Genomic DNA, 113200 nt, shown 5'->3' with positions numbered 1-113200 from the left:
ACGCCGCCGTCCACCGCGCCCGCGTCGATCGGGGCCTTCGGGAACGGGATCGGCGGGACGTCCGAGATCGGGCGCTTGTCGCTGGAGAGCCACTGCGGGCGCTCCGGCAGCTTCTTCACGTCGGCGAAGATCTCCGCGATCTGGTTGTGGTCGAGGGTCTCGTGCTCCAGCAGGGCCGCGGCGAGGCGGTCGAGCACGGCACGGTTGTCGTTGATGACCTCCCACGCCTCGTCGTGCGCCTTCTCGATGAGGGCGCGCACCTCGGCGTCGACCTGCTCGGCGATGCGCTCGGAGTAGTCGCGCTGGTGGCCCATGTCGCGGCCGAGGAACATCTCGCCGTTCGCCTGGCCCAGCTTGACGGAGCCGATGTCGGCGCTCATGCCGTACTCGGTGACCATCTTGCGGGCGATGGAGGTCGCCTTCTCGATGTCGTTCGAGGCGCCGGTGGTCGGGTCGTGGAAGACGATCTCCTCCGCGACGCGGCCGCCCATGGCGTAGGCGAGCTGGTCGAGCAGCTCGTTGCGGGTGACGGAGTACTTGTCCTCCAGCGGCATCACCATCGTGTAGCCGAGGGCGCGGCCGCGCGGCAGGATGGTGATCTTCGTCACCGGGTCGGTGTGGCGCATCGCCGCGGCGGCGAGGGCGTGGCCGCCCTCGTGGTACGCCGTGATGAGCTTCTCCTGGTCCTTCATGACGCGCGTGCGCTTCTGCGGACCGGCGATCACGCGGTCGACGGCCTCATCCAGCGCACGGTTGTCGATGAGCTGCGCGTTGGAGCGTGCGGTGAGCAGCGCGGCCTCGTTCAGCACGTTCGCCAGGTCGGCACCGGTGAAACCGGGGGTCTTGCGGGCCAGCACCTCGAGGTCGACCGACGCCGCGAGCGGCTTGCCGCGGCCGTGCACCTCGAGGATCTTCTTGCGGCCGAGCAGGTCGGGCGCATCCACGCCGATCTGGCGGTCGAAGCGGCCGGGACGCAGCAGGGCCGGGTCGAGGATGTCGGGGCGGTTGGTCGCCGCGATCAGGATGACGTTGGTCTTCGGGTCGAAGCCGTCCATCTCCACGAGCAGCTGGTTGAGCGTCTGCTCGCGCTCGTCGTGCCCGCCGCCGAGGCCCGCGCCGCGGTGACGGCCGACGGCGTCGATCTCGTCGATGAAGATGATGGCCGGAGAGTTCTCCTTGGCCTGCTGGAACAGGTCGCGGACACGGCTCGCGCCGACGCCGACGAACATCTCGACGAAGTCGGAACCCGAGATCGAGTAGAACGGCACGCCCGCCTCACCCGCGACGGCGCGGGCGAGCAGGGTCTTGCCGGTACCGGGAGGGCCGTACAGCAGCACGCCCTTCGGGATGCGGGCGCCGACCGCCTGGAACTTGGCCGGCTCCTTCAGGAAGTCCTTGATCTCCTGCAGCTCCTCGATGGCCTCGTCGGACCCGGCGACGTCGTCGAAGGTGACCTTCGGCGTCTCCTTCGTGACGAGCTTCGCCCGCGACTTGCCGAACTGCATGACCTTGTTGCCGCCGCCCTGCATGCCGGAGAGCATGATCCAGAAGAACACGCCGATCAGCAGAGCCGGGATGAGGAAGCCGAGGATGTTGACGAACCAGTTCGGCTGCGGCACCTCGTCGTCGTAGCCCTTGGGGAGGTTCGCGTCGTCGACGGCCTTCACGACGTCCTGGCCGCGCGGCGTGACGTAGTAGAACTGCACCTGGTTGCCCAGGTTGCCGTCCGGCTCTTTGAGCGTCAGGTCGACGCGGTTCTCGCCGTCGACGATCTTCGCGCTCGACACCTTGTCCTGGGCGAGGTACTCCAGGCCCTTCTGGGTGGAGACGCTCTTGAAGCCGGACATCGTGATCAGGCTCGAGCCGATCCACACCGCGATGATCGCGAGCACGACGTACAGGATCGGGCCGCGGAAGATCTTCTTGACGTTCATGGTGCGACCACAGTACCGCCTGGCCGCTGTGGGCCGCCTGCGTGTTCGCTCTGGGCGGTCTGCGTGCCCCGGGGCGGCGTCAGCTGTAGACGGCGGGCGCCAGGATGCCGACCCCGCGGAGGGTGCGGTAGCGCTCGTCGAAGTCGAGGCCGTAGCCGACGACGAACTTGTTGGGGATCTCGAAGCCGACGTACTTCACGTCGATCTCGACGCGCGCCGCCTCGGGCTTCCGGAGCAGGGTGAAGATCTCGATCGACTCGGGTCCGCGGCTCTTCAGGTTCGACAGCAGCCACGACAGCGTGAGGCCCGAGTCGATGATGTCCTCGACGATGAGGACGGTCTTGCCGCTGAGGTCGGTGTCGAGGTCCTTCAGGATGCGGACGACCCCGCTCGACTGCGTGCCGCTGCCGTACGAGCTGACGGCCATCCAGTCCATGGTGACCGGGATGCGCAGCTCGCGGGACAGGTCGGCCATGACCATGACCGCGCCCTTGAGCACGCCGATGAGCAGAACGTCTTTGCCCGCGTAGTCGCGCTCCACGTCCCTGGCCAGCTCGGCGATGCGGGAGCGGATCTGCTCCTCGGTGATCAGAATCTCGGTGAGGTCGGCCTGAGCGTCCGTGAGTTCCATGGGGGTGGCGCTGTCCTTACGTGGCTTACGTGGTGGGGTGAAACGTGAGCAGCCCGTTCTGCCTGACCACTCTAACGCCTGGCAGATCGACCGGCCCCTGCCCGTGCCAGTCGGTGATGAGGGCTGCGACGGCCAGGGTGTGGGCGCGGGTGAGCGAGACGCCGAACTCCGCGGAGACGACGAGGCGGATGATGCGCTGCCGCAGTGCCGCCGGGTCGGCCGCGAGCCCGCGGACGTCGAGCGCGACGGAGCCGTCGTCGGCCTGGCTGACCAGCTCCTGCGCCCACTCGAGTGCGAGTCCGTCGAGGGCGTCGTCGTCTTCGCGCAGCTGCTCGGCCGTGCGCGCCAGCGCCTCGGCGACACCCGGGCCGAGCTCGCGCTCCAGCACCGGGAGCACGGCGTTCCGCACGCGCACGCGCGTGTAGGAGGGGTCGTCGTTGTGCGGGTCGTCCCAGGGCTCCAGCCCGCTGTCGGCGCAGAAGGCCCGCGTCTCGGCGCGACGCAGCCCGAGGAAGGGGCGGAGCAGCCGGCCAGTGTCCGGCAGCATCCCCTGCAGGCTCGACGGTCCGGAGCCGCGCGCGAGCCCGAGCAGCACCGTCTCGGCCTGGTCGTCGAGCGTGTGGGCGAGCAGGACGCGCTCTGCGCCGGTCTCCACCAGCGCCCGGTCGAAGGCGGCGTGCCGGGCGGCGCGGGCGGCGCCCTCCGGCCCGCCGTCCTCGTCGACCGAGACGCGCTCGACGAGGACGGGGTCGAGCCCGAGCGCGGCGGCCTGTCCGGCGGCACGCGCCGCGACGGCGTCCGACCCCTCCTGGAGGCCGTGGTCGACCACGACGGCCCCGGCGCGGAATCCGGCGCGCGGCGCCTCGAAGGCGGTCGCCGCGGCGAGCGCCAGGGAGTCGGCTCCCCCGCTCAGGCCGACGAGCACGAGGCCGCCGGCGGAGAGCGGCGCGGGACGGGCGGGGCCGTGGTCGTCGTGCGGGTCGACCGGAGGGAGGGCGGCCGCCGCGGCGAGCGCGGTCCGCACCGCGCGGCGGGCGTCGGCGATCGGCGGGGTGAGGCGCGGGCGGCGCCCGGAAGCATCCTGACCGTTGAGGGGCACCTAGTAACGTTAGTGCCGAATCACGACCACATAAGGAGTACGGCATGGCCGAATACGACGTCGTCATCGAGATCCCCAAGGGGAGCCGCAACAAGTACGAGGTGGACCACGAGACCGGTCGCGTCTACCTCGACCGGGTGCTGTTCACGAGCTTCGTGTACCCGACCGACTACGGCTTCTTCGAGAACACCCTGGGCGACGACGGCGACCCGCTGGACGCGCTCGTGCTGCTCGAGTACCCGGTGTTCCCGGGCGTCGGCGTCAAGGTGCGCCCGGTCGCCGTGCTCAACATGAGCGACGAGGCGGGCGGCGACGCGAAGATCATCGCCGTGCCGTACAAGGACCCGCGCTGGCAGCACATCCAGGATGTGAACGACATCCCGGAGCAGACCCGCAAGGAGATCGAGCACTTCTTCGCCCGCTACAAGGACCTAGAGCCGGGCAAGTTCGTCAACATCGAGGGCTGGGGCGATGCGGCCGAGGCCGACTCCCTCGTGCAGAAGGCGATCGCGAAGCTCGCCGCCGAGGGCCACTGACCCCTCCCGCGGGCCCGCCCAAGCCAACAGCTCCGGACTTTTTCGACCGATCCACGCGGATTCGGTCGAAGAAGTCCGGAGCTGTTTGCGTTGCGGCAGCGGTGGGATCAGGCGCTGGGGCGCGCGACCATCCGCCACGGGGAACCCCAGACGGACTGCGTCTTGACGACGTCGCCCTCGGTCGGCGCGGCGATCATCCTGCCGCCCCCGATGTAGATGCCGACGTGGTAGAAGTCTCCAGGGCCTGAACCCCAGAAGATGAGGTCGCCCGGCTGCCTTGCGCTGTACGACACCAGCTGGCCGCGGTTGGCCGCGGTGTAGTACTGGTTGTTGACCGAGTGCGAGCCGATATAGACGCCCGCGTAAGCGTAGGCCTTCATCGTCAGGCCGGAGCAGTCATAGCCCACGGGGCCCTCGCCGCCGAAGATGTACGGCTTGCCGAGCTGGGCCTGGGCGTAGGCGATCGCGGTCTGCACCACATTGCCGTTCGCGGCCGGAGGCGCGGCCGGAGCGCTGCTGCCGCCACCGCCTCCGCTGCTGGGGGCCGAGCCGCCGCCGCCCGAGGGCGCAGGCGGGTTGTTCGCTGCGGCTGCCGCCGCCGCAGCCGCAGCGGCTGCACGCGCCGCGGCCTCCTGCTGCGCCTTGACCTGCTCGCCCTGGAGGTACGCGGCCTCCGTCTGCGCCGAAGTGTTCTTCAGGGTGGCCAGCTGCGCGACGAGCTCGGTCGACTTCTGCTGCTGGGTCGCCAACGCGGACTGCGCCGCGGCCTGAGCGGACTGCGCCGCCGCGAGGGCCTTGTCGGCCTCCGTCGCCAGCGACTCTCGCTCGGTCTTGGCCGCCTTCGCCTGCGCGGTGAGGGCGTCCGCCGTGTTCTTGTCCTTCGTCGCCTGGTCGTAGACGGCCTTCGACTGCTCCGTGAGCTTGCTCATCGTGCCGAGCTGGAACAGCAGCTTGTCCGCCGCAGAGCCCGATCCGCCGCCCTTGAGCATCAGGTCGGTGGTGACGTCTCCCCCACCCGACTTGGCGAGGTGCGACGCGAGGAGTCCCGCGCGCATCTTCGACGTCTTGGCCTTGGCCGCGGCGTCGGTCGCCTGCTTCTGGAGGTCGTCGGCCTTCGCCGTCGCCGCGTCCAGTGCGTCCTTCGCCTGAAAGTATGCCTCAGCCGCCTTCTCCGAGGCGATGCGGGCCGCGTCCACGTTCGACTGCAGGCCGCCGATCAGCGTCGTGATGTTGTCGATCATCGCCTGCTGGTTGGCGACGTTGTCCTTCGCCTGCTGGACGTCGTTCCACGACGGGTAGTCGACCGCTTGTGCGGGAGTGACGATGCCGATGGATGCCGTGACCGCGCCCATGACGCCCGCCCCGATGGCGAGCCCGGGGCGCACCCGGCTGGTCTTCTCGTTCGCGTCAGCCAAGGGGTGCCTGCCTGTCTCTCATGAAAGGGATTCCGTCGATCTTCGTGTCGTTGACGCGCACCTCGTAGTGGAGGTGGCAGCCGGTGGACGCGCCGGTCGTGCCGACGCGCGCGATGGGCTGACCCGCGCCGACGCTCTGGCCGATGCCGACGAGGATGCCGCCGTCGCGGATGTGGGCGTAGCCGGTCTTGATGCCGCCGCCGTTGTCGATGAGCACGAAGTTGCCGTACGAGCCGTTCGGGCCCGCGTAGATCACAGTGCCGTCGTGCGCCGCGTAGATCGGCGAGTTGCAGCCGGCGCCGATGTCGATGCCGAGGTGGTAGGTGCTGCCGACGCCGCCGGGCGACGGCCGCGCGCCGAACCCGTCGGTGATCGGACCGCCGGCCGGGACGGCCCAGCCCTGCGGGCCGACCGTGCCGCCGGGGAGTCCTGCGGAGCCGCGGGCCGCGGCGGCCGCGGCCGCTGCGGCGACGCCCGCCTCGTAGCCCGAGACGACCTTCGTGGTCGTGTCCTTGAGCGCCGCCAGCTGTGCCTGCATGACGACGATCTGCTTCTGCTGCTCGGCCAGCTTGTCCTGCGCCGCCTTGGCCGCCTCGATCGCGGCCTGCATCGCGGCGTCGGCCGCGACCTTCAGCTTCTCGCGGACGGCCTTCGCGGCGTCCGCCTTGAGCGCGAGCGCCTTGGCCGTGTTCTGGGCCGCCTTGGCGTCGGCGTAGACCTTGTTGGACTGCTCGACCAGCTTGGACATGCTGCCGAGGTCGGAGAGCAGCCGCTCCGGGCTGGTCGAGGTGGCGTTGTTGCCGCTGAGGAAGAGGTTGGCCGACAGGTTGCGGCCACCGGTGCGGTAGAGCTGGGCGGCGAGCTTGCCCGCCTGAGTGCTGGCGTCGTCCGCCTTCTTCTGGCTCGCGGCGGCCTGCGACTCGAGGTCGAGGGCGTCCATCGTCGCATTGTCGAGAGCCTCCTGCGCCGCCGCGAGTTCCTCGCCCCGCTTGACGGCCGCGGCCTGCGTGTCCGCGACCTCCTGCTTGAGCTGGCCGATGAGGTCGTTGATGCGGGTCACCTGCGCGGCGGCGGCGGCCTCGTTCGCCTTGGCGTTCTGGACGTCCTGCCAGCTCGGGTAGTCGGCGTAGGCCGGGGCGGCGACAGAGCCGACCGCGGTGACGACAGCGATGGAGAGAGCGGCGACGGCGCCACGGACCAGCCGGCGACGGCCGCGTACCGGCTCGATCGGGAGGACCGTTCTGCTGGTTCTCTGGCGTCTCATGGTGTTCTCGACCCGCTCACTCTGCATTCACATTCGTCACACACGTCACATCAGTCACCCTGTCAACAGGCGCAACTCTACCAAGGAGAGTCCCGGGACACCCAGCTTCGGGTGGCCGGAATCGGTCGAGGTGGCGTGCCGGCGCACGGGCGGCCGGGGGACCGCCTGGGCCGCAGACTATGGCGAGGACGGGCGACGACGGGGTATTCAGCGGGGGCGTTGCGAGAAGCGAGAGATCCTCGATGCGGCCGACCCGCCCGGGATCCGGACCCGATTCGCATTCTCGCCCGCACTTCCGTATGCTTATGCGTCGGTGGTCATCGGAAAGCGAGAGCGATTCGGGACGATCCGGCCCCATCGTTTAGCGGCCTAGGACGCCGCCCTTTCACGGCGGTAGCACGGGTTCGAATCCCGTTGGGGTCACGTCCAACGGACGCCACTACAATTTAAAAAGCACCACAATAAGGCCCTGTAGCGCAGTTGGTTAGCGTGCCGCCCTGTCACGGCGGAGGTCGCGGGTTCAAGTCCCGTCAGGGTCGCCACGGCGACAAGCCCTTCCTTCCGGAAGGGCTTCCGTCTATGGCCGCTGTTCGCAGCGGCCCGCCGCTTCGGCGGCACGGCTCTGTAGCTCAGTTGGTAGAGCGTTCGACTGAAAATCGAAAGGTCACCGGATCGATGCCGGTCGGAGCCACCATAACCCCCGGTCCCCTGTGGAAGCCGGGGGTTTCTTGGTCCCACGGGACGGTGATCCCCCGTTCATTCGCACGAACTCGCTGACCGTCGCCGCGTCCCGGCCGATAGTCCGGGTATGCGCAGAGTGATCGCCTCCCTGGTCGGCGCAGCCGTCGTGGCGGCTGCGCTCGTGACGGCGCCGACGGCTCCGCCCGCCCGCGCCGACGATCCTCCCGCCTTCGGCAGTCGCCTGTACGTCGACCCGACCAGCGACGCCCAGCGCGTGTACGACTCCCTCCTCGCCCAGGGCGACACGGCCAGGGCCGCGCTCATCGGACGCATTGCGAGCCAGCCGACGGCCGTGTGGCTGGGCGACTGGTACACGCCGACGCTGCTGGTCAGCGTGATCCAGCGCCACCTGCGCGCGGCCGCCGCCCAGGGCGCGACACCGGTGTTCGTCACCTACGCCATCCCGGATCGGGACTGCGGCGGCTATTCGGCCGGCGGCTACACGGCCGACCAGTACCTCGACTGGACGCGGCAGGTGGCGGCCTCGTTGGCGGGGAGCCGCGCGGTCGTCCTGGTCGAACCGGACTCCCTCGCCATGCTCTCCAGCGCCAAGTGCGCCGGGGTGGCCGCCACCCGGCTTCCACTGCTGCAGTCCGCGGTCGGGATATTGGCGGCAGCGGGGCTGTCCACCTATCTCGACGGCGGCAACGCCCGCTGGCTCACCCCGGACGTTCAGGCCGCCTACCTGAACGCCGCGGGCATCGCGAGTGCACGCGGGTTCTTCACCAACGTCTCCAACTTCGACGCCACCCAGACCGAGCGCGACTACGCGGGGAAGGTCTCCTCCCGCGTCGGCTGGAAGCACTTCGTGATCGACGTGTCCCGCAACGGCAACGGCTGGACGGGCACATGGTGCAACCCGCCCGGGGCCGGTCTCGGCCAGAACCCGCAGATCACCCAGTCGACCTCCACCAAGCTGGACGCCCTGCTCTGGGTGAAGCACCCCGGCGCCAGCGACGGCCCCTGCAACGGCGGACCCCCGGCCGGCGCCTGGTACGAGAGCGCGGCCGAGGCCCTGGTGCTGAACAGCCCCACTCCGTAGCCGCCGCCCGCCGGCCGCCGCGATTCGTGACGAATGGGCGCGCTTCGTGACGAATGGCGCCGATTCGTGACGAATCGCAGGGCACCCGAGCCCTTTCACTACGCTTTCTGACGTCGCGGTTCGCGCTCGCGCGGCGGCCACGGCATGATCCGTGTGTATGAGCTTCGGACCGGCCCGGCCCCTGGAGCAGCTGTACGCGACCAGGTCGAGCATCAAGTGGCGCCGCTACCCCGCGGACGTGCTGCCGGTCTTCGTCGCGGAGATGGACTTCGACGTCGAGCCGGCCATCCTGGACCGGGTGGCCGAGACGCTACGGCACTCCGACACCGGCTACCTCGACTCCGCCGGGCCGCTCGCGCCCGCTTTCGCCGCCTTCGGGCGCGACGAGTGGGGCTGGGAGGTCGACCCCGCCTGGGTGCACCTGGCGACGGACGTGACGGTCGGGGTGGTGGAGGCGCTGCGCCTTGTGCTGCCGGAGGCCGGCGGCCGCGTCGTGCTCACGCCTCCGGTCTACCCGCCGTTCTTCGAGATGGTGGAGGAGGCGGACGCCGTCGCCGTCACGGTGCCGCTGCGGGAGGACGCGGACTGGTCGCTCGACCTCGCCGGGCTCGAGGCCGCCTTCGCCGCGGGCGCCGACGCGCTACTGCTGTGCAACCCGCAGAATCCGACCGGGCGATGTCACAGCCGGGATGTGCTGGAGCAGCTCGCCGCCCTCGCCGCCCGCTACGACGTGTTCGTCGTCAGCGACGAGGTGCACGCTCCGCTCACGCATCCCGGTGGACGCTTCACCCCCTTCGCGCCGGTCGCGCGGGCCACCGGCGCCCAGGCCGTCACCGTCAGCTCCGCAAGCAAGGCGTGGAACCTCGCCGCCCTGAAGTGCGCGGTCATCGTCGCGGCGGACGAGCGGTCGGCCGCACTCCTGACCACGCTGCCGGACGAGCTCGCCGCCCGCACGAGCATCCTCGGCCTCCACGCCAACGTCGCCGCGCTCTCCTGCCTGCGCTGGCGGGACGACCTGGTGGACGCGATCGTCCGCAACGTGCGCCTGCTCGAGGCCGAGCTGGCGCAGCACGCGCCGGCGGTCCGCGTCGTCCGGCCCGACGCAGGCTACCTCGCCTGGCTCGATTTCCGGGACGCGGGACTCGGCGACGACCCCGCCCGCGTCCTGATCGAGACGGGACGCGTCGCCCTCAACTCCGGCCTGCCCTTCGGGGAGCCGGGCCGCGGTTTCGCGCGGATCAACCTGGCCTGCAACCCCTCCACCGTCGTCGAGGCGGTCCGCCGCATCGCAGCGACCGTCGCCGCCGGCGCTCAGAGCAGGGTCGAGATCGCGGTGGCGACGCTGTAGATCGCGAGGCCGGCGAGCGCGCCGACGACCGTGCCGTTGATGCGGATGAACTGGAGGTCGCGGCCGACCTGCGTCTCGATCTTGTCGGTGGTCTCCGCCGGGTCCCACGACTGCACCGTCTCGGCGATGACGTGGGCGATGTCGCTCCGGTAGCTCGTCACCAGATGCAGCGCGGCGTCGGTCAGCCGGGCGTTGAGCGAGGCCCGCAGCTCGTCGTCGGCGAGCAGACGGCGGGCGGCGTCACCGAGCAGCGCCTCCGCCCGCCTCCGCAGCTCGCCGTCCTCATCCGAGAGCGCGCCGATCGCGGCGCCGCGGGCGGCCGTCCAGGCGGAGGCGGCCAGCTCCCGGATGCGCGGATCGTCGAACGCCCGCCCCTTCGCCTGCTCCAGTCGCTCGATCGTGGCGTCATCGTGCTGCAGCCGGTCGGCGAGCTGCGCGAGGTATTCGTCGAGCGATCGGCGGAGCCGGTGGTCCGGGTCGTCGCGCAGCTCCCGCACGAAGCGGCGGGCCTGCGCGTGCAGCCGCTCGTCGATCGCGCGGTCCACGAACGACGGCAGCCACGACGGCAGCCGCCGCGTCACGACCGCCTCGAACGCCTCGGGATGGGCGGCGAGCCACTCGTCGAGCCGGTCCAGCAGCAGTTCCACCGCCTCCTGGTGGCCACCCGACTCGAGGACCCGAGCCCCGAGCCGGCCGAGGGGCGGCCCCCACTGCGGCGCGACGAGCTGCGCGCGCACGACCGCCTCCACCGCCTCCCGCATCCGGTCGTCGTCGAGCAGACCGACGAGCCCCGTCAGACCCTGCGAGAACTCGGCGACGACGCGCCGGGCGATGCGCGGGTCGGAGAGCCAGCCCGCGGCGGCGCCGGCGAGGTCGATGGTCGACAGCTTGCCGGCGACCACCTCGTCGGAGAGGAAGTTGGTCTCCACGAACGCCCCGAGGCTCGCGCCGATCTCGTCCTTGCGCGTGGGGATGATCGCGGTGTGCGGGATACGCAGCCCGAGCGGATGCCGGAACAGCGCGGTGACCGCGAACCAGTCGGCGAGCGCGCCCACCATCGCGCCTTCCGCGGCGGCCCGGACGAACCCGAGCCACGGGTAGCGGTCCTGCAGCGCGAACGCGACGGCGAACACCACCGCGGCCGCGGCGAGCAGGCTGGTCGCCAGCACCTTCATCCGCCGCAGGGCGACCCGGCGCTCCGCGTCGGTGGGAAGGGCGGTCACGCGACGGCGTCCTGGGTGAGCATCCCGAATCCCTCCGGCCGATGTAGTGGATGCTCCCCACCGTACTCACGCGCCCTCCGCCGTGCGGGCGACCGGGGCGATAGCGTTGGCGCGTGCAGAATGTGGGACGCCCGTGGACCTCGCGGGGCTGAGGCTGCTGACGGCGGTCGTCCGGTCGGGGAGCATCTCCGCCGCCGCGCGCGAGGCGGGCGTGACGCAGCAGGCGGCGTCGCTCCGGCTGGCCGCTCTCGAGCGCGAGGTCGGCGCACCCCTTCTCGTAAGAAGCAGCCGGGGCGCCCGGCCGACCGAGACCGGGGCACTCGTCGCGGAGTGGGCGGCCGAGGTCGTGGAGGCGGCCGACCGGTTCGACGCCTCCGTCGCGTCCCTCCGCGGGGCGACGGAGGAGACCCTGCGGATCGCCGCGAGCATGACGATCGCGGAGCACCTCGCGCCCCGCTGGCTCACCGCGCTGGGCGCGGACGGACACGGGCCGCGCATCGAGCTGACGGCAGCAAACAGCGAGGCGGTGCTCGCCGCGGTGCGGGACGGCGCCGCGACCATCGGGTTCATCGAGACGCCCGAGGTCCCCACCGACCTGGCGACATCTGTCTTCGCGTCGGACGAGCTGGTCGTCGTCGTCGGCCGAGGCCATCCGTGGGCCCGGCGGTCGCGGAGCGTGTCGGCGGAGGAGCTCGCCCGCACTCCTCTGGTGTCGCGCGAGGTCGGCTCCGGCACCCGGCTGGCGTTCGAGCGGGCCCTGGCGGAACAGGGTCACTCGCCTGCCCGCCCCGCGTTCGAGCTCTCCTCCACCAGCGCGATCCGCGCGACGGCGGCGGCCGGCGAGCACCCGGCGGTGCTGAGCATCCTCGCCGTCCGCGAGCAGCTCGCGGCCGGGACCCTGGTCAAGGTCCCAATCCGTCAGCTGCGCATCACCCGGCCGCTGACCGCCGTGTGGCGGCGGGGAGGGTCGGGCGTGCCCACCAGCGCACGCGCGCTGCTGGACGTCGTCCGGTCGGTCTCCTGACCACCGGTCAGAGCTGGCCGGTGACGGCGAGGACGCCGAGGCTCGTCAGGGTGACGAGCGTCGACAGCACCGCTCCCAGCAGCAGGGGGCGCCAGCCGGCTCGGCGGATGGCGCCGATATCGGTGGAGAGGCCTATGCCGCCGAGCGCCACCGCCACGAGGAACACGCTCACCGTGACCAGCGCGTCGTGCAGACCCGGCGGGATCGCGACGAGCGAGTTCGCCGTCGCGACCACGAGGAAGCCGACGAGGAACCACGGGATGAGGCCGACCAGCCGCCGCACGGTGAGGGGGGCTCCGGAGTTCCGCCTCCGGTGCTCGACGACCGCGAGCACCACGCTGATCGGGACGATCATGAGCGTGCGCACGAGCTTGACCACGACGGCGAAGCCGAGCGCCGACGTCGCGAACAGGCTCGCGGCGGCGACGACCGAGCTCGTGTCGTTCACTGCGGTGCCCGCGAACAGCCCGAACGCGTGGGTGCTCATCCCGAGCGCGTGGCCGATCAGCGGGAAGACCAGCACGGCGACCGCGTTGAACAGGAAGATGGTCGAGACGGCATAGGCGATCTCCGAACTGGCGGCGCCGATGATCGGCGACACGGCGGCGATCGCGGATGCACCGCAGATTCCGGTGCCGACGCCGATGAGCGTGCGCTCGCGACGCGGGATGCGGAGAGCACGACCGATGCCCCACGCCGCGAGGAGGCACACGGCGAGAGTGGAGAGCATCACCGGCAGCGACTGCAGTCCGACCACGAGCACGCTGGAGAGGGAGAGCTGCACGCCGAGGAGCACGACCGCGATCTGCAGCACGAACTTCGACGAGAACGTCACCCCCGCGGCGAACCGGCCGCCCGGTCGGCGGATGAGGCTGACGACGACCCCGATCAGGAGCGCGGGAAGCGCGCTGCCGACAGCGGGAACGATACGGGAGACGCCGGTGGCCGCGAGGGCGATGAGGAGGGTCAGGGCGAGACCGGGCGCCACGGCCCCGGCGCGGGCGCCGGCCCGGCTCGGCAGGGTCAGGAGGGGTGAGAGTTCCATGCTTCGACGCTCTCGCGTCCGCTCACCCGTGACCAGCCGGACATCCTTGTCGCGCCACAAGCAGAACTTGTGACGCGACGTGCTCAGCGCCCCGTGCCGACCGCCTCGCGCGACCCGAGGGATGCGCCGGCGACCCAGGTGCGGTAGCCGCCGTCGAGGTTGACGACGTCGCGGCCGTACTGGGTGAGGATGCGCGCGGCCGTGTGGCCGCGCTGGCCGACCTGGCAGTGCACCACGAGAGGCCCGTCCGGCAGCTCCGCGACCCGGTCGCGGAGGTCGTCGACCGGTATGTTCACGGCGCCGGGGATGGCGCCTGCGGCGAATTCGCCGGGGGTGCGCACGTCGACGAGCGTCGACCCCGCCGCCAGTGCCGCGTCGAGTTCGTGCCACTGGATGCTGCGCGTCGCGCCGGTGCGGAGGTTGTCGGCGACGTAGCCGAGCTGGTTGACCGGGTCCTTCGCGGAGCCGAACTGCGGGGCGTAGGCCAGCTCGAGGCGTGCGAGGCCGGAGGCGGTGATCCCGCCGGTCATGGCGACCGCGATCACGTCGATGCGCTTGTCGACGCCCTCCCCGCCGACGATCTGTGCACCGAGGATCGCATCCGACCCCGGGTCTACGAGCAGCTTCGTCGACATCGGCTGGGCGCCCGGGTAGTAGGTGGCGTGCGAGGCGGGGTGGGTGTGGATGACGCGATGCGCGCGGCCCGCGGCGACCAGCTGCCGCTCGCTCCAGCCGACCTTCGCGGCGACCGTGTCGAAGACCTTCACGATCGCGGTTCCGAGCGCCGGGGTGTTGTGCTCCTGACGGCCGGCGATGACGTCGGCGACGGAGCGACCGTGGCGGTTGGCCAGGCCCGCCATCGTGACCAGCGTCTCCGACCCGGAGAGGGCGTCGATCTTCTCGACGCCGTCGCCGACGGCGAAGATGTGCGGATCGCTGGTGCGGTTGGAGTCGTCCACGGCGATCCCGCCGGTCGGCCCGATCCGGAGCCCGGCGGAACGGGCCAGATCGACGCTGGGCACGACCCCGGACGCGTCGACGATGAAGTCGGGCCGCAGCGTCGCGCCGTCGCTGAGCAGCACGGCGCCCGCGGAGACCTCGTCGATGGTGACGGAGGTGCGCACGTCGACGCCGTGGCTGCGCAGCTGCGCCTGCAGCGGCGCCACCATCTCCGCATCGAGCGGGGTGAGGATCTGCGCCGACCGCTGGATGAGGGTCACATGGATGCCGCGTCGCACCAGGTTCTCGACGGCCTCCAGTCCGATGAACCCGCCACCGACGACCAGCGCCGACGGGTGGTCCGCCGCGGCGTCCACCAGCGCGCCGATCGCATCCACGTCTTCGACCGTCCGCAGCGTGTGGGTGGGGATGCCGGGGTGCCCTGCCGCCTCTCGCGCGGTCGCACCGACGGCGAGGATCAGCTCGTCGTAGCTCTCGACGAAGGTGTCGCCCGCAGCGAGGTCGAGCACCGACACCGTGCGGGCGACCGGGTCGACGCCGATCACCTCGTGCCCGGTGCGCACGTCCAGCCGGAAACGCGCGGCGAGCGACTGCGGCGTCTGCAGCAGCAGCGACGAGCGGTCCGTGATGACCCCGCCGACGTAGTAGGGCAGCCCGCAGTTCGCGTAGGAGACATAGGGGCCGCGCTCGAACACGACGATCTCCGCCGACTCGTCGAGCCTGCGCAGCCGGGTCGCTGCAGACATCCCTCCGGCGACTCCGCCGACGATCACGGTCTTCATGCTGCGTACCTCCTGGGGCCGTTTGGTATACCCTCCCCCGTATCGTACTATACGGAGGGGGGTATAACGAATCGGCCCCGCACCATCCATCGAGAAGGAGAGTCCCACCCCATGTGCTACCCCGCCACCTGCAAAGTCTGCGGAAAGACCACCTGGAGCGGCTGCGGCCAGCACATCGCCGACGTCCGCCGCCGCGTCCCCGCGAACCAGTGGTGCAACGGAAACCACACCGACGCCGAGAAGGCAGCCGCCTCCGGCGGCGGGTTCTTCGGCCGGCTCTTCGGGCGTGGCTGACATGGCCCGAACAGATACCCTGGCGGGTACCGACACCGGCTCGCCCGCGCCGGACGCATTGAGAGAGAAGACCACCGTGGCCGCGACCCCCGCCGACATCAAGCCCGTGCTCAACCGTCTGCGCCGCGCGCAGGGACAGCTGAACGCGGTCATCGCCGCCGTCGAGAACGGCGGCAAGTGCCGGGACGTCGTCATCCAGCTCGCCGCCGTCTCGAGCGCACTCGACAAGGCCGGTTTCCAGATCATCTCGACGGCGATGCAGAAGTGCATCACCGACCCCGACGACGACACCGACCCGATGACGGTCGACGAGCTTCAGAAGCTCTTCATGACCCTGGCCTGACCCGCCGGGGCGGCCCCGCTCGCGGTCAGACCACGAGCGACGCCGCGTCGGTCACCACCGTGCCGGTCACGATCGGCGTCAGGTCGACCTCGCGTCCGTCGATGCGGAAGGAGTAGCGGCCGGTCTGCTCGATCACGGAGGTCTCCTCCATGTACGCGATCAGCTGCTCCCGCTCCTGCGCGCTCAGCCAGGCGATCGGGTCGGAGGTCGAGCGGAACTCCAGGATTGCCGCGGTGTCGCGCAGCGCCTGGCGCTCGCCGTCGTCGAGCAGGCTGCGGGCGCTGCGGAAGTAGACGGCGTCCGGGTCGACCTCGTAGAGGCGCTTCATCCAGGCACGGTTGATCGAGGCGACGATGGAGTTGCGAGCGCCGACGCCCGACGGGTCGCCGGGCCGCTCGGCGTTGTCCCAGAAGGCCCCGACGTCCGGTCCGACGCGGGCGCCGTCGAAGACGCCGACGCTCGGGATCATCGGCACGCCGCATCCCAGCAGGTACACCGAGTCGCCGACGACCGAGCGGATGTGCTGCACGGCCTCGCGGTAGACGGCCTCCCGGTGCAGCGGGATGCTGCGCTTGCCCGTCACGGCCCCGGCGTACATGAAGTCGAGCTTGAGGTAGCGGTAACCCCAGCCGACGACGGTCTCGAAGACCTCGCGCAGGTGGTCCTTGACCTCGTCCTGAGTGGTGTCGAGCGAGTGGTAGTGCGAGCCCCAGTTGTAGCCGGTGATGAGGGGCCGGCCGTCGTCGTCCTGCACGAGCAGGTCGGGACGGGTGCGGGCGAGCTCCGAACCGGGCAGGGCGATCAGCGGCGCGAGCCACAGGCCGGGCGTGAAGCCGGCGTCGGCGATGGTGCGCGCGGTGACGGCCATGCCGGAGGGGAACTTGGGGCCCGCGACCCAGTCGCCGACGATCGGCTCCCAGCCGTCGTCGAGCTGGAAGACGTCGAACGGGTAGCCGGCGAGGTCGGAGACGGTGCGGGCGACGAGCTCCTCGTCGATCCCCTCGAAGTAGGAGTACCAGCTGCTCCACACGGTGCCGGCGCTTCCGGTGCGGCGGCCGAGCCGCTCCGACACCAGGTCGGCGTAGTCGGCGAACACCTGCCGTTCGGGGCCGTAGGCCACGAACCAGTCGGCGGTGTGCTCCTCCGCCCGGCCCCAGAGCACGTTGCGGTCCGCCCCGACGCGGGGCGAGCCGACACCCAGGGCGCCGAGAAGGAGCACGTCGCCGTCGGTGCCGGCGATCGCTCCGACCGCCGCTCCGGAGTGGGCGTGCGGCGTCTCGTTGGCGGCGTCGTCGGCGGTCAGCAGCCGGTTCGGGCTGTCCTTGATCCCGATGGTCTCGCCGTCGGTGCGCGCCCAGCCGGAGGGGCTCCACGAGTTCCAGCCGTGCCGGTAGAACTCCGTGTCGCCGAAGGGGTGCAGGAGCGCGACCGGGCCGGCCGGCACGACGAACCCGCCGGGCACCGGCGAGGGCACCCTCGGGAGGTTGGCGGGGATGCGGAGTCCGTCGAAGTCGAAGGTGTGCAGCATGCTGAGCTTTCTGGGTGGGGCCGTCAGGCCGGGTGGAGGGGGCGGGGGCGGCGCGCGGCCGCCCCCGCCCGTCGGCTACTTGAAGAGCGCGTTGACCTGGTCGTTCGCCTTACCCAGCGCGGACTTCGCGTCCTGCTGGCCGAGGGCGACGCTCTGGATCGCGTCCTGGACGATCTGGCTGATCTCCGTGCCGTGGTAGCTGATCGGGATGATGAAGGTGCCGTCCTTGGCCTTCTGCTCGTCGAGGAAGACCTGGGCGTTCAGGCCGTCCTTCTCGCGCACCTGGGCCGACTTCTCCGACGCCTCCTTGATGGCGGGGAAGACCACGCCGGTGGCGGCCACCGTGTTCTGGCAGTCGGCGGAGGCGAGGTACTTGACCCACTTCCAGGCCTCGTCCTTGTGCTTGCTCCCGGCGTAGATCGCGTCGGACAGGCCGTTGATGGCCGACTTTCGGCCCTCGGGCCCGATCGGCAGCGGCGCGAAGCCGAACTGGTCGGTCTTGCCCTTGTACGCGGAGAGGTTGAACGAGCCGAGCGTCGTCAGCGCGCCGCCGTTGTTCGCGAGCACCTCGGAGCGGGCCAGCGTCGACTGCACGTCGAGCTTGGGCGCGTAGCCCTTGTCGGAGAGGTCGGCCAGCCACTGCACGGTCTTGGCGAGCTTCGGGTCGCTGTAGTTGAACTTGGTGCCGAACGGGTTCTTATCGGCGTAGGTCCAGCCGGTGGATGCTGCGAAGTTGCCCCAGCCGTTCTGGCCCTGCGAGCCGTCCGCCCACTCGGGCAGGAAGCCGTAGACCTTCACGTTGTTCTTGTCGAAGGCCGGGTCGAGACCGTTGTGGCCGTTCTTGTCGACCGTCAGCTTGGCGATCGTCTGCTCGAAGGTGCCGCCGTCGTTCGGGTTCCAGGTGAGGTCGGCGAGCGACGCCTCGTCGATGCCGGCCGCCTTCAGGTCGGCCTTGTTGTAGACCAGGCCCATCGTGTCCCAGTCCTTCGGCAGGCCGTAGCGGGCGTCGCCCACCTTCCACAGGTCGGCGAGGCCGTCGACGTACTGGCTCAGATCGACCTTGTCCTTCTCGACCATGGGCTGGATGTCGACGATCTGCTTGTCCTGCACGAACTGCGGGTAGTACGACGCCTGGTCGACCCAGACGTCGGGGGCGCTGCCCGCGGCGATCTGCGTGGACAGGTTGGTCCAGTACTGACCCCAGGCCGCCTGCGAGATCTTGATGGTGATGTTCGGGTTCTCCTTGGCGAACTGCTGGGCGCACTGCTGGTAGGCCGGCACCTGGGTGTCGTCCCACATCCAGTACTGCAGGGTCACCTTCTCGTTCCCGCCGGATCCGGCGGACGAGCACGCCGTGAGCCCGGCGAGCAGTGCGGCGGCGGCAGCGATGGCGGCGACGCGACGGAGCTTTCTCATTCGATTTCTCTCTCTGTGTGGATGGTGCTCGGGTGGGGAGGGGTTACTTGATGCCGGTGAAGTTGAGCGATTCGACGATCCGGCGGCCGAGGAAGATCAGGAGGATGAGCACGGGGATGACCGACAGCGTCGAGCCGGCCATGAGCCCGGTCCAGTCGGGTTGCGTGTTGGGCGACTGCTGCAGGTACACGCCGAGCGCGACGGTCATGGTCCGGACGCTCTCGTCGCGGCCGATCAGCAGCGGCCAGAGGTAGTCCTTCCACGCCCAGACGACCGTGATGAGCCCGATCGTGATGAGCGGGCCCCGGCTCATCGGGAGGGCGACCCGCCAGAACACCCGGATCTTCCCTGCGCCGTCGAGCATGGCCGCCTCTTCCACATCCACCGGGATGTTGAGGAAGAACTGACGGAGGAAGAACAGCGCGAACGGCGTCATCAGCAGGCTCGGCGCGACCATCCCGAACACGTTGTTGAGCAGCCCCAGGTCGCGCACGAGCACGAAGTTGGGCAGCAGCGTGAAGATGCCGGGCACCATGAGCGCCGCGATGAGCACGGCGAAGAGGACGTTGCGGCCGGGGAACCGCAGCCGGGCGAAGGCGTAGCCGCCCATGGCGCAGAACAGCGTCTGGAAGAAGCCGATCAGGGAGCAGTAGACGATCGAGTTCCAGAGGTAGAGGAGGAAGTTGATCGAGGCTCCCGAGCCGCCGGCGGCCTGGTCCTCCGCGGGACTCAGGAAGCCGAGCACGCGCGCGAAGTTGATCAGGGTCGGGCTGCCCGGGAAGAACGATCCCGAGTCCTTGATCACGTCGGCGGCGGGCGTCAGCGCGGTCTTCAGCATCCAGTAGAAGGGGAACAGCGTCAGCACGAGCGAGACGATCAGCACCGTCCAGCCGAGCGCGCGGCCGATCGAGAAGCGGCGCCGGGTGGTGACGCGCACGGGGACGGGCGGCGTCGCGGTCTCGGCGGAGAGGACGGGCGTTGCGGGTTGTGTCATGGTCATGGCGATGTCCTAGGCGAGCTGGGATTCGGAGGCGCGGAGGAGCCGGAGCTGCACGGCGGTGAGCACGCCGAGGATGACCACGAGGACGATGGCCATGGTGGCGGCGTAGCCCATGTGGAAGAAGGTGAACGCCTGTTGGTAGATGTAGTAGTAGATGACCCGTGTGGCGTTCACCGGGCCGCCCTTGGTGGTGACCGCGACCGTGTCGAAGATCTGGAACGAGCCGATCAGCGACACCACGAGCACCAACGCCATCACCGGCCGCAGCAGCGGGAGCGTGATGCGGGTGAACAGCCTCCACTCGCCCGCGCCGTCGAGCGAGGCGCTCTCGTACAGGTCGGCCGGGATCTGCAGCATCCCCGCGTAGAACAGCAGCGCGGTGTAGCCGGTGAAGGCCCACGTGTTCACGATCGAGATCGTGGGGATGCCGAGGGCCGGGTTGGTGAAGAAGCCGACCGCCGGCAGGCCCATGGAGGTGATGAGGTGGTTCACGAAGCCGAGGTTGGTGTCGAGCAGCCAGAGCCAGACGAGGCCGACCGTGACGTTCGGGACGAGCCACGGCAGCAGCAGGGTGGTGCGCAGCATCACCGACCGGGTGAGGCGGTGCATGAGCGCGGCGAGGAGCAGCGCGAGCGCGGTCTGCGTCGTCACGTTGACGATCACGTAGTAGAGGGTGACGCCCATCGAGTTCCAGAACTCCTTGTCCTGGAGCACGGCGGCGTAGTTCTTGACGCCGACGAAGGTCGGGTCGCCGAGCAGGCTGTAGTCGGTGAACGACCACCACACGCCGCGGACCGTCGGGTACAGGTAGAAGACCGCGAACCCGATCAGGACCGGCGCGATGAAGAGCCAGGCGACCCTGCGGTCGTCCCGCCGGCGGCGGCGCGGCACTGCGCCGGTGCCGCGGGCGGCTCTCGGGAGGAGGGCTGTCATGGCATCCTCTCGGCGCCGCGGGCGTGCTGCCGTCCTTGGCGCAGTAGGGGTGGATCGATCCGTGAGCGATTCGCGGATCGTTGGGCGGCCCATCCGCGGTAAAGTCGGGTGGACGGCTTAATTATGCAAGTTGCCGTTATAAAGCGCAAGAGTGAGGATGACATGGCACGAGAGGCCCTTATCCCCGGTGTCGAACCGGCCGTCGGCAGCCGCTCCCTGCTGCGGCGGATGAACTCGTGGGGCATCCTGCGCGCGGTGCTGGAGCGTCCGCAGACGATGCGCGACCTCGCCGCCGACTCCGGGCTCTCGCGCACCGCGATCGACGCGATCATCAGCGACCTGATGGAGGCCGGCTGGGTCGCAGCGGCGGACAGCGCGCCCGCGGGCCGCCTGGGGCGCCCGGCCGCGACGTACCGCCCGGCGCCCGGGCTCGGGCACTTCCTCTCGCTCGACATCGGCGCTAACCACATCTTCGCCGTGGTCACCGACCTCACCGGCCACGTCCGAGGGGAGCGCACGGCGGCCACCGCAGAGTCCGACGCCGCCGCGACGCGCATCGACTCCGCGCTGCGGGTCGGCGACGAGTTGCTCGCGTCGCTGGGGCTCGGCCGGGAGGACCTCTGGGCGGTCACCATCGGCTCCCCCGGCGCGATCAGCACCGCGGGAGAAGTGCTGCACTTCGGCGGCACCGGCATGCCGGGGTGGATCGGGCTCGACCTGCGCGAGCGGTTCCGCCGCGAGTACGACGCGGCGGTGCTGGTGGAGGGCGATGTCGCGCTCGGCGCGCAGGCGGAGCTCGCGATCGGCGCCGCCCGCGGCCACACCGACGTGGTCTACATCCTGTGCGGCGCGCGCACGAGCGGCGCCTCGATCGTGAACGGACGCGTGCACCGCGGCGTGCACGGCGCGGCCGGCATCGTCGGCGAGATGCCGGAGCTGCGCTGGGCCGAGCTCAACGAGCGCTACGGGCAGGCCGTGCTGGAGACCCCGCGCCCCAGCCGCGAGGAGATCTTCGAGCGCGCACGCACGGGCGACCCGGCGGCGGCGGAGGCCGTGCGCGAGTTCGCCGACGACCTGGCGACGGGGGCCGCGGCGATGACGCTGGCGATCGATCCGGAGTTGCTCGTGATCGGCGGCGGCAGCTCGCCGAGCGCCGACGTCTTCCTCCCCCGGTTCGAGGAGTCGCTGCGCGGCATCGTGCCGCTCGCGCCGACGGTGGTCGCCTCCACGCTCGGCTCGGAGGCCGTGGCGATGGGCGGCATCAGCCTCGCGTCCGACCGCCTCGCGGCGGTGCTGGACGGCGCCGTCCGAGAGCGGGAGTCGTTCCCGGACCCGGCCGAGACGCGGGCCCTGCTGCGCGGCTGACGGCGTCGGCCCCGGAGCCGCTGCGGGTCCCCGGGGCCGCCGTCTCAGCGGGTCATCCGGTGATGACCCGGTCGATGTCGGGCGCCCAGTCCGACGGGTTGGCGATCGTGATCGTGTGCGTCCCGGACGGGAGCGCCAGGTTCACCGTCACCGTGCCGACCGTGTTCCAGTCGGCGGTGGCCGGGAACGCGACCGAGGTCGCCGTGCCGCCGTCGACCTTCACCGTGGCGTTCCGCGCCACGGCCGAGGCGTAGGCGATGCGGAAGCTGGAGAAGCCTCCCGCGACGCCGTTCACGGTGAGCGTCGCCCCGTTGCCGAGGTAGCCGACCTTCGAGCCGCCCGAGCATCCCGAGCAGGAGGCCACGACGGCGGTGCCGGTCAGCGTGTTCGCGGGCGCCTCCGCCTCGTAGCTCGCGCCCGTCGCCCCGGTCGACACCGTGGTCGTGCCGAGCGTGAGCCAGCCCGACTTCACGGTGTCTTGCGCCGCGTTAGCGAACCGGATGGGCGCGCCGCCCGAGAGCGGGTTGGTCACCTGGGCGAGCAGCCGGTAGCTGCCGTTCGCGACGCCGGAGGTCGCGAACGTCCCCGTAAACTGCTTCGACGCGTCGCTGGCGATGTCGGAGACGTGCCACGACGTGGTCGACTGCTTGACGATCGTTCCCGAGCCGTCGACCAGCGCGAGCGTGATCGGCCAAGAGTAGTAGAACGGCGCGATCCCGACGTTGGAGATCGTGATGCCGACCGACGCGCTGCTGCCGGTGGCGATGGTGGTGGGCACCAGCGCCTCCGTCGCACGGAACGAGTAGCCCATCGACTGCGCGCCGGCGAGGGCGCGCGGCTTGTCGGAGGCGGAGTAGCCGGTCTGGAACGCGTAGTGGTTCAGCAGCCAGCTCACGTGCGTCTGGCTGACGCTCCCGGGGAAGTCGTTGTCCCCGCCGTCCTCGATGACCGGGCAGCCGGAGGTGCTGAAGATGCACGACTGGAGCTCCGGCCGAAGTTCGCCGCCGATGGACTGCGTCTGCCACTTGTTCGTCGCACCCGCGGCGGCCATGTTGTCCATGAAGTGCCAGCCCAGCGAGCTGGTCTTGGTCTCCAGGGCGAAGGAGTCGTCGTGGTAGCCGATCGGCAGCGAGGCGTTCTGGGTGTTCGGCTGCCGCACCTCGAGCTTCGTGGTGTGGAACGCGTTCACGAAGTCGTTCAGGATCTGCGCCTGCGTCGCACTGGATGCGAACCAGTCGGGCTGGCCGTTGGTCCCGTTGTACGGGTAGGTGTGCCACTCGCCCCAGAACCCGAGCAGCCCCGCCTGCACGAAGCCGACGCGGGCGTCGCCGTCGTACCGGGCGCCGAGCGCGGCGATGAACTGGTCCATCGCCGTCCGGAGGTTGGGGTCGTCGTAGTTCGGCGAGACGCTGACGCCGTTGTTGCCGTAGTCGTTGTAGGAGTGGGTCGTCAGGCCGCCGTTGATCAGGTACTGAGGGATGCCGCTCGGCTTGGTCGGATAGTCGAGGTAGAAACGGAACGCGGTCTGGTGGCCGCGCGACGCGATGTCGTTCAGGACGCTGTCGACCTGCGACCAGTTGAAGGTGTTGGGCCCGCTCATGACGGCGTTGACGGGGAAGTACGCCCACTCCATCGTGTACGGGAAGGTCGAATACGACCCTTGGTACGGGATGAAGCCCTTGAGCGGGTTGGATTGCGGCTCGGACCCCGCGGCGAGCGCGGTCCAGCCCGGTGTGGCGGCGGCGGAGGGTGGCGCCGACGCGGCCCCGAGCGCGGGCGCGGCGACGGCCGCGGCGGCGAGGGCGAGCGAGGCGACCATCGCCTGGATGATCCTCTTCATAGTGTTCCTCTCTGAACGCAGATGAGCGGTGGCATAATTCTGCAACTTGCAGTAATAAAGCACAACCGCCGATCGACGGGACTTTGGCCCCGCCCTGCTCCCGGCCCGCGCGCCTACGCTTCCTCTGCACCCGTGACGACGGGACGCGCAGCGAAGGGCGGTGCAGCATGCAGGCGCACGTCGGAGACTTCTTGATCATCGCCTCCAACCACCTCGAAGGGCCGGCGCGGGTCGGCCTGATCCAGGAGGTGCACGGCGAGGGCGGCGCTCCCCCATACCAGGTGCGGTGGGAGGACGACGAGCGGACCACGCTCGTCTTCCCCGGACCCGACGCGCACATCGAGCACCGCGGCGACTCCGCCGCGGCATCGGGCGCCCACGGGCACTGACGTCGGGACGGCGGAGGAGGGCGCGACCATGGACGTCCTCCTCGACCTGCCCGTCACCGCGGCCGTGCTCGACCTGGACGGAGTGCTCACGCTCACCCGCGACCTGCACGCGCGCGCCTGGGCGGCGCTCTTCCAGGAGGAGCTGCCCCGGCTCGCGCCGGACGCGGCACCGTTCGCCCCGGCCGACTACGAGCGGTGGGTGGACGGGCGGAGCCGGGAGGACGGCATCCGGACCTTCCTCGCCTCCCGCGGCGTCGTCGGCGAGCGCTCTCCTGCGGCGCTGGTCGCCCGGCTGGCGGAGAGGAAGCAACGGCTGTTCCAGGACCTGCTCGGGGGCTCCGACGGCATCCCGCTGGTCGCAGGGGCCGTGCCGTTCCTCACGGCGCTCGAGGCGGCCGGGATGCGGATCGCGGTGGCGACGGCGAGCCGCAACGCCCAGGCGATCCTCGACCGGACGCCGTTCCGGCCGTTCCTCGACGAGGTGGTCGACGGCGAGGTGGCCCGGGAGCTGGGGCTGGCATCCAAACCCGACCCCGCCCTGTTCCTCGAGGCGTGCCGGCGGCTCGGCGTGCGCGCGGGTGACGCCCTGCTCGTGGAGGACTCGGAGGCCGGCGTCCGCGCCGCGCGCGCCGGCGGGTTCGGTCTCGTGGTCGGCATCGCCCCGATGCCGCGCCGTGCGGCCGCCCTCCGCAGGGCCGGAGCGGACGCGGTGGTGGCCGACCTCGGCGCGCTCGGAGCGACCGCGTCCTCCCGCATCGTCCGCACCGGGGCGCCGGACAGCTGGGTGCTGGAGTTCACCGGCTACGACCCCGCCGAGGAGGGCACGAGGGAGAGCCTCTGCACACTGTCCAGCGGCTATCAGGCCGTGCGCGGCGCCGCCGAGGAGGCGACGGTGGACGGCATCCACCGGCCCGGCGCCTCGCTCGCCGGGGTGTACGACACCTCGGGCGACGATCCGGACGCCGACGACCGGCTGGTCGACGCTCCCAGCTGGCTGCCACTCCTCCTCCGCGTCGACGACGGGGAGTGGTTCCGCATCGACGACGCCGACGTCGTCGCCTTCCGGCAGGACCTGGACCTGCGCCAGGGAGTGCTCCGGCGCACGGTCGTCGCGCGCGACGAGCGTGGCCGCGAGAGCGTCATCCGGTTCCGCCGCATCGTGTCGCAGGGGGCGCCCCGGCTCGCCGCGGTGGAGGCCACCGTCACCGCGCGCGGCTGGAGCGGCCGGCTCACCGTCCGGTCCGGCATCGACGCCTCCCCCACCCGCACCGCCGCCGGCCGGCTGTCGGAGGTCTCCCCCGACACGCTGCTGTGCACGGTGGAGACGCCCGGCTCCGGCGTGCACATCGGGCTGGCGGTGCGGACTCGGGTGTTCCGCGACGGCGGCCCGGCGACGGAACCGCCGCAGCTCGTCCAGGACGGGCCCGCCCTCTTCCACGAGTTCACCGTCGACCTCGAGGACGGCCGGAGCGTCGCCGTCGAGAAGATCGCGTCGGTGAGCACGTCCCGCGACCGCGCCATCCGCTCTGCGGCCGAGGCCGCCCAGGGGACACTGGCCCGCGCACCACGGTTCGCGCGGCTGCTCGACGACCACGCCGAGGCGTGGGAACGGCTGTGGACCGACTTCGCCTGCGAGATCCGCCCGGAGGGCGAGGTCGACCTCGCCCTCCACCTGAACACGTTCCACCTGCTGCAGACCCTCGCGGGTGTGGACTCCGACCTCGACGCCGGTGTTCCCGCGCGCGGTCTCAGCGGCGACGGCTACGGCGGCCACGTCTTCTGGGACGAGCTCTTCGTCTACCCGGTGCTCACGCTCCGCCGGCCCGCCGTGACCCGCGCCCTGCTCGGCTACCGGCGGCGGAGGCTGCCGGCCGCCCGCGTCGCGGCGGCCGAGGCGGGGCACGCGGGCGCGTGCTTCCCCTGGCAGAGCGCGACGACCGGGGAGGACGTCACGCCCGACCGGCTGTTCAACCCGCTCACCGGATCGTGGATGCCCGACCACTCGCACCTGCAGCGGCACGTCGGCCTCGGCATCGCCTACAGCGTGTGGCAGTACTATCAGCTGACCGGCGACGCCGACTACCTCGCGGAGGAGGGCGCGGAGCTCATCGTCGACATCGCCCGCTACTTCGCCTCCCTCGCCGAGTGGGACGAGGCCTCCGGACGCTACTCGATCGCGGGGGTCATGGGGCCCGACGAGTTCCACGACGGGCCGCCGGAACATCCCGGCGCGGGCCTGACCGACAACGTGTACACGAACGTGATGACCGCCTGGGTGCTCCTGCGCGCGGTGGACACAGCGCGCATCCTGTCCGTGCGCCCTGACGCGTCCGCGTACGCGTCGCTCTCCTTCTCGGCCGGCGAGGTCGAGCGCTGGTCCCACATCGCCAAGCGGCTCAGGATCGTGTTCAACGCCGACGGCACGCTGTCGCAGTTCGCCGGGTACGACGGCCTGGCGACCCTCGATCTGGATGCGTACCGCGGCCGGTACCCGAACATCCAGCGCCTCGACCTGATCCTGAACGCGGAGGGTGACAGCACCGACCGCTACCAGGTCTCCAAGCAGCCGGACTCGCTCATGCTGCTGTACCTGTTCTCGGCCGAGGAGCTCCGCGAGCTGCTCAAGCACCTGGGGTACCCGCTCGACGCGGACGCCGTCGTGCGCACGGTCGAGCGGTACTCGCGCACCTCGACGTACGGGTCGACGCTCTCGAACGTGGTGCACTCGTGGCTGGAGGCCCGGCGCGACCGCAGCCGGTCGTGGGAGTTCCTGGAGCGGACTCTGCAGAGCGACCTCTCCGACATCCAGGGCGGGACGACGAAGCAGGGCATCCACCTGGCGGCGATGGCCGGCTCCGTCGACCTGCTGACCCGGTGCTACGCGGGCCTCGAGGCGCGGGCGGACATGCTCTGGTTCCACCCGCTGCTGCCCGCGGAACTCGACTCCCTCGCGTTCACGATCGTCTACCGCGGGCACCGGCTGGCGGTGACGATCACGCAGGACCTGCTGCGGATCGCCTCGGCGCCCGGGTTCGCGGACCCGGTCCGGATCGTCGTCGAGGGGCAGCCGGTACTCCTCCACACGGGCGAGACCCGCGAGCTGGAGCTGTGACGAGGCACCTCCATCCCGCCGAGGGACTTTCTGCCCTCCCCGCGGCAGTGGCCCCGCGGATTCACTCGACACGAACCGAACCCACCGCCTCCCAACCGAAGGTCGAGGAATGACATGAGCGTTCGAGCACGCGTCGTCCGTCTGGTCGCGCTGACCGCCGTGGCGGCCGCCGTCGCCGTCGGCATCGGCGGCGCCACCGCCGCCACCGCCCGGCTGGCCGTGAACGACGGCCCCGGACCGCACCTCTACAGCGGGACCTCCGTCGACGTCTCCGACACGGTCGACGGCGACGTCTACGCCGCCGCGCAGAGCGTCACCATCAGCGGCGACGTCACGGGCGACGTGATCGCGGCCGCGCAGACCATCACGATCACGGGGAGGGTGGACGGCAACCTCCGGCTCGCCGCCCAGACGGTGACCATCAACGGCGAGGTGACGCGCAGCGCCACCATCTTCGGCGCCGACCTCGTGGTCGCCCGCGACGGCCGGGTCGGGAAGGACATCGTCGCGACCGTGGCCACGGCAGGGATCTCCGGGGATGTCGGCCGCGACCTGCTGCTGAGCGTCGGCGACCTGCGGATCGACGGCACGGTCGGCGGGGACGTCACCTATTCGAGCAGCAAGACCGCGCGCATCGCCGACGGCGCCGTGTCCGGCACGGTGGACCACATCGAGCCGCAACCGGCGCAGCGGGTGGAGATCTCGCCGTGGGCGGTGGTGCTGGGCTGGGCGCTCGGGCTGCTGTACGCGCTCATCGCCCTAAGCCTCATCACGGTCGCCGCGGGCCTGCTCGTGCCGCGCTGGCTGCATCGCGTCACGGACGAGCTCATGCCGTCGCCCTGGCGGGCGCTGCTGGTCGGCTTCGTCGCCTCCATCGTGGTGCCGTTCGCGCTGCTCTTCCTGCTCGTGACGATCATCGGGGCGCCGCTGGCGCTGGCCGGGCTGCTGATCTGGATCGTGCTGACGCTCGCCACCTTCCTCGTGAGCTCCTACTACCTGGGACGGCTGGTGCTCCGTGGGCGGCCGCATCCGGTGCTCACGTCGTTCCTCGGCGGCATCATCCTGATCGCGGCGCTGCAGGTGCCGTGGCTGAACATCCTGGTCTGGCTCGCCATGGTGTTCTTCGGGCTGGGCGCCGAGCTGCTGCACCTGCGGCGGCTGCGGCCGTGGAGCCTGCCGCCCGCGCCGGAGCCGGTGATGGCAGAGCATGCGGCGGGACCGGTCGCGCCCGTGGCGCCTGCGCCGGGTGACGGCCCGCTCGTACCGTAGCGGTGGATGGCTCGTGCCGCATCAGCCCCCTGTTGCGGCACGAGCCGGTCGCCCTCTGGCGCGATCGTCCACCCCGCTTCGACCGCGGGTCCAGGTCGCGCGGGCGACCACCGGTCCGTCACCCCCCCCCCCCCCCCCCCCCGGGCCGAGACGGACCAGCGCCTCGCTGCACACCCATGGTGCGCCCGGCGATCGTCGCCCGGGAAGGGCTAAAGGCCCACGGCCGCGCGAGCCTCAGCCGGCGTGGCCCTGGACGAACCGCGACGCCGCGATGTCGATCAGCTCCGCGTCGGGGACGAGCGGCGGGATCGCCGGGTCGTCGGGCAGCTCGATCGTGGCCGACAGGCGCAGGTCGCGCGACGACGAACCGACCTCGATGCGGAACTCGCCGCCCTCCCGCCGCCACAGCCCCGTGCGCCCGTCGGGCCGCAGCGCCGCCGTGTCCCAGTAGGCGAAGTCGCGGTTCTCCAACGTGAAGGAGACGCGTGCCTCCTCCCCCGGCGCGAGGCGCACCTTCTCGAAGCCGCGCAGCTCGCGCACGGGACGGTGCACCTCGGCGTCCGGGTCGCCGACGTACAGTTGCACGACCTCGGCGCCGGCGCGGTCGCCGTCGTTGCGCACGACGGCGGAGACGGCGACGGTCCCAGCGTCCGCATCCACCACCTCCACCGCCAGGTCCCGGTAGGAGAAGGAGGTGTACGACAGGCCGTGGCCGAACGGGTAGCGCACGCCGCGCCGCAGCGCGTCGTACCAGCGGTACCCGATGAAGACGCCCTCGCCGTAGAGCACGGTCCCGCGCTCGCCGATCCAGTTCGGAAACCCGGGGGTGTCCTCGACGGCGAGCGGGAAGGTCTCCGCGGTCCGGCCCGAGGGATTCGTGCGGCCGAACAGCACGTCGGCCACGGCATGCCCGAGCCCTTGGCCGCCGAGCCACGCCTCCACGATCGCGTCCACGCGGTCGTGCCACGGGTCCATCGCGACCGGGGAGCCGTTGGACAGCACCACGATCAGGGAGGCGCCGGTGCGGTCCCGCACGTCGGCGAGGCGCGCGAGCAGCGCGACCTGGTCGGCGGGGAGGTCGAGGGAGTCCCGGTCGTTCGCCTCCTGCTCGTACGAGAGCGGGAGGCCGGCGAAGACCACGATGGTCTCCGCGCTCTCGGCGAGGTGCGCGGCCTCGTCGATCAGCCGCTCGGCGACGGGCGAGAGCGGCCCGCGTCCGGCGCGCTGCACCGCCTCGGCGAGCTGCAGCTCCTTCGCCAGGGTGGCGGAGCGGCGGGCGACGTTCGGACGGGACTCGTCGTGCCCGATCCCGTGCGCGGCGAGGATGGCGAGGTTGTCGTCCTGGTACGCGTTCCGTGTGGCGTAGACATAGCCGGGCGCATACGCGATGCGCTCGCCTGCGATGGCCCGGAGGGCGTAGAGAGGCGCATCGACCCGCGTCGGGTCCACGCCGGAGGAGCCGCCGCCCTGGATGCGGGCGCGCTCGGCGAACGCACCGATCACGGCGATCGCGCCGCCGTCCGTCTCGGCCAGCGGCAGTGCCGGCGCACCCCGTCCTGCCACCGGCTCGTTGCGCAGCAGCGTGATGCAGGCCGCGGCGGCCTCCCGGGCGAGCGCGTGGTGATCGTCGGCGCGCAGCAGCCGCAGCTGCTCGGCGGTCAGCCGGTCGCCCGCCTGATGACCGAGCGCCATCACCGGTCCGTCGACCAGGTCCGGGCCCGGGTAGGCGCGGGCGACGAGGGTCAGCACCCGGCGGGCCGCGTCGTCGACCACGGACTCGTCGAGCAGCCCGGCGCGCACCGCGGCGACGACCTCCGCGTCCGTGCGGCCCTCCTCGCCTGGCATCTCCAGGTCGAGACCGGCGCGCAGCGCCGCGACCCGGTCGTGCACCGCGTTCCAGTCGGAGACCACCGCGCCGCGGAAGCCCCAGTCCTCCCGCAGCACCTCGGTCAGCAGCCAGCGGTTCTGCGACGCATGGACGCCGAGCAGCCGGTTGTAGGAGCACATCACCGTCCACGGATCGGCCTTCGCGACCACGCGCTCGAACGCGGAGAGGTAGGTCTCGCGCAGCGTCCGCTCGTCGGCGACGACCGAGATGCGGGTGCGCTCGATCTCCTGGTTGTTCGCGGCGAAGTGCTTGAGCGAGGTGCCGACGCCGGTCGACTGGACGCCCTGGACGTACGCGGCGCCGAGCTCGCCCGAGTGCAGCGGGTCCTCGGAGAAGTACTCGAAGTTCCGTCCGCACAGCGGCGAGCGCTTCATGTTGACGCCGGGACCGAGCACGACCTGCACGCCCTCCGCGCGGGCCTCCTCGCCGATGGCCGCGCCGACCCGGCGCATCAGGTCGCGGTCCCAGGACGCGCCCATCGCGGAGGCCGTCGGGAACCCGGTGGCCGGCACCCAGACCATGTCGACCCCGGTCTCCTTGCGCAGGCCGTGCGGGCCGTCGCCCACCTCGACCGCCGGGACGGGGGCGGCGAGCCCCGGCCGGTCGATCGCCTGCGTGAACCAGTCGTCGACGCCGGAGAGCAGCGACGCCTTCTCCTCCAGCGTCAACGCCGCGAGGGTCGCCTCGACGTCGAACGGCGGCACGGCCGGCTGCCCGCTCACAGCGCGGTCTGCAGCAGGCCGGCGGCGGCGCGGTCCACCAGGAAGCGGGGGGACGAGCACTGGGTGAAGATGGTCGCGGGCCAGTCCGGCTCGTACGCCTCGGCGGCCGCGAGCCGGCGCACGGTCGACTGCTTGTGCTCGCCGGTGACGACCATGATGACCGCGCGGGACAGCTCCCGGATGGTGCGGATGCCCACCGTCACGCCGTAGCGGGGCGCCTCGTCGAGGCTTCGCAGGCTCGGGAAGGTGCCGAGGTTGTCGCGCCGGGTGTCGTCGCCCAGCGTCACGACCCGCGTCACCGTGTCGGCCGCGGCGCCGACGGGGTTCAGCGCGACGTGGCCGTCGGACGCGCCGGAGGCGAGCAGGAACAGGTCGATCCCTCCGGCCTCCTCGAGCGCACGGTCGTAGTCGCCGTCTGCCGCGCGCGGGTCCGGCGCCCACAGGTTCTCCTCCGGGATGCGGTGCCCGGGAAAGGCCACGGCGTTCAGCCGGTCCAGGATGTCGCGCCGCCCGAAGCCGACGCAGCTGTGCGGCAGCGCCGGGTCGACCGGACGGAAGCCGTCGGCGGTCTGCTCCACGTACTCGTCCATCAGCGCGACGACCACCCGGCTGAGGTCGAGCCCGCGCTCCGCCACGATCGCGGCGAGCTGCTCGTACGTGGTCTGCGGGCTGCGGCCGCTCGGACAGCCGAGGACGAACCTCCGGCCCGCAGCGGAGGCCGCCTCGATCGCGTCGGCGATCTGCACGGCGGCCGCACGGCCGACGTCGTCCGGGGTGTCGAGGATTTCAGGCGCGATGCGCATCGGGACTCCTTGTCTGGGATGAGGGGCCGGCAGGAGGGACGGGTCGTGCCCGTTCACTCCTTGATCGCGCCGTTGAGCACGCCGCTGATGAAGTGGCGCTGGAAGAACGCGTAGAGCAGGAGCACCGGCACGGCGACGATGAGCGAACCGGCCGCGAGCAGGTTCACGTCGAGCGTGTTCTTGCCCTGGAAGACGCCGAGCGCCAGCGTCGCGGGCTGGATCGCCGGGTCGGCGATGAAGACCAGCGACAGGAAGAAGTCGTTCCACGTCCACATGAAGGACAGCAGCGCGAGCGTCAGCACGGCCGGCCGGGAGATCGGGAGCAGCACCTGCCAGAGGATGCGCCACGACCGCGCGCCGTCCATCTCGGCCGCCTCGATCAGGGACGGCGGGACCGCGCGGAAGGTCGCCCGCATCCAGAACGCCCCGAAGGGCACGCCCATCCCGATCTGGATCATGATGAGGCCCAGCCAGGAGTTCGTCAGGCCCATGGCCTGGAACGTGTAGTACAGCGGGATGATGAACACCTCGGCCGAGATCATCAGGCCGAACAGGATGAGCGGGAACAGCACGCGCTGCCCCGCCACCCCGAGCACCCCGAAGGCGTAGCCGGAGAGCACGGCGAGGACGACCTGGCCGGCGACCGCGCCGACCGTGATGACGGCCGACGCGAGCATCGCGGGCCCGAAGGCGCCGGCGTTCCAGGCCGTCGCGAAGTTGCTCCACTGCGGGTGCAGGAGGTCGAGCTGTCCACTGCGGGCAGGGCTCAGCGCGGTGAAGAGGAACCACACCACGGGGAAGAGGACGAAGATCGAGACCAGGATCAGCACGGAGTGGTTCAGCACGCGCTCGGCGCGGGAGATCATGCGTTCTTCTCCTCGGAGAGTCGGGTGATGACGACGGCGACCACCAGGCAGACGATCGCCAGGATGATGCCGATCGCGGCGGCCATCCCGACGTCCGGGTTCAGGAACGCCTTGCGGTAGAGCAGCAGCGCGGGGGTCGTGGTGGAGCTGCCCGGGCCGCCCTGGGTCGTGACCCAGACCAGGTCGAACGCCCGCAGCGCCCCTGTGACGGTCAGCGTGAGTGCGACCGCCACCTGGCCCTTGAGGCTCGGCAGCGTGATGGAGAAGAACTCGCGGATCGGGCCGGCGCCGTCGATGCGGGCCTGCTCGAACAGCTCGTTCGGCACCGCGGCGACACCGGCGACGAAGAGGACCATGCACAGGCCCATCGCCGTCCAGGTGCCGATGACGCCCAGCGCCGGGAGTGCCCAGGTGAAGTCGCCGAGCCAGTTCTTGGCCAGGTCGCCGAGGCCGACGGCGCGCAGCGCCGAGTTGAGCGGCCCGTCCGGTCCGTAGATGCGCTTCCAGATCACCGCGACGACGACGCTCGTGAGCACCTGCGGCAGGAACAGCAGCCAGCGGTAGACGCCGCTCCCGGTCATCTTCCCGCGGCCGAGCAGGGCGGCCGACAGCAGGCCGAGCGCGATCGGGATGAGCGCGAAGAAGACGACCAGCACCAGCACGTGACCGAGCGACTCCAGCAGAGCCGGATCGGTGAAGAACGACACGTAGTTGCCGAGTCCCACCCACTGCGCGGCACTCACGCCGTCCCAGCTGTAGAAGGAGTAGTTGACGCTCTGCAGGATCGGCACGAGCACGACGAACCCGTAGAACAGCAGGGCGGGGGCGGCGAACGCGAGGCCGAGCCAGCGGCGCTTACGCGCCCGCGGCGACAGCGCCCGCGCACGGGACCGGGTCGCCCGGCCGCGCGCCGCCGGTGCAGCGGCCGAGGCCTCCGGCCGCTGCACCAGTTGAGAGGAGGACATCGGCTTCAGCCCTTCGTCCGCTTCGCCTGGAAGGCGTCGTAGTCCTGCTGGCCGGCGTCGGCGAGCTGCTTCGGCGTCACCTGGCCGGCGTACAGCTGCTGCAGCTGGCCGCCGATGGTGTCGAGCATCGTCGGCGTCGACCAGTCGAAGTAGGGCGTGTAGCCGTTGCTCTTGTCGAGCGACTGCTGGGCCGCGATCTCGGTCCCGAGCTCCGCGTTGCCGGACGGGATGGTGAGGTCGGAGTGAAGCAGCGGGAGGAAGCCGTGGTCGACCGCCGACTGCGCGGACGCCTTGCCCGCCATGAAGTCGAGGAAGGCGGCGGCGGCGTCCGGGTTCTTCGACTTGGACGAGATGGCCAGGTTGGCGGCGGAGGCGCCGGTGCCGACGACCTTCCCCCCATCGACCTGCGGCAGCTGCACGTAGCCGAACTCCTGGTTCTGCGCCTCCGAGAACGCCAGCGACCCGGTGTACTCGAAGCGGAAGGCGGCCTTGCCGGTGAGGAACTCGTTCTGCGCGTCGGCGTACTGGATGCCGGCGTAGTTCGGGGTGAACCAGCCCTCGTCCGCCCACTTCTTCACATCGGTCGCCGCCTGCACGATGCCGGTGTCGGTGATGGGGACGGTGCCGTTGGAGTAGACGAAGTCGCCGATCTTGTCGGCGGAGGCGTACAGGTTCTGCAGCGCGAACAGGATGGAGGTCGACGACCCCTTGTCCTGCGAGCCGTACGCGATCGGCACCTGGCCGGCCGCCTTGACCGCCGCCGCGTCCTTCTCGAAGTCGGCGAGCGTCTTCGGCACGGGCAGGCCCAGCTTGTCGAGCACGGTCTTGTTGTAATACAGGCCGATCAGCGACGACCGCGCGGCCGGCGTGGCGAACAGCGAGCCGGTGCCCATCTCCTTGCCGTCCGGGGTGAACTCGGTCTGGCGCGCGATGGTGTCGGGGAACTCCTTGTCCCAGCCGTACAGCTTCGAGTAGGCGTCGAGGTTCAGGATGCGGCCGCCCTTGGCGAGGGTGCCCATGGCCGACCAGCCGTTGTTGACCAGCGCGATGTCTGGCCCGTTCGGGTCCGCAAGGCGAAGGCCGACGGTGTTGTTGACCTGGCCCCAGTCCTGCGTCGTGCGCTTGATGGTGATGTTCGGGTGCTTCTTCTCGAACTCCTTGACGACGGAGTCCATCCACTTGCCCTCGTCGTTCTGCCAGAAGTCGAGGATCTTGAGGGTCACGTCCTTGCCGGAAACGTCTTTGGAGACGGGCCGGGACGATGCGTCCGCCGCCGTCGATCCACCCGGTGCGCACGCCGACAGGCCGAGGGCCAGTCCGGCCGCCAGAGCGACCGCTCCGACGATGTGACGCTTCTTCATTCGAGTCTCCCTTAACCCGTGCCGTGTGTTCACGCCGCGGTGCGACGCGGCCCCAACGCTATGCTTAAACAGCCCAGTGAGTCCACTTGGGGACGAATTAACAACCATTTCGCCAACTGGTACGCGAAAATCCGCGATCTCGCGCCCGGCTGGGTCGCTGAAGCAAGCGGACCAGTGCGCAATCTGGTTGTTAATTGCTCCGCAACTGGCATAACTGGGCTCCGGTTGACTAGCGTGAACGCGTCGCCGGAGCAGCCGACGGCCCGAACACACGAGGCGGAGCGAATGACGCGGTCGGCAGGCATCGACATCGGCGGGACCAAGACCCACATCGTGGTCGTCTCCGGCGACGCGGCCGACGCCTCCGCTCGCAGCGAGCTCGTCGTCCCGTCGGCCGGCTGGCGCACCGGGCTCGGCGACCCCGAGGCCGACGCCCGGGGGCTCAGCCGCCTGCTCGTCGACGCCTTCGGGCCGGGGATCCGCGGCGCCGCCGTCGCGATCGGCGCCCACGGCTGCGAGAACACCGAACAGTGCCACGACCTGGAGCGGGCGCTGCGGCGCCACCTCGACGGCCCCGTGCTCGTCGTCAACGACTCCGAGCTCATCCCGCCCGCCATGGGCGCCGCGCATGCCATCGGCGTCGTCGTCGGCACCGGGTCCATCGCCACCGCGCGAGACGCCGGCGGCGCTCTGGTGACCGCGGGAGGATGGGGGTGGATGCTCGGCGACGAGGGAAGCGCCGCGGGCCTGGTCCGGGAGGCGACCCGCGCCGTGCTGAACGGTCGCGACCGCGGCGAGCCCCTCGATGCGCTCGGCACCCGGCTGCTCGCGGCCTTCGCGGCGGACGACACCGACGAGCTCGCCCTCGCCGTCACCGAGGCGGGTTCGGCCGAGGCGCTGGGCGGCCGGGCGCCGGAGGTGTTCGCCGCGGCGGACGACGGCTCCGCCCTCGCCGCGGCCGTCATCCACGACGCCGGCGCCCACCTCGCCCGGCTGGTCGACCGGCTGATCCGGCGCGGCATCCATGCCGAGTCCGTCGTCGCCGGCGGCTCGGTGATCGAACGTCAGCCCCGCCTCCAGGAGGCCTTCCGCTCGTCGCTGGCGCACCTCCGCCCCGGCCTCCCCCTCAGCATCCTCGACCGGCCGCCCGTCGACGGCGCCGTCGCGCTTGCGCGCGGCCTCGCCGTCGGCGCGCACTGACCATCACCATCACGATCGGAGACATCCACCCCATGAAAGTCACCCTCATCGGCGCGGGAAGCCGCGAGTTCGCCGGCACCATCATCCGCGACCTCCTCCTCAGCAAGCCGATCGCCGCCACGGGCCTCGACATCGTGCTCATGGACATCGCGGCCGGCCCCCTCGCCGAGATGGAGGAGTACGCGCGCTCGGTCATCGGGCAGCTCGGCCACGCCGCGACGGTCTCCTCCACCACCGACCTCGAGCAGGCCGTGACCGGCGCCGACTTCGTGTTGACCGCCATCGAGGTGAACCGCTACCACTACTGGTCGCAGGACTTCGCGGTGCCGCGGAAGTACGGCTTCCGCCAGGTCTACGGCGAGAACGGAGGCCCCGGCGGCCTGTTCCACGCGCTGCGGCAGTTCGGCCCGCTGCTCGAGATCGCGCGCGCGATCGAGCGGCTCGCGCCCGACGCCCTGTTCATCAACTTCTCGAACCCCGAGCACAAGGTCTGCGAGGCGATCACACGCCTCACCGACGTGAAGGTGGTCGGACTCTGCCACGGCTACTTCCAGGGGGCCCGGCAGGTGTCGGCGCTGCTCGAGCGTCCGCTCGACGAGCTGGACCTCGCGGCGGCGGGCATCAACCACTTCACCTGGTTCCAGCGCATCCGCGACCGGGCGACCGGCGAAGACCTCTACCCGGTGCTGCGCGAGCGCGAGCACGCCGCCAACTGGGTGTCGGACTGGCACGAGGTGGGTCTGTCGCGCATCCTGTTCCGACGCTTCGGGCTGTGGCCCTCCCCGAGCGCCAACCACATCGGCGAGTACCTCTCCTGGGCCGACGACTACGTCCCGGCGCAGCTGCAGTACTTCCACGACCCCGCCGACGGCTCGCCCTGGCGCGAGGGCGCGGAGACGCCGGAGTGGTACTACGAGATCCGCTTCGCGGACACCGACCGCCCGTACCAGCCGGCGACGCACGCGCAGAAGTCGCTGCAGGACGCCCTGACGGACCGGCCGCTCGTCCCCTCGGAGGAGCTCGCCATCCCGATCATCGAGTGGGTCGCGTGCGGCGTCGAGCGCGACCTCCCCGCCGTCAACGTGCCCAACCGGGGCGCCATCCCCGACCTCCCGGACGACATGGTGGTGGAGGTCGCCGCCACGGTCCAGGACGGCCGGCTGGTGCCGGTCCCGGTGGAGCCGCTGCCGGAGGCCGTGTTCGCGATGGTGCGCCTGCAGGGCAGCATCCACAAGCTCCTCGTCGAGGCGTACGCGGAGCAGTCGAAGGCCAAGCTGTTGCAGGCCGTGCTGCTCGACCCGGTCGTCGACAACCACAACCGGGCCGTCGCGATGGTGGACGAGCTGCTCGAGCTGCAGAAGGACATCCTGCCCCCGCTGCGCTGACCGGGAGCGGCGCTGACCGGGAGCGGCGCTACTCCGCGCGGTACAGGTCCGCGTGGAAGCGGTAGGCGTCGCCGCGGTAGGTGTTCAGCCCGAGCAGCACAGGGGCCCCGGTGCGGTCGTAGGCGATCTCGCGCCCGACCAGCACCGGGCTCCCCGGCTGGATGCGCAGCAGCCCGGTGATCTCGGCACTGGCCGCCTCGGCCTGCACGCTGTAGGCGCTGCGGAAGATGCGCACGCCGCAGTGGTTCTGCAGACTCTCGTAGAGCGAGGCGTCGGTGAGGTCGACCTCCACCAGCGGCTTGGCGACGGCGAGCGGGATGACGTTCCGGTCCACGCAGATCGGCGTGGAGTTCATGCCGCGCAGCCGGACCAGTCCGAGCACCTCGGCCCCCGGGGCGATGCCGAGCTGACTGGCCTCGTCGAGCGTCGCCGACCGCACGGTCTTCTCCAGCACCTGCGCGGTGGGCGTGTGCCCGCGGTGGCGGGCCATCTCGGTGAAGCTCTCCAGCGTGCTCGGCGGCTCGCCGACGGTCGGGCTCGGCACGAACCAGCCGCGCTGCGGCGAGCGGGCCACCCGGCCCTGGCGTTCCAGATCCTCCAGCGCCATCCGCACGGTGCTGCGGCTGACGTGCAGGCTCTCGGCCAGCAGCCGCTCACCCGGAAGTTTGGTGCCCGGCTGGTAGATGCCGTGGTTGATGGCCATGCCCAGCTCGCGGGAGACGCGCGTGGTGATCGTGGGGGTCTTCACAGCAGACAACATACCAATCCCGCGGCGGAAGGCCGCTCAGGCCGCGGCTGGTACAACTGGGCTGCGTTCATCGGTCTCCCGGGCTTTACGCGCCTCCCCGCCGGGCTACCATCGACCTCGTCACCCCAGACCCCGGCGACGCAAGACCGTGCACGCCGTCAAGGGGGAAGGACATGCAGTACAGCCTCGCGTGGGCCGCGACCCATCCCGAGGACGCCGAGGAGCGCCTGGGCCGCACCTACCAGAACCTCGAACTCGGCACCGACGACCCCGACGGGTTCGCGGTGTCGGTCGCCGAGAGCGGCGACAAGACCGTCGCGCTCGCCCGCACCGACTGGACGGGGAGCGCGCACGCGCGGACGGACGGGAACAGTTTCTTCTCCATCGGCGACGTCTACGAGGGCCGCGTCGCGCTCACCGTCGCCGGAGAGGAGCTCGACTCCGCGGGCGTCGTCCTGCTCCCCCCGGTCGACATCCGGGCCCGCTGGGAGGCGTCTCATCGCTCCCGGGAGGTCCGCATCGAGCGCACAGCCATCGACGCGTTCGCCCGCGACCACCTCGGGGCCGCGGGGGCCGAGGTCGCCTTCTCGTCGCTCCGGCCGCTCAGCCCCGCTCACGAGCGGCTCTGGCGCTCGGTCGAACGGCACGTGCGGGAGGACATCGCCGCTCACGGCGACCTGCTGCACAACGACCTGGTCTGGGAGGCCGCGACGCGCCACCTGATCGGTACCCTCCTGACCGCGTTCCCGAACTCGACGCTCGGCCTCGAGCAGCCGACCGACGGCGCCCGCGCGCTGCCGGCGACGATCCGCCGTGCGATCGCGTACATGGAGGAGCACCTGAGCGAGCCGTTCTCGCTCGCCGACGTCGCGGACGCGGCCCGGCTCTCGCCGCGCGGCCTCCAGGACGCCTTCCAGCGCCTGCTCGGCCGCACACCCACCCAGCAGCTGCGGCTGCTCCGGCTGGAGGCGGCCCGCGCGGACCTGGTGGCGGCCGACCCGTCGGACGGGGACACGGTCCGCGAGATCGCCCACCGGTGGGGCTTCGTGCACGTCGCGCGCTTCTCGGCGGCCTACCGCGACCGCTACGGCGAGAACCCGCGGGAGACGCTGCAGCGCTGACGGCGGCGACCCGGTTGAAAACGCCTCGACGCAGGGGGACAGTGCGTGATGAACGTTCGAGACAGAGGCGGCCATAATGGAGGTGATGTCCGACGACGACGAGCGCTTCACGCAGGCGGTCCGCGAACTCCGCGCGACGCGCCATCGGACCGCGATCTCGGCCGGCTGTTCGTCGACCTGTTCCCGGTGAGCGGCACCGCGATCTCCACTCTGGGCGACCTCCTCGGGTCCGAGACTCTGTACGCCAGCGACCCGCTGGCCGCACGGCTCGACGAGCTGCAGTTCGACCTCGGCATCGGACCGTGCTGGGACGCGTTGAGGACCGCGCGTCCCGTGATCGAGCCCGACCTGGCCGCGCATCCCCGCTCCACCTGGCCGGTGTTCAGCGAGGCGGCGGCGGCCGACGGCGTGGGCTCGTCGTTCGCCTTCCCCATGCTCGTCGGCTCCCTGCAGGTGGGCGCCGTCGACATGTACTCGCGCCGGCCGATGACCCTGGACCGCGTTCAGACCCGGCAGGCGGCCTCCCTCGCCGACCTCGTCGGCCGGCTGGTGCTACGCCGCGCCCTGGTCCGCGCCGCCGTCGCGGACCCCGAGGAGCCGGAGAGCCCGTTCTCGCGGCGGCCCATCCACCAGGCCAGCGGGATGGTGCTCGCGCAGCTCGACATCAGCGCCGAGGACGCGCGACTGGTGATCCAGGGCCACGCCTTCGCCACCGGGCGGTCGATGATGGAGGTCTCCCGCGACGTCGTCGACGGCGCCCTCGACTTCTCGGCCGACACGACCGGGGAGGGGCGGACGCGATGACCGACACGCGCGAAGTCGAGCTCCTGCGGGCGTTCGCCGGCCTGGCCGACACGCTGGTGGCCGGCTACGACGTCGTCGACCTGATGCAGCGGCTGGTGGACACCTGCCGCGACCTACTCAACGTGACCGCCTCCGGTGTGCTGCTCGCCGACGAGGCGGGCGAGCTGGACCTGATGGCATCGACGAGCGAGGCGAGCCGCCTGGTCGAGATCTTCCAGATCAGCGCGTACTCCGGCCCCTGCATCGAGAGCTTCACCACCGGCAAGATGGTGTCGCTGCCCGACCTCGGCCTGACGCCGGAGCGCTGGAGCCTGTTCCGCGACAAGGCGATCGAAGAGGGCTTCGCGGCCATCCTCGCCATCCCGCTGCGGCTGCGCGAGACCACGATCGGGACCCTCAACCTGCTGCGCGACTCCCCCGGCGAGCTGCCCGAGACCGATCTGGTCGCGGCGCAGGCGTTCGCGGACGTCGCCACCATCGGTATCCTGCACCAGCGCACGCTGCACGAGAGCGAGACCATCCGCGAGCAGCTGCAGACCGCGCTGAACAGCCGGATCGTGATCGAGCAGGCGAAGGGCGTCGTCGCTCAGCTGCACCGCATCACCATCGACGACGCGTTCGCCGTCATGCGCGACCACGCCCGCCGCAACCAGGAGGGTCTCACCGCCGTGGCCGAGGCCATCGTGGCGCGGAGGCTCGTGCCTCCGCTGCCGCCGGGCATCCCGCGCCGCGGCTGACGCGAGCGAGTGGACCCGCCGGCGTTCAGGACGCCAGCGCGAGCTCCCGGAACCGGATGACCGACTCACCGTGCCGCCCGGCTCGGTCGTAGGCGGCACGGATCGGGTTCACCGCCCGGCCGTTCGGGAGGACCACCTCGAGCTCCGCGTGATCGCGGACCGCTGTGCGACGGGAGGCGAGGCTCCAGCGTCCCCCGTCGGTGCGCACCAGGATCTCGCCGATGAGGCAGCCGATGCTCTGCAGTGTGAACTCGTCGCCCACGAAACCGTCGCCGGCGTCCAGGTCGGTGAACAGACGCTCCACGTACTCCAGGTCCTCCGGCACGAAGGTCACGGTGTGCCCGTAGATGTCGCGGATCCCGCCCGCCATGGCACCCGCGAGCAGAGGGCCGACGGCGGGGTCGGGCCGCCGCCGGCCCGCTGCTCCGCGGACGGGCCGCGGCTCTCGGGGGGACCGGAACATGCGCCTACGGTAGGGCCGCGGGCGCGCGCACGGCGCGCCCCAATTCGAGTGCCCCCGGAGCGGGGCACCGCCGATCTGCGGCCAGTCCCTGGCTATGCTGAACCCGGATGACGGGGGGACGCGGATGCGTGGACGGGTCCGGGGGACGACGGCGGTTGTGAGCGTCGCGGCGGCGATGCTGCTGAGCGGGTGCGCAGGCCAGGCGATCCAGGCGACTCCGCCGCCGAGCACGGTGGTCGCCGCGGCGACGCCGGACCCCGCGGCGACCGCGCAACGGTACGACCTGACGGTGGAGCGTCCCTTCACTCTCAGCGACGGCAGCAGGGCGACCGGATGCGTCCAGGTCGCCGTCGACCTCGCCACCACGACCGACGGCACGGCGGACCCTCGGGTCGTGAAGGCGCGAGCCCTGCTCACCCGGCACGACTGGCAGTCGGAGCCCGTCTCGCTGGACGAGCTGAGCGCCGACGAGGAGAAGATCGAGAAGGACCGGGGTGAGAGCGAGCAGGTGATGCTCGCCGGCATCCTGATGAACCACATCTCGAAGGCGCTGACCGACGCGGGCCTGCTCGGCGACGGCCTGTCGCTGCGCGGTCACGTCGGCTGCTGACGGCACGGCGGCCGCAGGGCTCGCTAGCGGTTCCCGGCGCTGCGCGCAAGGGGCCGGGAGAACCGTTGACCGCCGGGGCGAACGGGGGTCTGATGGACGCATGTTAGCTCTCATCATTGTCCTGCTCATCATCTGGGCGGTGCTCGCGATCCTGGGCTTCGCCATCAAGGGTCTGCTCTGGCTGGCCATCCTCGGCTTGGTCTTCTTCGTCATCACCGCCATCGTCGGCTGGCTCCGCCGCGGGGCGAGCCGCACCTGACGCAGGCGGCTCACTGATCGCACGGCGGTCGCGCTCCCGAGCGCGGCCGCCGTCGGCGTCTCCAGGGTGCGGACCGGCAGCACGATCAGCCCAAGGCCGCCGTCGCGGCGATGAGGACGGTGGCGAGCGAGACGAGCGCCATGAGCCCGAACAGCACGGCGAGCGTGATCAGCCGCGCGCGGCGGCGAGGGATCGCGGCGCGGGCGACGCCCATCCCGATCAGGAGCAGGAGCACGACACCCGCGCCCGCAGCGGGCAGGTCGACGCGCATCCCGCTCAGCGGCAGGAGGACCGCCAGGCTGACGGCGGCCAGCAGCGCTCCGAGGATCAGCCACTCCCGTCCGGTGGAGGTGGTGAGCGCCGGCTGCTCCGTGACCTTGGTCTCGTCGCGCTGCCGGGTGGTGCTCGGGCCGTCGGTCACGGCTGCTCCTCGTCCGCGAGCGGATCGGTCTGCAGGGTGTCCGCGTTCTCCTCGTCCGCCGGCAACTCAGGTGTGCCGTCGAGTGCGCCACCCGCCGGAGCCTGGCCCGCCGCGGTCGGCTGGTCGTGGACGGGCGTGTCGGAGGGCGCGGGCGCGCCGTGCGGAGCGGCGTTCGCCGAAGGGTCGTCGCTCGGGGTCAGTTCGTCGGTCATGCGCCCAGCCACCGCCCGTTACCCATGCGCGACCAGAGGTTGACAGGCTTCCGTCCACAGGATCGAGCAGCGCGAGCGATTGCACAGATCGGCACGGGTTGTTGGACTTCCCGCGCATGACCGGGGAGGGTGGAGGCATGCCATTCACCGCAGATCCGTCCCGCTATGACGACATGACGTATCGCCGCACCGGCCGCAGCGGTCTCGACCTGCCCGCGCTGTCGCTCGGGCTGTGGCACAACTTCGGCGACGACCGCCCGTTCGAGACGCAGCGCGCGATCGTCCGGCGCGCGTTCGACCTCGGCATCACGCACTTCGACCTGGCCAACAACTACGGGCCGCCGTACGGGTCGGCCGAGACCAACTTCGGCCGCATCCTGGCGGAAGACCTGCGACCGTACCGTGACGAGATCGTGGTGTCGAGCAAGGCGGGGTGGGACATGTGGCCCGGCCCCTACGGCCAGGGCGGCGGCGGCCGCAAGTACATGCTGGCGAGCCTCGACCAGTCGCTGACGCGCCTCGGGCTGGACTACGTCGACATCTTCTACTCGCACCGGCCCGACCCCTCGACTCCGCTGGAGGAGACGATGCAGGCGCTCGACACCGCGGTGCGCTCGGGCAAGGCCCTCTATGTCGGCATCTCCTCGTACGGGGCGGAGGAGACGCGGCGGGCCGCCGAGATCCTGCGCGACCTCGGCACGCCGCTGCTCATCCACCAGCCGTCGTACTCGATGCTCAACCGCTGGATCGAGACCGAGGGCCTGCTCGACGCCGTCGGCGAGCTGGGCGTCGGCGTGATCGGCTTCACCGCCCTGGCCCAGGGCATGCTCACCGGCAAGTACCTGAACGGCATCCCGGAGGGGTCCCGCGCAAGCGCGGGCACGTCGTTCGACGCCGAGTGGCTGACAGACGAGGCGATCGCCCGCCTGCGGGCACTGAACGACATCGCCGAGAAACGCGGCCAGACGCTCGCGCAGCTCGCCCTCGCCTGGGCGCTGCGCGACGAGCGCGTGACGTCGCTGGTGATCGGGGCGAGCAGTGTCGAGCAGCTGGAGCAGAACGTCGCCGCGCTCGCAAACACGGAGTTCTCAGCGGAGGAGCTCGCCGCGATCGACGAGCACGCCGTCGATGCAGGCGTCGACCTGTGGGCGGGAGCACGCCGCGGCGAGGTCTGAGGCCGGCTCATACCACCGGGCGCCGCACGCGTCAGCCTCTGCCGCGCGCAGGTGCGCGTCGCTACCGTTGAACCAAGCACGCTGGATGTGACGGTCTCTCGGGGCCGTGTTCCTGGCGTGTGTGGGGCGGATCCCGGGTCCTCGGCGCCATGCCGGGTGACCCGGGGTCCGGTGAAAGGGGGAAGCGGATGAGTCGCGGTAGGTGTGAGTTCCAGCAGTGCTCACCCACGGGTCGCCCAGGGTTCTCTGCTTAGCTCGACGGTGTTCGCGCCCGACGCGTAGAAGTTGAGTGTATGACCGTCCTCGTCGAACCGGACCTCCGGGCGGGCCGGCCGCTCCGCGCGGTGCGGCCCTGGACGATCGCGCTCATCGCCGGCCTCGCGGCGACCATCCTCTGCGCCGCCTTCAGCTGGCTCCCGTCCCTCTGGGGCGACGAGGCGGCGACCCTGCTGTCGGCCAAGCGCTCGGTCGGCAGCCTGTTCGGGATGCTGATGCACGTGGACGCCGTCCACGGGGTCTACTACCTCTTCATGCACGGCTGGATCCGTCTCGCCGGCGACAGCCCCTTCGCGCTGCGCCTGCCGAGCGCCGTCGCCGTCGGGGCCGCGGTCGCAGCGGTCACGCTCATCGCGGGCCGCCGCGGCGGAGCCCGCGCGGCCATCGTCGCCGGGGTCGTCGCGTGCGTGCTCCCCCGGCTCACCTACGCCGGCGAGGAGGCCCGGTCGTACGCGTTCACCGCGGCGGCAGCGGCGTGGCTCACCCTCCTGCTGCTCTGGCTGATCGACGGCCGCGGCCGGTCGCTGCCGGCGGGACCGCGGCGGCTGGCGTGGCTGCTGTACGCGGCCGGGATGGCCGTGACCTCCTACCTCTTCCTCTACACCGTGACCCTGCTTGTCGCGCACGGGGTGATCCTCTTGGCGAGCAGGGCGTCCCGGCGCTCCCTGCGCGCCTGGGCCGTGTCGGCGGCCGCGGTGATGGTCTCGCTCCTCCCGCTGGCCGTGCTCGCCTACCTGGAGCGCAGCCAGATCGCCTACCTCAGCTCGTCGCCCGACGACCCGTCCATCTGGTACTACTTCCTCTGGTTCGGGATGCCGTGGGTCGCCGTCCCCGCCTGGGCACTGGTGGCCCTCGGGCTGTGGCCGGCCTGGAGGGCGTGGCGCCGCCGCGGAACCCTGCCGCCGATGCCCGGACCGCGCGCTCCGTCGACGCGGCTCGTGGCGGCCGCCTGGCTGTTCCTGCCGACCGGCCTGATGCTCGTGGTCAACATCGTCTATCCCATGTACACCGGCCGCTACTCGACCTTCGCGGCGCCCGCCGCCGCGCTTCTCGTCGCGGAGGGCATCCTCGTGCTCGGCCGGATGATCGGCGGCGACCCACGCCGCACGGTCGCCGCCACCGCGGGCGCGACCATCGTGTTCGCCGCGCTGTGCGCGCCCGTCTACGTGCTGCAGCGCGGCCCCTACGCCAAGAACGACAGCGACTGGGCGGAGGTCAGTGCTGCGATGGGCGCGAACGCGCGCCGGGGCGACGCGGTCGTGTTCGACGAGTCGGCGAAGCCCTCACAGCGCCCGCGACTCGCGATGCGCACCTACCCGGCCGGGTTCGCCGGCGTGCGCGACGTCACCCTCCGGATCCCGTACTACCGCAACACCTGGTGGCCCGATCAGGCCTACTCGGTGAAGCGCGCGTCCGAGCTCGGCCGCTTCGACGATGTCACGCGGGTGTGGCTGATCGAGCTGGACGCGCAGGGCCTGCCCGGCGCCGCGCCGGACGAGTACGGCCTGGCCTCCCTGCGCGCGCTGGGCTTCACCGAGACCGGCCGCCGGATCGAGACGCACCGCAGCGTCATCGTCGAGCTCACGCGACCGGCTGTATGAGCTCCGGCCCGTCGTCGCTGGTCTTGAACGGCCGCACCTGGTCGAACCGCAGCGTCTCCGCTTCGGCGACGCCCGCCCGCACGGCCTCGTCGACGAGCGCCTGGTCGCCGACGATGGACGGGTCGATCCAGTGCTGCCACAGCTCCTCGGGCAGGATGACCGGGTTGCGGTCGTGGATGTCCGCGAGCGTCTGCACCGCGTCGGACGTGAGGATCGTGGCCGTGAGCACCCAGCGGTCGGGGTCGTCCTCGGCCTTGGACTTGTCGCGCCACCACGAGTACAGCCCGGCGAACCCCATGAGCTGCCCGTCCGGGTAGCGGATGAAGTACGGCGTCTTGCTGCCCTTGGGCCCCTGCCACTCGTAGTAGCCGCGCGCGAGCACGATCGCCCGGTGCGACTGCACGGGCTTTCGCCAGGTTGACTTCTCGGCGATGTCCTCGGCGCGCGCGTTGAAGGTCGGGAACTTCGGCTTCAGCGTGTCGGACCACGACGGCACCAGCGACCAGTGCGCGCGCTCGAAGCGCAGCTCGCGCGTCTTGGCCGAGTCGATCAGCACCGGGATGTCGTCGGTCGGCGCGATGTTGTAGTCGGCCTCCCAGTCCGCCGTCCACTCCTCGGGCCGGCGTCCTGTCGCCTCCACGAACTCCGTGATCTCTGCGTTGACCCTGTCGTCCATCGCGAACCTGCCGCACATGCTCCCACCATAGGCGCGACCACCGACTCCGGCCCCGGCCGAGTTGCACGTCGTGCTCGCTTTCCGGCCCGAATAGCCGCCACAACGTGCGACTCGAGCGAAGTTGAGGAATTTTCACCCCCAAATGCGGGTGACGCGAAGCTGTGAAATCGATGTATTCTCACTTTTGTGAATTGGTGAGGAACAATCACTTTACGGGAATCGAACTCACCGATCCGCACCACCCGAAAGCAGCACCAACCCGACCCGTAGGTGACCCCCGTGTACCCGACTCCGCCGCGCCGAGCGCTTCCCGCACTCAACCCCAACCGACCAGGGGGCGTTCGGCGCGGACGGAGCCACGGGGGCCGCCTCTCGAGCGGAGTCGGCGGCGGTGAAGCCGTTCGAGACCACGGTTTCCCCCAAGCCGCCGTCGGCTCCCCGGTCGCGGTCCCCACCGCGTCCACGGCGACCGCTTCCTTCGGACGGACCCGCGCATGACCGTCGTCCGCCCACGGCTCCACGCGCCGGTCGCCCCCACCGCCCTGCGGAGCATCAGCTCCGAGCAGAGCTGGGCGCGTCTCTACCGGTACCGTCTGCTGGCCACCGACACGATCATCATCCTCGCCGCGACCATCGGCGCCGTCTTCGTGCGGTTCGGCTTCGACGACGCCGCCGCTCCGAGCGCCGGCTTCCACGTCGACTACCTCTACCTCTCGCTGATCATCGCGGCCACCTGGCTCTTCACGCTGTCCGTCTACCACACCCGCGACCCGCGGGTCGTCGGGCTCGGCGTCTCGGAGTACCGCCGCGTGGTGTCGGCGACCGCCACCACCTTCGGCCTGCTCGCCATCCTGTTCCTCGTCGCGAAGGTCGACATCGCCCGCGGCTACTTCATCGTCGCGCTGCCCGTCGGGATGGCCGGCGTGCTGTTCTCGCGCTGGCTGTGGCGGCACTGGCTGATCCGCCAGCGCACCTTCGACCACTACCTCTCCCGCGCGCTCGTCGTGGGCCGTTTCGACGACGTCGACTACGTCGTCCGGCAGATCCACCAGAAGTCGGGGGCGGCCTACAACGTCGTGGGTGCCGCTCTCGACACAGGAAAGCGCAAGGGCGCGAAGAAGGACGCCGAACTGCGGCGCCGGATCGCCAGCCCCGAGCGCGAGGTACCGATCGTCTCCGACCTGTCGGGGGTCGCGGACGCTGCGGCGCGGCTGGGTGCGGACACGGTGATCGTGGCCGGCCGCGCCCTCAGCAGCGGCGACTTCGTCCGCCGCCTGGCGTGGAAGCTGGAGGGCACGGCGACCGAGCTGGTGCTCGCGTCGCCGCTGACCGACGTCGCGGGCCCGCGCATCCACTTCCGTCCCGTCGAGGGACTGCCGCTCATCCACGTGGAGATCCCGCAGTTCGAGGGCGGCAAGCACGTGCTGAAGCGCGCCTTCGACTTCTTCGCCTCCGGTCTCGCGCTCCTGCTCCTCTCCCCCCTCTTCCTCGCGATCGCCGTCGCCATCAAGCTCGACGACGACGGGCCGGTCATCTTCGCGCAGGAGCGCGTCGGCCGCAACGGCGAGCGCTTCAAGATGTTCAAGTTCCGGTCCATGGTCGTGGATGCGGAGGCACGGCTCGCCGAGCTGCGGTCCGCCAACGAGGGCCAAGGGCTGCTGTTCAAGCTGAAGCACGACCCGCGCGTCACCCGTGTCGGCCACTACCTGCGCAAGTTCTCGCTCGACGAGCTCCCGCAGCTGGTCAACGTCTTCCTCGGCGACATGAGCCTCGTCGGCCCGCGCCCGCCGCTGCCCTCGGAGGTCGAGGGCTACGAGAACCACGTCCATCGCCGGCTCTACATCAAGCCGGGGCTCACCGGCATGTGGCAGGTGAACGGGCGGTCCGACCTCTCCTGGGAGGAGAGCGTCCGGCTCGACCTCTACTACGTGGAGAACTGGTCGCTCACCGGCGACCTCGTCATCATGTGGCGCACCCTCAAGGTGCTGACACATCCCGTGGGGGCGTACTGATGCGCCCCCGTCCCGCAATCGCACCCCACAACCCCTCACCCGACCACACAGACAACGAGGTTGCCATGCGCACAACACCCCGCCCGCGCTCTCGCTCACTGGGCATCCTGACCGCGGTCATCACGGCCGTCGGCCTCGTCTTCGGCGGGCTCGCCATCGCGCAGCCCGCAGCCGCGGACACGCAGCCACCGGACCCGACGAATCCCGCATCGCCACCGACGGTGAGCGCCGACGTCCTCCCGACCACGCAGATCGACGGCGTCGCGTGGGCGCAGACGGTCGTCGGCAACACGGTCTACGTCGCGGGCAAGTTCACCACGGCACGCCCCGCAGGCGCGGCGGCCGGGACGAACACGACGGCGCGCAGCAACCTGCTCGCCTACGACGTCACGACCGGCAACCTGATCAGCAGCTTCAACGTCCCGCTGAACGCGCAGGCGCTCGCCATCACGGCATCGCCGGACGGCTCGCGCGTGTACGTCGGCGGCGACTTCACGACGGCCGGAGGCGGCAACTACTACCGCATCGTCGCCATCAGCACCGCGACCGGCCAGGTGATCAGCTCCTTCCGGCCGATCATGGAGAGCCAGGTGCGCGCCCTCGCGGCGACCAACACCGCGCTCTACGCCGGCGGCACCTTCACCACCACCAACGGGGTGTCGACGCCGTACATCGCGAAGATCAACGCCTCCGACGGGTCCACCAACACCGCCTGGGCGGCCAGCGCCGACTACGTCGTCGACGCCCTCGCGGTGAGCCCCGACGGCACCAAGGTGTACGCGGGCGGGCGGTTCCAGCACGTGAACGGCGGCAACAACGCCTACGGCCTCGCCATGTTCGACGGCTCCACCGGCGCGTTCCAGACGTTCGGCGCCAACTCCGTCATCCGGGACGCGGGCACCCAGGCCGGCATCACGGCCCTCGTGGCCACCAACGACCGGGTCTACGGCTCCGGCTACGTCTTCGGCTCCGGCGGCAACCTGGAGGGCAGCTTCTCGGCCGACCCCAGCACCGGCAACCTGATCTGGATGGAGGACTGCCACGGCGACACCTACTCCATCTGGCCGATGAACGACGCGCTCTACGTGGCGGGTCACCCGCACTACTGCGGCAACGTCGGCGGCTTCCCGCAGACCGACCCGTGGACCTACCACCACACGATCGCGTTCTCGAAGGCGCAGACCGGCACCCTGACCAACAACGGTGACGGCGCCTACGCCAACTTCACCGGTCAGCCCTCGCCGACCCTGCTCAACTGGTTCCCGCAGTATGTCACCGGCTCCTTCACCGGTCAGGGCCAGGCGGCCTGGTCGGTCTCCGGCAACGGCAACTACCTGGTCGCCGGCGGCGAGTTCCCGTACGTCAACGGCGTCGCCCAGCAGGGCCTCGTCCGCTACGCGATGAACAACGTGGTCAAGAGCAAGCTCGGACCGAACGTGAACACCGCCCTGGTGCCGAGCGCCGTGTCCTTCAAGGCAGGCCAGGCCCGCGTCTCGTGGACCGCGACCTACGACCAGGACAACGTGAACCTCCAGTACAAGGTGGTCCGCGACGGCCAGACCGCGACGCCGGTCTACCAGACCACGCAGATCTCCAACTTCTGGACCCGGCCGTCGATGGGCTTCATCGACACGGGACTTGCGCCAGGATCGACGCACTCCTACCGCGTCTACGTGACCGACCCCGACGGCAACCAGATCTCGCGCCTCGGCAACACGGTGACGATCGCCGCGACGGACAGCGGCGGGCCCTACGCCGACTCGGTGACCACCGCGGGAGCCAGCTCCTACTGGCCGCTGGATGAGTCGAGCGGCACCGCCGGGTACGACCACGTGGGCTTCAACGACCTGCAGCTGCAGGCCGGCGTGACCCGCAACGGCGTGGCGGGCCCGATCAGCGGCAGCACCGCGTCCAGCTTCAGTGGAGGCTCGACCGGCTGGGCCGTGACGCCGTCGTCCATCCCCGGACCGAACACGTTCACCGTGTCGGCCTGGTTCAACACGACGACGACCAGCGGCGGCAAGATCATCGGCTTCGGCAACGCGAACGTCGGCACCTCGAGCAGCTACGACCGCCACGTCTACATGGACAACAGTGGGCGCATCTTCTTCGGGGTGTACCCCGGCGGAGTTCAGACGCTGAACAGCGGCACCGGCTACAACGACGGCCAGTGGCACCAGGTCACCGCGTCGCTCGGCGCGAACGGCATGCGGCTGTACCTTGACGGCAAGCTGGTCGGCTCGCGCACCGACGTGACCAGCGGCCAGGCCTACTCCGGCTACTGGCGGATCGGCGGCGACAGCATCGGCGGCTGGCCCAACCAGCCGAGCAGCAGCTTCTTCGCCGGCACCATCGGGCAGGTCTCGATCTACCCGACCGTGCTCGACCGCACTACCGTGGTGAACCAGTGGGTCGCCTCGGGCCGTCCGTCGCCTCTGGCGCCGGCCCCGGCCGACGCGTACGGCGCAGCCGTGTACAACGCGAACCCGGACATCTACTGGCGGCTGGAGGAGACGAGCGGCTCGACCGCGAACAGCGCGGACGCGTACACCAACAACGGCACGTACTCCGGCCTCGCGACCACCAAGAACCAGTCCGGCGTCCTGCCGGGCACCACGGACAAGGCGGTCAAGTTCAACACGAACACCAGCGGGTCCAACGGCGGCATCGTCACCAGCAACCAGCAGTTCTCGAACCCGACCACCTACTCCGAGGAGATCTGGTTCAAGACCTCGACCACGAAGGGCGGCAAGCTCATCGGGTTCGGCGACGCGCAGACGGGGCTGTCGAGCAACTACGACCGCCACGTCTACATGCAGGACGACGGACGCATCGTGTTCGGCGTCTGGACCGGCCAGGCCAACACCATCACCTCTCCGACGCCGCTGAACAACAACCAGTGGCACCTGGCGGTGGCGACGCAGGGCCCGGACGGCATGAACCTGTACGTGGACGGCCAGCTGGTCGGCACCAACCCGCAGACCCAGGCGCAGGCCTACAACGGGTACTGGCGGATCGGCGGCGACAACACCTGGGGTTCCACCGGCCCGTACTTCAACGGGACGCTGGATGAGGCGGCGATCTACTCGAGCGTCCTCACCGCCCAGCAGGTGGCCAACCACTACGCGCTCGGCACCAGCGGCACCCTGCCGAACCAGACGCCGACCGCGGCCTTCACCACCACGCAGAACAGCCTGACGGTGAACGTGGACGGCACCGGCTCGAACGACCCCGACGGCACGATCGCCTCGTACGCCTGGGACTTCGGGGACGGCACGACCGCGAGCACCGCGACCGCGAGCCACACCTACGCGGCCGGCGGCACCTACACGGTGGTCCTGACGGTGACCGACAACCAGGGTTCGACCAACACGGCCTCCAAGCAGGTCACGGTGGTCGCCAACCAGCCCCCGGTCGCGTCCTTCACCTCCAGCGTGTCCAACCTGAACGTCGCGTTCGACGCCTCGGCGTCGTCCGACCCGGATGGCACGGTCGCCTCCTACGCCTGGGACTTCGGCGACGGGACGACGGGCACCGGGGTGAACCCCACGCACGCCTACGGGAGCGCGGGCACCTTCACGGTGACCCTGACCGTCACCGACAACCAGGGTCTCGCGGGCACGCCGGTCCAGCAGCAGGTCACCACGACCCTGCCGCCGAACCAGCCGCCGGTGGCCAGCTTCACCGCCACCCCGAACGGCCTGACGGTCGCGGTCGACGGGAGCGCCTCCAGCGACCCCGACGGCACGATCGCCGGCTATGCCTGGGACTTCGGTGACGGCGCGACGGCCACCACGGCGACCGCCAGCCACGCCTACGCCTCGGGCGGCACCTACACGGTCACCCTGACGGTGACGGACAACCGCGGCGGCACCAACACCGCCACCAAGTCCGTGACCGTGACGGCGCCGCCGCCTGCGGCCCTCGCCTCCGACACGTTCGAGCGCACCTCGGCCAGCGGCTGGGGCACGGCGGACCTCGGCGGCGCGTGGACGGGCGCGGGATCCGCGACGGCCTACACGGTCAGCGCGGGCGCCGGGCAGATCGTCGGGGCCGCAGGCTCCACCAAGACGGAGCTGCTGAACAGCGTGTCGAGCACCAACACGAACACGACGGTCCAGTTCACGACCGATCGCACCTCCACCGGCGGCGGGATCTACGTCTCCGCCCTCGGCCGGGTGGTCGGTTCGGCCGAGTACTCCGCCCGCGTCTGGTTCCAGAGCAACAACGTGGTCCAGCTGCAGCTGCTGCAGGGCGGCACCGCCCTCCAGCTGGTGAACGTCTCCGGTCTCACCTACACCCCCGGTACCCAGTACCAGGTGCGCCTGCAGGTGTTCGGCACCTCGCCGACCACCATCCGGGCCCGGGTGTGGAAGGTCGGGACGACGGAGCCCACCACGTGGCAGGCCTCCGTGACCGACTCGACGGCCGCCCTCCAGGCAGCCGGCGTGGTCGGGCTGCGGGCCTACCTCTCCGGAACCGCGACCGACACGCCGCTCACCACGAAGTTCGACAACTTCGCGGTGACCCCGGCTCAGTAGGATCATCGGAGGATGACCCAAGCCAGCCGTCGTCGACCCTCGCACACCGTCCTCGTCGCCCACCCCAGCGCGGAGCTCTACGGCTCCGACCGGGTGATGCTCGAGAGCGTGAGCGGACTGGTCGACGACGGCTGGCGCGTCGTCGTCACCGTTCCGTCCGACGGCCCGCTGCTCTCCGAGCTGCGGGCCCGCGGCGCGTCGGTCGAGCTGTGCCCGAGCCCTGTGCTCCGGAAGAACGTGCTCACCCCGCGCGGCTTCGCCCGGTTCGTCGCCACTTCCCTCTCCTCGACGGTCCACGGGATGTCGCTCCTCCGTCGCGAGCGCCCCGCACTGGTCTACGTCAACACCATCACCGTTCCGCTCTGGCCCGTGCTCGCCCGGCTGGCCGGGGTCCCGGTGCTCACGCACGTGCACGAGGGCGAGGCCAGCGCCTCGCGTCTGATGCGACGCCTCCTCGCCCTCCCCCTCTTCCTGTCGCGGACGCTGCTGGTGAACAGCCGGTTCAGCGCCGGTGTGCTCTCCACCTCGTTCGAGAGCCTCGGCCGCCGCGCGCAGGTCGTCTACAACGCCGTCCCCGGACCCTCACGCCGCACGCCGCCGCGCACCACGCTGGCCGGCCCGCTCCGGGTCACCTACATCGGCCGGCTGTCGCCGCGGAAGGGCGTCGACGTCGCGGTCGACGCCGTGGCACGGCTGCGCGACCGCGGCGTGCACGCGGAGCTCGACGTCGTCGGCTCGGTCTTCCCCGGCTACGAGTGGTACCAGGAGGAGCTCGCCTCGTCGGTCGGGTCGAAGGACCTCGACGGCAGGGTGCGGTTCCACGGCTTCCAGCCGTCGGTGTGGGACATCGTCGGCTCCGGCGACGTCGTCGTCGTGCCCTCCCGCGTCGACGAGCCGTTCGGCAACACGGCCGTGGAGGCACTGCTCGCGGCCCGTCCCGTGATCGCGAGCGCGACCAGCGGGCTCCTGGAGGCGACCGCGGGCTACCAGGCGGCCGTCACCGTCCGCCCGGACGACGCCGCGGCTCTGGCCGACGCGCTCGAGCGCACGGTCGGTGCCTGGGAGGCGACCGCCGAGGCCGTCACCGCCGACGCGGAGGAGGCCGAGCGCCGCCACAGCGTCGCGACCTACCGCTCCCGCATCGCCGCCCTCGCCCGCGCCACCGCCCGCCGCTGACCCACGCGCAGCGACTGCGGTCGTCCGTAACGTTTGCGGCTGCGCGCGCAGCCGCAAACGTTACGGGCGACCGCAGGCGGGGTCAGCGGCGCGGGGGCTTCGCGTCGGCGGCGGCCAGCTCGAGGTCGTCGTCCTCGTCCGTTTCGGCGAGGTCGTCCTCGAACTCGGCGTCGAGGGGCGCGTCGTCGACGGCGTCGATCGCGACGGCGTCCGGGTCGGCGGGCGCGGGCGCCTCGTCGTCCTCCGCCTCGGCGAGCGGCAGAGGGAGGGGTGGCGCCGACGGACGAGCCCGACGCATCGTCAGTCGGCGCCACCAGCTTTCGCGGCTCGGGGCCGCCTGGCGGTAGTAGGTGCTGGAGCTCTTCGCCGGAGCGACGCGGTTCAGCACGAGGCCGAGCGCACGGACGCCGGACTTCTCCAGCACGTCCATCGTCTGCGCCAGCTGCGAGCGCGACACCCGAGTGCGGTCGGCGACCACCAGGGCACCGTCCACAGCCCGCGCCACGATCGCCGCATCCACCACGGCCGTCATCGGCGGGGAGTCGAACACGACCACGTCGTAGTCGTGCGACACCTGGGCGATGAAGTCGGCCATCGCCCGCGACGAGAGCAGCTCGCTGGGGTTCGGCGGGATGGGCCCGCTGGTGACGACGTCCAGCCCGTTCCAGGTCTGCACGACGTCGGCGAGGGTCGCACGGCCGACAAGCACCGAGGTGAGCCCCGAGCCGCCCGGCAGGCCCGTGGCCCCGGCAAGGGTCGGGCGGCGCAGGTCCGCATCCACCAGGAGCACCCTGCGGTCGCCCTCGGTGAGGGCCAGCGCCAGGTTGAGCGAGATCAGCGACTTGCCCTCGTCCGGGATCGACGAGGTGACCACGAAGGCGAGCCGGTCGGAGTCGACGCTCACGAACTCCAGGCTCGAGCGCAGGCGCCGGTAGCCCTCCGCGGCGCTGGAGAGGGGGTCGGTGAGCAGGATGGGCCCGGGCTGCCGTCGCCGCAGTCGCTGGATCTGCGCGAGCATCGGCACGCCGGCGACGCGCGAGGCGATCTCGGCCGACCGGACGCGCGTGTCCAGCAGCTCGCGCAGCACGACGACCAGGACGCCGAGCAGGATGCCGATCACGAAGCCTGCGACCAGGTTCAGCCGGGTGTTCGGCGAGGACGGGTCCTGCGGCGTGACCGCAGGCTGGATGGTGCGCACCGACACGGTGGCGGAGCCGTTCACGCTCTTCGGCGCGATCGCCTCCACCTGCTTGCCCAGGGTCGCCGCGACCGCGTTGGCGATGTCGGCCGCCTCTGTCGGGTCGCTGTCAGTGACCGACAGCTCCAAGATGACGGTGTTCTGCGGCGTGCTGACGCTGATCGAGTCGGCGAGGTCCGCCGGCGTCCGCTCCAGGTTCAGCTGGTCGATCACCGGCTGCAGCACGAGCGCGGACTCCGCCAGCTGCGCGAACGAGAGCATCTGGTTCTGCGTGTACGTCGAGCCCTGGTTGAGGTCGTTGGCGGACCCGCCGAAGTTGAGCGAGAAGTACAGGCTCGAAGTCGCCGTGTAGACGGGCGTCGCGATCTGCGCGAGCCCCCACCCGCCGATGAGTCCCGCGAACGCGCCGATCGCGATGATGTACCAGAACCGGCGGAAGGCGGCGACGAACTGGTGCTGGCCGGGCTCTGCGCCCTTCCCCTGCTCTGCAGCGGGTCGGGTGGGCGGGGTGTGGCGGGCTGGCGCTGTCATCAGCGTGCGCTCCTTTCGCGAAGGCGTGCGGTCTCGGCGACCGGTTCCGCCACGGGGCGGAAGCGGTGCTGCGGTGCGAGGAGGGTGGCCTCGGCGGCGGTCGGTGTGAGGTGCTGGGTGGTGGCCGCGATCCCCACCGCGACCCAGAGGAAAACGGAGTACTGCGTGATCAGCGCGACGGTCGCGAGCGCGGGGATCTGCGCGACGACCGCGATGGTCGCCGGGGTCGCGCGCCGGGTCACCACGAGGACGATCCCGATCGCGAGCGCGAGGACCACGAGCAGCAGGGCGAGGAAGCCGCTGGAGAGCCCGGTCAGGATGAGCTGGCTGTCGATCGAGCGGAAGTTGCCGAAGTAGACCTGCCCGGTGGAGTCGCGGCGGGCCGAGTCGGCGACCCCGACCGGGTTCATGCTGCCGATCAGCGAGAGCAGGTCTCCGCGGTAGTCCGCGCTTCCCGTCGCCTCCGCACCGGCGTCGTCGAACACGGTGGTCACGAGCGGGAACAGCAGGGCGGCGACGGCGATGATCGAGGAGGTGAGCACGATCCGGGCGCGCCGGGAGATGGCGTCCCGCATGAACAGGATGGACAGGAGCAGACCGAGCAGCGCTCCGATCATCCCGATGCGGCTGAACGTCAGCACGGTCGCGGACAGCATCAGCAGCACCATGGCCGCACGCACGAGCAGCGGGAAGCGGGCGGCCAGGGTCAGCGGGATCGCGATGGCCAGGCTCGACCCGAGCGCGATCGAGTGCCCGAAGGCGCCCTCGGCCCTCGCGACCCCGCCGCGCTCCTGGATGGTGCCCCAGATCGAGTACATCGAGTTGTTGGCGGTGATGGCGACGAAGGGGTTCCAGTGCCCGAAGAACTCGATGAGGGTGAGGACGCTGACCACGGTGAAGGCGACGCCGACAGCACCGTAGATCCACGTCGGGTCGACGCGCAGTGCCGCGACGCGCCCGAAGACGTACCCCGCGACGAAGTAGGTGAACAGCGAGAAGGCGAAGCCGAGGGCGATCCCGGCGTTCTCGGTGATCAGCGAGGCGAGCGCGAACACGACGAGCAGGGCGACCAGGCCGTCCATCATCCCGAAGCGGTAGCTGTGCACCGGGAGCAGCGCGACGGTCGCGAGGAGCGCCATCGCCGTCACCGCGGGCAGATAGTAGTTGCCGTTGAAGCCGATGCCGAGGCCGATCCAGATCGGGACGAAGCACAGCACCGCGATCCAGACCCCGACCGCCGTGCGCGGCATCCTCCGGAGCACGAGGAAGGCCGTGACCGCCACCGCCAGCCCCGCGACGCTGACGAGCGTGCGGTCGAGCGCCGGCCCGCTGACGGGCGAGGCGGCGACGATGGCGTGGACGGCGGGGGTCACGGGTGGCTCACTTGAAGACGGTGATCGGGGTCCCGGCGGCATCCGTCACGGTGATGACGGCGGAGCCGGACTTGCCGTCCGGCACGGAGAAGACGTACACGCCGGTGCGGGTCTCCCCCGCCTTCAGCGTGCCGAGGAGCGGCTGGGCGCCGTCGGTGAGCTCGGTCGCGGGGACGGCGGAGTCGCTGCCGTAGTACGCGTTGACGGCGAGCTGCGAGAGCGCGACGTCCGAGCTTCCTGGGTTGGTCAGCTCGAGCCGCACCTTGATCGCAGGGCCCGCGACCTCGCCCGCGCGGACCGCGGTCGCCTTGGTGTCGTCGACCTGCAGCTTCGCTTTGAGGCCGCCCGCGAGGGTCGCGGTGTCGTCCTTCGCCACGACGGCCGCGACCGGGGCGCCGTACCGCTTGTCGGTCTTCGGAGCGGCGGAGCCGGAGGAGGACGACGACGACGGAGACGGCGTCGCGGCAGCCGACGGGGGCGGCGGCGAGTTCGGGTCGGGTGCCGGCAGCTGGAAGCCGGCCGGCTTGTCCTGCGCCTTCCCCGCCTCCGCGTTCTGCGCGCCGCGCACGGCGGCGAACGAGACGGCGACGGCGAGCACGGCGGCGGCGACGACGGCGCCTGCGATGAGGAGGATGCGGCGGCGCCGGTTCGCCGGCGGGCGCTGCTCCTGCTCTTCGGGGTCTTCTGAGCGATCGACCTTCGTCATCGGAGGTCTCCCTTCTGGTCGGGTCGGGCGGGAGTCCAGGACCGCAACTCACGAAACCACTTCGCGGCGGCGAGGAGCAGGAACGCCGTCGTGGCGGCGGCGATGAGCGTGTAGAGCGTGACGAACACCGGAACGGCGCCGAGCGTCACGAACGAGAGGCAGAGCACGCCGTAGTCCATCGGCAGCACGGCGATGGCGCGCAGCCAGGAGGGACGTCCGGGCGCGTCCTCGGCGAGGGGCACCGCCCCGCGGGTGCGGCGGCGCAGCTGCTCGGTGAGGATCATGCCGAAGAACAGCACCGCGGACACGATCGCGAACCCGATCGGCACGAGCAGCCACGGGACCGGGACGACCTGGAAGCGGTAGAACCCGACGGCGAGCGCGAGCGGCATCGTGGACACCTTGGTCGCGTCCACCATGTGGTCGAGCCATTCGCCGGCCGGGCTGCTGGTGCCGAGCAGTCGCGAGAGCTGACCGTCGGCGGAGTCGAACGCGTAGCCGACCAGCAGCAGCACGGCGACGATCACCCCGAGCAGCCAGGACGGCGGGAACAGGACGAGCAGCAGGATGGCGGCGAACGTCCACACCGCGCTGATCGCGGTCACCGCGTTCGGGGTGAGGCGGGCCGTGTACGCCCAGGCGGCGAGGTACCGGCCGATCCGGCGGTTCACGAACCGCGAGTACGCGGGCGCGGACCGCGCGGGCGGCTTCTGCGCGGCGCGCAGGCGGCGGAGCGCGTCGCCGAAGCCGTCGCCGCCGAGCCGGGTCGCCCCGGCGCTCTGCCCGGTCACCGGGTCACCCCCTGGGCTCCGCCGGCCTGATCGGGGAGGCCCGCGACGGGGATGCGGCCTGCCCGCTCCTCCGCCGCGTTCCTGCCCGCGGCGCCGGTGCGCTGGCGGCCGAGGGGGCGGGAGGGCTTCACCAGCTCGCGCGCGGCCAGCCGGAGGCAGAGGCGCTCGTAGCGGTCGGCCACGTCGTCCCAGTCGTACTCGGCGGCGCGGGCGGCGGCCGCGGCGCGGCGCGCGTCCAGCAGCTGCTCGTCGGCGTCCGCGGCGTCGATCGCGGCGGCGACGCCCGCGGCCTCGGAGAAGTAGGCCGCCGCGGCGCCGGCGACCTCGCGGTTGAACGAGACGTCGTACGCGATCACGGCCGTGCCCGCGCCGAGGGCCCGGAGCAGAGACGGGTTGGTGCCGCCGACCGAGTGCCCGTGCAGGTAGGTGGCGGCATTCGCGTAGAGCTGGTCGAGCAGGCGCTGGTCCCAGACCCCGCCGAGGAACCGGACGCGGTCGTCGGCGGCCTCGCGGACCCGTGCGCTGTACTCCTCGGCGTACGGCGCGGAACCGACGACGACCAGAGGCTTGGTGGAGCGGCTGCGCACGTACCCCTGGACGATCAGGTCGACGTGGTTCTCGGCCTCGAAACGGGCGACGACCAGGTGGTAGCCGTGCGGCTCGAGCCCCGCCTCGGCGAGGAGGTCGGACTCGCGGGAGACGACCGGCGCGCCGTAGGCGATCAGCTCGGTGTCTGCCGCGAACTCGTCGCGGTAGTAGTCGGCTATGCCCTGGGCGTCGGCGATGAGCGCGTCGGACCAGCGCACGGCGAGCGACTCGGCGGTCCGGTAGTAGGCCTGTCCGGTGCGGCCCCACTTGGCGCGGCGCCACTCCAGACCGTCGACGTGGGTGGCGACGGGGATGCGCGCGGCTCGCAGCACCGGCAGGTACGGCGAGTTCGCCGCGTTGAAGACGACCGCGGCGTCCGTGCGGTGGCGGAGGAGGTGCGCGACCGAGAGGCCGGTGTGGCTCAGGGTCTCGAGGCTGCGGCGGCGCATCGCGCCGCGGTGCACGAGCCGCATCCCCTCGTAGCTCTCGGGCCGCTCGGCGTCGCCGGTGCTGCGGCAGTAGACGAGGACGTCGTGGCCGCGGGCCGCGAGCCTCTTCCCCACCTCTTCGACGGCGGTCTCGAAGCCCCCGTAGCGCGCAGGCACGCCCCGCGTGCCCACGAGTGCGACGCTGATGCGTCTTCCCCCATCGCCCATTCGGATGCTCGCTCTCGTTCGCGGATTCTCGACGGCTCGGCCAACGATGTCTCCGCGCACCTCCCTCGGGCAGGAGGACGGAACGTGAAACGGGTCGCATCAGGGGTCGGGTCGCTGTTGCTGCCCACAGCTTAATACGAGAATTCCTCACCTGTCGCCCCCTCATCAGGGGGTCAAGGGGCGGGAGGGCGGCTCAGTCCCAGGCGGCCGCTTCACCGAGCCGCTTGGCCGGGTTGCCCCCGACGATCTCGCCGGGGCCGACCGGCCGGGTCACGACGGAGCCGGCGGCGACCACGGCGCCGTCGCCGATGGTCACGCCCTTGAGCACCATCGCGCCGGTGCCGATGAGCACGCGGCTGCCGATCGCGATCGGCGCGGTGTGCGGCAGCACGGCGCCGTCGGTGCGGGTGATGCGGTGGAAATCGGTGTCGAGCAGCTGCACCTCCCACGAGATGCGGGTGCCCTCGCCGATGGTCAGGCCGGACTCGACGTTGACCGTGCTGCGCGGCCCGATGGCGCTCCCGCGCGCCAGGCGCAGGGTCGCGCCCGGTCCGACCCACAGCCGTGCGCCCTTCTGGAGGTGGCTGCCGCGGGCGAGATCGTAGGTGCCGGGGCCGCCCATCCTGACTCCCGAGGCGATCCGGGCGCCCGGGTGCCCGTGGAGCACGCCCCTGGCGAGCTCGGTGTAGCGGCGCAGCCGCGTGGTGAGTCTCATCGCTTCCCCTCCGACCGCGCGCCCAGCTCGGCCTTCGCGATCCTCCGCCCGTCGCGCACCCCGCGCAGCGCCGCGCGGAGCGGGACCACGGGTCGCAGGAACTGGCGGCGTCCGCCCTGCAGCAGGATCTCCCGCGCGACGGCCGGCGAGGTCCGGAGCCAGTGCGCGAGGTCGCCGTCGTCCAGGTGCAGCGCGGCGAACAGCATCCGGTTGCGGATGTTGAAGTAGTAGTAGCCCTCCGACTTCGCGGTGGCCGCGCTGTGCGCGCCGGCCTGCTGGGTGCCGCCCTCCGCGTGCGTGACCGACACGTCGTCGAGCACGGCGAGAGCCCCGCCCGCGGCGCGCACCCGGAACGACAGGTCGACGTCCTCCCAGTACAGGAAGTACCCGTCGGCGAACCCTCCCGCGCGCTGCCACAGGTCCAGCGACAGGCACAGGCACGCGCCGCTCAGCCACGGCTCGGCGCGACGCTCGGGAGGCTGCGGCCGGCGGCGCGCGGAGGTCATCCGGCCGTCCACCAGCGAGACGTCGGAGCCGGCCGACCACACCGTCCCGTCGGGACGCAGGATGCGGGGCGCGACCATCGTCTCCGGAGAGGCGACCACCGCGTCGAACAGGGCCCGGGCCGCCTGCGGCGCGATCTCGGCGTCCGGGTTCAGCAGCAGCACGCGCTCGGCGCCCGCCTCCGCCGCCCGCGCGACGCCGAGGTTCATCCCGGCGCCGAAGCCCGGGTTGTCGGGCGGGAGCACCGCCAGCCAGCCCTCGCGTTCGCACAGCGCCACGACCGCGTCCCGCTCCTCGGGCGAGCTGAGGCTGTCCACCACCACCACGGTCAGCCCGGCCGCCGCACGCGACAGCCCGGCGAGGTTCTCCGCCAGGAGCGCGGACGACGCGTAGTTCACCACGACGACGGCCTCGCCGGCGAACCGCGGCGAGGGGTCGTCTCGGCTCGCGTGACGTGCGGGGGTGGGCTCTGGCATAGACTTCCGCTCTGACGTGAGGGGGTGGCCGTGCGACCGGAGGAACCGGTGTCAGTGACCATAGCCGTGCCGACGTTCCATCGTCCAGCCGAGCTCGGCGCGCTCCTGCCGCTTCTGCTCGCGCACGCGGACGAGGCGGGCGACGGCTTCCCCACGTCCGTGCTGATCGTGGACAACGACCCAGGCGGCAGCGGCAAGGCGGTGGTCGACGCGTTCGGCGACCCGCGGGTCCGCGCGGTGGTCGAGGCGCACCCCGGCATCTCGGCCGTGCGCAACCGGGCCCTGGCGGAGGCCGGGACACGGCTGCTCGCCTTCATCGACGACGACGAGGTGCCGCACGACGGCTGGCTCACGCGGCTCCTCGACACCTGGCTGAGCACCGACCGGCCGGCCGCCGTCTCCGGTCGCGTCGTCGCGGCCTTCAGCGGGCAGCTCGACCCGTGGCTTGCGGCGGGCTCGTTCTTCGTGCGCCGCCGCATGCCGACCGGCTCGGCCATCGACGTGGCCGCCGCCGGCAACCTCCTGCTCGACCTCGACCAGGTGCGCGCAGCCGGCGTCCGGTTCGCCGACGACCTGGGGCTGAGCGGCGGCGAGGACACCCTGTTCAGCCGCCAGCTGCACGCGCTGGGGTACCGGATGACGTGGTGCGACGAGTCCGCGATCACCGACATGGTGCCGCCGGAGCGGATGACGCGGCGCTGGGTGCTGCAGCGCGCGTGGAGCCACGGGAACTCGGCGAGCACCATCCGCATCCGCCTTGCCCGCACCCGCGGACGGGCGGCCCTCGCCCGGGTCGAGGGCGTGGCCGGCGGCGCGGCTCGCGTCGTCGGCGGGGCGCTCCGCTGGCTGCTCGGCACGCTGACCCGGTCGCTGCGTCACCAGGCCAGGGGCGCCCGCGCGATCTGGCGCGGCGGCGGCATGGTGACCGGCGCCCTCGGCGTCGTCTACCAGGAGTACGCCCGCGACGGCGATGGCGCCGGGGTCGCGGAGGCGAGCGCATGACGGCCAGGGATCTCGCCCGCGAGACCGTGCGGCGGGCGACGGCCGTGGCCGGCTCGATCGTCTCCGTGCGCACGACGGCCGACGAGTTCGTGCTCACCTACGACGACGGGCCGGTCGCCGGGACCACCGACCGGCTGCTTGACCTGCTGGCGGCGCGGGAGGCGTCCGCCACGTTCTTCGTGCTGCTCACCCGGGTGCGGCGCGACCCCGGCCTCGCCAGGGCCGTCGCCGAAAGCGGCAGCGAGGTCGCGCTGCATGGTGTGGACCACGCGGATGCGACCAGCCTCCCGCCGGACGAGTTCCGGCGGCGCATGCACGACGGCCGCCGGGAGCTCGAGGACGCGATCGGGCGCGAGGTGCGCTGGTACCGCCCGCCGTACGGGCACCTGACGCTCTCCGCCTGGCGGTCGGTCCGCGACGCCGGCCTGACCCCGGTGATCTGGAGCACCGGCGTGCGCGACGGCGCCGCCGCCCTCAGCGATGCGGAGCGGATCGCGAGCGCCGCGAGCGGGGTGCGGCGCGGCGCGATCCTGCTGGCGCACGACAACTTCGCCTCGGCGCTCGACGGCGTCGACGACGGACCGGAGCCGCAGGTGGACAGGCTCGCGCTCGCGGAGGCGGTGCTCGACCTCTACGGCGCCGCCGGGCTGCGGGCGAGATCGCTGTCGGCCGCGCTCGAGACCGGCCGGCCGGTCAAGCGGGGCGTGTTCGTCCGCGGCGCCCGCGCCTGAGCTCGATCGCACGCCGGTAGGCGGCGACGTGACGGCGGCCGGTCTCATCCCAGCTGCGCGCGTCGAGGTCCGGCCGGTCGCCCGGCTCCCGTCCGCGGACGGCGGCGAGCGCCTGCTCCAGGTGCTCCGGCCGCAGCGGGGGGTCGTAGCGCTGGACCCAGGTCTCGCCGACCTCCCGTGCCAGCAGCCGGTTCACGTCGTTGTCCGGCACGAGCACCGGCCGGTCGAGCGAGAGGCTGGACAGCGCACCGCCCGAGTTGTGCATCTCGCGGTACGGCAGCACGATCAGCTCCGACTCCGTCACCGCGGCCACCAGCTCCTCGTCGGTGAGGAACGCGAAGCGGAGGAAGATGCGGTCGTCGCCGCGCGCCTCCTCCTGAAGCTGGCCGGCGAGCTCGTCGGAGGACGGCCGGCCGGAGACGGTCAGCGTCGCGGCGGGCGCTTCTGGTGCGCGGAACGCGTCGCGGAAAGCCGCGATCAGCGCATCCACGCCCTTGTACCGACGCACCAGGCCGACGTAGGCGAGCCGGCCGGGGATCGCGGTCCGCCGCGGGTAGGGCGCGAACCAATCGCGGTAGTGGCCGTGCTCGATGGTCTCGACCGCCGACCCGTCGGGGACGGGCGTGAGCGGGTTGAGCCGGATGCGCAGCGTCGTCCAGCGGTCGATCAGGCGCAGCAGCCAGACCTCGCGCCGGCTGATCCCGCTGGGCAGGTCGAGGTTGTGCGCGGTGCGGACGATGGGGGTGCGCGTGATCCGCAGCTTGAGGACGAGGCCGAGCGTCAGGGCCTGCCTGACCAGCTTCTTCAGCGGGCTGTGGCCGGAGACGAGGATCTCGGGCCAGTGCACGTGGAAGACGTCGTACCGGGCGAGGAGGGCGCGCCGCCAGGTGAAGGTGCGCAGCTCGACGTCGGACTGGGCGGCGATCGCGTCGCGCAGCATGATCAGGTACGGGTTGGTGGTCGGGCGCGGATCGGGGAAGGACTGCTGCACGACGAGCTCGGCCACTTCTCCCCCTCCGATCGGCATGCGCTCCACTCTGGCACGGTGCGCCCGGCGGATCACGCGCCCTCAACTGGGGTCACGCGCGGGACCGCCGGTAGCTAAGATACATGAGTAAGTCTCACCTAGAGCGCCGAGCACCCTCCACCCGACCCGACCTTGGGAGCGTCGATGCGAACACTGATCCTATGGGCCGACGATGCGTCGCCCAACCTCGGCGTGCGCGCGCTCGGGGCCGGCACCGCCGCACTGCTGCGGCGCGTCGACCCGAAGGCGGACATCGTCTTCCAGAACTACGGGGTGCGCGCGCCGCAGCTCCCGATCGGCCGCCTCCGCTCGCTCGTCAAGGAGCGCGTGACCGGCACCAAGGGCATGCAGCGCTGGCTCGCCGGGTTCGACCTGATCGTCGACACGCGCTCCGGCGACAGCTTCGCCGACATCTACGGCACGCGCAGGCTGATGGTCATGTCGGCCGTCTCCGAGTTCGCGGCGCAGGCCGGCGTGCCCGTCGTTCTGGGCCCGCAGACCATCGGCCCGTTCGACACCGCGACCGGGCGTGCCGTCGCGCGGCGTAGCCTCCGCCGCGCCGACCTGGTGATGGCCCGCGACAACCAGAGCGCGAAGGCGGCGAAGGCGCTCGGCCGGCCGGTCGACGTGCTCACGACCGACGTCGTGTTCGCCCTGCCCCGGCCCGAGGTCGAGAAGAGCCGGGATGTGGTGCTCAACGTCTCCGGCCTGCTCTGGTATCCGAACCCGCACGTCGACCACGCCGAGTACCGCCGGACGGTGCACTGCCTGCTCGACGGGCTGGCCGCCGACGGCCGCGAGGTCACGCTGCTCGCCCACGTGCTCGAGTCGGACAACCCGGACTCCGACATCCACGCCATCTCCGAGCTGACCGCAGAACGCCGGGACTCCCTGGAGGTCGTCACCCCGCGCGATCTCGACGACGTGCGGCGCACGGTGGCATCGGCGAACGTGGTGCTCGGCTCCCGGATGCACGCCTGCCTCAACGCGCTCTCGACCGGCACCCCGGCGATCCCCCTGGCGTACTCCCGCAAGTTCGGCCCGCTGCTCGGCGACCTCGGCTGGACCCGGTCGGTCGACCTCCGCACCGCCGCCGACGCAGCGGGCGACGCGCTCGCGCAGGTCGCCGACGACGGCCTGGCCGACGAGGCCGCCCTCCTGCTCGGCGTGACGGAGAGCCGTCTCGCCCGCGCGACCACCGCACTCACGACCAGCGTGGAGCGCGTCGCCGCATGACCACCGACGCCCGGCCCGTGCCGACCACCGCGATCCCGAAGGAGACCGCGGCCTTGCGGGCGGCCGTCGCCCGGGTCGTCGCCTCGGGCAACTGCAGCGGCTGTGGCGCCTGCGCGCTGCTCGACCCGGGTCTGCGGATGCGGCTGGACGACGAGGGGAACCTGCGCCCGACGCCGGTCGACGACGCCGAGGAGCAGGCTGCGGCGGCGGCCGCCGCTCCGGTCGCTCCCGACGCGGTGAAGCGCTTCGAGGACGCCTGCCCCGGCGTCACGGTCCGCGCGGTGCACCCCGCGACCGGCCGCCGGCACCCGACGATGGGACCCTACCTCCGCGTGTGGATGGCGTGGGCCACCGACACCGAGGTGCGCTACCGCGGAAGCAGCGGAGGGGCGCTCACGGCCCTGGCCGCCTGGATGCTCGAGACCGGCCAGGCCAGCAGGATGGTGGGCGCCAAGGCCGACGAGACCGAGCCGCGGCGGACCGTGAGCGTCAGCATCCTGTCCCGCGAGCAGGCCGTCGCCGCCGCGGGCTCCCGCTACGCGCCGACGGCGAGCGCCGCCCTCCCGGAGGCGCTGCTGCCCGGGACCGTCATGGTCGGCAAGCCCTGCGAGGTCAGCGCCGTCCGTGCGCTCACCACCGGGCACTCGGCACGGCCGGGCGACGACGACCCCGTGCTGCTCTCCTTCTTCTGCGCAGGGACGCCGAGCCAGCACGCCACCGACCGGCTCGCCGCCGAGCTCGGCTCGCCGGCCGGAACGCCGGTGAGCGACCTCTGGTACCGCGGACGCGGGTGGCCCGGACGCTTCACCGTCGAGCGCCCGGACGGCACCTCGAGCGACGCGAGCTACGACGAGTCGTGGGGCTCGGCGCTCGGTCCTGCCGCGCAGTGGCGCTGCAAGATCTGCGCCGACGGCGTCGGCGAGAGCGCCGACATCACCGCGGCCGACTTCTGGCGCTCCGACGAGCGCGGCTACCCGGTGTTCGCGGACGGTGCGGGCCGCAGTGCGCTCATCGCGCGCACCGAGCGCGGGTACGACATCATCGTGCGAGCCGTCGAGGCCGGCGTGATCTCGGTCAGCCCGATCGAGATGGAGGACCTCGCGGCCGTGCAGCCGCTGCAGACCACGCGCCGGTCGACCCTCGCCGGGCGTCTCGCCGGCGCGACCCTCGCCGGCATGCGCGTGCCGCGCTACCGCGGCTTCGGCCTCCTCGGCCTCGCCCTCCCGCGGTTCCGCGAGGTCGTCCGGGTGGCGCGCGGCACCTTCCGCCGGGCGCGCGCCCGCCGTGCCGCCCTCGCCGGGAGGCGATCGTGACCATCCGGACACCGCGCTCCCCGGCGCACCGCGGCGAGCGCCCCAGAGAGCGTTCGCGGCACGACGAGGAGACCGGCGGTCTCCCGCACGGCGACACGAGCGGGCTCGGCGCCCGCGCAGCCCGGGGAGCGGCGGTCACCCTCGGCGCCCAGGGGGGGAAGGTCGTCGTCCAGGTCGCGTCGGTCGTCGTCCTCGCCCGGCTGCTGAGCCCGCACGACTACGGCCTGATCGCGATGGTGGTCGCGATCATCGGCGTCGGGGAGCTCTTCCGCGACTTCGGGCTCTCGTCCGCCTCCATCCAGGCGGCGACGGTCACGCGCGGGCAGCGCACCAACCTGTTCTGGGTCAACGCGGCGATCGGGGCGGTGCTCACCGCGGCCGTGTTCTCCGGGGCCGGGCTCATCGCGCTCGGCTTCGGCCAGCCCGACCTCGTGCCGATCGCGCACGCGCTCGCCTTCACCTTCCTGATCAACGGGCTCGGCACGCAGTACCGCGCCGACCTGGTGCGCCGGATGCGCTTCAGCGCGGTCGCCGCGGCCGACGTCGTCGCGCCGGCGCTCGCGCTGGCGGTCGCGATCGTCACGGCGCTGCTCGGCTGGGGCTACTGGGCCCTCGTCGCCCAGCAGCTGACCCAGGCGCTCGCCCTGCTGATCGTGCTCGTGGCCGCCGCGGGCTGGCTCCCCGGACTCCCGCGCCGCGACGCGCCCATCGGAGCCTTCATCGCCTTCGGCTGGAACATGCTCGCCTCTCAGCTGGTCAGCTACGTCAGCAACAACATCGACAATGTGCTCGTCGGCGTGAAGTTCGGCGCGGCCTCCCTCGGCGTGTACAGCCGCGCGTTCCAGCTGCTGATGACGCCACTGAACCAGGTGCGCATCCCGCTCACCACCGTCGCCCTCCCGGTGTTCTCGCGGCTGCAGGACGAGAAGGAGAGGTTCGGCGAGTGGCTCTGCCGCGGCCAGCTCGCCCTCGGCTACACGATCGTGGCCGGGCTCGCGCTCGTCGCCGGCGCGTCCGAGCCGCTGACGGCGCTCCTGCTCGGACCGCAGTGGCATGAAGCGGCGCCCATCCTGAGGTTCTTCGCCATCGCCGGCATTTTCCAGATCCTCGCCTTCGTCGGCTACTGGGCGTACGTCTCGCGCGGGCTGACGCGGGCGCTGCTGCACTACTCGCTGGTGAGCGCCGCCATCAAGATCCTCTGCATCGGCGTCGGATCCTTCTGGGGCGTGATCGGCATCGCCGTCGCCTACGCGGTCGCCCCCGCGATCTCCTGGCCGATCTCGCTCGCCTGGCTGGCGTGGAAGACCGAGGTCCCGACCGCGCGCCTCTACGCCGGGGCTGCGCGCGTGCTCTCCTGCGCCGCCGTCGCGGCGACCGCGGCCTGGGGCGCATGCACGACGGCCGCCGCCCTGGGCTCTGTGGCCCAGGTGGCGGCGGCCGTCGTGGCGCTCGCGCTTGTCTACGGGGCGGCTGTGCTGCTCATCCCTGCGATCCGGCGGGATCTGACAGGAGTGCTCGCCGCTGCGCGGCTGGTGCGCTCCCGCTGATCGTCCTCGTGCGTCAGTTCCACGCTCCGATCTGCAGCGAGCCGGCGGGCTTGCCGGTCAGCTGCGCGGCGGCGGAGGGCAGGGGCTGGGCGAGGGCCGAGGTGAGGCCGCCCACGAGCGGGAGCTGCTCGAACGCTCCGGAGAGCACGTTCTGCCCGTCGAAGGATCGCCCGGTGCGGTCCTGACCCGTCGCCGACTGGAAGTCGGAGAGCGAGGTGAAGATCGCGGGGTTGCCCGCGCCGCGCGACCAGACGATGAGCCAGTTCGGCGCGCCGGCGGAGGTCCGCTGGTAGACGTTGCCCGCGAGGGTGATGCCCATCTGCTCGGCCGAGTGCCAGTGGCTGTAGTCCTCGACGGCCAGCACCGCGTTGCCGGTGGAGTTGGCGAGCACGTTGTTCACCACGGTGATGTTGCCCGTGATCCACGTGACCGTCGGGTCCGGCAGCGACTGGCGCGGGTCGTGCCCGGCGGTGGAGAGGTTGCTCGCCCGGCGGTCGCCCTGCGTGATATTGATGTCGCGCGAGTTGCCGGTGATGGTGTTGTTGCGGATGTCCGCGCCGTTGGTGTCGCTGACGAGGATGCCGGCGATGCCGTTCTGCGCGATCACGTTGTTGGCGATCGCGAACTTCGCCGAGATCTCCGCCACGAGCCCGTTGCCCGAGTTGCCGACGATGTCGCTGTTCGCGACCGACACGTTGTAGACCGACTCGTCGAACCACAGCGCATTGCCGTCGTTGTTCAGGAAGTTGCTGCCGGCGACGGTGATGCCGCGGGCCCGGGCCACCTTGAACCCACCGGCCACGGGGGCGCGGTTGAAGTGCTCGGTGTTGTTGTGGTCGGCCAGCATCCCGGTCACCTTCAGGCGGTCGGAGTACGTCGCCTGCGCGCCGAGCATGCCGTTGCGGGCAACGGTCACGTTGGCGATGGTGCCGTCGGTGCCGCCCCAGGCGAGACCGGTGGTGGCGTTGTCCGTCACCGCGACGTTCTCGACCGTCGCGTTGTTGGCGTACACCTGCACCGCACCCATGTCGGGCACGGACGGCGAGTAGCGGCGGATGCCGATGCCCTTCAGCGCACTGCCGTCACCGAGCACGACGAACGCCTTCACGGTGTCGCTCGCGCGCAGGTCGTGGCCGGACGGGTCGGAGCCGAGCACCAGCTGGTGCGAGCCCTCGTCGACGAAGAACGTGCCCGCCGTCACGGCGGACCGCGACGAGACCTGCTTCAGCGCAACGCCGTCCAGGAACAGCTGGTCGGGGTGGGCCGCCATGGGGTACGACGGGTTGACGAACTGCCAGCCCGCGGCCGTGCCGTCGGGGGCGCCGCGCGTGTAGGTCGGGCTGTCGTCGAAGACGACGTTCCAGTTGCCCGCGACCCAGGCGGAGCCGGAGCGCGACCAGTTCGAGACCGAACGGCTGCCGTCGAACCAGACGGCCTCCTTCGGGTACGACTGGATGGTGACCTTCTTGCCGCGCGGGATCGTCACGGTCTCGTGGTACGTGCCGCCGCGGACGACGACGGTGGAGCCGGACGGCACCGCGTCGACCGCGTGCTGCACGGTCTTCCACGGAGCGGCCTCGGTGGAACGGCTCACGCCGTCGTCACCGCTCGTCGCGACGAAATAGGCGCCCGACGGGATCGCGTAGGAGGTGCTGCCGATCGGCGCGGCGCCGGTCGCCGTGCGAGCGGACGATTGGTCGATGCTCGTGTCGGCGCCCGTCGACGGGGTCGGGTCGGGCGTCGTCACGGGCGGCTGCGGAGCGGTCGTCGGCGGAGCGGGGGTGGTCGTCTGCGTCGGCGTCGGAGTCGGCGTCGGCGTCTGGGTGGGCGTCGTGACCGGGGTGGTCGGCGGGGCCGGGGTGGAAGCGTCCTGCGGCTTGAGCGCGCTGGCGCTCAGGTCGTCGAAGCGCACCTTGGCCGCGGTGGAGCTGATGGAGACGTAGCTCCACAGCCCGACCGAGCCGGCATGGCTGAGCCGGTCGATCGAGGAGTCGGCCGCCGAGACCTGCCAGTCCGGCGTGGCCGAGGAGGCGGTCCAGGCGCGGGCGCTCAGAGCGACCGTGCCGGTGCCCGTCGCGCGCAGCTCGAGGCGCACCGGCGAGCCGGCCGCGACCTTCGAGAGGACGACCTTCTCGGCGGCGACCGTCGTCTGCCGCGCGGTCGATCCGTTGACGCGGATGATCGAGAGCAGTCCGCGCTTCTGGGCGTCGACCCGGAAGGTGGCCTGGTAGTAGGCGCCTGCCGACGAGCGCACCTGGACGCCGGAGTAGACGCCGTTGCCCTTCGCGGGCAGCGCGTCGAGGACGACGGAGGCGGCGGCGTCGACATCCGACGCCGTGGCCGAGGGGAGGGTGGCGCTGAGGGAGGCGCCCGGCCGCGGGACGGCCTGGGTTCCGGAGGCGGAACCGACGGAGAACGCTGCCGCGCTGCTGACGCTGTACGCGCCGCCGAGGGAGGCGGCGCCCCAGCCGTTCGCCTGGCTGCGGTCGAAGGTGTCGGCGGCGATCTGCCGCGAGACGACATAGTTGGGGGCGGCGGACGCGCCGGCGGCGGTGACGCCGACGGCGGCTGCGGCCACCGCGGCGGTGGCCGCGAGGGCGATTCCTGCGCGCAGGCGTGCTTTCTTCGCGCCTGCCGTCCGATTGGTCTCGATACGGTGGGAGGGGTGTCGGGACATAGAGAAGTGCTATCCAAACGTCGGGTAGAACATACGGGGGCCGGCAGGTGAGACCAGTTCCTGCCGCAGGTTGAAGGAGACCCTAGCAAACGCCGGGGGGCGTCGGCCAGTCAAAATCAACCAAGCTAACAGCGGACGACCGTAGCACGCTATAGCGAGAATTACCCCCATTCGGGTGTCGGGGGGTGACGCCGGGGGTGTCGGGGGCCTCACCGGGCAAGACTCTCGGACGCATCCGACACAATTGGGGGATGACCTCCGCCGACCCGTTCCGGATCCTCGCGATCTGCACTGGGAACATCTGCCGCTCCCCCGCGATGGAGGCCATGCTCGCCGCGGAACTCGCCGACCAGCGGGCCTTCGCCGTGGAGTCCGCCGGCACCGAGGCGATGACCGGCTGGCCGGCGGAGCCCGCGATGACCCGCCTCCTCCACGCCCGCGGGCTGGAACTCGGCCGGCACCGCGCTCGTCAGGTGGACCCCGACCTCACCCGCCGCAGCGACCTCATCCTGACGGCGACCTACGCCCACCGGGAGTGGGTCGCGTCGGCCACGCCGCCCGCTGCTCGCCGCACCTTCACCCTCGCCGAGTTCGCCGAGATCGCCGGGGACGCCCCGGCGGAGCTGTCGCGGCGCGAGCTCGTCGCCTGGGCGGCGGAGCACCGCCCGCCACGGCCGATCGGCCGGGCGCGGTCCACCCGGCGCGGCGGCGCACCGGGCGACATCATCGACCCCTATGGCCGCTCGGACGCCATCTTCACGCAGTCGATCGCTCAGATCGAGCCCCTGACGAAGGCGGTGGCAGCAGCCCTGCGCGCTCGCGCCTGACGCCGCCGGGCCAGCGACTGCGGCCTCCCGGAACATCTGCGCCCGCTCGCCCCGGCGCAGACGTTCCGCGGACCCGCAGTCGCCGCCGATTCCCCTGGTGACAAATCCTCACTAATACACCAGAATAGGTGAGGATATCTCAACCAGAGGGGGAAGCCCGTGACCCGACGCGTCGGCTACGCCGCAGGGGCGTTCGATCTGTTCCACATCGGACACCTGAACATCCTCAAGCACGCCAAGAGCCAGTGCGACCACCTGATCGCGGGCGTCGTCTCCGACGAGATGCTGGAGCTGACCAAGGGCATCACCCCGGTGATCCCGCTGGCCGAGCGGCTCGAGATCGTCCGCAGCATCGAATACGTCGACGAGGCCGTCCCCGAGACACTCCCCGACAAGCTCGACACCTGGCGCGAGCTGCGGTTCGACGTGTTCTTCAAAGGCGACGACTGGCGCGGCACAGAGAAGGGCCTCCGGCTGGAGCGCGAGTTCGCGGCGGTCGGAGTCGAGGTCGTGTACTTCCCGTACACGATGACGACCTCCTCCACTCAGCTGCGGAAGGCCCTCGCCGCACTCGCCGGCTGACCCGGTCAGCCGCCCTCAGACCTCGGCGAACCGGTCCGTCGCCTCGACCAGCGCGTCCAGGATCCCGGGCTCGTCGAACGCGTGCCCGGCGTCCGGGATCATGCGCAGCTCCGCCTCCGGCAGCGCCCGGTGCAGCGCCCACGCCGTCATGGGCGGGGTGCAGGTGTCGTAGCGGCCCTGCACGATCACGGTCGGGATGCCCGCCAGCTTCGGGGCGTCCCGGATCAGCTGCCCGTCCTCGAACCAGCCGCCGTGGACGAAGAAGTGGTTCTCGATGCGCGCGAAGGCGACGGCGTGCGCCGGCTCGGTGAACGCCTCCACCAGCTCCGGCCGCGGCAGCAGGGTGATGGTGGACGACTCCCAGCGCGACCACGCCACCGCGGCCGGCAGGTGCACGGCCGGGTCGGGGTCGCCCAGCAGGCGCGAGTACGCGCGGATCAGGTGCCCGCGCTCCTCGACGGGCACCGGCTCCAGGAACCCCTCCCACAGGTCGGGGAACAGGGCCGACGCACCGCCCTCGTAGAACCAGTCCAGCTCCTCCGCCCGCAGGGTGAAGATCCCGCGCAGCACCAGCTCGGTCACGCGGTCGGGATGCGTCTGCGCATACGCGAGGGCCAGCGTGCTCCCCCACGATCCGCCGAACACCTGCCAGCGCTCGACGCCGAGGTGCTCGCGCAGCCGCTCGATGTCGGCCACCAGGTGCCAGGTGGTGTTCACCGAGAGGTCGGCCTCCGGCTCGCTGGCATGCGGGAGGCTGCGGCCGCACATCCGCTGATCGAACAGGACGATGCGGTACTTCTCGGGGTCGAACAACCGGCGGTGCGCCGGGGACGTGCCGCCGCCCGGGCCGCCGTGCAGGAAGACGACCGGCTTGCCCTCCGGGTTGCCGCTCACCTCCCAGTACAGCTGCTGGCCGTCTCCGACCTCCAGCATGCCGCTCTCGTGGGGCTCGATCTCGGGATAGAGGCTGCGCATCCCCCGAGGGTATCCGTAGGCGTGGGACGCGACACGCCGTTTCGCCCGCGCCTTCGCGGCGTGTTGCGTCCCACGGATGCGCGCGAACCCGCGGCTACAGGCTCGCGGCGGGCACCGAGAACGTGTCGCAGGCGGCGGCGCCCTGGCGGTAGCCGGTGGTGAACCAGCGCTGGCGCTGGTCCGACGAGCCGTGCGTCCAGCCCTCCGGGTTCACCCGGCCGGTCGCGGCCTTCTGGATGCGGTCATCGCCGACCGCCGCGGCCGCGCTCAGCGCGTCGGCGATCTGCGCGTCCGTGATCGGCTCGAGGAAGCGGTGCCCCTCGCCGTCGGTCGTCGTGGACGCGGCGCCGGCCCAGCTGCCCGCGAAGCAGTCTGCCTGCAGCTCGGTGCGCACGCTGTCCGAGGCCGGACCGGTCTCGCGGCTCTGGTGCTGCTCCATGATCCCGGCGAGGTTCTGGATGTGGTGACCCCACTCGTGCGCGACCACGTACATCTCCGCCAGCGGCCCGCCGCTCGACCCGAACCGCGACCGCAGCTCGTCGTAGAACCCGGTGTCGACGTACAGCGTCCGGTCGGGCGGGCAGTAGAACGGGCCGACCGCGCTCGTCGCTCCGCCGCATCCCGTGCTCGTCTGATCGGTGAACAGGACGAACTGCGGCGACGAGTAGGAGCCGCCCAGCTGCGGCAGCTCGTCGGACCAGTAGGTGTCGAGGGAGGCGGCGGCGCCCTGCATGCGGCAGTCGATGCTCGCGTTCGCCTCGGCGCCGGTCTCGCAGCTGACGGCCTGGTCGCCGGTGCCGATCTGCTGGGTGCCGCCGGCGTCGCCTCCACCGACGAGACCAGACAGGTCGACGCCGAACAGCTGGGCGATGAGGAAGACCGCGACCGCGCCGAGGCCGACGCCGCCGGCGGCGATCCCGGTCGTGCGGCCCCGGCGGCTGACCTTGCCGCGGCTGATGTCGGCATTCGGATCGAACGTCATGCCGCACACGGTACGCCCCGCGGGCGGCCTGCCCGGAGGGGTTGCGCTCGGTCTAGGCTCGCCTCGTGAGCGCATCCACCGCACCCGTGACCGTCACCGTGACCGGAGCTGGAGGGCAGATCGGCTACGCCCTGCTGTTCCGGATCGCGTCGGGGCAGCTGCTCGGGCGCGACGTGCCCGTGCGGCTGCGCCTGCTCGAGATCCCCGCGGGCCTGCGGGCGGCGGAGGGCACCGCGCTCGAACTCGAGGACGGCGCCTATCCGCTCCTCCACGGCGTGGACGTCACCGACGATGCGCGGGCCGCGTTCGACGGCGTCAACATCGCATTGCTGGTGGGAGCCCGCCCGAGAGGACCCGGGATGGAGCGCGCCGACCTGCTGGAGGCGAACGGCGCCATCTTCGGGCCGCAGGGCGAGGCGATCAACGCGGGCGCGGCCTCCGACGTCCGCGTGCTGGTCGTCGGCAACCCGGCCAACACGAACGCGCTCATCGCCAGCGCGCACGCGCCGGACGTGCCGGCCGAGCGCTTTACCGCGATGACGCGGCTCGACCACAACCGGGCCGTCGCCCAGCTGGCGCGCCACCTGCACGTTCCCGTACGCTCCGTCGACGGTGTCATCGTCTGGGGCAACCACTCGGCGACGCAGTACCCCGACCTCTCGCACGCGACGGTCGACGGACGCCCTGCCACGGAGCTGGTCGACGAGGGCTGGCTGGCCGGCGAGTACATCCCGCGGGTCGCCAAGCGCGGCGCGGAGATCATCGACGTGCGCGGCTCGTCGTCAGCCGCCTCCGCGGCGAGCGCCGCCATCGACCACGTGCACGACTGGGTGAACGGGACGGGCGAGCGCTGGACCAGCGCGGGCGTCGTCTCCGACGGCTCCTACCGCGTGCCGGAGGGACTCATCTCGTCGTTCCCGGTGCGCTCGGTCGACGGAGCCTGGCGGATCGTGCCCGGGCTGTCGATCGACGCGTTCTCGCGCGCCCGGATCGACGCCTCCGTCGCCGAGCTCGTGGCCGAGCGCGACGCGGTCCGCGCCCTCCACCTCCTCTAGCCCCCCGCGGGCCGAGATTTGCCCCAAATCGTTGTTATGACGCGGCCATAACCGAGATTTGGGGCAAATCTAAGGCGGGTCAGCGGGACTTGTGCGATTTCTCGGGGGTCGGGAGCGTCCCGGCGGCGCGGCGCTCGGCGTAGTAGTCGCGCGCCTCGGCCTGGCGCTCGGCCTCCGCGCCGGACGCGATCTTCGCGCGGATGAGCTCCGGACCGTAGCCGAACGCGTCCACCAGGTCGACCGCGTGCGGGCGGATGCGCGTCAGCAACCGGTCGATGTACGCGCTCACGGCCTGCGCGCGCTGCGGCGAGAGCCGGCCGTTCATCAGGTACCAGGCCAGGTGCTTCTCGATCAGCCCGAACCCGAACAGGTCGCGCAGCCAGGTGAGCACCTGCTTGGTGCCCTCGTCCGGCGCCTGCTCCAGTGCATCCGTGAACGCCTCCCACTGCAGCAGCTCGCCGTGGGCGCGGGCCGCCTCGATCAGGTCGTTCTGCTGCGAGTTGAACAGGTCGGCCGCCGCCTTCTTGCCCAGCTTGGATGCGGGGCGCAGCCTGCCTGCGGCCGTCGCGATCATCGTCTCGACGCGGTCGGTGAGGAGCTCCCGCTGGGTCGCCGGCTCCTGCAGCCAGTTGACCGAGCGGGCGGTCGACCCGAAGTCGCGCACCGTCTGTGCCACGCTGCGGAGCCCTGTCCCGTGGTACGCCTTACCCGCCGCCTGCGTGACGACGTAGCGGGCGAGCGCGCCGGCGTCCGCCTTGGCGAACTTGCGGCTGTAGTCGGTCAGCAGGCGCTTCGCGACCAGCTGCAGCAGGACGTTGTTGTCGCCCTCGAAGGTGACCCAGATGTCCAGATCCTGGCGCAGCGACGTGATGCGGTTCTCGGTGAGGAAGCCCGCGCCGCCGCACGCCTCCCGCGCCTCCTGCAGGGTGTCGAGCGCGTGCCAGGTGCTGAGCGGCTTGAGCGCCGCAGCGATCGTCTCCAGGTCCTGGCGGTCGGCGTCGGTGTCCGCCTTGCCGCTGAACACGTCGTCGAACTTCCGCAGGAAGACCTCGTGCGCGAAGCCGGCCGCGTACGTGGTCGCGAGCCGCGGGAGCAGCCGGCGCTGGTGCCGCTGGTAGTCGAGGATGACCTCCTCGTCCGTCGGGCTCCCCGCCGTGAACTGGCGGCGCTGGTCGGCGTAGGTGATGGCGATGGCCAGGCCGATCCTGGAGGCGATGACCGCGGAGCCGTCGAGCGAGACGCGGCCCTGGACGAGCGTGCCGAGCATCGTGAAGAACCGGCGGCCGGGGCTCTCGATGGGCGAGGTGTAGGTGCCGTCCTCGGCCACATCCCCGTAGCGGTTGAGGAGGTCGGTGCGCGGCACCCGGACGCCGGTGAAGTGCAGACGGCCGTTGTCGATGCCGTTCAGGCCGCCCTTCTGACCGTCGTCCTCACCGCCGATGCCGGGGAGGAAGTCGCCGTTCGCGTCCCGGATCGGGACGTAGAAGGCGTGCACGCCGTGGTTGACGCCCTTCGTGATCAGCTGGGCGAACACGACCGCCGCCGTGGCGTCGATCGCTGCGTTGCCGAGGTAGTCCTTCCACGCGCCACGGAAGGGGGTGTCGATGACGAACTCCTGCGTCTCCGGGTCGTAGGTCGCCGTCGTGCCGACGCTCGCGACGTCCGAGCCGTGCCCCGTCTCCGTCATGGCGAAGGCGCCCGGCACCTCCAGCGACATGATCGCGGGGAGGTACTTCTTGTGGTGCTGCTCGGTGCCGAGGTGCAGCACGGCCGCACCGAAGAGACCCCACTGGACGCCGGACTTGATCTGCAGCGAGGGGTCGGCCGCGACGAGCTCCTCGAACGCCGCGATGTTGCCTCCGTTGTCCTCGCCGCCGCCGAGCGACTTCGGGAACGCCCGGTGCACCTGGCCGTGCTCGACGAGCAGCTTCAGCTGTCCGAACACGCGCTTGCGGTGGTCGGCGACCGAGAGCCCCTCCTGCTTCTGCATCTCCGGACGCGCCGACAGCTCGCGCGAGGCGAGGCGGGCCTCCGCCCATGCGCCGAGGAGCTGACGGCCGAGCGCCTCGACGTCGATGCGCGGGGACGCACCGGCGGGGCCGGGCTCAGGAACGGACGGTGCCGCGGGTGCGGCGGGGGTCGCGCTGGGGACGCGTTCGGCAGTGTCGACCATGACCTCTCCTAACGGAAATCGCGGATGCGGCAACGCTACGACGCGTCCCGCCGGGGCGAAAACCGTCGGTGCGCCGCCTACAAATCCCCCCGCCCCCGTGTCGTCCCCAACTTGTGGGAACCACACAAAAAAGCAAAACCCCCACCGTCGAGTCCGCACAGACTGCACGCGCTTTCGGCGCGTCGTGTGCAGTCTCTGCAGACTCGACGGTGGGGGTGGGTCGGGATGGGGCGCGGTCAGGCGGCGCGGCGCGGAGCGCGCGGGGTGCGCAGGTCGCGCTGCGTCGGGCGCGTGGCCCGGAGCGGCGTGGTGAGTGCGGCGCGAGCGGCGGCCGCGCCCTTCAGCTCGATCACCGTTCCGGCCGGGACGCTGGCGTCGCGCTCGATGCGCGCGCCGTTGCCGACCATCGCGTTCTCGCCGAGCTTCGCGCCGGAGCCGATCTTGACCCCGCTGCCGACGATGCAGCCGGCACCCACATGGACGTTGGCGCCCACGAACGTGCGGTCGCCCACCGTGGCGCCCTTGTCGATCCAGCTGCCCGCGCCGACGTACGCCTCCATGCCGACGCGCGCGTCGGCCTCCACGTAGGCGGTCGGCTCGATGTAGGCCGACTCGGCCACCCGCGCGGTCGGTGAGACGAGTCCTCGACCGTTCGCGTGACGCTTGTACTTGATGACGGCGCCGGTCTCGTCCTCGAGCTCCTCGATCATTCGTGCCATCTACTACTTCCTCCTTCGAGATCGCCGCAGTAATCGTTCAATGTCATAACACCGCCAGGCCGCAAGGAATTCCCTGGTCGTCCGGCGGAACGACGCACGGTATACCCGTCTCCGGGCCGCGAGAAGGGGTGGCGGAGCGCTCGGGGTCCACTAGCGGTCGATCTGAGCCTCTTCTGACGTCGCGTCCGTCCGGCCGCGCCACGCTCGGACGTGCCGGACGGCAGGGATCGCGGCAACGAGCGTGCCGATGCCCGAGACAGCCAATGCGGTAGCAGCACCGAACACAGCGACCAACGGTCCCGCAGCAGCGGTTCCGAGCATGGTGGAGCCGTTGTTCAGCGCGATGACCGCGGCGAACGCACGACCGCGTTGGTCCTCATCGACGGAGGTGACCACGATCGCCCGGATCGCGATCGACTGCAGTGCGTTCGCGAGTCCGACCACGAACAGCCCGGCGAAAGCCACCGGTGTCGCCGGCAGCAGCCCCATGACGAGCAGGGCGACTCCCATGAGAGCACTGCCCGCCGCGAGGGCCGACGGCTGCAGGCAGACCGGGATACGCGGGGCGACGACCGCTGCGCACAGAAGGCGACCGCAGGCTTGAGCGCTCACCAGCGCCCCGTAGACCACCGCAGGCGCATCGAGGATGTCGCGGGCATACTCCACCTCCGCCACGGTGATCATGCTTGTGAACACGATCGCGGCAGCCAACGCGACCACCGCCGTCGCGATCGTCGGCGATCGGCGCAGCGCTGCGGGGCCGGCTGCGACCTGGGCAAACCATGACGGGCGCTCCGCGGATCTTTCCATCGGCGAATGCCGCCGAACGCGCATGCCTACGATGACCGCCGCGAGCACCCCGAAAGTCGCTGCATCGACGAGAAGCGCACCCTGGGTTCCGATCACTCCGACCGCAAGACCCGCGATGGCCGGCCCGACGAGGGTGCCGACGCTCCGAGCAGCGTCCATGCGCGCGTACCCGACCGCAGGATTCGCGCCAGGGCGCATCGTCGCAGGCACCAGGAGCGTCATCGCGGGTGAGTCGACCGCGGAGACGACGTTACCGGCCGCGATCAGCACGAGCATCCACGGCAGATCCCCGGCATAGGCGAGCAGCACCCCGATCAGACAACGAAGCACCAGTGTGATCGCGAGGATGCGCGTCGTCTCGAATCGGTCCAGCAGCGGCGCGACAAGCGGCCCGAGCAGGACGCTCGGCAACAACCCGAGGAGTACGAGCGCCGACACGGCGAAGCTCCCACCCGGGCGGTCTTGCAGGGCGAGCATCAAAGCGACGACCGCGAGCGTGTCTCCCAGCGCTGAAACCCCGGAAGCGGCTGCAAGGGTCGTCGTCTTCATAACCCTCCAATACTGATATACGTACTAAAATCGTTGACTCCGAATGCGGACCCATCCTAGCGTGTGCGTTGCGGGAGTAGACATCCCGTTCCACAACGATGAAAGGTTCACACATGACCCAGTCCCGAACGCCGCGCCTTCACTCGATCGCTGGCGACGCGCTCAGCCGCGTCGACGGTCGGCAGGAGATCGCCCAGTCCGAGGTGACCTTCACCCTTCGGACGGATGCAGCGATCGAGAGGTGCCTGAGGGCACTCGACGCATCCGATCTTCGTCTGGCCCACGAGCCGGGCAAGTACGACTGGAAGTTCGCCTGGGTCGACCCAAACAGGGACGGCGAGGGCGGGAGGGTGCGCTTCGGCGTCGCCTGGTATGACCAGGAGTTCTTCACCGAGAAGAAGGACGTCTACCTCGACCGCCGGCACGTGCGGATGCTTGCCGGCTTCGAGGCCGATGAGGAGGCCGTCACGGTCAGGCACTACACGCTGCACCCGTGACCCATCGTCGCCTCGGGTGTCCCGTCACCCGAGGCGTCCGAGGCCTCTACCCGCAGACCCGGTCAGGATCAGCCGGCGGCGGTGGCCACGACAGAGAGGAGCGCCTCGCCGTAGGCGTCGCGCTTCTTGGCCCCGATGCCGGAGATGCCGTCGAGGTCGGCCAGGGTGGCCGGACGGGCGGAGGCGACGGCGCGCAGGGTCGCGTCGCCGAAGACGATGTAGGCGGGGACGCCCTGCTCCCGTGCCTGGCCTGCCCGCCAGGTGCGGAGGGCCTGGAAGAGCGGCTCGTCTTCGGCGGAGACGCCGGCGGGGACCGCCGAGCGGGAGGCGCGGGAGGCGCGCTCGGGCCGCTCCGGCTCACGGCGGAGGACGACGCGACGGTCACCCGAGAGCACGGCGGCGCTCTCGGGCGTGATGGTCAGGACGCCGTACTCGCCCTCCGGCTTCAGTAGCTCCTGGGCGATCAGCTGGCGGACGACGCCGCGCCATTGGCTCTCGCTGAGGTCGTCTCCGATCGACCAGGTCGCGAGCTGGTCGTGGCGGTACTGCTCGACCCGCGGGGTGCGCTTGCCGCGGACGATGTCGATCAGGTGACCCGCGCCGAAGCGCTGGTTGCGCTCGCGCTGCAGACGCACAACGGTCGACAGGAGCTTCTGGGCGGGAACCGTGCCGTCCCAGCTCTCGGGCGGGGTGAGGCAGGTGTCGCAGTTGCCGCACGGGCCGGACTGCTGGCCGAAGTAGCCGAGCAGGTTGATGCGGCGGCACTGCACCGTCTCGCACAGGGCGAGCATCGCATCCAGGTGCTGCGTCATCCGTCGCCGGTGCGCGAGGTCGCCGGGCGAGTCGTCGATCATGCGGCGCTGCTGTACGACGTCTTGCAGGCCGTAGGCGAGCCACGCGGTGGACGGCAGACCGTCGCGGCCGGCGCGGCCTGTCTCCTGGTAGTACCCCTCGACCGACTTGGGGAGGTCGATGTGGGCGACGAAGCGCACGTCGGGCTTGTCGATGCCCATGCCGAAGGCGATGGTCGCGACGACGATCACTCCCTCTTCGCGGAGGAAGCGGGACTGGGTGGCCGCGCGCTGCGACGCCTCGAGACCCGCGTGGTACGGCAGCGCCGTGAGGCCACGCGCGGAGAGGTACTCGGCCGTCTTCTCCACCGAGTTGCGCGACAGCGCGTAGACGATGCCCGCGTCGCCGGGGTGCTCGGTCGTGATGAAGTCGAGCAGCTGCTTGCGCGGCTCGACCTTCGGCACGATGCGGTACTGGATGTTGGGGCGGTCGAAGTCGGAGACGAAGTGCTCCGCCTGCTCCAGCCGCAGGCGGCTGGTCAGCTCGCGGTGCGTCGCTTCGGTGGCCGTGGCGGTCAGCGCGATGCGCGGGACGTCGGGCCAGCGGTCGGCGAGCTCGGACAGCGTGAGGTAGTCGGGACGGAAGTCGTGGCCCCACTGCGAGACGCAGTGCGCCTCGTCGATCGCGAACAGGGCGACCCGGCCGCGCTCGAGGAATCGCTTGGTCGCCTCCGACGACAGGCGCTCCGGCGCGACGTAGAGAACGTCGAGCTCGCCCGACAGGTACGCCCGCTCGACCGCGGCGCGCGCCGCCCCGTCTTGCGTCGAGTTGAGGAACGCCGCCCGGACGCCGACTGCGGTGAGCGCGTCGACCTGATCTTGCATGAGGGCGATCAGGGGCGAGACGACGACGCCCGTGCCCTCCCGCAGCAGCGACGGGATCTGGTAGCAGAGGCTCTTGCCGCCGCCGGTCGGCATCAGGACGACCGCGTCGCCGCCGCCGGCCACCCGCTCGATGATGGCCTGCTGCTGCCCGCGGAACGCGTCGTACCCGAACACCGTGCGCAGCGCCTCGGCCGCCGAGGCGAACCGCGGCGGCGTCGCCCGCACCACAGGCGGGCCCGACGGAACCGCACGCACACCGGCCGCAGCGCCGGCCCCCGACGCACTCGCGCCGCCCCAGGGCTCACCGGCGTACGGGTCGTCGAACTCGGGAAGCGGCGGCTCCTCGTCGAGAGGAGGCGCGTCCCTGTCGTCGGGCACCCAGCCGTCGGTGTTCCAGCTCATCCCTCGATCGTAACGGCGGCCTCCGACCGTCACCCGGGAGCGGCCGGATCTGTGGAGAACCCGTTCGTCCACAGGCGGCCGTCGGGTAGCATCGCGGACATGCGCCGGCTCATCGTGACCGAGTTCATGTCCCTCGACGGGGTCGTCGAGGCGCCCGGCGGCGAGCCCACCCACCCGCACTCGGGCTGGACCATCCCGTTCAGCTCGGAGGACCTTCGGGAGTTCAAGCTCCGTGAGGTGCAGGAGGCCGGCTCCCTGCTGCTCGGACGGCGTACCTACGAGCAGTTCGCGGCCGCCTGGCCGCCGCGCGAGGGCGTCTTCGCCGACATCATGAACGGCCTGCCGAAGACCATCGTCACCTCGCGCCCCGGCGAACTGACCTGGAACTCGACGGCGCTGGAGCAGCCCGTCCGCGACGGGCTCGCTCGGCTCAAGGAGGGCGACGGCGACCCGATCCTGGTCGCCGGGAGCGCCTCCCTCGTCCGCTCGCTGCTGGTCTGGGGACTGGTCGACGAGCTGCGCTTGCTGGTCTTCCCGGTGATGATCGGCGGCGGCCTGCGCATCTTCCCGGACGACCGGGAGAAGTGGGTGTTCGAGCTCGCCGACCTCCACCGCTTCGCGTCGGGCGCCGTGCTGCACACGTACCGTCTGGCCGTCGGCTGATGCCGGCCGCGGCCCTCGGGCTGCTCGGCGCCTTCGTCTACGGTTCGGCCGACTTCCTCGGCGGGGTCGCGGCGCGGCGCATCGGCCCGCTGCGCACGACCGCCGTCGGGGCGGTCGCGGGTCTCGTCCTGCTGCTACTCGCCCTTCCCGTGGTCGGCGGCGCGTGGTCGGCCGCCGCCCTCGGCTGGGGAGCGCTGTCCGGCCTGGTCGGAACCGTCGCCGTCGCACTGCTGTACGCCTGCCTGGCGATCGGGCCCATGAGCATCCTGTCGCCACTGACCGCACTGGTGTCGGCGCTCGTGCCGCTGACGTGGGGGCTGCTCGGCGGCGACCGCTTCGAGCCGGTGGGATACGTCGCCATCGGCCTCGCGCTGGTCGCGGTGGTGCTGGTCGGCTTCGTGCCGGAGAAGGGCGCCGTGCGTCCACGGCCTCGCGCGCTCGGGATGGCCGTGGCCGCCGGCGCCATGATCGGCGTCTTCCTCATCCTGATCGACCAGACCCCGGACGACTCGGGCGTCGTCCCCCTGATCGCGAACCGCGTGGCGAACGCGGCGGTGATGTGGACCGTCGTCGGCGTCGTGGTCGCCCGCGCACGCCGTTCGGTGCCGGTGGCCGTGGGCGATCTCCCGCCCGTGGGCCTGCCGGAGCAGCTGCGCGGCGGGATGCGGCTGGAGCCGCGCGGCGCGGGCATCGCGGCGGGCGGCGGCGCCCTCGACGCGACAGCCAACCTGCTCATCCTGATCGCGCTGCGGCTCGGCGACCTCGCCACGGTGTCCGTGCTGACCGCGCTCTACCCGGCCGGCACCATCCTGCTCGCCGCGATCGTGCTGCGTGAGCGGGTGGCGCCGGTGCAGTGGGTCGGGCTCGTGCTGGCGATCGTGGCCGCCGCGCTGCTCGCGCTGAGCTGACGGGCGGCGTCGGCCGTCCGGGTACTGTGGATCGCTGGACCAGAGGGAGGCGATCCATGACCACACCGCACGACCCGGCTGAGGACCTCGAGAACCGGCGCGAGCACCTCGGCGACGTCAGCCAGGCGGTGCAGGACTTCGCGAGCGAGCAGGAGGGCTACCACAAGTCGCTCTCATCGCGGCAGCTGCAGATGATCGCCATCGGCGGCGCCATCGGCACCGGCCTCTTCCTCGGCGCGGGCGGCCGCCTGCACGACGGCGGACCGCTGCTCGTGCTCGTCTACGCGGTGTGCGGGTTCTTCGCGTTCCTGGTGCTGCGGGCGCTCGGCGAGCTCGTGCTGCACCGGCCGTCCTCCGGCTCGTTCGTGTCGTACGCGCGCGAGTTCTACGGCGAGAAGATGGCGTACGTCGCCGGGTGGATGTACTTCCTCAACTGGGCCATGACCGCCATCGTCGACTCCACCGCCGTCGCCCTCTACGTGAAGTACTGGAGCCTGTTCTCCGCGGTCCCGCAGTGGCTGCTCGCGCTCATCGCCCTGGTCGTGGTGGTCAGCCTGAACCTCATCTCGGTGAAGGTGTTCGGCGAGATGGAGTTCTGGTTCGCCCTGATCAAGGTCGGCGCGCTCGTGGCGTTCCTCGTGGTCGGGATCGTCGTCCTCTCCGCGGGCTGGCCGACCGACCTCGGCCCGACCGGATTCGCGATGCTCGCGCAGAACGGCGGCCTGCTGCCCAACGGCGTCGCGACCATCGCCATGGCGATCGTGCTGGTGCAGGGCGTCGTCTTCGCCTACGCCGGGATCGAGCTGGTCGGCATCGCCGCGGGCGAGACCGCGAACCCGGAGAAGATCATGCCGCGCGCGATCAACAGCGTCGTGTTCCGCATCGCGGTCTTCTACTGCGGCTCGGTCCTGCTGCTCGCGCTGCTGCTCCCGGCGAGCGCCTACAGCGGGAGCGAGAGCCCGTTCGTCACCTTCTTCAGCCACCTCGGCGGTCCGCAGCTGAGCGCCGTCGTCGGGTCGATCATGAACTTCGTCGTGCTGACCGCCGCCCTGTCGAGCCTGAACGCCGGGATGTACTCGACCGGGCGCATCCTGCACTCGATGGCCCAGACCGGCGCGAGCCCCCGGTTCACCGCCCGGATGAACGCGCGCGGAGTGCCGTACGGCGGCATCCTGCTGACCGCGGCGATCGGCGTACTCGGCGTGTTCCTCAATCTGGTGGTGCCGGAGGAGGCGTTCAACATCGTGCTGAACGTCGCGTCGCTGGGCATCGTCACCAGCTGGGCGATGATCGTGCTGTGCCAGATGCAGCTGCGGCGCTGGGCGCTGCAGGGCAAGCTGGAGCGACCGTCCTTCCGCCTGTTCGGCGCACCGTTCACGGCCTGGCTGACGCTGGCGTTCCTGGCGGGCGTCGTCGTGCTGATGGCGTTCGACTACCCGACCGGGACCTGGACGGTCGCCTCGCTGGTCGTCATCATCCCGCTGCTCGTCGTCGGCTGGTACGCGCAGCGGGGCCGCATCCTCGCGATCGCTGCCGAGCGCCAGGGCTACACCGGCGCCCACCCTGTGATCCCCGCGCGCCCGCCGCGGCGCCCTCGCCCCTGACGCTTCTCCACCCCTCCGACGAGTTGCACGTCGTGGCGGCTATTCCGGCCGGATTTCCGCCACGACGTGCAACTCGCCGGGTCAGGAGGTGGGGGCCGGAGGGGGTGGGGTGACCTGGGCGGCCTGCTCCAGAGCGGGTAGGGCCCGGCGGACGGCGTCCAGCTGCTCGGGGGTGAGGTCGGCGAGGATGCCGGCGGCGGCGCGTGCCCTGTCGGAGCGGGCCTCGAGCAGCAGCTCGGTGCCCGCGTCGGTGCCGGAGACGAACAGGGAGCGGCGGTCCTCGGGATCGGGCGTGCGCTCGACGAGGCCGCGCGCCTCCAGCTCGGCGACGACCCGCGTGATCGTGGGCGCCGCGGCCACCTCGATCGCGGCGAGCTCGCTCGGCCGCAGCGGCCCGCGCCGGACGATCGTCGACAGGGCGGACAGCTGACCGTGGCTCAGCCCGCCCGTAGAGGAGCGGATGCGACGGTTCAGCCGCCCGACGGCCAGGGCCAGACGGCCGGGGACATCGTCGTCCTGGCCGGCCGTCGGCCGCTCGTCAGCTTCATGCGCGGTGGGCACCGACTTCCTCGCCTTCCTCGGTGACCGCTCGCTCTGGTACGGCGGTCTCCCCATGAACATACTTCGCTCCGCCGAGGAAGGAGGCTACGGCTCCGATGACGCTCATGACGGCGGCGGCGATGAAGACGACCACCAGTCCGTCGTGGAAGGGGTTCGAGATCAGCTGCGGGAAGAACTCCTTGCCGGTCAGGGTGGCCCCGTCGACGTGCGGCGAGGACAGGATCCCGGTCGGGCCGAGCAGGCTCTGGATGGGGTTGTAGCCGAGGAACGCCGCGAACAGCGACCCGACCGGCGGGGTGTTCCCCACCTGTGCGGCCACATTCGCCGGGACGCCGTGCGAGGTCAGCCCGTTGGTGAGCGCCGACGGCAGAGCCACGGACAGGCCCGCGATCATCAGCGAGAAGAAGATGCCGATCGACAGCGAGCTTCCGGCGTTGAGGGCGACGCCGGCCATCCCCGAGGCGGCCCCGCGTTCGTTCGCCGGGACGCTGTTCATGATCGCCGTGCGGTTGGGCGAGGAGAACAGTCCGGACCCGATGCCGTTGAGGCCCGTGAGCAGCGCGAACTGCCAGTACTCGAAGTTGACCGGGATGAGCAGCAGGCCGACGAAGGTGGCCGCCACCAGGAGCAGACCGACCGTCGCGAACGCGCGAGAGCCGAACCGGTCGGAGAGCGCGCCGGAGATCGGCCCGGCGACCAAGAAGCCGATCGTGATCGGGAGCATGTAGATGCCCGCCCAGAGCGGCGTCGACTCGTAGCTGTAGCCGTGCAGCGGCAGCCAGATGCCCTGCAGCCAGATGATGAGCATGAACTGCAGGCCGCCGCGGCCGATCGCCGCGAGGAACCCCGCGAAGATCCCGGAGGAGAAGGCCCGGATGCGGAACAGCCGCATGTCGAACATGGGCGACGGCACCTTCAGCTCGACGAAGACGAACGCGACGAGCAGCAGGATGCCGCCGATGATCGCACCGAGGACCCACGGGTTGCCCCAGCCCTGGGTGGAGTCGCCGTAGGGCTGGATGCCGTAGGTGATGCCGGTCAGCAGCGCGATCAGGCCGATGCCGAAGGTGGCGTTGCCGAGCCAGTCGATGCGGCCGGGGTTCTTCTGGCCGACCTCGTGCAGCGACTTGATCGACCAGATGGTGCCGATCACGCCGAACGGGACGGACACGAAGAACACCGCGCGCCAGTCCACCTCGGCGAGCACGCCGCCGAGGATGAGGCCGATGAAGCTTCCGGCGATCGCGGCGACCTGGTTGAGGCCGAGCGCGAACCCGCGCTTGTTCGCCGGGAACGCGTCGGTGAGGATCGCGGTCGAGTTGGCGAACAGCATGGCGCCGCCGACACCCTGGACGAACCGCCAGACGATCAGCCACATCGCGCCGGGGCCGCCGGTGAACGGGTCGAGGCACAGCGCGATGGCGGCCAGCGTGAAGATCACGAACCCGAGGTTGTAGATGCGGACGCGTCCGAACTGGTCCCCCATGCGCCCGAACATGACGACGAGCACGGCGGTGACGAGCATGTAGCCCATCAGCATCCAGAGCAGGTAGGACACGTTGCCCGGCTCGAGCGGGTTGAGCTTCACCCCGGTGAAGATGGCGGGCAGCGAGATGATGACGATCGACGAGTTGATCGTCGCCATGAGCATGCCGAGGGTGGTGTTGGAGAGCGCCACCCAGCGGTAGTGCGGGTGATCCTTGGTGAAGATGCCGGTGCGGGCCAAACGGGTTCCTTGTCAGAGTGCGCGGGTACGTGACGGATATCGGTTGTTTATATGCGTCAACTATATAACCCGGCGCGCCCGCGCGGTCCCGGTCAGGGGAGATCCGCGACGAACGCCGCGATGGCGGCGGCGAGAGCCTCCGGCGCCTCCAACGGCATCAGGTGACCGGTCCTGGGAAGGACGACGAAGTCGGCATCAGCGAGATACGGCACCAGATTTCGCTCGAGGACGACCACCGGCTCGACCCGGTCACGCTCCCCCGCGACGACCAACGAAGGTACGTCGATCAGGAGAGTGCGGTCGGAGACATCCTCGGCGATACCGCGCAAGGGCCACTCGGTGCGGGCATCGTCGACGCTCGCGCGCGAATCCTCCAGGACCTGGGCCGCCAGCGTCGCGGAGAGTGGGGTGGAGGTCAGCACATGGTCGCGCGCCCCGGCCGCGGACTCCTCAGTGTCGTAGGCGTGCGAGAGCTGCTCCTGGTACTCCGGAGTTATCTCGGCTGCCGGGACGGCCGGCCCGGAACCGACGAGAACGGCCCCGCGAAGCCCCGCCGGCCTGGTCGCGGCGATCAGTTGGGCGACTTTCCCGCCCATCGAGTGCCCGACGAGCACGTAGTCGTCGATGCCGGCCTCGTCGATGACGGCGAGGGTGTCCTCGGCGAGCTGCTCCAGGCCGAAGGGTCCGGGCAGGCCGCGAGACCGGCCCCACCCGCGGAAGTCGATGCTGACGGCCTCCTGTCGGGGAAGCAGGTCGAGGACGACGTCCCAGGTGCGTGCGGAGCCGCCCCAATAGTGGAGAAAGACCAGGGCCGGTCCCGCCCCGGCCCGATGGTTGTAGCTGGGCAGAGCACTCTGCGTGGTCGACATCCAATTCTCCTTCGTGTTTTCGCTTGTCTCTGTTTCCTATTCAAGGTCGAGGGCCGCCGCAGGTCATCGCCAGGATCGGTCGGTAGATGGTCAAAAATGGACATATGCCCGAGATCGCGCAGATGACCTACCAGCCTCCGGGCCGCCGTCAGTCGTCGGTCGAAACCATGACGTTCGAGAGACTCCGCGCCGTGAACACCGGCGGCACACAGCGAGCCGACTTCCACGTCGTCGCACTCGTCGACTCCGGGCGGGGGTCGCTCACCGTGGACTTCCAGCGCCATCGGCTCGAAGCCGGGCACGCGGCCTGGATCGCGCCCGGTTCGGTGCACCGCTGGGACGACGTCTCGGAGCTCACCGGTCACCTCGTCGTCTTCGTCCCGACAGCCCCGGTCACACCCGGGACGCGCGAGCTCGTCGCGTCGCCCGACGTGCGGCCGACCTGGAGGCTGCCGGAGGAGGACCGCCCCTACATCGACGCGGCCTGCCGGCACCTCGTGCTGGAGACCGTCGACGGTGCCGCCGGCGGTTCGCCGGAGATTCCCGCGATCCTGCTCTCTGCGCTCATCGCCCGGCTGCGGCCCCCTCACAGCGACACGGAGCTGCTGGACCCGCTGTTCGCGCTCTTCCGGTCCCGAGTCGAAGCCCACTTCCGGGAGCGACACGACGCAGCCTTCTATGCGAACGATCTCGGCTACTCGCCGCGCACCCTGGCGCGTGCCGTCCGGCGCGCCACCGGTCGCTCCGCCAAGGCCTACATCGTGGACAGGCTGGTGCTGGAGGCGAAGCGCTTGCTCGTCCACGACCGGTCGAGCGCCACAGGCTGTGCGGCGGCATTGGGCTTCCTCGACGCGTCGAGCTTCTCGGTCTTCTTCCGGCACGCGACGGGACTGCGACCCGGCGCCTGGCGGAACGAGTACGACCGTTCCGGCGATTCCCGCTGAGCGACCGCCGTCGACGCGTACGAACCCACCTTCGAGAACCCGCAGACCCGGTTCACTCGCCGGTCGCTCAGCGTTCATCGGGATGTGACCGACCGCTCCGATGCTGCCTCTGAACACCGCCCGTTCCGGCCGCACTCAGGAGGTTCCCCATGCGCTCGCGCACCCGCACACTCAGCCTGATCGGCGCCGTCGCCGTGGTGGCGACCGTCCTCGGGGCCGGGGCGGCCATCGCCGCGCCCGCCATCGGCAACGGCTGGCCGTACGCGTCGACCACGCGAGGCGACGACGGCAGGACGTACACACTCGCCGCGGTCGGCGACATCGCGTGCGAGCCGGATGACGATGACAACGCGGCCAACCCGTCCTCCCTCAAGTGCGGCAGCCCCAGCCTCGGCGGCTACGACGCCGAGTTCGCGACGGCGAAGCAGGCCACCGCGATGAAGCCGGATGCGGTCGCGCTCCTCGGCGACGAGCAGTACCAGGTGGGCAAGCTGAGCGACTTCGAGCAGTCGTTCGAGCAGGCCTGGGGTGGACTGAAGTTTTTGGAGCGACCGGCCCCCGGCAACCACGAGTACTACCCGTACACGAAGAAGGGCGACAACGAGGCCGGCCAGAACGGCAGCGGCTACTTCGCCTACTTCAACGGCCACGACAAGAGCGGCACCCCCAACTCCGCCGGCCAGGCGGGCGACGACACCGACGCGAACCAGGGCTGGTACTCCTACGACCTCGGCCGCTGGCACATCGTCTCTCTGAACGTGGAGTGCAACTCGCCCGCGTTCCACAACGACTGCTCGACCACCGACGGCGGCCTGCTCGCGCAGGAGACCCGCTGGCTCGCGAAGGACCTGCAGCAGAACCAGCAGCAGTGCACCATCGCCTACTGGCACCAGCCGACCTTCAGCGCGACCACCGCATCCACAGCCACGGTCCCGGCCTCCGCGGCCGGCGCCGGCGGCCAGGAGGGACAGGTCGCGGACGCCTGGTGGAAGCTGCTCTACGCCGACCACGCCACCCTCGTCCTCAACGGGCACGAGCACGCATACGCCCGGATGAAGCCGATGGACCCGACCGGCGCCTCCGACCCGAAGCACGGCATCCCGGAGTTCATCGTCGGCACCGGCGGCGAGGCCCTCGACTCGCTCGCGAAGAACAGCGACGGCAGCTACGCCAACCCGAACGTCGTGACGGGCTACGACCAGGGCTTCGGCACGCTGAAGCTGACCCTCGGTCAGCACGGCTACACGTACTCGTACACGCCGGCACTGCAGGGACCGGGGCTCGGGGCGTCGGCGCTGGACTACTCCGACTCGGGCTCGGGAGACTGCAAGCACTGAGGCGCACCCGGCGCGGGAATCGTGTCAGAAGTCACAGAGGATACCTCTTGGTCTTCTTCGCTCCGCGACCGCATGATTGACCCGTGTCAACGAAAGTGAGCCCGTGAGGGCCGGGGGGCGTTCGACGGTGATCGTGGCGGCGGCGGCCGTCGCCCTCGTCGCCCTCTCGGGGTGCGCGCCGACGGCCGCGAAGGCGCTGGGCCACACCCGCCCGCATACGCCCGCAACGCAGACCGCCCGGGCGACGCCGACCGCGCCCGCCTCCTCTCCCCCGCCGAGCCCGGCGCAGCCCCTCCCGTCGTCGGGGTCGCCGGCGCCCGCCGCGCCGAGCGCACCACCGGCCCCCGCGCCGTTCATCACCCCGGTTCCCGCCGGGACCGTCGTCGCGCAGGGCGACGTCGCCTCCCCGAAGGGCAGCATCCACTTCCACTACCGGATGGTGTCCGACGGCGACGACACCTACTCCGCCCAGTACTCGAACTTCACCGACACCGCGCCCATCCCGATCTCGGTGACCCTGCTCGACACCCCGCCGCGGGTCGGCGACGGAGTCACCTACCACGGGGTGGGCGACCACGTGCTCGGCGGCCCCACCTCGACCGTGGCTGCGCCGTCGTCCGCGAACATCGGGACGGCGCCCTCCTCCCTGGTGGCCCTCGTCACGTACTCGTCCGTCGCTGCGGCCGACGCCGACAGCGTGCCGGTCGAGCTCGGGCCTGACAAGGTGCTGGCCGTCACCACCGTCCACTGGTCCGTGCCCGCCCGGCAGACGAACGTGCACCCCGTCGACGGCGGAGCCCGGCCCCTCGCCGGCGGCGACATCACCGCGACCACCGCCTCCGGAGCCCCGAAGAGCTACCGGGTGGGTCACGGCGACCTCCCGGCAGAGGTCGCGGACCGGTTCGGGATCACGCTCCAGGACCTGAAGTGGCTGAACCCCGGCAGCGGCGCGTTCGACGCCGACGGCAACCTGTACGAGGACGCCGTCCTCAACCTCGACCCGGAGGCCCTCTGAGCCGAGGCGGCTTCCGCTACGACGGGCCGGGAGTGGTTGGATAGAGCACGTGCTCCGCACCATGTTCTCCGCGAAGATCCACCGCGCCACCGTCACCCACGCCGACCTGCACTACGTCGGCTCCCTCACCGTCGACGAGGAGCTGATGGAGGCCGCCGACCTGCTCCCCGGCGAGCAGGTGTCCGTCGTGGACGTCAGCAACGGCTCGCGCCTCGAGACCTATCTGATCCCCGGCGAGCGCGGCAGCGGCGTCATCGGCGTGAACGGCGCGGCGGCCCACCTGGTGGAGGTCGGCGACACCGTCATCGTGATCGCCTACGCCCAGCTCGAGGACGCAGAGGCGCGCACCTTCGTCCCGCGGGTCGTGCACGTGGATGCTGCGAACCGCATCGTCGCAATCGGAGCCGATCCGGCCGAGGCGGTCGCCCCGGGAGTTCAGCGGCCACCGCTCGCGCGCTGACCGGCCGTCACGCCGTCAGCACGGGCGCGATCTCGTCGAGCACCAGCGACGGCACGAACGCCGGGTCCTCGTACAGGCGCTGAAGGGCGGCGGGTTCGACCGCCGACAGTGCGTCCGCGGGGAAGGCGGTCTCGCCGCCGGCGAGCTCCCAGGCGCTCCCCCAGAGCCCGGCCAGCGTCACCGCGCCGTCGGCGAAGAGGCCGATGGTGGCCGTGCCGAATCGGTCCCACAGCGCGTCGGTCACGGCCACCGTCGCGTCGCCGGGCTTGGCCGCGACCGCGGCGTACGCCTGCACCAGGGCGAGCGGGGCGACCGAGCGCGCTGAGCGGTCCATCAGCTGCACGACGGCGACCGCGGCTCCGTGGGCCGAGGTCACCGGCGAGGGCGACGGGGCCGCCTTCACCGCCTGCTCCGCCCCGGAGGCGAGCTGGGTCACGTGCCGGTCCACCATGGTCGTCTCGTAGGCGGAGTGGACGCCCGCGCCCGTCCGATCCGGCATCCCGTCGGAGAGGTACGAGCCGTGGAGGGGCTGGCACGCGTCCCCCACGTAGTGCGCCACGAGCCCGGCGGCCGCCACGAAGCGGGCGATGTCGTGGGCGCGGACTGCATCCACGAGCTCGGAGAAGAACTGCTGCACGCGGAACGGCAGCAGCCCGCGCTCGTCCGGCCGGCTGTGCCCGAGCCGCGTGTAGTAGTCCTGCCAGACGGGCACCGCGACGTTCGTCGCATCCTGGATGCAACGCTCGCGCAGGGTGACGCCGTCGAGCGGCTCGTCGATGTCGGCGTAGTGGTTGGGGTGCTCGGGCCCGCTCCGGAACGCGGTGTCGCGGCCGCCCTTCACGGCGCTGGGGAGGTTCTTCCAGACCAGGTCGGGCACGTCGGCGAGCGGGACGAACCCCAGGTCGCGGTTCGCCTCGAGCACGTTCGGCGCGGCCGTCGCCTCGGCGCCGTCCAATCGCAGGCTGATCCGGTCCGCGTTGGCCGCTAGGAGCCGGGCGAGCCCGGGCGGTGCGACGTGGGCGCAGGCGAGGGAGGCGATCGTGTAGTGCCCGGCCTTCCCCCACAGCGGCTGGACCCCGGCCGAGCCCTGGACGACGAGCGGCGTTCGCACCATGCCGGAATGGTAGCGGCCCGGCGCGACACGGACGAGGGCTCGACCGCGAACAGTGTTCCCCTTACTGGGTCGCCCCCAGCAGGGTCGTGAAGTGGTGCGGGACGCCGCTCCACACGGTCGTGACCTCTACCGGGCGGCCGACCTCCGGCGCCTGCACGAGCATGCCGCCGCCCAGGTACAGGGCGATGTGCTCGTCGTCGTCGAAGACCACGAGGTCACCCGGGCGCGCGTGGGCCTCGTCGATGCGGGTGCCGGCGTCGTCCTGCAGGTGGACGAGGTGGCCGAGCCGGATGCCGACCGCGGCATAGGCCTGCATCACCAGTCCTGAGCAGTCGATGCCGGAGTGGTCGGCGCCGTCGAGCACGTAGGGGTCGCCGAGGTAGGTCAGGGCGGTCGCGACGATCTTCTCGCGCGTGCCGCCCGCGGCGAGCGCGTTCACGATCGCATCGGCGGCGCGTTCGCCCGCGGCGCCGCCGTGGCCCGCGATGATGCCCGCGACGGCGGAGGCGACGGGGTCGTCGCGGTCCAGTCCGGCCGAGGCGACGACGGCTGAGACGGTCAGGTGCTGCGCGGTCACCCGGCCGGACGCCGCCGCATCGATCGTCTCGATCGGGTCGGCCGTGGCCGGAGGCGCCATCGCGAGGCAGGCGACCAGGGCGACGGCGGAGCCGGAGGCGGCGAGGGCGGCGGTCCGCCGGCGCGAGCGCTTCGCCGGGCGGATTGGCTGCGGGGCAGCCGTCGCGCGTCGACGTCCTCTTCTCGCGGCGACCGCGGTCGCCGCGGCCCGTTCGCGCGCGAGCGCCTGCCGTCGTTCTCCCTCCGACATCGTGTCCTCGTGGCTCGAGAGCGGCACCCCACCGCGCGCGGTCCGCACGGCCGTCGTCGAGCCTACGGAGCGGGCCGCCCTGGAACCGGCGAGTCCGCTGGATCCGCCTGATGGTGCTCTCAGCGTCGCCCGATCCGGGCGCGGGCGTTGGCCGATCCGGACCAGAATTGGCGGCGACCCCCTCGACCCTGGAGCCGACCACGCCGCCCCTCTCCGTCCTCCTCACCACCTGGTCCTTCGACCCGGCCGCCGCCGCCCTGCTGCTGGTCGCCGGGCTGTTCTACGTCGGCGGCGTGCTCCGGCTGCGCCGACGCGGTCACCGCTGGCCGCAACGGTTCACGGCCGCTTTCCTCCTGCTCGGGCTCGGCTCCTACGCCGTCGTCTCGTTCGGCTTCCTCGGCGCGGAGAGCACCGACCTCCGCTGGGCGTTCACCACCCGCATCGCCCTGCTGCTGTTCGTCGTCCCCGCGCTGCTGGCGCTCGGACGGCCGGTCGCCCTCGCGCGGGTGGCGCTCGGGCCCCGCGGGCGAGCGAGGACGGACCGCGCGATGCGCTCCTGGCCGGCGCGAGCGCTCGGCAACGCCATGGCGGCGCCGCTGATCGCGTGCGCCGTCTTTCTCGTCTTCCTGACGCCGGTCGCCGCCGTGCTGCGCGACTCGCCGTGGTCGGAGTGGACGATCTCCGTGCTGACGCCGCTCGCGGGCCTGGTGCTCGTGCTGCCGATCGCCGCGCACTCGGTGATCCGCACGGGGTTCTTCGTGACGGTCGAATTCCTGCTCGCGTTCGTCGAGCTGGTGCTCGACGCGATCCCGGGCCTCCTGCTCCGCCTCAACGACGGCATCCTCGACCACGCACCCGCGATCGTCGGCCGCCTGCCGCTGTGGTTTCCGACGCCGCTGCACGACCAGCACCTCTCGGGAGACCTGCTGTGGTTCATCGCCGAGGTGGCCGACGTCCCTGTGCTGGTCCTGCTCTTCGTCCGCTGGATGCGCCTGGACCGCCGCGAGGGCAAGCGCCTCGACGAGCTCAGTGACGAGGAGATGGAGGCGCTCACCCGCGACCACCTCAGCCGTCGCGGCTGAGGGCTACGACTCCCGGCCGACCGCGGGCTCGCCCACGAACTGGTGGGCCTCGCTCGCGAGCTCCGGCCAGTCCTCGGGGTCGCCGATCCGGACCCACGCTCCGCGCGGCTCCGCGCGACCGGCGCGCACCGGCTCCGCGACCTCGCGGCCGACCAGATCGTCGGCGCGCTGCACCGGCAGGTCGACGACCAGTCCCTCGGTGTCGGGGTACGCGAACAGCCGGTCGTGCACGTGCAGGCCGGTGGTGGTCAGCGACACGTCGTCGTCCGGGTCGCGGAGCAGCTCCTCGGCGACGGACTCGAAGGTGGGGAGGGCGGGCGCGAAGTCGGACTCGTCGGTCATGGCATCCTCTCGGGAAGGTCGTGGCGAAGTGCTCGCGTGCCCATGCTGGCCCGGATATGGCGCGAACGCCAGCGGCCACGGCGCGTCGTCGTTACGGAACGTGACGCTCGGGATGCGCGGGCGGCCGGGGTCGCCCATCCTGGAGCCATGACCCGGCAGATCCGCTTCAACGCGTTCGACATGAACTGCGTCGCCCACCAGTCCTCCGGCATGTGGCGCCACCCCGAGGACCAGGCGTGGCGCTACAAGGACCTCACCTACTGGACCGAGCTGGCCAAGCTGCTGGAGCGCGGCACGTTCGACGGCATCTTCATCGCGGACGTGCTCGGCACCTACGACGTGTACGGCGGGAGCAACGAGGCCGCCATCCGGCACGGCGCGCAGGTTCCGGTGAACGACCCCGTCCTCCTGGTCTCGGCGATGGCGCTGGTGACGGAGAACCTGGGCTTCGGCATCACCGCCGGCACCGCCTACGAGCACCCGTACCCGTTCGCGCGCCGCATGTCGACGCTCGACCACCTGACGAACGGCCGCGTCGGCTGGAACGTCGTCACCGGGTACCTGCCCTCGGCGGCCCGCAACATGGGCCACGACGACCAGCTGCAGCACGACGACCGCTACGACCACGCCGACGAGTACCTGGAGGTGCTCTACAAGCTGTGGGAGGGCTCCTGGGAGGACGACGCCGTCGTCCGCGACCGCGAGTCCGGCGTGTTCACGGACCCGGCGAAGGTGCACGAGATCGGGCACAAGGGCAAGCACTTCACCGTGCCCGGCATCCACCTCTCGGAGCCCAGCCCGCAGCGCACCCCGGTGATCTACCAGGCGGGCGCGTCGAAGCGCGGCATCTCGTTCGCGGCCGAGAACGCGGAGGCGATCTTCGTGGCGGCCTCGACCAAGGAGGGCCTCAAGGCGACCGTCTCGAAGCTGCGGGATGCGCTCGAGGCGGCCGGCCGCGACCGCTACTCCGCGCGCATCTACACGCTGCTGACGATCATCACCGACGAGACGAGCGAGAAGGCGCAGGCGAAGTTCGACGACTTCCTGCAGTACGCGAGCGACGAGGGCGCCCTGGTGTTCATGTCGGGCTGGATGGGCGTCGACCTGTCGAAGTACGACCTGGACGAGCCGATCGGCAACGTCGACAGCAACGCCATCCAGTCGGCCGTGGCCAACTTCCAGCGCCCGAACGCCGAGGGCGGCGAGTGGACCGTGCGCGACATCGGCCGCAACGGCGCGATCGGCGGCCTCGGGCCGTACATCGTCGGCTCGCCGTCCGAGGTCGCCGACACCCTGCAGGAGTGGGTGGAGGACACGGACGTCGACGGCTTCAACCTCGCCTACGCCATCACCCCCGGCACGTTCGAGGACGTCGTGGAGTTCATCATCCCGGAGCTGCGCAAGCGCGGCGCCTACCCGGAGGAGTACGCGCCGGGCACGCTGCGCAACAAGCTGCACGGCGCCGGCGACCGGCTGCCCGAGACGCACCGCGGGGCGCGCTACAAGGTGACGACGACGGCCTGATCGGGACACTTCATCCATCGCTTTTCTAGCCAGGCTAGAGATATGCTTCTCGCAGAGCGAGGAGGGCCCATGGCGGACATGTCGGCGATCCAGGAGAAGCTGCGCGCGCTGCTCGACGAGGAGCGCGGCCTGCGCGAACTGCTCGACCGGAAGCCCACCTGGTACTCGCTGCTGCTGCGCCAGCTGGAGCTCGCCGTCGGCGACCAGCCGATCATCTACCTGGGCGCGGCGACCGCCTCGGCGCCGTCCAGCGTGACGCTGCGCGTCGGCATCTTCACCGACCACACCGTCGTCGCCGCCGAGGTGGTGGACGACAACACGCCGGGCGCCCAGGTGGTGACCCGGGTGGAGAGCCGCTCCGGCCTGCTCCGGTTCGAGCTGTCGGGCGGCACCGAGTCGGACAACGCTTCGCCGTCGTCGTGGGCGGGCGGCTTCCGCATCCGCGCGTTCTACCAGTCCGGGCTGGTCGTCACCGTGCCCGCGAACATCGTCGACACCGAGGCGAAGCGCGTCTCGGTGCAGGCGGTCCTCGACGGCATCCGGGGCGACCTGGAGGCCGGACGCGAGTACCGGGCGTTGCCGGTCGAGGAGCCGTCGTGATCACCTCGGCGACGTACCTCAGCTACCGCGACGCCCCCGCCGCGATCGCGTGGCTGGAGGAGCTCGGCTTCGACGTGCTGCAGAGGCAGAACGGCCCGGACGGGACCGTGGCCCACAGCGAGCTGCGGCTCGCCGACACGGTCGTCTTGCTGGCATCGGACGACGCACCGTACTTCCCGCCCCCGCTCGTCGGCGCCTCCACGGGTGTCGGCGTGTACCTCGTCACGCCGGATGTCGACGGGATGTTCGCGCGCGCGATCGGGTCCGGCGCGACCAGCGTGTTCCCGCCGGAGGACACCGAGTGGGGCAGCCGGCGCGCCCGCGTGCTCGACCCCGGCGGCCGGGAGTGGACGTTCGGCTCGTACCGCCCGGGCGAGCGCTGGGTCCCGTCCGACTGACGCCCGCACGCCTCAGCTGTCGGCGACCGGGGTGGTGACCGGCGGCGCCTCGACCTCGGCGTCGTCCCGCTCGGGCCGCCCGCTGCCCAGGGACAGCGTGGCCAGCAGCCCGACCACGAGGAATCCGGCCGCGGAGAACGCCGCCCACCGCGTCCCGTCGGAGAACGCCACCTTCGCGTCCTCCGCGATCGGGGCGGTGCGGGGGTCCTTCTCCAGCCCGGCGATCGCGGCACCGGAGCTGTCGACGACGGCCGACACGACCTGGTCGCGCTGCTGCTGCGGCATCCCGCGGCCCTCCAGCGAGGAGTCGAGCACAGCTGTCGCGGACGCGAAGAGAACGGTGCCGAGCACTGCGATGCCGAGCGCGGAGCCGATCTGGCGCGCCGTGCTCTGCGTGCCGGAGCCCTGACCACTCTGCTCGACCGGCACGTCCTTCAGCACGACGCCGGTCAGCTGCGCGGTCGCGAGTCCCACGCCGAAGCCGTAGACGAAGAGGAAGGGGATCAGCGCGCCCCACGGCGTGGTCGGCGAGATCACGAAGCCGAGGCCCGCGACGCCGACGATCTCGGCCGCGAGGCCCACGCGCACGATCGCGACCGGAGGCACGCGGTTGCCGAAGGCGCCCGCGAACCCGCTGGCGACGAACGACCCGATCGCGAGGGCGAGCAGGATGAGCCCGGTGTCGAGGGCGCTGTACCCGAGCACGTTCTGCAGCCAGATCGGCAGGGCGAGCACGATGCCGAACTCGCCGAGCGACACGATCGTCGCCGCGATGTTGCCGTTGCGGAACGACGGGATGCGGAAGAGGTCGAGTGCGAGCATCGTGCTCTTCCCCGCGCGCATCCTGGCGCGGCCGCGGAGCACGAAGAGGACGCCACCGGCGATCGCGACGGCGAAGGCGATCGGGACGGGCGAGAGCGCGAACGGCCAGGTCCAGTCGCCGATCGCAGGACGGGTGTCGACCAGCCACCACCCGTAGGTGCGGCCTTCAATGAGCCCGAAGACGAGGGAGGCGCTCGTGACGATCGAGAGGAGCGCGCCGACGGCGTCCACCCCGCCTGCGTGGCGGGAGTCGCGGGATTCCGAGACCGTGGCCAGCACGCCGACGACGATGAGGATCCCGAGCGGGATGTTGATGCCGAACGCCCAGCGCCACGAGAAGGCGGTCGTCAGCCAGCCGCCGAGGAGCGGCCCGAGCGCCGTCATGCCGCCGATCGTCGACCCCCAGACCGCGAAGGCGATCGCCCGCTCGCGGCCGCGGAACCCCGCGTTGATCAGGGACAGGGTCGTCGGGAGCACCATCGCGCCGCCGACGCCCTGCACGAGCCTCGCCCCGATCAGGAAGGCTCCGGTCGGCGCGAGCGCGGCCGCGACGGAGGAGAGCGTGAAGATCGCGACGCCGATCAGCAGCATGCGCCGGCGGCCGAACCGGTCGGCGAGCGTGCCGAACACCAGGAGCAGCGAGGCGAACACGAGCGTGTACGACTCCTGCACCCACTGCACGCCGGTCGAGCCGATGTGCAGCTCGTCGACGATGGAGGGGATGGCGACGTTGACGATCGTGGAGTCGACGATGATGAGCGCGACGGCGATGCTGATGAAGACGAGACCGGCCCACCGGGTGCGTTGCGACGACATACGAACTCCCTCGCTTGGTGATTAGTCAGCTGGCTTACTGTCAGGGTACGCTAGATGCGTGAACGGGTCCAGAACAGCGCTGCGCCGGCTGCGCACGGCCGCCGTCGCCGTGGTCGGGGTGCTCGCGCTGGTGGTCGTCGGCTTCCTGGCCTGGGCCTCCACGCCGATGATGGGCGAGCGCGGGCCGGCGCTCGAGGTCTGGCGAGACCCGGCGGTGAGCATCCACGACACCGGCGACTCCGTCGTGCTCGCGCCGACCGGCCGGGCCTCCGGCACCGGGCTGGTGTTCGTGCCGGGCGCGCTCGTCGATCCGTACGCCTACCTCTACAAGCTCGCCCCGACCGTGGAGCAGACCGGCCTGACGGTCGTCGTCACGAAGCCCACGCTCAACCTCGCCTTCTTCGACCAGCGGCCGTTGAGCACCTTCACCGCGCACGCGCCCGGGGTCACCACCTGGTACGTCGGCGGCCACTCCCTCGGCGGGGTCCGCGCGTGCCAGCTCGCCGACGACCCGCAGGTCGCCGGACTCGTGCTGTTCGGCTCGTACTGCGCGAACGACCTTAGCGGCAGCGACCTGCGGGTGCTGTCGATCGGCGGGACCAGGGACGGCCTGAGCACTCCGGGCAAGATCGCCGCCGCGCGCCACCTGCTCCCCGCCGACGCCGAGCTGGTCGAGATCGGCGGCATGAACCACGCGCAGTTCGGCGACTACGGCCCCCAGCCGGGCGATCTCCCGGCGACCATCGACGACCGGACGGCACGCACCCGGCTCACCGGGGCGCTCAGCGCGTTCCTCTGAGCACCGGAGCGTCGGACGGAGGGATCAGGTGTACGCGATGTGCACCCGCCCGATCGTCCCGTCGAAGGCGAACGGCATCCGCGACGCGTACGCCCGCGACACCGCGCCACCGTAGGCGCGGCCGATGTCGAGGCAGTCGTTCGCGGTGAACAGCAGCGGCGCGCTAAGCGGCACGTCGCCGGAGCCGACCTCTGCGCCGTCGATGCGCAGCACGACGTGGAGCGGGCTGCCGGGCCGCGGCTCGGCCACCGTCGTCACCACCTCGACCGTCGAGGCGCCGGCCGGAAGCGGCGAATCGGCCCGGACGATCGTCCGCTGCACGAGGAACAGGTTGTACTCGTAGTGCAGCGTCCCGTCGATGGCGTAGACGGTGAGGCCGCCGCCCGCGCCGCCGAGCTTGTAGAGCACGCCGTTCGCCCGCTCCCCCGCCTCGACCTCGAGCGTCACGGTGTTGGGGCGGTTGCCGAGCGCGGGGGCGCAGAACTCGGGCACCCGCACGGTGTCGCCGGTCATCTCCCACTCGGTGTACGGCGGCGCGAACCGGTCCTCGGGATGCAGCGCCGGCACCCAGAGGCCGCCTCCGATCGGCAGCGCGTCGTTCCTCGCCGCCTCGATCGCCCACGTCTCCTTCAGCTCGGCGAGCTTCTCCGGGTGCACGGCGGCCAGGTCGTGCGCCTGACTCCAGTCGGAGTCGAGGTCGTACAGCTCCCAGCGGTCCTCGTCCGGCGTCCAGGTGCGGATGCCGGGAGGGGCGCCCGGCACCCACGGGAGGCGCGGACCGAGGGCGGACGCCATCCACCCGTCCGCGTAGATCGCGCGGCTGCCCATGATCTCGAAGTACTGCACGCGTCGCCGGCCCTCGGCCGCCCTGTCGTCGATCGAGTAGGCGAGGCTGATCCCGTCCATCGGGTCCTGCGGGATGCCGTTCACCGTGTCCGGCGGCGTGATCCCGATGATCTCGTACAGCGTCGGCGCGATGTCGTTGACGTGATGGAACTGCGTGCGCGGCACAGGATCCGGCTCGATGCGGCCCGCCCACTGGATGAACATCGGGTTGCGGGTGCCGCCGAGGTGGGAGGCGAGCAGCTTCATCCCCTGGTAGGGCGCGGACCCCGCCCAGGCCCAGGCGGCGTGGTACTGGTTGTCCGTCGCCGGGGTGCCGAGCGCGTCCAGGCCGCCGAGCTCGTCGAGCGCCGCGAGGTGCTGGTCGACGGTCGTCGGGATGAGGTTCTGCGCGAGGAACTCGCTGATCGTGCCGTTCTGGCCCTCGCCGGAGGAGCCGTTGTCACCCCAGATGTAGACGACGACGGTGTTCTCCAGGTAGCCGAGTGCATCGAGCTCGTCGATCAGGCGTCCCGCCTGCACGTCGGCGTGCTCGCCGAAGCCGGCCGCCACCTCCATCAGCCGGCGCTGGAAGGGCTTCTGGTGCTCCGGGATGTCGTCCCAGCCGTCCAGGCCCTCCGGCCGAGGGGTGAGCTCGGCGTCCTCGGGGATCCAGCCCGCCGCCTTCGCGCCCTCGTGCGCGCGCTCGCGGTACGCGTCCCAACCGTCGTCGAACGCCCCGCTGTACTTGTCCGCCCACTCCTTCATGATGTGCTGCGGTCCGTGGATGGCGCCGGTCGCCCAGTACAGCAAGAACGGCTTCTCCGGCGCGAGGGTCTTGTGGTTCCGCAGCCAGCCGATGGCGTCGTCCGCGATGTCCTCGCTGAGGTGGTAGCCCTCCTCCGGCGTCTTCGGCGGCCGCACGATCGTGGTGTTCCGCACCAGGTTCGGCTCGTACTGCGACGCCTCTCCGGCGAGGAACCCGTAGAAGTAGTCGAACCCGTAGCCGGTCGGCCAGCGGTCGAACGGCCCGGCCGACGTCGTCTCCTCGGCAGGGGTGTTGTGCCACTTGCCCCACGCGGCCGTCGAGTAGCCGTAGTTCCGCAGCACCTCGGCGATCGTCGCGCTGCTCTTCGGGATGCGGCCGGAGTAGCCGTCCCAGTCGTTGGCGAGCTCGGCGACCTGGCCGTTGCCGACGCGGTGGTGGTTGCGCCCGGTCAGGAGCGACGAGCGCGTCGGAGAGCACATGGCCGTGGTGTGGAACCGGTTGTACCCGATCCCGTTGCTCCGGATGCGGTCGAGGGTGGGCGTGCGCACCGCGCCGCCGAGCGTCGTCGGGAGGGCGGGCCCTGCGTCGTCGATCAGGATGATGAGGACGTTGGGGGCGTCCTCGCGCAGGTGCGGCTCCGGCGGGCGCGGCGAGTACGTCGACTCCTGCATCGTGCGACCGGCGAAGCTGCCGGACGCGGGCGGGGGGAAGGGCAGCGTCCGCGCGGGCGGAAGGGGCTCGCCGATCACCGATTCCGGATTCGGGTTCATCCAAGGCTCCTGTTCGTGGGCTCGACGAGCGCACGGTAACCCGCGCCTTCGCGGGCTGGCTAGACGGCAATCCGGAGCGCGCAACGACGGCGGTCGTCCGGAACGAGTGCGTGCGGTCTGGCCGCAGCAGACGTTCCGGACGACCGCCGTCGTCGGAGCGAGACCTTACTTCGCCGGGGGCATCAGCACCGAGTCGATGAGGTACACCGTGGCGTTGGCGGTCTTCACGCCGCCGCAGATCACGTTGGCGTCGTTCACCTTGAGCGAGTCGCCCGAACCCGAGACGGTCACCTCGCCGCCCTCGACGGTCTTGTGCGTGCCCACGATCTTGTCGGGAGAGAGCTGGCCGGGCACCACGTGGTAGGTGAGGATGGAGGTCAGCGTCGCGGCGCCGGCGTCTGTCTTCAGGGTGTCGATGGTGGCCGGGTCGATCTTCTTGAACGCGTCGTCCACCGGGGCGAACACGGTGAAGTCACCGCCGTTGAGCGTGTCGACCAGGTTGACCTTCGGGTTCAGCTTGCCGGAGACGGCGGCGACCAGCGTGGTCAGCAGCGGGTTGTTGCTCGCGGCCGTCGCCACCGGGTCCTGGGCCATGCCCTCGACGGAGCCGGCCCCGGAGGGCACCTGCTTGGCGTAGGCGGCGCAGCCCGGGCCGACCAGGTCGGCGGCCGGGTCCATCGACGAGGACGCGGACGGCGTCGACGACGACATCGACGAGCTGGTGTCGCTGGACGAGGAGCCGGCTCCGGACGAGCAGGCGGTGAGGGCGAGGGCGGCCGCGGCGAGGATGCCGGCGGCGGCGAGGCGAACAGAGGATCGCATGGTACTTCTCCTTCGAGGGATGTGATGCCGATCAGGAGACCGCCGCTCCCGGCGGTCATGAGGGGTTCGGGACGGTCGCGGGATCGGATTGGACCCAATCCGCGAGCACCCTCCGCGCCGAACCCCCGGTGTGACCCCCCAGAACGAGAACGCCGCGGAGAACGCGACGAAGAAGAGCACCGCGGCGACGATCGCCCTCGCCGCCCTCGCCGGCGCCGTGTCCGGGATCGTGTTCCTCGGCGCGGCGGAACTGGCCGCGCTGCTGGTCGCCCGGGATGCGAGCCCGGTCGTCGCCGTCGGGTCGTTCGTCGTGGACGTGGTGCCGCGATGGGCGAAGGAGCTCGCCATCCAGCTGTTCGGCTCGAACGACAAGCTGTTCCTCATCGCGACGGTCGGGGTGGCGGCGCTCGTCGCGGCCGCCGTCGCCGGGGTGCTCGAGCTGCGCTGGCGACGGGTCGGCGTCGCGCTGTTCGGCGCGGCGGGGATCGCGGCGGTCGCGGCCGCCGTGACGCGCGCCGGCGCGAGCCCCCTGGCGTTCGTGCCGCCCGCCGTGGGAGCTGTGGCCGGAGCGGTGGTGCTGACATTCGCCGTCTCATGGCTCCGGCGCTGGCGGGTCGCCGACGACGAGGAGACGCGCGGAGTCGACCGCCGGCGCTTCCTGGCGCTGACCGCCGCGGCCGCCGTCGGCGGCGTGGTGGCCGGGGTCGGCGCGCGCCTGGGGTCGGCGGCGACCTCGTCCATCGCCGCGATCCGCTCGGCGCTGCGCCTTCCCGCGCCCGCCTCGCGCGTGACCGTGCCCGCCGGGGCCGAGCTCGACGTGCCGGGCATCTCCCCGCTGTTCACCCCCAACCGCGACTTCTACCGCGTGGACACCGCCCTCACCGTGCCGTCGGTCGACCCGTCCACCTGGCGGCTGACCATCGACGGGATGGTCGAGAAGAAGGTCGAGCTCGGCTTCCAGGACCTGCTGCGGATGGGGCTGGACGAGTACGCCGTGACGCTCACCTGCGTCTCGAACGAGGTCGGCGGCAACCTCGTCGGCACGGCCCGCTGGCTGGGCGTGCCGGTGCGCGATGTGCTCGCGCTGGCGCGTCCGCGCTCGGGCGCCGACATGGTGCTCTCGCGCAGCGTCGACGGCTTCACCGCGAGCACGCCGCTCGAGGCGCTCACCGCCGCCGACCGGGACGCCATCCTCGCGGTCGGGATGAACGGCGAGCCGCTCCCCCTCGAGCACGGCTTCCCGGTGCGGATGGTCGTCCCCGGACTCTACGGCTACGTCTCGGCGACCAAGTGGCTGACCGAGCTGAAGGTGACCACCTTCGCCGCCGACCAGGCCTACTGGACGCCGCGCGGCTACAGCGCGAAGGCGCCGATCAAGCTGTCCAGCCGGATCGACACCCCGCGCGTCGACAAAGCGCTCACCGCCGGCCGGACGAAGATCGCGGGGGTCGCCTGGGCGCAGACGGTCGGCATCCGCCGGGTCGAGGTGCAGGTGGACGGCGGGGACTGGCAGGAGGCGACGCTGTCGGCCCCGGTCAACCGCGACACCTGGGTGCAGTGGTCGCTGGACTGGGACGCGACCCCCGGCACCCACACGCTCGCCGTGCGGGCGACCGACCTCGCCGGGCGGCTGCAGGAGCAGAAGCGCACGCCGATCGCGCCGAACGGGTCCACGGGGTGGCAGCAGACCCTCGTCCGGGTGAGCTGACCCGCACCCACGGCCCTCCCATCCACGCCCGGTAGCGTCGCGGGCATGACAGGACAGACGCTCGCCCTGCCCCATCCCATCACCGCTCTTTCCACCGCCGCCCCGGAGGAGCTGGGCGGCGTCGCCGGCCTCGCGTCCCGGGTGATGGTCGCGCTCGGCGAGGTCGGCGTCGGAGTGTGCGCGCTCGCGGAGGTGGTGTTCCCGCCGATCCCGAGCGAGGTGATCCTGCCGTTCGCCGGGTTCCTGACCTACCAGGGCTCACTGAACCTCGTGCTGGTGCTGGTGGCCGCGACCCTCGGCAGCTTCGCCGGCGCGGCGCTGCTCTACCTGCTCGGCCGCCGGCTGGGCGAGGAGCGGGCCGTGCGGCTGCTCTCCCGGCTGCCGCTCGTCGACGAGGCCGACTTCCGCCGCTCCGCCGACTGGCTGAGGCGGCACGGCCGCGGCGCGGTCTTCTTCGGGAGGCTGGTGCCGCTCGTACGCAGCCTCATCTCGCTGCCCGCGGGGGCGACGCGGATGCCGTTCTGGCGCTTCGCCGTCTTCACGCTCGCCGGGACGCTGCTCTGGAACACGCTGCTGGTGGGCGCGGGCTTCGCGCTCGGCACGCAGTACCACCTCGTGGAGCGCTACACGGAGTACATCGACGTGGTGATCTATGCCGCGGCGGGTCTGATGCTCGGGTGGCTGATCGTCCGCCGTGTGCTGCGCCGCCGGCGCGACGCCCAGAGCGGATGAGGGGCGCCGGGGAACGTCCCGACTCGAACGAGACGGGACGAACTCCCCCCGGATGCGGCGCGGGCGCCACGGTTTCCCCGGCTTAAAACATACGGACTCACCGGTTTATTGGCAAATACGTGTATTCAACCGAGCTGGAGGGCCGGCCGGAGCGCCCGCCAGATGCGCGCGATGTCCGAGGAGAGCCCCTCCAACCTCCCGAGCTCGTCGGCGATCATGTACGCGCCGAACACCCCGTGCACCGCGACCGTGGCGAGCGCGCCGGGGTCGACGCCCGTCAGACGCCGGTCCTCGACCTCCTGCGTCAGCAGACCACCGATCACCTGCACCCACCGGTCGTAGGGGTTGTCCGTCGCCGAGGGCGGGAAGGCGGTCTGTGTGAGTTTCATCGCGGCCCGGACGCGCACATCCTGAGCGAGGACCACGCCGACGCGCTGGGTCAGCTCCTCCGCGGCGGCCGCGCCGCGCAGCCCCGAGTCGGTCACGTGCTGGATGATGACCGGCCAGTTCGCGTACTTCTCGGCCACCAGCGCCCGCGCGATGTCGAGCTTCGACCGGAAGTGGAAGTACACCGCGCCCTTGGTCGCGCCGGTGCGCTCGACGATCCGCTCCAGCCGGGCGCCCTCGTACCCGTGCTCGTCGAACTCGGCCGCGGCGGCGTCCAGGATGGCGGCACGCGTCCGCTCGGCCCGTTCCTGTCTGACCATGCCTGGCGCCGCCCGTCTTAAGAAGTGGACCCCCGAGACGACGATAGCGCGCGCGACCCGTGGCGTGACGCGCGTTCGGTCAGGCCTGCGGCAGCTCCCGCACCTCGGTGGTGCGCTCCCCCGGGTTGTCGCCGGTGTTGACGGTCCCGACACGCTCGACCATGACGACGAGCGCCTCCGGCTCGGCGCGCGGACGGTGCTCGACGCCGGCGGGAACGACGAAGACGTCGTTCGGGCCCAGCTCCACGTCGCGATCGCGCAGCTGCAGCGTGAGGCGCCCCTCGATCACGAGGAACAGCTCGTCGCTGTCCGGGTGGGCGTGCCAGACGAACTCGCCCTGAAGGCGCGCGACCTTCACGTCGTGGTCGTTCACGGTCGCGAGGCGGTGGGGTTGCCACGGCTCCGGGATGCGGTCGAAGGCCGAGACGATGTTGGGCAGCGAGGTCATGGGGCCAGCCTAGAACGCGCCCCCGACGCTGTCCGAGGTCGGTGGTTGGATGGGGTCGTGCTCCTGGACACGCTCGTCGCGACGACCGAGACCGTCGCCTCCACGCGCTCCCGCCTGGCCAAGGTGGACGCGCTGGCCGCCCTGCTCTCGGCCCTCGAGCCCGAGGAGATCGCGCCGGCGGTCGGCTTTCTCGTCGGCAAGGCCCGCCAGGGCCGCGTGGGCGTCGGCTGGCGCGGGCTCTCCGGCGCGATGGGGGACCCCGCGGCCGAGCCGACGCTGACGGTCGACGACCTCGACCGCCTGCTCGACGCGCTCGGCGCGCTCGGAGGCTCAGGGTCGGCGGCAGAGCGCACGCGCACGCTTCGAGACTTCACCGAACGGGCCACCGCCCGCGAGCAGGATTTCATCGCCCGCGTCCTCCTCGGCGAGATGCGCACGGGCGCGCTGGAGGGTGTGCTGACGGACGCCGTCGCCCGCGCCTCCGACCGCACCGGCGAGGCGGTCCGCCGCGCGGCGATGCTGTCGGGCGACCTGGGCGAGACGGCGCGGCTCGCCCTCACCGGCACGGCCGACGAGCTGGACGCGGTGGGCCTCGAGGTCGGCCGCCCGGTGCTGCCCATGCTGGCGGCGTCGGCTCCGACCGCCAGCGACGCCCTCGCGACGACCGGCGAGGCGTCGGTCGAGTACAAGCTCGACGGGGCGCGCATCCAGGTGCACCGGCACGGCGACGAGGTCCGTGTGTTCACGCGCAACCTGGCCGACATCACCCACCGGCTGCCGGAAGTCGTCGAGGTGGTGCGCCGGCTTCCCGTGCGCGACGTCATCCTCGACGGCGAGACGCTGTCGCTCGACGAGGACGGCGCCCCGCGGCCGTTCCAGGAGACGATGAGTCGCTTCGGCGCGGAGGCGGCGCGCGAGACGGTGCTGCACCCGTGGTTCTTCGATGTATTGCACGTCGACGGGCGCGATCTGCTCGACGAGCCGCTGTCGACCCGGCTGGCGGAGCTGGAGCGCATCGCGGGCGAGCACCGCATCCCGGGCGAGGTCACGTCCGACCCCGAGGTCGCGGAACGGGTCTCGCGCGACGCGCTCGCCGCCGGCCAGGAGGGCGTCGTCGTCAAGGCGATCGACTCGCCCTACGCGGCCGGCCGCCGCGGCTCCAGCTGGGTGAAGGTGAAGCCGGTGCACACCTACGACCTCGTCGTGCGCGCCGTCGAATGGGGGTCGGGACGCCGCCAGGGCATGCTGTCGAACATCCACCTCGGCGCACGCGACCCGGAGGGCGAGTTCGGTGAGCCCGGCGGGTTCGTCATGGTCGGCAAGACCTTCAAGGGGCTCACCGACAAGCTGCTCGCCTGGCAGACCGAGCACTTCCAGGAGATCGAGGTGCGTCGCACCCCCGGCACTGTCTGGGTCGCCCCGACGACCGTCGTCGAGATCGCGATCGACGGCGTGCAGCGCTCCAGCCGCTACCCCGGCGGCATCGCGCTGCGGTTCGCCCGGGTCAAGCGCTACCGCGACGACAAGGACGCGGGCGAGGCCGACACCATCCAGATCCTCCGGTCGCTGATCCGCGGCTGACCGCGCGAGCCTGTGTAAGTCCGACCGCCTCCACAAGCGGAGGCCATCGCGTCCCGGTGTGACCCGAGATTCCTCCGATCCCTGACATCGCTCCGCGTGCCGTCGCCGATCTCCTCCCTTTCAGAAGGGGAGGAGATTCGCAGATCGCAACCCGCGATTCGGCACCAACGGAGGGGATACCGGGCCGAACGGTGCCCGATCTCCTCCGTTTGCGACGCGAACCGCGGCAGCGCGCTCAAGCCCGCCGCCGCTCCTGCTCCTCGGCCTCGTACCCGACCTGGGCCCGCCACCACGGCGTCTCGATGAACCCGCGCTTCAGGTACAGCAGCTCCATCGCGCCGGTCCAGCCCTCCACCCCGTCGAGCACCGAGAGGGTGTGCGAGATGAACTGGTTCAGCTCGGCGACCGAGGGCGTGATGAGCTCGCAGAACAGGGAGTTGTCGTCGAGCAGCGACGCCAGGTACCGCACCGCCGGATAGGCCGACAGCGCCTCCGCCACCGCCTCCAGCCGCGACGGCGCCACCTTCACCAGCAGCAGCGTCTCCGCGCCCATCCCGAGCGCCGCGGCGGGCACCAGGGTGAGGATGTCGAGGCAGCGGTTGGCGCGCATCCGGTCGAACCGGCGCCGCACGCTCGACTCGTTCATCCCCGTGCGGTCGCCGATGGCCTGGAAGGTGACCCGGCCGTCGTCGCGCAGGGCGGCGAGGATGCGGCGGTCGGCCTCGTCGAGATGGTCGGGCGCGCAGACGTCCGCGTCGACGAGCGAGGTCTTCTCGTCCTCCTGCGGCAGCTTCATCGTCTCGGCGAACAGCTGACGGCTCCAGTCGTGGCGCACCTTGTGCACGTGCATGATGAGGTCGCTGCGCCAGCGCTTGATGCCTGCGATGGACTGCAGCTGCTGGATGAGCTGCGGGTAGTGCGCGGCGCCTCCCGTCACCACGACCTCGGCCATGATGTCGTACTGCCCGGTCACGAGCGTCAGGAAGCGGACGTCGGCGTGCTCGACGAGCGCGGCCGCCACCTCCAGCTGGGTGCCAGGGCGGCAGTTCAGCCGGACGAGGAAGGTGTCCACCTGGCCGGAGCTGCCGAGCGCCGGCACGACGGCGATGCGGACGACGCCGTCGGCGACGAGCTGCTGGCCGCGCCGGGCGACCGTCGCGGAGGAGCTGCCCACCATGTCGGCGATGGCCGTCCAGCTCGCCCGCCCGTCGTGCTGCAGCGCGACGATGATCCTCCGGTCGAGGTCGTCGAGGGTGTCGAGGGCCTTCACTCGGACGCCGCGCTCCGCACCGGAGGCACCACCTCGTGTAGGAAGGCCCGCACCGTCCTGGTCCATTCCTCCGCCTCCTCGATCTGTGGGGAGTGGCCCGACTTCTCGAAGATCGCCAGCCGCGCATCCGGGATGAGCGACGCGATCGTCTCCGAGCACGAGACCGGGGTGATCCAGTCGGTGCGCCCGACGGTCACCAGCGTCGGTGCGGTGATCCCCGGGAGCGCCCCCTTGAGATCATAGGTCGGAAGGTTCTTGGAGAAGGCGTAATTGTGCGCCTCGTACCGGTAGGGGGTCGCCGCGACCTTCCGCTCCACCGCCTCCGGGTCGTAAACGAAGTCGTACAGCGGCAGGATCTCGCGCCAGCAGTCGCGCAGGTCGTCGTTGTCGCGCACGCGGCCCTCGTCGATGCGGTCGAACTTCTCCATGTCCACGGTGACGCGGTCGGACGCGAGGGCGTTCTTGCGGGACAGCTCCGAGTGGGAGTTGTCGGCGGCCGTGTCGCGCAGCACCAGCGCCATCACCCGCTCGGGATACCGCGTCGCGTACTCCAGCGACATGAAGCCGCCGTAGGAGCCGCCGGCCATGACGATCCGCTCCGCGCCGATCCACTCGCGCAGGGCGTCGATGTCGGCCGCCCACTGCTCGTGGCTGAACTCGCCCTTCCCCTCGCTCTCGCCGGAGCCGCGGGCGTCGAAGACGACCACCCGGTACTCGTCGGCCAGCCGGCCGAAGCTGGCGCGCGGCTCCGCCCGTGACCCGAGGCCGGGGGCGCCGTGGTGCGTGATGATGACGGGCGCGCCCTCCGGCCCCAGCACCTCGACGGCGAGCCGGTTGCCGTTGATCTCGACGGATTGCGCGGTGGTGGTCGCGGCGGCGAACTCGGGGGAGACGTCGGTGCTCACAGGGTGGTCCTTTCTTTCTGCGGTTCAGAGGTCGATCGTGCAGTGGTCGAGGTCGCGCGGGAACGCCGTCAGCGGGCGCGAGCCCTCCTCGGTCACGAGCATCGAGTCGGAGATGCGGTACCCGGCGTGCCCGGGGATGTAGATGCCGGGCTCGTTGGAGACGATCATGCCCGCAGCGAGCACGGTCGCGTCGCCGTCCTCCAGCCACGGCGGCTCGTGCATCCCGAGCCCGATGCCGTGGCCCTGGCGGTGCCGGAGGTATCCCCCGAGGCCGGCGTCGCGGATGACGTCGAGGCACTCCGCGTTGGCGGCGCGGCACTCCCGGCCGGGGCGGATGGCTCCGCTCCCGGTCGCCTGGGCCAGCCGGACGGCGTCGTGGTAGCGCCGCTGCTCCGCGGTCGGCGTGCCGAGCACGAAGGTGCGCTCGCCCTCGACGAAGCGCCCGCCGACGGCGCAGCCGAGCGAGAGCATGAAGGTGTCGCCGGGTTGCAGCCGGTAGCCGGACGGGAGACCGTGCGGGTACGCGGAGTTCGCGCCGGCGTAGACGAGGCCGCCCGCGAGCGGGGAGACGACGATCACGTCGTCGTGCTCGGCGTACATGGTCGAGACGCCGACCCCGCCGACGTGCGAGGCCAGCTCGGCCTCGCTCGGCAGCGCACCGCCGGCCGCGACGCTCTCGCGGATGAGGGCGACCCCGGCCTCCAGCATGAGGTCCGTGATGCGCGCGGCCTCGGCGTGCAGCGCGACCTCCTCCGGCAGCTTCACGTAGCGCGCGACGGTCACGAGCGGGGTGGGCACCGCCTCCGCAGCGTCGAGTTCTGCGAAGGCGGCGGTCTGGCGCTCCCAGGTCATCCCGGTCGAGAAGCCGACGCGGCCGCGGCGGCCGACGCGCGCCGCGAGGGCGCGGAACGGCGGCAGCACACCGGGGAACTCGGGGTAGGAGACGATGTCGGCCCTGGCAGACTGGCGCTCGGCGTTCTCCCGCTCGAGCTCCGGGACGAGCAGCACGGTCTCGCCGTCGACGTCCATCCACACCGCCACCGGCCGCTCGCTGGGGTGGTGGAAGAAGCCGGTGAGGTAGGCGACGTCCTCCGGCGAGTCCGTGAGCAGGGCGTCCAGGCCCTCGTCGGCCAGGCGCGCGCGGAGGCGGGTCTGGATGCGGTCGAGTGTCTCGGCGGTCAGCCGGGTCGGGAACACAGCTCTCCTCTCTAGCGCTTGCGCGACTTGGGGTTGCGCGCGTCGTTGTAGGCGATCGAGAGCAGGGTGGCGGAGAGCACCAGCAGCAGGATCGCGATGGACGGGAAGAGGGTCAGCCACCACGCGCTCGACATGGCGCCCGACTGCTGCGCCTCGTAGAGGATGCGGCCCCACGACCACACGTTC

Annotated in this window: 99 protein-coding genes and 3 tRNA genes (2 of these 102 only partly in view); 49 read left to right on the top strand and 53 right to left on the bottom strand. The window is 71.5% G+C overall.

Annotated features, from left to right (window positions below; all coding sequences use genetic code 11):
- The 3 genes from ftsH to tilS form a co-directional block, all read right to left on the bottom strand.
- A protein-coding gene (ftsH, locus tag P5G59_RS08390; RefSeq protein WP_301217871.1) for an ATP-dependent zinc metalloprotease FtsH crosses the window boundary here: on the bottom strand, positions 1 to 1934 show its 5' portion. 70 nt of this gene lie to the left of the window's left edge; the window shows 1934 of its 2004 coding nt (coding positions 1-1934); its start codon is at positions 1932 to 1934; its stop codon lies beyond the left edge, outside the window.
- 79 nt (positions 1935 to 2013) lie between these two features.
- Positions 2014 to 2565 carry a hypoxanthine phosphoribosyltransferase gene (gene hpt, locus P5G59_RS08385; protein ID WP_175337921.1) on the bottom strand — a complete coding sequence of 184 codons (552 nt, stop codon included), beginning with the start codon at positions 2563 to 2565 and terminating at the stop codon, positions 2014 to 2016.
- A 25-nt stretch (positions 2566 to 2590) separates the two neighbouring features.
- Complete coding sequence (gene tilS, locus P5G59_RS08380; RefSeq protein WP_301218801.1) at positions 2591 to 3589, bottom strand: tRNA lysidine(34) synthetase TilS; 999 nt, start codon at positions 3587 to 3589, stop codon at positions 2591 to 2593.
- Positions 3590 to 3708: 119 nt separating this feature from the next.
- Between tilS and P5G59_RS08375 the strand changes: the two genes are divergently transcribed.
- Positions 3709 to 4200 (top strand): inorganic diphosphatase, encoded by a 492-nt coding sequence (locus P5G59_RS08375; protein WP_064109921.1) that lies wholly within the window; start codon positions 3709 to 3711, stop codon positions 4198 to 4200.
- Positions 4201 to 4307: 107 nt separating this feature from the next.
- On the opposite strand, the gene P5G59_RS08370 is transcribed toward P5G59_RS08375, so the two are convergent.
- Entirely contained in the window at positions 4308 to 5615 is a 1308-nt protein-coding gene (locus P5G59_RS08370) for a C40 family peptidase (protein WP_301217866.1), read from the bottom strand.
- A complete protein-coding gene (locus P5G59_RS08365; RefSeq protein WP_301217864.1) occupies positions 5608 to 6879 on the bottom strand; it encodes a peptidoglycan DD-metalloendopeptidase family protein in 1272 nt (423 codons plus the stop codon). The genes P5G59_RS08370 and P5G59_RS08365 overlap by 8 nt, the downstream gene beginning before the upstream one ends.
- Positions 6880 to 7229: 350 nt before the next feature.
- Between P5G59_RS08365 and P5G59_RS08360 the strand changes: the two genes are divergently transcribed.
- The 5 genes from P5G59_RS08360 to P5G59_RS08340 all read left to right on the top strand — a co-directional run bounded on the left by P5G59_RS08360 (position 7230) and on the right by P5G59_RS08340 (position 10010).
- Positions 7230 to 7302: transfer RNA gene (locus tag P5G59_RS08360), tRNA-Glu, on the top strand.
- A 42-nt stretch (positions 7303 to 7344) separates the two neighbouring features.
- Positions 7345 to 7421: transfer RNA gene (locus P5G59_RS08355), tRNA-Asp, on the top strand.
- A gap of 76 nt (positions 7422 to 7497) precedes the next feature.
- Positions 7498 to 7573: transfer RNA gene (locus P5G59_RS08350), tRNA-Phe, on the top strand.
- Between the two features lie 114 nt (positions 7574 to 7687).
- Positions 7688 to 8662, top strand: a complete 975-nt coding sequence (locus tag P5G59_RS08345) for a glycoside hydrolase family 6 protein (protein WP_301217862.1) — start codon at positions 7688 to 7690, stop codon at positions 8660 to 8662.
- Between the two features lie 157 nt (positions 8663 to 8819).
- On the top strand, positions 8820 to 10010 hold the full coding sequence (locus tag P5G59_RS08340; protein ID WP_301217859.1) for a MalY/PatB family protein: 1191 nt from the start codon (positions 8820 to 8822) through the stop codon (positions 10008 to 10010).
- On the opposite strand, the gene P5G59_RS08335 is transcribed toward P5G59_RS08340, so the two are convergent.
- Positions 9974 to 11185, bottom strand: coding sequence for a DUF445 domain-containing protein (locus P5G59_RS08335; RefSeq protein WP_301218800.1), 1212 nt, complete (start codon positions 11183 to 11185; stop codon positions 9974 to 9976). The two genes, P5G59_RS08340 and P5G59_RS08335, sit on opposite strands and share 37 nt — an antisense overlap.
- Before the next feature lie 181 nt (positions 11186 to 11366).
- Here P5G59_RS08335 and P5G59_RS08330 point away from each other — a divergent pair, with 181 nt between their 5' ends.
- Entirely contained in the window at positions 11367 to 12257 is an 891-nt protein-coding gene (locus tag P5G59_RS08330; protein ID WP_301217857.1) for a LysR family transcriptional regulator, read from the top strand.
- 7 nt (positions 12258 to 12264) lie between these two features.
- Here the strand turns inward: P5G59_RS08330 and P5G59_RS08325 are convergent, their stop codons facing one another.
- Entirely contained in the window at positions 12265 to 13302 is a 1038-nt protein-coding gene (locus P5G59_RS08325) for a YeiH family protein (RefSeq protein WP_301217856.1), read from the bottom strand.
- An 83-nt stretch (positions 13303 to 13385) separates the two neighbouring features.
- Entirely contained in the window at positions 13386 to 15044 is a 1659-nt protein-coding gene (locus P5G59_RS08320; protein WP_301217854.1) for an FAD-dependent oxidoreductase, read from the bottom strand.
- Between the two features lie 111 nt (positions 15045 to 15155).
- Between P5G59_RS08320 and P5G59_RS08315 the strand changes: the two genes are divergently transcribed.
- Positions 15156 to 15338 (top strand): hypothetical protein, encoded by a 183-nt coding sequence (locus tag P5G59_RS08315; RefSeq protein ID WP_115696871.1) that lies wholly within the window; start codon positions 15156 to 15158, stop codon positions 15336 to 15338.
- Between the two features lie 76 nt (positions 15339 to 15414).
- Complete coding sequence (locus P5G59_RS08310; protein ID WP_301217850.1) at positions 15415 to 15681, top strand: metal-sensitive transcriptional regulator; 267 nt, start codon at positions 15415 to 15417, stop codon at positions 15679 to 15681.
- 25 nt (positions 15682 to 15706) lie between these two features.
- On the opposite strand, the gene P5G59_RS08305 is transcribed toward P5G59_RS08310, so the two are convergent.
- The 4 genes from P5G59_RS08305 to P5G59_RS08290 form a co-directional block, all read right to left on the bottom strand.
- Complete coding sequence (locus P5G59_RS08305) at positions 15707 to 17209, bottom strand: glycoside hydrolase family 36 protein (protein WP_301217848.1); 1503 nt, start codon at positions 17207 to 17209, stop codon at positions 15707 to 15709.
- A 75-nt stretch (positions 17210 to 17284) separates the two neighbouring features.
- Positions 17285 to 18625: an ABC transporter substrate-binding protein gene (locus P5G59_RS08300; protein WP_301217844.1), complete on the bottom strand. Its 1341-nt coding sequence runs from the start codon at positions 18623 to 18625 to the stop codon at positions 17285 to 17287.
- Between the two features lie 43 nt (positions 18626 to 18668).
- Positions 18669 to 19625, bottom strand: a complete 957-nt coding sequence (locus P5G59_RS08295; RefSeq protein WP_301217841.1) for a carbohydrate ABC transporter permease — start codon at positions 19623 to 19625, stop codon at positions 18669 to 18671.
- 9 nt (positions 19626 to 19634) lie between these two features.
- Positions 19635 to 20558, bottom strand: coding sequence for a carbohydrate ABC transporter permease (locus P5G59_RS08290; protein ID WP_301217839.1), 924 nt, complete (start codon positions 20556 to 20558; stop codon positions 19635 to 19637).
- A 162-nt stretch (positions 20559 to 20720) separates the two neighbouring features.
- Here P5G59_RS08290 and P5G59_RS08285 point away from each other — a divergent pair, with 162 nt between their 5' ends.
- The gene (locus P5G59_RS08285) at positions 20721 to 21923 is read left to right on the top strand and encodes an ROK family protein (RefSeq protein WP_301217837.1); all 1203 of its coding nucleotides are present in this window, start codon (positions 20721 to 20723) and stop codon (positions 21921 to 21923) included.
- A 52-nt stretch (positions 21924 to 21975) separates the two neighbouring features.
- On the opposite strand, the gene P5G59_RS08280 is transcribed toward P5G59_RS08285, so the two are convergent.
- Positions 21976 to 23763 (bottom strand): DUF4832 domain-containing protein, encoded by a 1788-nt coding sequence (locus tag P5G59_RS08280; protein WP_301217834.1) that lies wholly within the window; start codon positions 23761 to 23763, stop codon positions 21976 to 21978.
- 167 nt (positions 23764 to 23930) lie between these two features.
- Here P5G59_RS08280 and P5G59_RS08275 point away from each other — a divergent pair, with 167 nt between their 5' ends.
- The 3 genes from P5G59_RS08275 to P5G59_RS08265 all read left to right on the top strand — a co-directional run bounded on the left by P5G59_RS08275 (position 23931) and on the right by P5G59_RS08265 (position 28533).
- Positions 23931 to 24152 (top strand): DUF1918 domain-containing protein, encoded by a 222-nt coding sequence (locus P5G59_RS08275; RefSeq protein WP_301217831.1) that lies wholly within the window; start codon positions 23931 to 23933, stop codon positions 24150 to 24152.
- Between the two features lie 28 nt (positions 24153 to 24180).
- Entirely contained in the window at positions 24181 to 27264 is a 3084-nt protein-coding gene (locus P5G59_RS08270; RefSeq protein ID WP_301217828.1) for an HAD-IA family hydrolase, read from the top strand.
- A gap of 114 nt (positions 27265 to 27378) precedes the next feature.
- On the top strand, positions 27379 to 28533 hold the full coding sequence (locus tag P5G59_RS08265) for a DUF8173 domain-containing protein (protein WP_301217825.1): 1155 nt from the start codon (positions 27379 to 27381) through the stop codon (positions 28531 to 28533).
- Positions 28534 to 28767: 234 nt separating this feature from the next.
- On the opposite strand, the gene P5G59_RS08260 is transcribed toward P5G59_RS08265, so the two are convergent.
- Genes P5G59_RS08260 through P5G59_RS08240 form a run of 5 tightly spaced genes read right to left on the bottom strand, consistent with a single transcriptional unit; the run spans position 28768 to position 35138 of the window.
- The gene (locus P5G59_RS08260; RefSeq protein ID WP_301217822.1) at positions 28768 to 31143 is read right to left on the bottom strand and encodes a glycoside hydrolase family 3 C-terminal domain-containing protein; all 2376 of its coding nucleotides are present in this window, start codon (positions 31141 to 31143) and stop codon (positions 28768 to 28770) included.
- Positions 31140 to 31946 carry a 6-phosphogluconolactonase gene (locus P5G59_RS08255; protein WP_301217820.1) on the bottom strand — a complete coding sequence of 269 codons (807 nt, stop codon included), beginning with the start codon at positions 31944 to 31946 and terminating at the stop codon, positions 31140 to 31142. Before P5G59_RS08255 ends, P5G59_RS08260 begins: the two co-directional genes overlap by 4 nt.
- Before the next feature lie 53 nt (positions 31947 to 31999).
- Entirely contained in the window at positions 32000 to 32812 is an 813-nt protein-coding gene (locus P5G59_RS08250) for a carbohydrate ABC transporter permease (protein WP_301217817.1), read from the bottom strand.
- Positions 32809 to 33777 carry a carbohydrate ABC transporter permease gene (locus P5G59_RS08245; RefSeq protein ID WP_301217815.1) on the bottom strand — a complete coding sequence of 323 codons (969 nt, stop codon included), beginning with the start codon at positions 33775 to 33777 and terminating at the stop codon, positions 32809 to 32811. Before P5G59_RS08245 ends, P5G59_RS08250 begins: the two co-directional genes overlap by 4 nt.
- A 5-nt stretch (positions 33778 to 33782) precedes the next feature.
- Complete coding sequence (locus P5G59_RS08240; protein ID WP_301217812.1) at positions 33783 to 35138, bottom strand: ABC transporter substrate-binding protein; 1356 nt, start codon at positions 35136 to 35138, stop codon at positions 33783 to 33785.
- A 285-nt stretch (positions 35139 to 35423) separates the two neighbouring features.
- On the opposite strand from P5G59_RS08240, the gene P5G59_RS08235 reads away from it, so the two are divergent.
- Positions 35424 to 36338 carry an N-acetylglucosamine kinase gene (locus P5G59_RS08235; protein ID WP_301217809.1) on the top strand — a complete coding sequence of 305 codons (915 nt, stop codon included), beginning with the start codon at positions 35424 to 35426 and terminating at the stop codon, positions 36336 to 36338.
- A 32-nt stretch (positions 36339 to 36370) separates the two neighbouring features.
- Complete coding sequence (locus P5G59_RS08230; protein ID WP_301217807.1) at positions 36371 to 37723, top strand: family 4 glycosyl hydrolase; 1353 nt, start codon at positions 36371 to 36373, stop codon at positions 37721 to 37723.
- Positions 37724 to 37751: 28 nt separating this feature from the next.
- On the opposite strand, the gene P5G59_RS08225 is transcribed toward P5G59_RS08230, so the two are convergent.
- Positions 37752 to 38471 carry a GntR family transcriptional regulator gene (locus P5G59_RS08225; RefSeq protein ID WP_301217805.1) on the bottom strand — a complete coding sequence of 240 codons (720 nt, stop codon included), beginning with the start codon at positions 38469 to 38471 and terminating at the stop codon, positions 37752 to 37754.
- Between the two features lie 173 nt (positions 38472 to 38644).
- Between P5G59_RS08225 and P5G59_RS08220 the strand changes: the two genes are divergently transcribed.
- From P5G59_RS08220 to P5G59_RS08210, 3 genes are all read left to right on the top strand, one after another.
- Positions 38645 to 39592: a helix-turn-helix transcriptional regulator gene (locus P5G59_RS08220; RefSeq protein ID WP_301217804.1), complete on the top strand. Its 948-nt coding sequence runs from the start codon at positions 38645 to 38647 to the stop codon at positions 39590 to 39592.
- A 186-nt stretch (positions 39593 to 39778) separates the two neighbouring features.
- A complete protein-coding gene (locus P5G59_RS08215; protein ID WP_301217802.1) occupies positions 39779 to 40396 on the top strand; it encodes a GAF and ANTAR domain-containing protein in 618 nt (205 codons plus the stop codon).
- Positions 40393 to 41133 (top strand): GAF and ANTAR domain-containing protein, encoded by a 741-nt coding sequence (locus P5G59_RS08210; RefSeq protein ID WP_301217800.1) that lies wholly within the window; start codon positions 40393 to 40395, stop codon positions 41131 to 41133. The genes P5G59_RS08215 and P5G59_RS08210 overlap by 4 nt, the downstream gene beginning before the upstream one ends.
- 25 nt (positions 41134 to 41158) lie before the next feature.
- Here the strand turns inward: P5G59_RS08210 and P5G59_RS08205 are convergent, their stop codons facing one another.
- Positions 41159 to 41596, bottom strand: a complete 438-nt coding sequence (locus P5G59_RS08205; protein ID WP_301217798.1) for a hypothetical protein — start codon at positions 41594 to 41596, stop codon at positions 41159 to 41161.
- Between the two features lie 157 nt (positions 41597 to 41753).
- Here P5G59_RS08205 and P5G59_RS08200 point away from each other — a divergent pair, with 157 nt between their 5' ends.
- Positions 41754 to 42206: a hypothetical protein gene (locus P5G59_RS08200; RefSeq protein WP_301217795.1), complete on the top strand. Its 453-nt coding sequence runs from the start codon at positions 41754 to 41756 to the stop codon at positions 42204 to 42206.
- A gap of 100 nt (positions 42207 to 42306) precedes the next feature.
- On the top strand, positions 42307 to 42465 hold the full coding sequence (locus P5G59_RS08195; RefSeq protein ID WP_175337981.1) for a hypothetical protein: 159 nt from the start codon (positions 42307 to 42309) through the stop codon (positions 42463 to 42465).
- 85 nt (positions 42466 to 42550) lie between these two features.
- Here P5G59_RS08195 and P5G59_RS08190 read toward each other — a convergent pair whose 3' ends face one another.
- Positions 42551 to 42886: a hypothetical protein gene (locus P5G59_RS08190; protein ID WP_301217792.1), complete on the bottom strand. Its 336-nt coding sequence runs from the start codon at positions 42884 to 42886 to the stop codon at positions 42551 to 42553.
- The gene (locus P5G59_RS08185; protein WP_301217790.1) at positions 42883 to 43098 is read right to left on the bottom strand and encodes a hypothetical protein; all 216 of its coding nucleotides are present in this window, start codon (positions 43096 to 43098) and stop codon (positions 42883 to 42885) included. The genes P5G59_RS08190 and P5G59_RS08185 overlap by 4 nt, the downstream gene beginning before the upstream one ends.
- A gap of 137 nt (positions 43099 to 43235) precedes the next feature.
- Between P5G59_RS08185 and mgrA the strand changes: the two genes are divergently transcribed.
- Together mgrA and P5G59_RS08175 are read left to right on the top strand one after the other, a co-directional pair.
- Positions 43236 to 44273, top strand: a complete 1038-nt coding sequence (mgrA, locus tag P5G59_RS08180; protein WP_301217788.1) for an L-glyceraldehyde 3-phosphate reductase — start codon at positions 43236 to 43238, stop codon at positions 44271 to 44273.
- Positions 44274 to 44566: 293 nt separating this feature from the next.
- The gene (locus P5G59_RS08175) at positions 44567 to 46150 is read left to right on the top strand and encodes a glycosyltransferase family 39 protein (protein ID WP_301217785.1); all 1584 of its coding nucleotides are present in this window, start codon (positions 44567 to 44569) and stop codon (positions 46148 to 46150) included.
- Here P5G59_RS08175 and P5G59_RS08170 read toward each other — a convergent pair.
- Positions 46131 to 46844 (bottom strand): SOS response-associated peptidase, encoded by a 714-nt coding sequence (locus P5G59_RS08170; protein WP_301217783.1) that lies wholly within the window; start codon positions 46842 to 46844, stop codon positions 46131 to 46133. The genes P5G59_RS08175 and P5G59_RS08170 overlap by 20 nt on opposite strands.
- Positions 46845 to 47320: 476 nt before the next feature.
- Here P5G59_RS08170 and P5G59_RS08165 point away from each other — a divergent pair, with 476 nt between their 5' ends.
- From P5G59_RS08165 to P5G59_RS08155, 3 genes are all read left to right on the top strand, one after another.
- The gene (locus P5G59_RS08165; RefSeq protein WP_301217780.1) at positions 47321 to 48838 is read left to right on the top strand and encodes a sugar transferase; all 1518 of its coding nucleotides are present in this window, start codon (positions 47321 to 47323) and stop codon (positions 48836 to 48838) included.
- A gap of 65 nt (positions 48839 to 48903) precedes the next feature.
- On the top strand, positions 48904 to 53379 hold the full coding sequence (locus tag P5G59_RS08160) for a PKD domain-containing protein (RefSeq protein ID WP_301217777.1): 4476 nt from the start codon (positions 48904 to 48906) through the stop codon (positions 53377 to 53379).
- A gap of 12 nt (positions 53380 to 53391) precedes the next feature.
- Positions 53392 to 54555 (top strand): glycosyltransferase, encoded by a 1164-nt coding sequence (locus tag P5G59_RS08155; RefSeq protein WP_301217775.1) that lies wholly within the window; start codon positions 53392 to 53394, stop codon positions 54553 to 54555.
- A gap of 82 nt (positions 54556 to 54637) precedes the next feature.
- Here P5G59_RS08155 and P5G59_RS08150 read toward each other — a convergent pair whose 3' ends face one another.
- The 7 genes from P5G59_RS08150 to P5G59_RS08120 form a co-directional block, all read right to left on the bottom strand.
- Positions 54638 to 56284, bottom strand: a complete 1647-nt coding sequence (locus tag P5G59_RS08150; protein ID WP_301217772.1) for a polysaccharide biosynthesis tyrosine autokinase — start codon at positions 56282 to 56284, stop codon at positions 54638 to 54640.
- Positions 56284 to 57657: a hypothetical protein gene (locus tag P5G59_RS08145; RefSeq protein ID WP_301217770.1), complete on the bottom strand. Its 1374-nt coding sequence runs from the start codon at positions 57655 to 57657 to the stop codon at positions 56284 to 56286. The genes P5G59_RS08150 and P5G59_RS08145 overlap by 1 nt, the downstream gene beginning before the upstream one ends.
- 7 nt (positions 57658 to 57664) lie before the next feature.
- The gene (locus P5G59_RS08140) at positions 57665 to 58363 is read right to left on the bottom strand and encodes a hypothetical protein (protein ID WP_301217768.1); all 699 of its coding nucleotides are present in this window, start codon (positions 58361 to 58363) and stop codon (positions 57665 to 57667) included.
- Positions 58360 to 59154 (bottom strand): CDP-alcohol phosphatidyltransferase family protein, encoded by a 795-nt coding sequence (locus P5G59_RS08135; protein ID WP_301217766.1) that lies wholly within the window; start codon positions 59152 to 59154, stop codon positions 58360 to 58362. Before P5G59_RS08135 ends, P5G59_RS08140 begins: the two co-directional genes overlap by 4 nt.
- Positions 59151 to 60398: a DUF1972 domain-containing protein gene (locus tag P5G59_RS08130; protein ID WP_301217764.1), complete on the bottom strand. Its 1248-nt coding sequence runs from the start codon at positions 60396 to 60398 to the stop codon at positions 59151 to 59153. The genes P5G59_RS08135 and P5G59_RS08130 overlap by 4 nt, the downstream gene beginning before the upstream one ends.
- 193 nt (positions 60399 to 60591) lie before the next feature.
- The gene (locus P5G59_RS08125) at positions 60592 to 61113 is read right to left on the bottom strand and encodes an acyltransferase (RefSeq protein WP_301217761.1); all 522 of its coding nucleotides are present in this window, start codon (positions 61111 to 61113) and stop codon (positions 60592 to 60594) included.
- Complete coding sequence (locus P5G59_RS08120) at positions 61110 to 62093, bottom strand: glycosyltransferase family 2 protein (protein ID WP_301217759.1); 984 nt, start codon at positions 62091 to 62093, stop codon at positions 61110 to 61112. The genes P5G59_RS08125 and P5G59_RS08120 overlap by 4 nt, the downstream gene beginning before the upstream one ends.
- Positions 62094 to 62141: 48 nt before the next feature.
- On the opposite strand from P5G59_RS08120, the gene P5G59_RS08115 reads away from it, so the two are divergent.
- Together P5G59_RS08115 and P5G59_RS08110 are read left to right on the top strand one after the other, a co-directional pair.
- Entirely contained in the window at positions 62142 to 63095 is a 954-nt protein-coding gene (locus P5G59_RS08115; protein ID WP_301217756.1) for a glycosyltransferase family 2 protein, read from the top strand.
- Positions 63092 to 63826: a polysaccharide deacetylase family protein gene (locus tag P5G59_RS08110; protein WP_301217754.1), complete on the top strand. Its 735-nt coding sequence runs from the start codon at positions 63092 to 63094 to the stop codon at positions 63824 to 63826. Before P5G59_RS08115 ends, P5G59_RS08110 begins: the two co-directional genes overlap by 4 nt.
- Here P5G59_RS08110 and P5G59_RS08105 read toward each other — a convergent pair.
- Complete coding sequence (locus tag P5G59_RS08105) at positions 63789 to 64853, bottom strand: glycosyltransferase family protein (protein ID WP_301217752.1); 1065 nt, start codon at positions 64851 to 64853, stop codon at positions 63789 to 63791. The two genes, P5G59_RS08110 and P5G59_RS08105, sit on opposite strands and share 38 nt — an antisense overlap.
- Positions 64854 to 64997: 144 nt before the next feature.
- Between P5G59_RS08105 and P5G59_RS08100 the strand changes: the two genes are divergently transcribed.
- The 3 genes from P5G59_RS08100 to P5G59_RS08090 are packed head-to-tail and all read left to right on the top strand — an operon-like array spanning position 64998 to position 68949.
- Positions 64998 to 66089, top strand: coding sequence for a polysaccharide pyruvyl transferase family protein (locus P5G59_RS08100; RefSeq protein ID WP_301217750.1), 1092 nt, complete (start codon positions 64998 to 65000; stop codon positions 66087 to 66089).
- Complete coding sequence (locus tag P5G59_RS08095) at positions 66086 to 67402, top strand: Coenzyme F420 hydrogenase/dehydrogenase, beta subunit C-terminal domain (RefSeq protein ID WP_301217748.1); 1317 nt, start codon at positions 66086 to 66088, stop codon at positions 67400 to 67402. The genes P5G59_RS08100 and P5G59_RS08095 overlap by 4 nt, the downstream gene beginning before the upstream one ends.
- Positions 67399 to 68949, top strand: coding sequence for a lipopolysaccharide biosynthesis protein (locus P5G59_RS08090; RefSeq protein WP_301217746.1), 1551 nt, complete (start codon positions 67399 to 67401; stop codon positions 68947 to 68949). The genes P5G59_RS08095 and P5G59_RS08090 overlap by 4 nt, the downstream gene beginning before the upstream one ends.
- A 13-nt stretch (positions 68950 to 68962) precedes the next feature.
- Here P5G59_RS08090 and P5G59_RS08085 read toward each other — a convergent pair whose 3' ends face one another.
- The gene (locus P5G59_RS08085; RefSeq protein ID WP_301217744.1) at positions 68963 to 71626 is read right to left on the bottom strand and encodes a right-handed parallel beta-helix repeat-containing protein; all 2664 of its coding nucleotides are present in this window, start codon (positions 71624 to 71626) and stop codon (positions 68963 to 68965) included.
- Between the two features lie 251 nt (positions 71627 to 71877).
- On the opposite strand from P5G59_RS08085, the gene P5G59_RS08080 reads away from it, so the two are divergent.
- Together P5G59_RS08080 and P5G59_RS08075 are read left to right on the top strand one after the other, a co-directional pair.
- Positions 71878 to 72453, top strand: coding sequence for an arsenate reductase/protein-tyrosine-phosphatase family protein (locus P5G59_RS08080; protein ID WP_301217741.1), 576 nt, complete (start codon positions 71878 to 71880; stop codon positions 72451 to 72453).
- Positions 72454 to 72612: 159 nt separating this feature from the next.
- A complete protein-coding gene (locus P5G59_RS08075) occupies positions 72613 to 73035 on the top strand; it encodes an FAD synthase family protein (RefSeq protein WP_175338001.1) in 423 nt (140 codons plus the stop codon).
- Between the two features lie 15 nt (positions 73036 to 73050).
- Here P5G59_RS08075 and pip read toward each other — a convergent pair whose 3' ends face one another.
- On the bottom strand, positions 73051 to 74010 hold the full coding sequence (pip, locus tag P5G59_RS08070; RefSeq protein ID WP_301217738.1) for a prolyl aminopeptidase: 960 nt from the start codon (positions 74008 to 74010) through the stop codon (positions 73051 to 73053).
- A 94-nt stretch (positions 74011 to 74104) separates the two neighbouring features.
- Positions 74105 to 74992 carry a KPN_02809 family neutral zinc metallopeptidase gene (ypfJ, locus tag P5G59_RS08065; protein WP_301217736.1) on the bottom strand — a complete coding sequence of 296 codons (888 nt, stop codon included), beginning with the start codon at positions 74990 to 74992 and terminating at the stop codon, positions 74105 to 74107.
- A gap of 65 nt (positions 74993 to 75057) precedes the next feature.
- Here ypfJ and P5G59_RS08060 point away from each other — a divergent pair, with 65 nt between their 5' ends.
- Positions 75058 to 76047 (top strand): malate dehydrogenase, encoded by a 990-nt coding sequence (locus P5G59_RS08060; RefSeq protein WP_301217734.1) that lies wholly within the window; start codon positions 75058 to 75060, stop codon positions 76045 to 76047.
- Positions 76048 to 76126: 79 nt separating this feature from the next.
- Here the strand turns inward: P5G59_RS08060 and P5G59_RS08055 are convergent, their stop codons facing one another.
- The 3 genes from P5G59_RS08055 to P5G59_RS08045 form a co-directional block, all read right to left on the bottom strand.
- Positions 76127 to 78220: an acyl-CoA dehydrogenase family protein gene (locus P5G59_RS08055; RefSeq protein ID WP_301217732.1), complete on the bottom strand. Its 2094-nt coding sequence runs from the start codon at positions 78218 to 78220 to the stop codon at positions 76127 to 76129.
- A gap of 236 nt (positions 78221 to 78456) precedes the next feature.
- Entirely contained in the window at positions 78457 to 78939 is a 483-nt protein-coding gene (locus tag P5G59_RS08050) for a DapH/DapD/GlmU-related protein (protein WP_301217730.1), read from the bottom strand.
- A 150-nt stretch (positions 78940 to 79089) separates the two neighbouring features.
- The gene (locus tag P5G59_RS08045; RefSeq protein ID WP_301217728.1) at positions 79090 to 80298 is read right to left on the bottom strand and encodes an MFS transporter; all 1209 of its coding nucleotides are present in this window, start codon (positions 80296 to 80298) and stop codon (positions 79090 to 79092) included.
- 113 nt (positions 80299 to 80411) lie between these two features.
- Between P5G59_RS08045 and P5G59_RS08040 the strand changes: the two genes are divergently transcribed.
- Entirely contained in the window at positions 80412 to 80795 is a 384-nt protein-coding gene (locus P5G59_RS08040) for a hypothetical protein (RefSeq protein ID WP_301217726.1), read from the top strand.
- Positions 80796 to 80863: 68 nt separating this feature from the next.
- Here P5G59_RS08040 and recQ read toward each other — a convergent pair whose 3' ends face one another.
- The gene (recQ, locus tag P5G59_RS08035; protein ID WP_301217724.1) at positions 80864 to 82873 is read right to left on the bottom strand and encodes a DNA helicase RecQ; all 2010 of its coding nucleotides are present in this window, start codon (positions 82871 to 82873) and stop codon (positions 80864 to 80866) included.
- A gap of 99 nt (positions 82874 to 82972) precedes the next feature.
- Here recQ and P5G59_RS08030 point away from each other — a divergent pair, with 99 nt between their 5' ends.
- From P5G59_RS08030 to P5G59_RS08020, 3 genes are read left to right on the top strand one after another with little or no spacing between them, the layout of a single operon-like run.
- Positions 82973 to 83536, top strand: coding sequence for a dihydrofolate reductase family protein (locus tag P5G59_RS08030; RefSeq protein ID WP_301217722.1), 564 nt, complete (start codon positions 82973 to 82975; stop codon positions 83534 to 83536).
- Positions 83536 to 84444 (top strand): EamA family transporter, encoded by a 909-nt coding sequence (locus tag P5G59_RS08025; protein WP_301217720.1) that lies wholly within the window; start codon positions 83536 to 83538, stop codon positions 84442 to 84444. The genes P5G59_RS08030 and P5G59_RS08025 overlap by 1 nt, the downstream gene beginning before the upstream one ends.
- Before the next feature lie 56 nt (positions 84445 to 84500).
- The gene (locus P5G59_RS08020) at positions 84501 to 86048 is read left to right on the top strand and encodes an amino acid permease (RefSeq protein WP_301217718.1); all 1548 of its coding nucleotides are present in this window, start codon (positions 84501 to 84503) and stop codon (positions 86046 to 86048) included.
- Positions 86049 to 86129: 81 nt separating this feature from the next.
- Here P5G59_RS08020 and P5G59_RS08015 read toward each other — a convergent pair whose 3' ends face one another.
- The 3 genes from P5G59_RS08015 to P5G59_RS08005 form a co-directional block, all read right to left on the bottom strand.
- Complete coding sequence (locus P5G59_RS08015; RefSeq protein WP_301217716.1) at positions 86130 to 86609, bottom strand: MarR family winged helix-turn-helix transcriptional regulator; 480 nt, start codon at positions 86607 to 86609, stop codon at positions 86130 to 86132.
- Positions 86593 to 88335, bottom strand: a complete 1743-nt coding sequence (locus P5G59_RS08010) for an MFS transporter (RefSeq protein ID WP_301217713.1) — start codon at positions 88333 to 88335, stop codon at positions 86593 to 86595. The genes P5G59_RS08015 and P5G59_RS08010 overlap by 17 nt, the downstream gene beginning before the upstream one ends.
- 92 nt (positions 88336 to 88427) lie before the next feature.
- Positions 88428 to 89204, bottom strand: a complete 777-nt coding sequence (locus P5G59_RS08005; RefSeq protein ID WP_301217711.1) for an alpha/beta fold hydrolase — start codon at positions 89202 to 89204, stop codon at positions 88428 to 88430.
- Between the two features lie 104 nt (positions 89205 to 89308).
- On the opposite strand from P5G59_RS08005, the gene P5G59_RS08000 reads away from it, so the two are divergent.
- From P5G59_RS08000 to panD, 4 genes are all read left to right on the top strand, one after another.
- Entirely contained in the window at positions 89309 to 90148 is an 840-nt protein-coding gene (locus P5G59_RS08000; protein WP_301217710.1) for an AraC family transcriptional regulator, read from the top strand.
- 149 nt (positions 90149 to 90297) lie between these two features.
- Positions 90298 to 91485, top strand: coding sequence for a metallophosphoesterase family protein (locus tag P5G59_RS07995; protein ID WP_301217708.1), 1188 nt, complete (start codon positions 90298 to 90300; stop codon positions 91483 to 91485).
- A gap of 103 nt (positions 91486 to 91588) precedes the next feature.
- On the top strand, positions 91589 to 92500 hold the full coding sequence (locus P5G59_RS07990) for a LysM domain-containing protein (RefSeq protein WP_301217706.1): 912 nt from the start codon (positions 91589 to 91591) through the stop codon (positions 92498 to 92500).
- 49 nt (positions 92501 to 92549) lie between these two features.
- Entirely contained in the window at positions 92550 to 92960 is a 411-nt protein-coding gene (panD, locus tag P5G59_RS07985) for an aspartate 1-decarboxylase (protein WP_301217703.1), read from the top strand.
- A 7-nt stretch (positions 92961 to 92967) separates the two neighbouring features.
- On the opposite strand, the gene P5G59_RS07980 is transcribed toward panD, so the two are convergent.
- Both P5G59_RS07980 and P5G59_RS07975 read right to left on the bottom strand, forming a co-directional pair.
- The gene (locus P5G59_RS07980) at positions 92968 to 94074 is read right to left on the bottom strand and encodes a phospholipase C/P1 nuclease family protein (RefSeq protein WP_301217702.1); all 1107 of its coding nucleotides are present in this window, start codon (positions 94072 to 94074) and stop codon (positions 92968 to 92970) included.
- 61 nt (positions 94075 to 94135) lie between these two features.
- On the bottom strand, positions 94136 to 94948 hold the full coding sequence (locus P5G59_RS07975) for a C40 family peptidase (protein ID WP_301217701.1): 813 nt from the start codon (positions 94946 to 94948) through the stop codon (positions 94136 to 94138).
- A 119-nt stretch (positions 94949 to 95067) separates the two neighbouring features.
- Here P5G59_RS07975 and P5G59_RS07970 point away from each other — a divergent pair, with 119 nt between their 5' ends.
- Complete coding sequence (locus P5G59_RS07970) at positions 95068 to 95982, top strand: cytochrome c oxidase assembly protein (protein WP_301217699.1); 915 nt, start codon at positions 95068 to 95070, stop codon at positions 95980 to 95982.
- A 3-nt stretch (positions 95983 to 95985) separates the two neighbouring features.
- Here the strand turns inward: P5G59_RS07970 and P5G59_RS07965 are convergent, their stop codons facing one another.
- On the bottom strand, positions 95986 to 96324 hold the full coding sequence (locus P5G59_RS07965) for a hypothetical protein (RefSeq protein WP_301217697.1): 339 nt from the start codon (positions 96322 to 96324) through the stop codon (positions 95986 to 95988).
- 147 nt (positions 96325 to 96471) lie between these two features.
- Here P5G59_RS07965 and P5G59_RS07960 point away from each other — a divergent pair, with 147 nt between their 5' ends.
- The 3 genes from P5G59_RS07960 (at position 96472) to P5G59_RS07950 (ending at position 98846) form a co-directional block, all read left to right on the top strand.
- Positions 96472 to 97848, top strand: a complete 1377-nt coding sequence (locus tag P5G59_RS07960) for an LLM class flavin-dependent oxidoreductase (protein WP_301217695.1) — start codon at positions 96472 to 96474, stop codon at positions 97846 to 97848.
- 69 nt (positions 97849 to 97917) lie between these two features.
- Complete coding sequence (locus P5G59_RS07955; protein ID WP_301217693.1) at positions 97918 to 98448, top strand: hypothetical protein; 531 nt, start codon at positions 97918 to 97920, stop codon at positions 98446 to 98448.
- Positions 98445 to 98846: a VOC family protein gene (locus P5G59_RS07950; protein ID WP_301217691.1), complete on the top strand. Its 402-nt coding sequence runs from the start codon at positions 98445 to 98447 to the stop codon at positions 98844 to 98846. The genes P5G59_RS07955 and P5G59_RS07950 overlap by 4 nt, the downstream gene beginning before the upstream one ends.
- A gap of 12 nt (positions 98847 to 98858) precedes the next feature.
- Here P5G59_RS07950 and P5G59_RS07945 read toward each other — a convergent pair whose 3' ends face one another.
- Positions 98859 to 100484, bottom strand: a complete 1626-nt coding sequence (locus P5G59_RS07945; protein WP_301217689.1) for an MFS transporter — start codon at positions 100482 to 100484, stop codon at positions 98859 to 98861.
- A gap of 58 nt (positions 100485 to 100542) precedes the next feature.
- Between P5G59_RS07945 and P5G59_RS07940 the strand changes: the two genes are divergently transcribed.
- Positions 100543 to 101283, top strand: a complete 741-nt coding sequence (locus tag P5G59_RS07940; RefSeq protein WP_301217687.1) for an alpha/beta hydrolase — start codon at positions 100543 to 100545, stop codon at positions 101281 to 101283.
- Positions 101284 to 101307: 24 nt separating this feature from the next.
- On the opposite strand, the gene P5G59_RS07935 is transcribed toward P5G59_RS07940, so the two are convergent.
- Entirely contained in the window at positions 101308 to 103644 is a 2337-nt protein-coding gene (locus tag P5G59_RS07935) for an arylsulfatase (RefSeq protein ID WP_301217685.1), read from the bottom strand.
- Positions 103645 to 103809: 165 nt separating this feature from the next.
- On the bottom strand, positions 103810 to 104466 hold the full coding sequence (locus P5G59_RS07930) for a fasciclin domain-containing protein (protein ID WP_301217682.1): 657 nt from the start codon (positions 104464 to 104466) through the stop codon (positions 103810 to 103812).
- A gap of 130 nt (positions 104467 to 104596) precedes the next feature.
- On the opposite strand from P5G59_RS07930, the gene P5G59_RS07925 reads away from it, so the two are divergent.
- Together P5G59_RS07925 and P5G59_RS07920 are read left to right on the top strand one after the other, a co-directional pair.
- A complete protein-coding gene (locus P5G59_RS07925) occupies positions 104597 to 106174 on the top strand; it encodes a molybdopterin-dependent oxidoreductase (protein WP_301217681.1) in 1578 nt (525 codons plus the stop codon).
- 45 nt (positions 106175 to 106219) lie between these two features.
- Positions 106220 to 106906, top strand: coding sequence for a DedA family protein (locus P5G59_RS07920; protein WP_301217679.1), 687 nt, complete (start codon positions 106220 to 106222; stop codon positions 106904 to 106906).
- Between the two features lie 125 nt (positions 106907 to 107031).
- On the opposite strand, the gene P5G59_RS07915 is transcribed toward P5G59_RS07920, so the two are convergent.
- Together P5G59_RS07915 and P5G59_RS07910 are read right to left on the bottom strand one after the other, a co-directional pair.
- Entirely contained in the window at positions 107032 to 107613 is a 582-nt protein-coding gene (locus P5G59_RS07915) for a TetR/AcrR family transcriptional regulator (RefSeq protein WP_301217677.1), read from the bottom strand.
- A gap of 79 nt (positions 107614 to 107692) precedes the next feature.
- Positions 107693 to 108061, bottom strand: a complete 369-nt coding sequence (locus P5G59_RS07910; RefSeq protein WP_301217675.1) for a cupin domain-containing protein — start codon at positions 108059 to 108061, stop codon at positions 107693 to 107695.
- A 57-nt stretch (positions 108062 to 108118) separates the two neighbouring features.
- Here P5G59_RS07910 and P5G59_RS07905 point away from each other — a divergent pair, with 57 nt between their 5' ends.
- Positions 108119 to 109642: an ATP-dependent DNA ligase gene (locus tag P5G59_RS07905; protein WP_301217672.1), complete on the top strand. Its 1524-nt coding sequence runs from the start codon at positions 108119 to 108121 to the stop codon at positions 109640 to 109642.
- Between the two features lie 235 nt (positions 109643 to 109877).
- Here P5G59_RS07905 and P5G59_RS07900 read toward each other — a convergent pair whose 3' ends face one another.
- The 4 genes in view from P5G59_RS07900 to P5G59_RS07885 are tightly spaced (at most 24 nt apart) and all read right to left on the bottom strand, a layout consistent with a single transcriptional unit that may run on beyond the window.
- Positions 109878 to 110912 carry an Lrp/AsnC family transcriptional regulator gene (locus P5G59_RS07900; RefSeq protein WP_301217670.1) on the bottom strand — a complete coding sequence of 345 codons (1035 nt, stop codon included), beginning with the start codon at positions 110910 to 110912 and terminating at the stop codon, positions 109878 to 109880.
- On the bottom strand, positions 110909 to 111817 hold the full coding sequence (locus P5G59_RS07895) for an alpha/beta fold hydrolase (RefSeq protein ID WP_301217668.1): 909 nt from the start codon (positions 111815 to 111817) through the stop codon (positions 110909 to 110911). The genes P5G59_RS07900 and P5G59_RS07895 overlap by 4 nt, the downstream gene beginning before the upstream one ends.
- A gap of 24 nt (positions 111818 to 111841) precedes the next feature.
- Complete coding sequence (locus P5G59_RS07890; protein ID WP_301217667.1) at positions 111842 to 113014, bottom strand: M24 family metallopeptidase; 1173 nt, start codon at positions 113012 to 113014, stop codon at positions 111842 to 111844.
- Positions 113015 to 113025: 11 nt separating this feature from the next.
- A protein-coding gene (locus P5G59_RS07885; RefSeq protein WP_301217665.1) for an ABC transporter permease crosses the window boundary here: on the bottom strand, positions 113026 to 113200 show its 3' portion. The gene runs 725 nt beyond the window's last position; 175 of the gene's 900 nt are visible here — the last part of the coding sequence; its start codon lies beyond the right edge, outside the window — the gene reads right to left on this strand; its stop codon occupies positions 113026 to 113028.

Source organism: Leifsonia virtsii, assembly GCF_030433675.1.
GTDB classification, from domain to species: Bacteria; Actinomycetota; Actinomycetes; order Actinomycetales; family Microbacteriaceae; genus Leifsonia; species Leifsonia virtsii.
This window is presented reverse-complemented; position numbering and strand designations above follow the sequence as displayed.

Coding starts and splice junctions, on each gene's coding strand:
- hpt (WP_175337921.1), bottom strand. CDS start 2,565: ATGGAACTCACGGACGCTCAGGCCGACCTCACCGAGATTCTGATCACC.
- P5G59_RS08375 (WP_064109921.1), top strand. CDS start 3,709: ATGGCCGAATACGACGTCGTCATCGAGATCCCCAAGGGGAGCCGCAAC.
- P5G59_RS08365 (WP_301217864.1), bottom strand. CDS start 6,879: ATGAGACGCCAGAGAACCAGCAGAACGGTCCTCCCGATCGAGCCGGTA.
- P5G59_RS08345 (WP_301217862.1), top strand. CDS start 7,688: ATGCGCAGAGTGATCGCCTCCCTGGTCGGCGCAGCCGTCGTGGCGGCT.
- P5G59_RS08340 (WP_301217859.1), top strand. CDS start 8,820: ATGAGCTTCGGACCGGCCCGGCCCCTGGAGCAGCTGTACGCGACCAGG.
- P5G59_RS08335 (WP_301218800.1), bottom strand. CDS start 11,185: ATGAAGGTGCTGGCGACCAGCCTGCTCGCCGCGGCCGCGGTGGTGTTC.
- P5G59_RS08325 (WP_301217856.1), bottom strand. CDS start 13,302: ATGGAACTCTCACCCCTCCTGACCCTGCCGAGCCGGGCCGGCGCCCGC.
- P5G59_RS08320 (WP_301217854.1), bottom strand. CDS start 15,044: ATGAAGACCGTGATCGTCGGCGGAGTCGCCGGAGGGATGTCTGCAGCG.
- P5G59_RS08315 (WP_115696871.1), top strand. CDS start 15,156: ATGTGCTACCCCGCCACCTGCAAAGTCTGCGGAAAGACCACCTGGAGC.
- P5G59_RS08305 (WP_301217848.1), bottom strand. CDS start 17,209: ATGCTGCACACCTTCGACTTCGACGGACTCCGCATCCCCGCCAACCTC.
- P5G59_RS08300 (WP_301217844.1), bottom strand. CDS start 18,625: ATGAGAAAGCTCCGTCGCGTCGCCGCCATCGCTGCCGCCGCCGCACTG.
- P5G59_RS08295 (WP_301217841.1), bottom strand. CDS start 19,625: ATGACCATGACACAACCCGCAACGCCCGTCCTCTCCGCCGAGACCGCG.
- P5G59_RS08290 (WP_301217839.1), bottom strand. CDS start 20,558: ATGACAGCCCTCCTCCCGAGAGCCGCCCGCGGCACCGGCGCAGTGCCG.
- P5G59_RS08285 (WP_301217837.1), top strand. CDS start 20,721: ATGGCACGAGAGGCCCTTATCCCCGGTGTCGAACCGGCCGTCGGCAGC.
- P5G59_RS08280 (WP_301217834.1), bottom strand. CDS start 23,763: ATGAAGAGGATCATCCAGGCGATGGTCGCCTCGCTCGCCCTCGCCGCC.
- P5G59_RS08275 (WP_301217831.1), top strand. CDS start 23,931: ATGCAGGCGCACGTCGGAGACTTCTTGATCATCGCCTCCAACCACCTC.
- P5G59_RS08270 (WP_301217828.1), top strand. CDS start 24,181: ATGGACGTCCTCCTCGACCTGCCCGTCACCGCGGCCGTGCTCGACCTG.
- P5G59_RS08265 (WP_301217825.1), top strand. CDS start 27,379: ATGAGCGTTCGAGCACGCGTCGTCCGTCTGGTCGCGCTGACCGCCGTG.
- P5G59_RS08255 (WP_301217820.1), bottom strand. CDS start 31,946: ATGCGCATCGCGCCTGAAATCCTCGACACCCCGGACGACGTCGGCCGT.
- P5G59_RS08250 (WP_301217817.1), bottom strand. CDS start 32,812: ATGATCTCCCGCGCCGAGCGCGTGCTGAACCACTCCGTGCTGATCCTG.
- P5G59_RS08245 (WP_301217815.1), bottom strand. CDS start 33,777: ATGTCCTCCTCTCAACTGGTGCAGCGGCCGGAGGCCTCGGCCGCTGCA.
- P5G59_RS08240 (WP_301217812.1), bottom strand. CDS start 35,138: ATGAAGAAGCGTCACATCGTCGGAGCGGTCGCTCTGGCGGCCGGACTG.
- P5G59_RS08235 (WP_301217809.1), top strand. CDS start 35,424: ATGACGCGGTCGGCAGGCATCGACATCGGCGGGACCAAGACCCACATC.
- P5G59_RS08230 (WP_301217807.1), top strand. CDS start 36,371: ATGAAAGTCACCCTCATCGGCGCGGGAAGCCGCGAGTTCGCCGGCACC.
- P5G59_RS08220 (WP_301217804.1), top strand. CDS start 38,645: ATGCAGTACAGCCTCGCGTGGGCCGCGACCCATCCCGAGGACGCCGAG.
- P5G59_RS08210 (WP_301217800.1), top strand. CDS start 40,393: ATGACCGACACGCGCGAAGTCGAGCTCCTGCGGGCGTTCGCCGGCCTG.
- P5G59_RS08205 (WP_301217798.1), bottom strand. CDS start 41,596: ATGTTCCGGTCCCCCCGAGAGCCGCGGCCCGTCCGCGGAGCAGCGGGC.
- P5G59_RS08195 (WP_175337981.1), top strand. CDS start 42,307: ATGTTAGCTCTCATCATTGTCCTGCTCATCATCTGGGCGGTGCTCGCG.
- P5G59_RS08185 (WP_301217790.1), bottom strand. CDS start 43,098: ATGACCGACGAACTGACCCCGAGCGACGACCCTTCGGCGAACGCCGCT.
- mgrA (WP_301217788.1), top strand. CDS start 43,236: ATGCCATTCACCGCAGATCCGTCCCGCTATGACGACATGACGTATCGC.
- P5G59_RS08175 (WP_301217785.1), top strand. CDS start 44,567: ATGACCGTCCTCGTCGAACCGGACCTCCGGGCGGGCCGGCCGCTCCGC.
- P5G59_RS08170 (WP_301217783.1), bottom strand. CDS start 46,844: ATGTGCGGCAGGTTCGCGATGGACGACAGGGTCAACGCAGAGATCACG.
- P5G59_RS08165 (WP_301217780.1), top strand. CDS start 47,321: ATGACCGTCGTCCGCCCACGGCTCCACGCGCCGGTCGCCCCCACCGCC.
- P5G59_RS08160 (WP_301217777.1), top strand. CDS start 48,904: ATGCGCACAACACCCCGCCCGCGCTCTCGCTCACTGGGCATCCTGACC.
- P5G59_RS08155 (WP_301217775.1), top strand. CDS start 53,392: ATGACCCAAGCCAGCCGTCGTCGACCCTCGCACACCGTCCTCGTCGCC.
- P5G59_RS08150 (WP_301217772.1), bottom strand. CDS start 56,284: ATGACAGCGCCAGCCCGCCACACCCCGCCCACCCGACCCGCTGCAGAG.
- P5G59_RS08140 (WP_301217768.1), bottom strand. CDS start 58,363: ATGACGAAGGTCGATCGCTCAGAAGACCCCGAAGAGCAGGAGCAGCGC.
- P5G59_RS08130 (WP_301217764.1), bottom strand. CDS start 60,398: ATGGGCGATGGGGGAAGACGCATCAGCGTCGCACTCGTGGGCACGCGG.
- P5G59_RS08125 (WP_301217761.1), bottom strand. CDS start 61,113: ATGAGACTCACCACGCGGCTGCGCCGCTACACCGAGCTCGCCAGGGGC.
- P5G59_RS08120 (WP_301217759.1), bottom strand. CDS start 62,093: ATGCCAGAGCCCACCCCCGCACGTCACGCGAGCCGAGACGACCCCTCG.
- P5G59_RS08110 (WP_301217754.1), top strand. CDS start 63,092: ATGACGGCCAGGGATCTCGCCCGCGAGACCGTGCGGCGGGCGACGGCC.
- P5G59_RS08105 (WP_301217752.1), bottom strand. CDS start 64,853: ATGCCGATCGGAGGGGGAGAAGTGGCCGAGCTCGTCGTGCAGCAGTCC.
- P5G59_RS08100 (WP_301217750.1), top strand. CDS start 64,998: ATGCGAACACTGATCCTATGGGCCGACGATGCGTCGCCCAACCTCGGC.
- P5G59_RS08095 (WP_301217748.1), top strand. CDS start 66,086: ATGACCACCGACGCCCGGCCCGTGCCGACCACCGCGATCCCGAAGGAG.
- P5G59_RS08085 (WP_301217744.1), bottom strand. CDS start 71,626: ATGTCCCGACACCCCTCCCACCGTATCGAGACCAATCGGACGGCAGGC.
- P5G59_RS08080 (WP_301217741.1), top strand. CDS start 71,878: ATGACCTCCGCCGACCCGTTCCGGATCCTCGCGATCTGCACTGGGAAC.
- pip (WP_301217738.1), bottom strand. CDS start 74,010: ATGCGCAGCCTCTATCCCGAGATCGAGCCCCACGAGAGCGGCATGCTG.
- ypfJ (WP_301217736.1), bottom strand. CDS start 74,992: ATGACGTTCGATCCGAATGCCGACATCAGCCGCGGCAAGGTCAGCCGC.
- P5G59_RS08055 (WP_301217732.1), bottom strand. CDS start 78,220: ATGGTCGACACTGCCGAACGCGTCCCCAGCGCGACCCCCGCCGCACCC.
- P5G59_RS08050 (WP_301217730.1), bottom strand. CDS start 78,939: ATGGCACGAATGATCGAGGAGCTCGAGGACGAGACCGGCGCCGTCATC.
- P5G59_RS08045 (WP_301217728.1), bottom strand. CDS start 80,298: ATGAAGACGACGACCCTTGCAGCCGCTTCCGGGGTTTCAGCGCTGGGA.
- P5G59_RS08040 (WP_301217726.1), top strand. CDS start 80,412: ATGACCCAGTCCCGAACGCCGCGCCTTCACTCGATCGCTGGCGACGCG.
- recQ (WP_301217724.1), bottom strand. CDS start 82,873: ATGAGCTGGAACACCGACGGCTGGGTGCCCGACGACAGGGACGCGCCT.
- P5G59_RS08030 (WP_301217722.1), top strand. CDS start 82,973: ATGCGCCGGCTCATCGTGACCGAGTTCATGTCCCTCGACGGGGTCGTC.
- P5G59_RS08025 (WP_301217720.1), top strand. CDS start 83,536: ATGCCGGCCGCGGCCCTCGGGCTGCTCGGCGCCTTCGTCTACGGTTCG.
- P5G59_RS08020 (WP_301217718.1), top strand. CDS start 84,501: ATGACCACACCGCACGACCCGGCTGAGGACCTCGAGAACCGGCGCGAG.
- P5G59_RS08005 (WP_301217711.1), bottom strand. CDS start 89,204: ATGTCGACCACGCAGAGTGCTCTGCCCAGCTACAACCATCGGGCCGGG.
- P5G59_RS08000 (WP_301217710.1), top strand. CDS start 89,309: ATGCCCGAGATCGCGCAGATGACCTACCAGCCTCCGGGCCGCCGTCAG.
- P5G59_RS07995 (WP_301217708.1), top strand. CDS start 90,298: ATGCGCTCGCGCACCCGCACACTCAGCCTGATCGGCGCCGTCGCCGTG.
- P5G59_RS07980 (WP_301217702.1), bottom strand. CDS start 94,074: ATGGTGCGAACGCCGCTCGTCGTCCAGGGCTCGGCCGGGGTCCAGCCG.
- P5G59_RS07965 (WP_301217697.1), bottom strand. CDS start 96,324: ATGACCGACGAGTCCGACTTCGCGCCCGCCCTCCCCACCTTCGAGTCC.
- P5G59_RS07960 (WP_301217695.1), top strand. CDS start 96,472: ATGACCCGGCAGATCCGCTTCAACGCGTTCGACATGAACTGCGTCGCC.
- P5G59_RS07955 (WP_301217693.1), top strand. CDS start 97,918: ATGGCGGACATGTCGGCGATCCAGGAGAAGCTGCGCGCGCTGCTCGAC.
- P5G59_RS07945 (WP_301217689.1), bottom strand. CDS start 100,484: ATGTCGTCGCAACGCACCCGGTGGGCCGGTCTCGTCTTCATCAGCATC.
- P5G59_RS07935 (WP_301217685.1), bottom strand. CDS start 103,644: ATGAACCCGAATCCGGAATCGGTGATCGGCGAGCCCCTTCCGCCCGCG.
- P5G59_RS07930 (WP_301217682.1), bottom strand. CDS start 104,466: ATGCGATCCTCTGTTCGCCTCGCCGCCGCCGGCATCCTCGCCGCGGCC.
- P5G59_RS07920 (WP_301217679.1), top strand. CDS start 106,220: ATGACAGGACAGACGCTCGCCCTGCCCCATCCCATCACCGCTCTTTCC.
- P5G59_RS07915 (WP_301217677.1), bottom strand. CDS start 107,613: ATGGTCAGACAGGAACGGGCCGAGCGGACGCGTGCCGCCATCCTGGAC.
- P5G59_RS07910 (WP_301217675.1), bottom strand. CDS start 108,061: ATGACCTCGCTGCCCAACATCGTCTCGGCCTTCGACCGCATCCCGGAG.